Source organism: Limnoraphis robusta BA-68 BA1, from assembly GCF_034932365.1.
Taxonomy (GTDB): domain Bacteria; phylum Cyanobacteriota; class Cyanobacteriia; order Cyanobacteriales; family Microcoleaceae; genus Capilliphycus; species Capilliphycus robustus.
In genome coordinates this window covers 115,343-230,685 of sequence record NZ_JAYGHR010000061.1, presented here as the reverse complement: position 1 = coordinate 230,685, position 115,343 = coordinate 115,343, and the positions used below count along the sequence as shown (strand labels likewise).

The 115,343-nt window shown below is 42.3% G+C and carries 90 protein-coding genes, 1 pseudogene and 2 CRISPR repeat arrays (2 of these 93 running past the window's edge); of the genes and pseudogenes, 49 read left to right on the top strand and 42 right to left on the bottom strand.

What is annotated here, in order from left to right; translation table 11 throughout:
- Together VB836_RS14310 and VB836_RS14305 are read right to left on the bottom strand one after the other, a co-directional pair.
- Nucleotides 1–527 carry the 5' portion of a DUF928 domain-containing protein gene (locus VB836_RS14310; RefSeq protein WP_323220018.1) on the bottom strand. Its footprint begins 325 nt before the window's first position, so only the first 527 of its 852 coding nucleotides appear in the window; it begins with the start codon at nucleotides 525–527; its stop codon lies off the left edge, out of view.
- A gap of 441 nt (nucleotides 528–968) precedes the next feature.
- Nucleotides 969–1,181 carry a hypothetical protein gene (locus VB836_RS14305; RefSeq protein WP_046277362.1) on the bottom strand — a complete coding sequence of 71 codons (213 nt, stop codon included), beginning with the start codon at nucleotides 1,179–1,181 and terminating at the stop codon, nucleotides 969–971.
- A 162-nt stretch (nucleotides 1,182–1,343) separates the two neighbouring features.
- Here VB836_RS14305 and VB836_RS14300 point away from each other — a divergent pair, with 162 nt between their 5' ends.
- From VB836_RS14300 to VB836_RS14280, 5 genes are all read left to right on the top strand, one after another.
- Complete coding sequence (locus VB836_RS14300) at nucleotides 1,344–1,706, top strand: CU044_2847 family protein (RefSeq protein WP_046277363.1); 363 nt, start codon at nucleotides 1,344–1,346, stop codon at nucleotides 1,704–1,706.
- A 28-nt stretch (nucleotides 1,707–1,734) separates the two neighbouring features.
- Nucleotides 1,735–2,541, top strand: a complete 807-nt coding sequence (locus VB836_RS14295; protein WP_323220014.1) for a S1 family peptidase — start codon at nucleotides 1,735–1,737, stop codon at nucleotides 2,539–2,541.
- Nucleotides 2,487–3,125, top strand: a complete 639-nt coding sequence (locus VB836_RS14290) for a hypothetical protein (protein ID WP_323220012.1) — start codon at nucleotides 2,487–2,489, stop codon at nucleotides 3,123–3,125. Before VB836_RS14295 ends, VB836_RS14290 begins: the two co-directional genes overlap by 55 nt.
- Before the next feature lie 114 nt (nucleotides 3,126–3,239).
- Nucleotides 3,240–4,334, top strand: a complete 1,095-nt coding sequence (locus VB836_RS14285; RefSeq protein ID WP_323220011.1) for a P-loop NTPase family protein — start codon at nucleotides 3,240–3,242, stop codon at nucleotides 4,332–4,334.
- A gap of 336 nt (nucleotides 4,335–4,670) precedes the next feature.
- The gene (locus VB836_RS14280; RefSeq protein WP_323220009.1) at nucleotides 4,671–8,612 is read left to right on the top strand and encodes a sigma-70 family RNA polymerase sigma factor; all 3,942 of its coding nucleotides are present in this window, start codon (nucleotides 4,671–4,673) and stop codon (nucleotides 8,610–8,612) included.
- Nucleotides 8,613–8,689: 77 nt separating this feature from the next.
- Here the strand turns inward: VB836_RS14280 and VB836_RS14275 are convergent, their stop codons facing one another.
- On the bottom strand, nucleotides 8,690–14,050 hold the full coding sequence (locus VB836_RS14275; RefSeq protein ID WP_323220007.1) for a DEAD/DEAH box helicase: 5,361 nt from the start codon (nucleotides 14,048–14,050) through the stop codon (nucleotides 8,690–8,692).
- A gap of 307 nt (nucleotides 14,051–14,357) precedes the next feature.
- Here VB836_RS14275 and VB836_RS14270 point away from each other — a divergent pair, with 307 nt between their 5' ends.
- Nucleotides 14,358–14,921 (top strand): transposase, encoded by a 564-nt coding sequence (locus VB836_RS14270; protein ID WP_323220005.1) that lies wholly within the window; start codon nucleotides 14,358–14,360, stop codon nucleotides 14,919–14,921.
- Nucleotides 14,922–15,133: 212 nt separating this feature from the next.
- Here VB836_RS14270 and VB836_RS14265 read toward each other — a convergent pair whose 3' ends face one another.
- From VB836_RS14265 to VB836_RS14255, 3 genes are all read right to left on the bottom strand, one after another.
- Nucleotides 15,134–19,042, bottom strand: a complete 3,909-nt coding sequence (locus VB836_RS14265; protein WP_323220003.1) for an Eco57I restriction-modification methylase domain-containing protein — start codon at nucleotides 19,040–19,042, stop codon at nucleotides 15,134–15,136.
- Between the two features lie 55 nt (nucleotides 19,043–19,097).
- The gene (locus VB836_RS14260; RefSeq protein ID WP_323220001.1) at nucleotides 19,098–21,920 is read right to left on the bottom strand and encodes a helicase-related protein; all 2,823 of its coding nucleotides are present in this window, start codon (nucleotides 21,918–21,920) and stop codon (nucleotides 19,098–19,100) included.
- Between the two features lie 536 nt (nucleotides 21,921–22,456).
- Nucleotides 22,457–24,802: an NACHT domain-containing protein gene (locus VB836_RS14255; RefSeq protein ID WP_323219999.1), complete on the bottom strand. Its 2,346-nt coding sequence runs from the start codon at nucleotides 24,800–24,802 to the stop codon at nucleotides 22,457–22,459.
- A gap of 246 nt (nucleotides 24,803–25,048) precedes the next feature.
- On the opposite strand from VB836_RS14255, the gene VB836_RS14250 reads away from it, so the two are divergent.
- Complete coding sequence (locus VB836_RS14250; protein WP_323219997.1) at nucleotides 25,049–25,693, top strand: hypothetical protein; 645 nt, start codon at nucleotides 25,049–25,051, stop codon at nucleotides 25,691–25,693.
- Nucleotides 25,694–26,541: 848 nt separating this feature from the next.
- Here VB836_RS14250 and VB836_RS14245 read toward each other — a convergent pair.
- The 19 genes from VB836_RS14245 to VB836_RS14155 all read right to left on the bottom strand — a co-directional run bounded on the left by VB836_RS14245 (nucleotide 26,542) and on the right by VB836_RS14155 (nucleotide 35,283).
- Entirely contained in the window at nucleotides 26,542–26,901 is a 360-nt protein-coding gene (locus VB836_RS14245) for a DUF427 domain-containing protein (RefSeq protein WP_323219995.1), read from the bottom strand.
- Between the two features lie 226 nt (nucleotides 26,902–27,127).
- Nucleotides 27,128–27,250, bottom strand: a complete 123-nt coding sequence (locus VB836_RS14240) for a hypothetical protein (RefSeq protein WP_323219993.1) — start codon at nucleotides 27,248–27,250, stop codon at nucleotides 27,128–27,130.
- A gap of 106 nt (nucleotides 27,251–27,356) precedes the next feature.
- Entirely contained in the window at nucleotides 27,357–27,584 is a 228-nt protein-coding gene (locus tag VB836_RS14235) for a hypothetical protein (RefSeq protein ID WP_323219991.1), read from the bottom strand.
- A gap of 268 nt (nucleotides 27,585–27,852) precedes the next feature.
- Complete coding sequence (locus tag VB836_RS14230) at nucleotides 27,853–29,154, bottom strand: hypothetical protein (RefSeq protein WP_323219989.1); 1,302 nt, start codon at nucleotides 29,152–29,154, stop codon at nucleotides 27,853–27,855.
- A gap of 235 nt (nucleotides 29,155–29,389) precedes the next feature.
- Complete coding sequence (locus VB836_RS14225) at nucleotides 29,390–29,512, bottom strand: hypothetical protein (protein WP_323219987.1); 123 nt, start codon at nucleotides 29,510–29,512, stop codon at nucleotides 29,390–29,392.
- A gap of 18 nt (nucleotides 29,513–29,530) precedes the next feature.
- The gene (locus VB836_RS14220) at nucleotides 29,531–29,953 is read right to left on the bottom strand and encodes a hypothetical protein (protein ID WP_323219985.1); all 423 of its coding nucleotides are present in this window, start codon (nucleotides 29,951–29,953) and stop codon (nucleotides 29,531–29,533) included.
- A 4-nt stretch (nucleotides 29,954–29,957) separates the two neighbouring features.
- Nucleotides 29,958–30,989 (bottom strand): ATP-binding protein, encoded by a 1,032-nt coding sequence (locus VB836_RS14215; protein WP_323219984.1) that lies wholly within the window; start codon nucleotides 30,987–30,989, stop codon nucleotides 29,958–29,960.
- Nucleotides 30,977–31,240 carry a hypothetical protein gene (locus tag VB836_RS14210; RefSeq protein ID WP_323219982.1) on the bottom strand — a complete coding sequence of 88 codons (264 nt, stop codon included), beginning with the start codon at nucleotides 31,238–31,240 and terminating at the stop codon, nucleotides 30,977–30,979. Before VB836_RS14210 ends, VB836_RS14215 begins: the two co-directional genes overlap by 13 nt.
- A 167-nt stretch (nucleotides 31,241–31,407) precedes the next feature.
- Nucleotides 31,408–31,947, bottom strand: coding sequence for a hypothetical protein (locus VB836_RS14205; RefSeq protein WP_323219980.1), 540 nt, complete (start codon nucleotides 31,945–31,947; stop codon nucleotides 31,408–31,410).
- Nucleotides 31,948–31,956: 9 nt separating this feature from the next.
- Nucleotides 31,957–32,241, bottom strand: a complete 285-nt coding sequence (locus VB836_RS14200; RefSeq protein ID WP_323219978.1) for a hypothetical protein — start codon at nucleotides 32,239–32,241, stop codon at nucleotides 31,957–31,959.
- Nucleotides 32,242–32,300: 59 nt separating this feature from the next.
- Nucleotides 32,301–32,462, bottom strand: a complete 162-nt coding sequence (locus tag VB836_RS14195) for a hypothetical protein (RefSeq protein ID WP_323219976.1) — start codon at nucleotides 32,460–32,462, stop codon at nucleotides 32,301–32,303.
- Nucleotides 32,463–32,515: 53 nt separating this feature from the next.
- Entirely contained in the window at nucleotides 32,516–32,977 is a 462-nt protein-coding gene (locus VB836_RS14190) for a hypothetical protein (protein WP_323219974.1), read from the bottom strand.
- Nucleotides 32,978–33,010: 33 nt separating this feature from the next.
- Nucleotides 33,011–33,265 (bottom strand): hypothetical protein, encoded by a 255-nt coding sequence (locus tag VB836_RS14185; RefSeq protein WP_323219973.1) that lies wholly within the window; start codon nucleotides 33,263–33,265, stop codon nucleotides 33,011–33,013.
- 5 nt (nucleotides 33,266–33,270) lie between these two features.
- Nucleotides 33,271–33,489 (bottom strand): hypothetical protein, encoded by a 219-nt coding sequence (locus tag VB836_RS14180; protein ID WP_323219971.1) that lies wholly within the window; start codon nucleotides 33,487–33,489, stop codon nucleotides 33,271–33,273.
- Nucleotides 33,490–33,674: 185 nt separating this feature from the next.
- Nucleotides 33,675–33,797, bottom strand: a complete 123-nt coding sequence (locus VB836_RS14175; protein WP_323219969.1) for a hypothetical protein — start codon at nucleotides 33,795–33,797, stop codon at nucleotides 33,675–33,677.
- Nucleotides 33,797–33,973, bottom strand: coding sequence for a hypothetical protein (locus VB836_RS14170; RefSeq protein WP_323219967.1), 177 nt, complete (start codon nucleotides 33,971–33,973; stop codon nucleotides 33,797–33,799). Before VB836_RS14170 ends, VB836_RS14175 begins: the two co-directional genes overlap by 1 nt.
- Nucleotides 33,970–34,287, bottom strand: coding sequence for a hypothetical protein (locus VB836_RS14165; protein ID WP_323219965.1), 318 nt, complete (start codon nucleotides 34,285–34,287; stop codon nucleotides 33,970–33,972). Before VB836_RS14165 ends, VB836_RS14170 begins: the two co-directional genes overlap by 4 nt.
- 365 nt (nucleotides 34,288–34,652) lie before the next feature.
- Complete coding sequence (locus VB836_RS14160) at nucleotides 34,653–35,057, bottom strand: hypothetical protein (RefSeq protein WP_323219963.1); 405 nt, start codon at nucleotides 35,055–35,057, stop codon at nucleotides 34,653–34,655.
- Nucleotides 35,005–35,283 (bottom strand): hypothetical protein, encoded by a 279-nt coding sequence (locus tag VB836_RS14155; RefSeq protein ID WP_323219961.1) that lies wholly within the window; start codon nucleotides 35,281–35,283, stop codon nucleotides 35,005–35,007. The genes VB836_RS14160 and VB836_RS14155 overlap by 53 nt, the downstream gene beginning before the upstream one ends.
- A 333-nt stretch (nucleotides 35,284–35,616) precedes the next feature.
- Here VB836_RS14155 and VB836_RS14150 point away from each other — a divergent pair, with 333 nt between their 5' ends.
- From VB836_RS14150 to VB836_RS14140, 3 genes are all read left to right on the top strand, one after another.
- Nucleotides 35,617–35,964, top strand: a complete 348-nt coding sequence (locus VB836_RS14150) for a hypothetical protein (protein ID WP_323219959.1) — start codon at nucleotides 35,617–35,619, stop codon at nucleotides 35,962–35,964.
- A 190-nt stretch (nucleotides 35,965–36,154) separates the two neighbouring features.
- Nucleotides 36,155–36,631 carry a PAS domain-containing protein gene (locus VB836_RS14145; protein ID WP_323219957.1) on the top strand — a complete coding sequence of 159 codons (477 nt, stop codon included), beginning with the start codon at nucleotides 36,155–36,157 and terminating at the stop codon, nucleotides 36,629–36,631.
- A 321-nt stretch (nucleotides 36,632–36,952) separates the two neighbouring features.
- Nucleotides 36,953–41,398 carry a WD40 domain-containing protein gene (locus VB836_RS14140; RefSeq protein WP_323219955.1) on the top strand — a complete coding sequence of 1,482 codons (4,446 nt, stop codon included), beginning with the start codon at nucleotides 36,953–36,955 and terminating at the stop codon, nucleotides 41,396–41,398.
- A gap of 478 nt (nucleotides 41,399–41,876) precedes the next feature.
- Here the strand turns inward: VB836_RS14140 and VB836_RS14135 are convergent, their stop codons facing one another.
- Nucleotides 41,877–42,146 carry a helix-turn-helix domain-containing protein gene (locus tag VB836_RS14135; protein WP_323219954.1) on the bottom strand — a complete coding sequence of 90 codons (270 nt, stop codon included), beginning with the start codon at nucleotides 42,144–42,146 and terminating at the stop codon, nucleotides 41,877–41,879.
- Between the two features lie 558 nt (nucleotides 42,147–42,704).
- Here VB836_RS14135 and VB836_RS14130 point away from each other — a divergent pair.
- The 10 genes from VB836_RS14130 (at nucleotide 42,705) to VB836_RS14085 (ending at nucleotide 51,393) form a co-directional block, all read left to right on the top strand.
- On the top strand, nucleotides 42,705–42,899 hold the full coding sequence (locus VB836_RS14130) for a hypothetical protein (RefSeq protein ID WP_323219952.1): 195 nt from the start codon (nucleotides 42,705–42,707) through the stop codon (nucleotides 42,897–42,899).
- A gap of 77 nt (nucleotides 42,900–42,976) precedes the next feature.
- A complete protein-coding gene (locus tag VB836_RS14125) occupies nucleotides 42,977–44,365 on the top strand; it encodes a hypothetical protein (RefSeq protein ID WP_323219950.1) in 1,389 nt (462 codons plus the stop codon).
- Between the two features lie 88 nt (nucleotides 44,366–44,453).
- Nucleotides 44,454–44,675 (top strand): hypothetical protein, encoded by a 222-nt coding sequence (locus VB836_RS14120; RefSeq protein WP_323219948.1) that lies wholly within the window; start codon nucleotides 44,454–44,456, stop codon nucleotides 44,673–44,675.
- Nucleotides 44,653–44,904, top strand: a complete 252-nt coding sequence (locus tag VB836_RS14115; protein WP_323219946.1) for an AAA family ATPase — start codon at nucleotides 44,653–44,655, stop codon at nucleotides 44,902–44,904. The genes VB836_RS14120 and VB836_RS14115 overlap by 23 nt, the downstream gene beginning before the upstream one ends.
- Before the next feature lie 129 nt (nucleotides 44,905–45,033).
- The gene (locus tag VB836_RS14110; RefSeq protein WP_323219944.1) at nucleotides 45,034–45,876 is read left to right on the top strand and encodes a TnsA endonuclease C-terminal domain-containing protein; all 843 of its coding nucleotides are present in this window, start codon (nucleotides 45,034–45,036) and stop codon (nucleotides 45,874–45,876) included.
- On the top strand, nucleotides 45,866–46,672 hold the full coding sequence (locus VB836_RS14105; protein ID WP_323219942.1) for a hypothetical protein: 807 nt from the start codon (nucleotides 45,866–45,868) through the stop codon (nucleotides 46,670–46,672). Before VB836_RS14110 ends, VB836_RS14105 begins: the two co-directional genes overlap by 11 nt.
- Nucleotides 46,673–46,731: 59 nt before the next feature.
- A complete protein-coding gene (locus VB836_RS14100) occupies nucleotides 46,732–48,096 on the top strand; it encodes a Mu transposase C-terminal domain-containing protein (protein ID WP_200906387.1) in 1,365 nt (454 codons plus the stop codon).
- Nucleotides 48,086–49,795: an ATP-binding protein gene (locus VB836_RS14095; RefSeq protein WP_046278789.1), complete on the top strand. Its 1,710-nt coding sequence runs from the start codon at nucleotides 48,086–48,088 to the stop codon at nucleotides 49,793–49,795. Before VB836_RS14100 ends, VB836_RS14095 begins: the two co-directional genes overlap by 11 nt.
- A gap of 4 nt (nucleotides 49,796–49,799) precedes the next feature.
- Nucleotides 49,800–50,699 (top strand): TniQ family protein, encoded by a 900-nt coding sequence (locus VB836_RS14090; RefSeq protein ID WP_046278788.1) that lies wholly within the window; start codon nucleotides 49,800–49,802, stop codon nucleotides 50,697–50,699.
- A 205-nt stretch (nucleotides 50,700–50,904) separates the two neighbouring features.
- Nucleotides 50,905–51,393 carry a hypothetical protein gene (locus VB836_RS14085; RefSeq protein WP_323219939.1) on the top strand — a complete coding sequence of 163 codons (489 nt, stop codon included), beginning with the start codon at nucleotides 50,905–50,907 and terminating at the stop codon, nucleotides 51,391–51,393.
- A 212-nt stretch (nucleotides 51,394–51,605) separates the two neighbouring features.
- Here VB836_RS14085 and VB836_RS14080 read toward each other — a convergent pair whose 3' ends face one another.
- Both VB836_RS14080 and VB836_RS30510 read right to left on the bottom strand, forming a co-directional pair.
- Nucleotides 51,606–57,338 (bottom strand): DEAD/DEAH box helicase, encoded by a 5,733-nt coding sequence (locus VB836_RS14080; RefSeq protein WP_323219937.1) that lies wholly within the window; start codon nucleotides 57,336–57,338, stop codon nucleotides 51,606–51,608.
- 295 nt (nucleotides 57,339–57,633) lie between these two features.
- Entirely contained in the window at nucleotides 57,634–62,628 is a 4,995-nt protein-coding gene (locus tag VB836_RS30510; protein ID WP_456085761.1) for a hypothetical protein, read from the bottom strand.
- Nucleotides 62,629–62,640: 12 nt separating this feature from the next.
- On the opposite strand from VB836_RS30510, the gene VB836_RS14070 reads away from it, so the two are divergent.
- Nucleotides 62,641–62,793: a hypothetical protein gene (locus VB836_RS14070; protein WP_323219935.1), complete on the top strand. Its 153-nt coding sequence runs from the start codon at nucleotides 62,641–62,643 to the stop codon at nucleotides 62,791–62,793.
- A 17-nt stretch (nucleotides 62,794–62,810) separates the two neighbouring features.
- Here VB836_RS14070 and VB836_RS14065 read toward each other — a convergent pair whose 3' ends face one another.
- Entirely contained in the window at nucleotides 62,811–66,017 is a 3,207-nt protein-coding gene (locus VB836_RS14065; protein ID WP_323219933.1) for a helicase-related protein, read from the bottom strand.
- Nucleotides 66,018–66,031: 14 nt separating this feature from the next.
- Between VB836_RS14065 and VB836_RS14060 the strand changes: the two genes are divergently transcribed.
- Entirely contained in the window at nucleotides 66,032–66,193 is a 162-nt protein-coding gene (locus tag VB836_RS14060; protein ID WP_323219930.1) for a hypothetical protein, read from the top strand.
- Between the two features lie 511 nt (nucleotides 66,194–66,704).
- Nucleotides 66,705–68,264: an RAMP superfamily CRISPR-associated protein gene (locus VB836_RS14055; protein WP_323219928.1), complete on the top strand. Its 1,560-nt coding sequence runs from the start codon at nucleotides 66,705–66,707 to the stop codon at nucleotides 68,262–68,264.
- Between the two features lie 287 nt (nucleotides 68,265–68,551).
- Nucleotides 68,552–70,299: direct repeats of the CRISPR family, unit length 36 nt; unit sequence GTAGCGACTTTCATTAGAAAGAAAAGGTGTTGAAAC.
- Nucleotides 70,300–70,383: 84 nt separating this feature from the next.
- Here the strand turns inward: VB836_RS14055 and VB836_RS14050 are convergent.
- The 6 genes from VB836_RS14050 to VB836_RS14025 form a co-directional block, all read right to left on the bottom strand.
- Nucleotides 70,384–70,833, bottom strand: coding sequence for a hypothetical protein (locus VB836_RS14050; RefSeq protein ID WP_323219925.1), 450 nt, complete (start codon nucleotides 70,831–70,833; stop codon nucleotides 70,384–70,386).
- 3 nt (nucleotides 70,834–70,836) lie between these two features.
- Nucleotides 70,837–71,670: an RAMP superfamily CRISPR-associated protein gene (locus VB836_RS14045; protein WP_323219923.1), complete on the bottom strand. Its 834-nt coding sequence runs from the start codon at nucleotides 71,668–71,670 to the stop codon at nucleotides 70,837–70,839.
- Between the two features lie 10 nt (nucleotides 71,671–71,680).
- Nucleotides 71,681–72,667 carry a hypothetical protein gene (locus tag VB836_RS14040; protein ID WP_323219920.1) on the bottom strand — a complete coding sequence of 329 codons (987 nt, stop codon included), beginning with the start codon at nucleotides 72,665–72,667 and terminating at the stop codon, nucleotides 71,681–71,683.
- A gap of 97 nt (nucleotides 72,668–72,764) precedes the next feature.
- Nucleotides 72,765–74,975: a Cas10/Cmr2 second palm domain-containing protein gene (locus VB836_RS14035; RefSeq protein WP_323219918.1), complete on the bottom strand. Its 2,211-nt coding sequence runs from the start codon at nucleotides 74,973–74,975 to the stop codon at nucleotides 72,765–72,767.
- Nucleotides 74,975–76,453 (bottom strand): hypothetical protein, encoded by a 1,479-nt coding sequence (locus VB836_RS14030; protein ID WP_323219916.1) that lies wholly within the window; start codon nucleotides 76,451–76,453, stop codon nucleotides 74,975–74,977. Before VB836_RS14030 ends, VB836_RS14035 begins: the two co-directional genes overlap by 1 nt.
- A 167-nt stretch (nucleotides 76,454–76,620) precedes the next feature.
- Nucleotides 76,621–77,136 (bottom strand): hypothetical protein, encoded by a 516-nt coding sequence (locus VB836_RS14025; RefSeq protein WP_323219914.1) that lies wholly within the window; start codon nucleotides 77,134–77,136, stop codon nucleotides 76,621–76,623.
- 358 nt (nucleotides 77,137–77,494) lie between these two features.
- On the opposite strand from VB836_RS14025, the gene VB836_RS14020 reads away from it, so the two are divergent.
- Nucleotides 77,495–77,782 (top strand): hypothetical protein, encoded by a 288-nt coding sequence (locus tag VB836_RS14020; protein WP_323219911.1) that lies wholly within the window; start codon nucleotides 77,495–77,497, stop codon nucleotides 77,780–77,782.
- A gap of 120 nt (nucleotides 77,783–77,902) precedes the next feature.
- Here VB836_RS14020 and VB836_RS14015 read toward each other — a convergent pair whose 3' ends face one another.
- The gene (locus VB836_RS14015; protein ID WP_323219909.1) at nucleotides 77,903–78,088 is read right to left on the bottom strand and encodes a ribbon-helix-helix domain-containing protein; all 186 of its coding nucleotides are present in this window, start codon (nucleotides 78,086–78,088) and stop codon (nucleotides 77,903–77,905) included.
- A gap of 87 nt (nucleotides 78,089–78,175) precedes the next feature.
- Nucleotides 78,176–78,388 carry a hypothetical protein gene (locus VB836_RS14010; RefSeq protein WP_323219907.1) on the bottom strand — a complete coding sequence of 71 codons (213 nt, stop codon included), beginning with the start codon at nucleotides 78,386–78,388 and terminating at the stop codon, nucleotides 78,176–78,178.
- On the opposite strand from VB836_RS14010, the gene VB836_RS14005 reads away from it, so the two are divergent.
- From VB836_RS14005 to VB836_RS13930, 16 genes are all read left to right on the top strand, one after another.
- Nucleotides 78,387–78,722: a hypothetical protein gene (locus VB836_RS14005; protein ID WP_323219905.1), complete on the top strand. Its 336-nt coding sequence runs from the start codon at nucleotides 78,387–78,389 to the stop codon at nucleotides 78,720–78,722. The genes VB836_RS14010 and VB836_RS14005 overlap by 2 nt on opposite strands.
- A gap of 87 nt (nucleotides 78,723–78,809) precedes the next feature.
- Nucleotides 78,810–79,064, top strand: coding sequence for a hypothetical protein (locus VB836_RS14000; RefSeq protein WP_323219904.1), 255 nt, complete (start codon nucleotides 78,810–78,812; stop codon nucleotides 79,062–79,064).
- On the top strand, nucleotides 79,048–79,338 hold the full coding sequence (locus tag VB836_RS13995; RefSeq protein ID WP_323219903.1) for a hypothetical protein: 291 nt from the start codon (nucleotides 79,048–79,050) through the stop codon (nucleotides 79,336–79,338). Before VB836_RS14000 ends, VB836_RS13995 begins: the two co-directional genes overlap by 17 nt.
- Nucleotides 79,339–79,597: 259 nt before the next feature.
- Nucleotides 79,598–81,418, top strand: a complete 1,821-nt coding sequence (locus tag VB836_RS13990; protein WP_323219902.1) for a GmrSD restriction endonuclease domain-containing protein — start codon at nucleotides 79,598–79,600, stop codon at nucleotides 81,416–81,418.
- A 291-nt stretch (nucleotides 81,419–81,709) separates the two neighbouring features.
- Nucleotides 81,710–82,342, top strand: coding sequence for a type I-MYXAN CRISPR-associated protein Cas6/Cmx6 (gene cas6 / locus VB836_RS13985; protein WP_323219901.1), 633 nt, complete (start codon nucleotides 81,710–81,712; stop codon nucleotides 82,340–82,342).
- 8 nt (nucleotides 82,343–82,350) lie between these two features.
- Entirely contained in the window at nucleotides 82,351–84,072 is a 1,722-nt protein-coding gene (gene cas8a1, locus VB836_RS13980; RefSeq protein WP_323219900.1) for a type I-MYXAN CRISPR-associated Cas8a1/Cmx1, read from the top strand.
- A gap of 27 nt (nucleotides 84,073–84,099) precedes the next feature.
- A complete protein-coding gene (locus VB836_RS13975; RefSeq protein ID WP_323219899.1) occupies nucleotides 84,100–84,432 on the top strand; it encodes a hypothetical protein in 333 nt (110 codons plus the stop codon).
- A 6-nt stretch (nucleotides 84,433–84,438) separates the two neighbouring features.
- On the top strand, nucleotides 84,439–84,951 hold the full coding sequence (locus tag VB836_RS13970) for a hypothetical protein (RefSeq protein WP_323219898.1): 513 nt from the start codon (nucleotides 84,439–84,441) through the stop codon (nucleotides 84,949–84,951).
- Between the two features lie 21 nt (nucleotides 84,952–84,972).
- Nucleotides 84,973–85,602, top strand: coding sequence for a type I-MYXAN CRISPR-associated protein Cas5/Cmx5/DevS (cas5, locus tag VB836_RS13965; protein WP_323219897.1), 630 nt, complete (start codon nucleotides 84,973–84,975; stop codon nucleotides 85,600–85,602).
- A gap of 242 nt (nucleotides 85,603–85,844) precedes the next feature.
- Nucleotides 85,845–86,600: direct repeats of the CRISPR family, unit length 36 nt; unit sequence GTGATCAGTTGCTTGATGTCGTAAGGCGTTACTCAC.
- Between the two features lie 661 nt (nucleotides 86,601–87,261).
- The gene (locus VB836_RS13960) at nucleotides 87,262–87,486 is read left to right on the top strand and encodes a hypothetical protein (RefSeq protein WP_323219896.1); all 225 of its coding nucleotides are present in this window, start codon (nucleotides 87,262–87,264) and stop codon (nucleotides 87,484–87,486) included.
- Between the two features lie 37 nt (nucleotides 87,487–87,523).
- On the top strand, nucleotides 87,524–87,688 hold the full coding sequence (locus VB836_RS13955; protein ID WP_323219895.1) for a hypothetical protein: 165 nt from the start codon (nucleotides 87,524–87,526) through the stop codon (nucleotides 87,686–87,688).
- Between the two features lie 112 nt (nucleotides 87,689–87,800).
- Nucleotides 87,801–88,247: a hypothetical protein gene (locus VB836_RS13950; protein WP_323219894.1), complete on the top strand. Its 447-nt coding sequence runs from the start codon at nucleotides 87,801–87,803 to the stop codon at nucleotides 88,245–88,247.
- Between the two features lie 95 nt (nucleotides 88,248–88,342).
- The gene (locus VB836_RS13945) at nucleotides 88,343–88,588 is read left to right on the top strand and encodes a WGR domain-containing protein (RefSeq protein ID WP_323219893.1); all 246 of its coding nucleotides are present in this window, start codon (nucleotides 88,343–88,345) and stop codon (nucleotides 88,586–88,588) included.
- A gap of 318 nt (nucleotides 88,589–88,906) precedes the next feature.
- Entirely contained in the window at nucleotides 88,907–89,590 is a 684-nt protein-coding gene (locus VB836_RS13940; RefSeq protein ID WP_323219892.1) for a poly(ADP-ribose) polymerase family protein, read from the top strand.
- A gap of 543 nt (nucleotides 89,591–90,133) precedes the next feature.
- Nucleotides 90,134–90,631 carry a hypothetical protein gene (locus VB836_RS13935; protein ID WP_323219891.1) on the top strand — a complete coding sequence of 166 codons (498 nt, stop codon included), beginning with the start codon at nucleotides 90,134–90,136 and terminating at the stop codon, nucleotides 90,629–90,631.
- A gap of 63 nt (nucleotides 90,632–90,694) precedes the next feature.
- Nucleotides 90,695–91,186 (top strand): hypothetical protein, encoded by a 492-nt coding sequence (locus VB836_RS13930; RefSeq protein ID WP_323219890.1) that lies wholly within the window; start codon nucleotides 90,695–90,697, stop codon nucleotides 91,184–91,186.
- Between the two features lie 274 nt (nucleotides 91,187–91,460).
- Here the strand turns inward: VB836_RS13930 and VB836_RS13925 are convergent, their stop codons facing one another.
- From VB836_RS13925 to VB836_RS13915, 4 genes are all read right to left on the bottom strand, one after another.
- Entirely contained in the window at nucleotides 91,461–94,433 is a 2,973-nt protein-coding gene (locus VB836_RS13925) for a HEAT repeat domain-containing protein (RefSeq protein WP_323219889.1), read from the bottom strand.
- Between the two features lie 219 nt (nucleotides 94,434–94,652).
- A complete protein-coding gene (locus VB836_RS13920; RefSeq protein WP_323219888.1) occupies nucleotides 94,653–95,117 on the bottom strand; it encodes a hypothetical protein in 465 nt (154 codons plus the stop codon).
- Between the two features lie 17 nt (nucleotides 95,118–95,134).
- Nucleotides 95,135–95,380, bottom strand: coding sequence for a DUF4278 domain-containing protein (locus VB836_RS30365; protein ID WP_407659672.1), 246 nt, complete (start codon nucleotides 95,378–95,380; stop codon nucleotides 95,135–95,137).
- 221 nt (nucleotides 95,381–95,601) lie between these two features.
- The gene (locus tag VB836_RS13915; protein WP_323219887.1) at nucleotides 95,602–95,937 is read right to left on the bottom strand and encodes a tetratricopeptide repeat protein; all 336 of its coding nucleotides are present in this window, start codon (nucleotides 95,935–95,937) and stop codon (nucleotides 95,602–95,604) included.
- A 69-nt stretch (nucleotides 95,938–96,006) separates the two neighbouring features.
- Here VB836_RS13915 and VB836_RS13910 point away from each other — a divergent pair, with 69 nt between their 5' ends.
- The 5 genes from VB836_RS13910 to VB836_RS13890 all read left to right on the top strand — a co-directional run bounded on the left by VB836_RS13910 (nucleotide 96,007) and on the right by VB836_RS13890 (nucleotide 106,906).
- Entirely contained in the window at nucleotides 96,007–104,793 is an 8,787-nt protein-coding gene (locus VB836_RS13910) for a DUF4347 domain-containing protein (protein ID WP_323219886.1), read from the top strand.
- A gap of 381 nt (nucleotides 104,794–105,174) precedes the next feature.
- On the top strand, nucleotides 105,175–105,528 hold the full coding sequence (locus VB836_RS13905; protein ID WP_323219885.1) for a hypothetical protein: 354 nt from the start codon (nucleotides 105,175–105,177) through the stop codon (nucleotides 105,526–105,528).
- An 8-nt stretch (nucleotides 105,529–105,536) separates the two neighbouring features.
- Nucleotides 105,537–105,911, top strand: a complete 375-nt coding sequence (locus VB836_RS13900) for an aspartyl protease (RefSeq protein WP_323219884.1) — start codon at nucleotides 105,537–105,539, stop codon at nucleotides 105,909–105,911.
- Between the two features lie 42 nt (nucleotides 105,912–105,953).
- Nucleotides 105,954–106,436 (top strand): hypothetical protein, encoded by a 483-nt coding sequence (locus VB836_RS13895; protein WP_323219883.1) that lies wholly within the window; start codon nucleotides 105,954–105,956, stop codon nucleotides 106,434–106,436.
- Nucleotides 106,437–106,555: 119 nt separating this feature from the next.
- Complete coding sequence (locus VB836_RS13890; protein WP_323219882.1) at nucleotides 106,556–106,906, top strand: hypothetical protein; 351 nt, start codon at nucleotides 106,556–106,558, stop codon at nucleotides 106,904–106,906.
- 3 nt (nucleotides 106,907–106,909) lie between these two features.
- On the opposite strand, the gene VB836_RS13885 is transcribed toward VB836_RS13890, so the two are convergent.
- Nucleotides 106,910–107,767 (bottom strand): hypothetical protein, encoded by an 858-nt coding sequence (locus VB836_RS13885; protein ID WP_323219881.1) that lies wholly within the window; start codon nucleotides 107,765–107,767, stop codon nucleotides 106,910–106,912.
- A 781-nt stretch (nucleotides 107,768–108,548) separates the two neighbouring features.
- Between VB836_RS13885 and VB836_RS13880 the strand changes: the two genes are divergently transcribed.
- The 4 genes and pseudogenes from VB836_RS13880 to VB836_RS13865 all read left to right on the top strand — a co-directional run.
- The gene (locus VB836_RS13880; RefSeq protein WP_323219880.1) at nucleotides 108,549–109,223 is read left to right on the top strand and encodes an AAA-like domain-containing protein; all 675 of its coding nucleotides are present in this window, start codon (nucleotides 108,549–108,551) and stop codon (nucleotides 109,221–109,223) included.
- A complete protein-coding gene (locus VB836_RS13875; RefSeq protein ID WP_323219879.1) occupies nucleotides 109,178–111,163 on the top strand; it encodes a CHASE2 domain-containing protein in 1,986 nt (661 codons plus the stop codon). Before VB836_RS13880 ends, VB836_RS13875 begins: the two co-directional genes overlap by 46 nt.
- Nucleotides 111,164–111,799: 636 nt before the next feature.
- Nucleotides 111,800–115,177 (top strand): amino acid adenylation domain-containing protein, encoded by a 3,378-nt coding sequence (locus tag VB836_RS13870; RefSeq protein ID WP_323219878.1) that lies wholly within the window; start codon nucleotides 111,800–111,802, stop codon nucleotides 115,175–115,177.
- Nucleotides 115,177–115,343: pseudogene (locus VB836_RS13865) on the top strand (amino acid adenylation domain-containing protein); its annotated part runs 5,140 nt beyond the window's last position; the annotation flags it as partial. The gene VB836_RS13870 and the pseudogene VB836_RS13865, both read left to right, overlap by 1 nt.

Genomic DNA, 115,343 nt, shown 5'->3' with positions numbered 1-115,343 from the left:
TGAAGGTTGGCTTTTTCTAGGGCTTGAGATAATTCTTCGTCAGGGCGAATTCGCGTTATTGGTACTTCTATATAATCAGAATCTATCCGGGTAGAGTAAATATACCAGCGATAAGTTTTGTTGGGTTCTAGAGAAATAGATGTTTCATCTTGTTTGAGATTAATGGCTATGATACTTTCTTGTGGAGGAAGTTGAATAATAGTTTTATAAATTACATGATCTTCTTCATCTTTCAAACCCATCTCAACGGGGGAGTTGGTTAAAGATTCTTCAGGTTGAGGAACATAAACCAATAAGGTAGGATATTCCGCGATCGTTACTCCTCCTGTGACTGGAGTTAAAGCGATTAAACTCGAACCCCCCTCGAAAACACTTCCTCCCCGTGTACCTCCTCCTTCTCGATCAGCGGGTTTTGTCGTATCTGGGGGACGGAACTGACTAAGTTGAACGGAGGTATTTGCTCGAATCTCCGTCCCTAGTCCCGTTAGGCTAAGTAAGGCGATCGCGCCAATGATCTTAAATCTCATCGTTGATAATTGCTTTTGATATCGTATTAATCATAAATGATTTTATAGGATTCACAATCTTACTCTAGAAAGGGCAAGATTTTGTCGCTTCAGATCTGACTATCTCAGGTTTTTAGGGTTACGGCTCAAAAGGAGTCTATCGAAAACAAATAAAGATATTCCATTCTGGGGTTTCGAGTTGTGTCTGCATTTTCCTAAGCCTTCAACTTTTCGGCAGTCATTTGGGCGCGTCTGAGTTCAAACAACGCCAAGCCCAACTGAAAACCTCGGGCGATATCTTCCGTATAAAAAACACTTTTTGTTCGTAGTTCTGACAGTTTTTCAGAGCCTCAATAATATCCTCAATCGTTAAACCTAGACCCGCAACCTGATAATATAAAGCCTGTGAGTTGAGTCAAGGGAATAAAATAAACCCCCTTTTGTGTAATCAATATCGTGGATTTATGCTGATACATTCTGTCGGGTTCCGGTTCTTTGCTCCTGTTCAATTTTTTCGGCAATTTGCGTAAATTCCTTGTAAGTAATGGGGTAATGTCCTCCGCTTCTAAATTCAATTAAGTAAGTTTCATCATCATCAACTTGGGGAACAATACAGGAAATTGCATCGGTATTGATGATAAATTCCCGTTCGTCAATATCTACCTTGATAATCATTTTGTCTTTTTGTCCTTATTTTTTCGGGATAATACTCCGGGGCATATAAGCTCAAATTGTAGAGTTCTTTGGGGTCAGGCACTTTCTAGTATAGGAGTTGCCAACATAAAGTAGCGTAGGATATACAGGATGAGGTAAAACTTTGCTGACAGGAGAAAGGTAATGGCGGCACGGCTGGTAAAATTTCAGTTAGATGACGATGAACAATCCTTTGTCTATATGGAAGTAGATGAAAAACTTCCTATCCCTGAAAGCGTTGATGAGGATGAAGGGCTGATTGGACTTGGAGATGAGACGGTGATACAAGCCAAACAAACACTCGCAAAAGCCCTTTCTAGCATTCAGCCCGTCGCCAACGCAATAATCAAAAAAGTTAAAGATTTAAACCAACCCGCAGATGCAGTTGAAGTCAAATTTGGGGTGAAGATGAGTGCGGGACTGGGGGCGGTCATCGCATCGGGCAGTGCAGAAGTGAATTACGAGATTACCCTGAAATGGAATAACACCGGAAGAAACCCTAGCTAGACATAAACCCCAAAGTTGATCATCTGTTATGGCTTCGGCACTAGAATTAGCTGTTGTTAGAGTATTTAAGTCGGGAGGGGACATTGCTGGATCGGGATTTTTAGTTTCCCCTCACTACATCTTAACCTGCGCTCATGTTGTTGCTTTTACGACCGAAAGAATATCTTCTAAGCAGGAAGAAAAACCAACTCAAATCATTGAAATTGATTTTCCGGTTCTTGAAATCGGTAAAAAACTCAAGACAGAAATAGCCTTTTGGTTTCCTTTAAAAAGCGATGAAAATATACAAGATATTGCGGTATTAAAACTGCTCAATCCCGATCAACTTCCTGAACGTTCCGAACCAATCAACTTAATTTTGACAAGAAATGAAAGCCTTTGGGGACACCGTTTTAGAGCATTAGGTTTTCCCGAAAAAGGGAGTAATGGGGAATGGGCAACCGGAGAGTTACGAGGAGGGGTGGGCAAAGGTCGTATTCAAGTTGAGGATACCAAAGAAACAGGAATTCGTTTAGAAAAAGGGTTTAGTGGCACAGCAATTTGGGATGAACAACTTCAAGGTGTTGTGGGTATGGCAGTCACCCAAGATTATGAACGACCGGAAGCCAAAGTTGCATTTATCACCCCTACAGACCTATTACTTCAAGTCGGAGATTTGAAAAAAGTTTGTCAAGTTAATGAAAGAATTCAAAAGGCGATCGCACCCATTTTATCTGTTCTTGTTGTGGAACACCAGAATAAATTTATTTTCTTCACAATTTTGCAAATCCAAATCAAACTATGCCTTACACAATTGAAGATTGGAAAAAACGAGTTGTCTCCCGTTCTGACATGACCAGTCAGGTTGTACATTTAACTCGATCTGCTATTATTAACGGTAAATCTTCTCCGGCGATAGATGTTTTAATGAAAATTTTAATAGAGAAAAAGTTGATCGGTAGCTCAACTCAATCCGGTTTTATCTGTGGGGAACGGAGAGCCGTTTGCTTTCAAGAAACGCCGCTCTATTCTCTGGCACAGAATATTTATTTGGAGCAGGAGTATCGCCAAAAAAATCCATCGGGGAAAGTGAGATATCAGGGAGTAGGTTTAACTTTTTCTAAGCCTTATGTTTATCGAAAAGGGGGACGGCCTGTTATTTATGATCGCTCAGAAGATGCTAAAAAATATTTGCCTCCTAGTGAATGGTGGAGAATCGTTCGCTTCGATCTCGGCGACGATAAAACCATTATTGATTGGACAGATGAACGAGAGTGGCGAGTTCCTGAAGATTTTATTTTTGACTGGGAAGAAACCAGCATCATTTTACCCAGTGCGATCGCCTATCAAGAGTTTATTAGAAGGTGTCAATCCATGAATTCTGTTAATTTGCTTGCTAAAATTAAAGGAATTGTTAATCTGGGTGCCGTGTTGTTCTAAGATGAAACCCGTTGCGCGATCGCTTGAATTCCTCAAAAGATAAAATAGATGAAGCAGAACACGAGCAATTTGACAAAGAAAAACTTCATTTTTTAATTCAAGGAGATATAAACCATGCCTTTACCTGGAGGAGCAGCAGATAAATTTGGGAACCGCTATGAAGGTCACTGGACTGTGCATTGTATGATTGACGTAATGGATGAGAAGGCTAATTCCATTCGTCTAGAACCACCAGGAAAAGAGGGTGAAGGAGTAGAATTTTGGTTAGACTTTCAAGATAGACGAGAGTATCACCAGGTAAAAAGACAACAGAGCGACGGTCAATGGAGATTAGCCGACTTAAACAGTAAAGGAGTTCTAGCAAACTTTTGGCATAAACTTCAGACATCAACCGCAAATTGTGTGTTTATTTCAATTTGCAATGTTCTTCAACTAGACGAGCTATCAGATCGAGCAAGAAGATCGGCTTCTTGGCAAGAATTTGAGCAAGATTTTATTAAACTGAATCAGTCACGGACTTATGAACCACTGAAGGCTTTTAAAGAAATTAGTAATTATTGGAACTGTTCTGATAGAGAAGCTTATGAAGCTTTAAAACCAATTTATATTAGAACCTATGATGAAACCTCTTTATGCAACGATATTGATAATAGAATTAATTACCTCGTCGAAGGAGAGCCTGCTAACGTTAGCGACGTGCTGGCTCAGTTTGCATTAGACAAAGTTCATCACGAATTAACTGCATATGAGATTTGGAATCATTTAGAGAAAAGAGGCTTTCTCCGTCGTCAATGGCATAAAGATTCTCGTGTGTTAGCTGCTGTTCAGAATGCCAATGATTCTTATCTTTATTCGCTGAAAAATTCAATGCTTTACAGCCAAGTTATTCCTCGTGATGAAGCAGAAACAGTTATAAAGAAACTAACGAGCGAAGAAGCAGAAAGTCGGCAAAGCATCTTAATTTCTGGTGTAGCCGGAGTTGGTAAAAGTGGTGTCATGCTTCAAGCGCTAGAAACTATCCATGAACAGGGCATACCAGTATTAGCATTTCGTGTAGATCGTTTAGAACACTCTTTGTTACCCAATCATATCGGGAAGCAACTTGGATTACCAGGTTCTCCTGCTTCAGTCTTAGCTGCAATTGCTCAAAAACGACTTTGTGTTCTCATTATTGATCAACTTGATGCAGTTAGTTTAGCATCGGGTTGAGGTCAATTTGTTCTCTCTACTCTTGGATACCGACGAATCTCTGTCCTCTAGTCTGAGTCTAACTGAAATCCACCAATTCCATGATTGATCTAGGGTTTGACGCGGAAGATCGGTAATTCTACTGAGAACGATCTAATTTTTGATGCTCATAAAATTTTCAAAGTTCCGTAATTACCCCGTAGCTATCCAAGTTGAAAACGCTTAATCTGGAGAGTAGAGGTTGAAATAAACTCATCCAGTTGCCACCACCAATATTTCAATTAAAGCTTGATTAACGTGCATCATCTCAAATCTCCGAATTCCAATCTAAAAAGCAATTTTTAACAAGGTAAAATCATGGAAACTCTACCCAAACCTACTCTTGAATCTCGCCTGAATAGTCCCGATATTCATGTTCGACTAAATGCCTTGCAAGATTGCTTAAAATCTAACGAAAACTTGGATTGTTTTACACGACAGGCGTTAAAAGATAAATCCGAAAAAGTACAGCAATCAGCTTATTGGATTTTGCAGGGATACAATTCGGATTTAACTAAAAACGGTAACTTACCCGTTGCTACCGATACAATTACAAGTATTGTTATCAGTCCTGATAATAAATATATTGTTGGCGGAAGTTGGAAGATAGTTAGAGTTTGGGATGCGGAAACCGGAGAATTATTACGGAAATTTGAGGCGGATTCTCATTGGGTTTTGTCTGTTGTTATCGCTCCAGATAATAAAACTATAATTACGGGGGGTACAGATAGTCAAATTAAGATTTGGAGTCTGCAAACAGGAGAAAGTTTATTTACCTTGAGAGGACATTCGAGTTGGGTAACAACGCTCGCCGTTAGTCCTGATGGAAAAAAATTGGTCAGTGGAAGTTGCGATAAAACCCTTAAAATTTGGGATTTAAACACCAGAAAACAGCAACATACTCTAACCGATCATTCGGGGTGGATTTGTTCTGCTGTAATTAGTTCTGATGGCACTATAGCCAGTGGTAGCACCGATAACACGATTAAACTATGGAACTTAAATAGCGGTAAACTCTTACAAACTTTAAAGGAACATTCGGACTGGGTTCAAGCCTTAACGATTAGTTCAGATGGTGAACGGCTATTTAGTGGAAGTCGAAATGGAGAAATAAAATTTTGGAAAAATGTTCCTTCCGATAAAAACAACAAAATAATTAACGCTTTTAAAGTATTAATTATAGCTATTTCACTTATATTGGTTAAGTTTACAGGTGGAATGAGTCTGGGTTTGATGTCTGTTTTATTAAATCTTAATAATGACCAAGAAAATCTAAAAAAACATGACTTTATTTCCAGCAATACTATTTTCAAAAAAACCACTAAAATTCAAGACTTTAAGTTGACTCCAGATGGAAAGACTCTCGTGATTGTAGACAGTAATAGTACAATCCGGTTTCAAAATATAGAAACGGAAAAATATTGGGTTTTAAATCATAGCTTGATTAATTGTACAGCAATTTCTTCCGATTATAAAAAGCTAATTTGCGGAAGCTGTGATTGGCTAAAAGTTTGGAATCTAGACACGAAAGAATCACCCTACACATTTAAAGGAAGTTCCAAACCCGAATTAAGCAAAGTTCAAATTTTAAGACCTACTAAACCTTTGGAAGTCGGAGAAGTTTATCAGTTTAAAGCTCAAGGATTTGACCAATATGATAAAATATTTGAAATAAGTCAACCTGTAATTTGGCAAGTTACAGAGGGTAAAATCAATCCTCAAACGGGTGAATATAAAACGAGTCAAAAAACGGCTAAAGTTACCGTTACAGTAAAAGTTGGAACTTTTCTAAAGGATTGTATTAGTATTGATGTTGTAGAACCGCCAAGGCTTGATAAATTAGTTATTAAACCGGGTTTTGTGTCTAAGCTGTACTTTCGGGAAAAACAAACGTTTACCGTCACAGGATTCGATCAATATAATAAAGAATTTAAACTTGAAACTGTTTTTTGGAATGCAACGGGTGGAACCATTGAAAATGGTATCTATACAGCCGGAAATAATGATGGGACTTTTCAAGTGACCGCCAAGTCTGGAAGTATTAGCAGTAACGAGGTAACGGTTAAAGTTTTTGAACCTCCCAAGCTGACGATTTTAGAAATTTCCCCATCTTTTGTTGAATTAGAATTTGGTGAAACTCAGTCTTTTCAAGTCAAAGGTTTTGATCAATATAAACAGACTATCAAAATAGATCGAGTTTGCTGGACTTCAACAAGTGGAAAAATTAATGAGGATGGAACTTTTACCGCCAGTCATACAGAAGAAAAAGTAAAAATTACCGCTACTGTTGGAGAAATAAAAGCTGAAGTTGAGGTTACAGTCGTTGAACCTGCTAAGTTAACATCTCTAGAAATCATTCCTTCCAAGTTGATTTTAAAGCCGGGTGAAACTAAACAATTAAAAGTTCGTGGCTTTGACCAACGTAAACGTGAAATATCAACGGGAAATCTTATCATCTGGGAAGCGGTAGGAGGAAAAATTGACCAACAAGGTTGTTTAACTGTTTATGAAAACGCCAAAGGTTCTTTTGAAGTTACGGCATCTATTCCCAGTTATAATCTCAAAGCCTCTGCTCAATTTATTGTTCCTCGTATCTTAAAATATGTTTTTATTCCATCAGAAAAAATATATGTTGAACCGAATAAACCCGTAAATTTTAATGTTATTGCATACGATCATACAGGCGAACGCTGTCCTCTGGATGATGTGAAATGGGAGTGTAGTCCAGGAGGTAAAATTAATTCTAATGGAGTCTTTAAAGGAGGATATCAAGAAGGTTATGTAACTGTTACTGCGAGTGTGGGAGAATTTTCTAAAACTGCTTCTGTTACATTACTTCCGGTTTTAAGAGAAATTAACATAAATCCGAGTTCAATTATTCAATTAGAACCCGGTGAACATCAGAAATTTACTGTTGCTGGAATAGATCAGTTTAATTGTGGAATTAGCCCCGAATTAGTTATCTGGGAAGCAACGGGGGGAACAATTAATCAACAGGGATATTACGCTGCGGATTATAATTCAAAGGGATTCTACCAGGTCAAAGCTAAGGCTTATAAAAACGATATCAAAATAAAACTCTTTATTTTCGGAACTTATCTGGAAACTTTTGTAAAAATTATCCGAGAGTTACAACGGGTTTACTCTTTGGGAATAAGGCTTTTTAGTAGTACAGAAGAAAATTCAGAATTTGATGGAGAATGCAAGACTGTAGAAGAATTTGATATTTCAGAGGTTGATCTAGATCCTGATGTATCTATTCTTGACTTAAATCTACAATCTTGGATGCTGAAACAAAAGATAAAATTTATCTTGCAAATTCTAGATTGGATTGCCAAAGGATGTATTGCAGTATCAGCAATCTCTGATTCTGTAGACGTTGAAATTATCCCCGTACTTAGAACACTTGAACTATCTTCCAACAAAACAGAAATTCAACCCGGTGAACAGTGTACTTTAACGCTTAAGGGGTACGATCAAGTTAGAGATTTAATCAAAGTAAATGAGGTTAAATGGCACTCAAGAGGGGGTACAATTACCGCCAAAAAAGATAATAAATTATTGAATTTTAGGAATTATAAAGAGTCTAACGATTTGATTTCCGAATTTGATTTTATTGCAGGCAATGTAGAGTGTGATTTCTCAGTTCAAGCTACAGTCGGAGAACATAGTCATTCAATATCGATAAAAATTAAAAATGCAAATTATCAGTTTACTTCACCAACTTTTACAAAGGCTTATCAGAACACATCAACTTATTTTAATCGAGATTTTAATGATTTTGATGAACTCCTATTCTACTACTACATAAAAATCAACCAAACTCCTGCTCGAATTCAGGCTTACTTCGATTACTTGGAAGACATCAGTTGGATGTTTCTTCCGGAACACATTGGCGAAAAATTAAATAAAATCAAAAAAGCGCAGCGCAAAATCTTTCAAGACAAAGGTCGCATCGCTACCATTGATAATATTGCCGCCGAGTTGGACATGACTCCCGCACAGGTGCGCGAAGTTTTGCTGAAATCTCTCCGATGGGATTTGCAACAACTGTTGGCGGATCTCAGCCCTCGCGAACGGTATATAATTGAGATGCGCTACGGTTTGAGTAACGGTCACGCTTACTCTTTGATCGAAATTGGTCACAAGTTGCAACTGTCTTGGGAACGGGTTCGCCAAATTGAAGCCAAAGCTTTACAAAAACTGCGTCAGCCCAAGTGTCGCGACCGACTTTGGCACTACTTAAAATATTTCACATAACTTTTGTGCTTATAATTTAAGCTTTTTAACTTTTTAAACTTTAGTTTTTGCCCTGCTTGAGTCTTCTGTTTAAACTTTTAAATCAATGCAGACAACTCGTTTAACTTGGCTTTTAAATCATCATCATAACGAATAACAATGACTGTATAGCTCTCATCAAACTGGAAATTTTCTCGCTCAATTCTGTCTTGTTCTTGACGTTCAGAATGGTCATGAACAGAACCATCACAGAATAGGGCGATTTTAACTTGATGATAAACAAAATCGGGTTTACAATTCGCTTCAGGGAAGAAGAATTGAGCAGCATCCGGTAACTTCATTCCTCGGTCATAAATGGCTGTCAAAACAATTCGCTCTAATTCTGAATGATCATCGGTTTTACTAAGTAGTTGTTGATATTGTTCTTCGCGTGAAAGAGTTCCTGAATTGCGTTTTACAGCGCTAAATGAAAGTTGGTTCAAAGTATCTTCAACTAAATAACGATTCAGCAGGGGATGGTCAAACTGATTGCGATAGGATAGCAAACATTCATAGCAAGCAACGGTACAACTGGGTTTGGGTTGTTTAAAATGACAAATATCCAGCGCCGCATCTGCGAGTAATTGAAAAGATTGTGGATTTTCTAAAATTTGAGAGAGAACTCCCGCACCCCCTTCGGCGGCTTCCCAAAACAGCAAGTATTTTCCTTGTCCTAAACGCTCCGAAGACAGTTCATCTTCTTCGAGTTTATAAACCGCTTGAATGGCTCTCCACAAAGCAAATTGTAAAGATGCTAAATAAGCTTCAACCTCATTATCCGGTAAACACATCGGTTGAACAATTAAAATATTAGACGTATCGGAAACCATCAAATTAACTTCGGTTTTTAACTGTTCGCTGGGGGTTTCTTCCGATATCGAATCTCCCCAATATCCTGTTTTTGAATCCAGCTTAAACCCCCGCTCTCCGGTTCGGCGCAGTCCTCGGTTAATTCGCCAAAGTTCCGCCGTTTCTCCGTAGGTTAATTTTAATAACTCGGTTCCATCTGCTGCAACAACTAAAGCCGATTCCCGTCGTTGATTTGCATAACGAAAATGTGTGGTAATATTATAACCGTACTTTAATCGCTCCTCCTCATCGCAAGTAATTCTTTCTCGGCGTCGGGTGGAAGCAGTATCCATATTTAACACTTGTAATTTAGCTGGATTTCCAAAACTATCCGCAATTAACCGGGAATCGCAGTTTTCACAAATATCTCGCTGAGAATCCTGTCCCTGATGGAAATAACCACAATTTGCACAAACAGCAACCCGATTAAAATTTAACCCACTGACGGGAATTTTCGTTTTAACAATTTGAAATTTATTGCCTTCATAATAAACGATATTGCGAGGTGCAAACTCTCGAATAGCCACAACCCGAGGACGAGATAGAAAATCGCTCTCGCTCCCCGCAGAAATAAACGCTCGTACCGGAAGCCGAGGAAAATTAAACCCGGGAAGAAAACCCTCGGATGCAAAGTAACGATAGGGATAAAAATCAAAATCGCTGGTGCTTCTGCTAGAATTAGATTGACCCGTTAATAAGTCGATTTGTCGTTGAGCTTCCCACTGAGAATTTTCGGCATTTTTACGTTCTTCTTTTCCCACTCCTCCCCGGTTGGAACGGTCTATAATATTACGAGCTTCGTTTAACTGTTGAACTGCATCTTGATATAAAGATCGCCATCGATCACAGGCTTGATCAAACACTTTTAACGCATTATCTAAAACCCTTTCTAACCAATTTCTTGAATACCAATTGGTTTTATTCAAATCCCCTTGACAGAACTGATCGGCTAAAATTGTTTCAGCCGCTTGTAAACACTGATTTAATGTTTGGGGATTTAACGTTAACTGCATTTTTAAACTCTCTCGGAGCGGATAATTTTGCAAATCTAAATCAAGAACTTGATTCATTGAATCTCCCAAATTAGCCCCGGTATAAGCCAACCAAAGGGAATAAATATGAGACTTAATTAAATCGGGATTTCCTAACTCTAATTTGGGCGGAGTGACAACCCCCGCAACCATTTGATCTTGACGGCGACAAAAATATTGGTCATGTCCACTTCCGGCTGAAGCATAGGTCATCACTAACGCAGGTTGTCCACTTCGTCCCGCCCGTCCACTGCGTTGAGCATAATTCGCGGGGGAAGGGGGAACATTTCGCAGATGAACAACGCTCAAGTCAGCAATATCAATCCCCAATTCCATTGTCGGAGAACAGAACAGCGCCGCTAACAAACCATCACGAAATTCTTCCTCCCGTTGTTGGCGGTATTCATTTTTAACCTGACCCGTATGTTCTCGCCCTTTCATTGTATTAATTGTTTGGGCATTCCGTTCATAGAAATCTTGAAAAAATAGGTTAACATCTACCGAATTCATTTGACTTCCTTGTAACCGTTTTGTGTTAAAAATATCGACGGGGACTTGAGAAACTTTTTGAACTTTCCACCTCATACAATCAACCCGCAACTGTACTTCTGCCCCATCTTTTTTGAGATAACCAGAATCGCAGAGAATATCAACCAAAGCTTTAATTAATATGTTATAATCAGATTCGGATAGCGGTTGGTTCAACCAGAGCCAAGCCCGTTCAGAACGAAGAAAACGCCCGATTTTACTCCCCACCGTCAGTTTTAATTTTGCCTGATGTTTTTGACGACTATTTCCCTGAACAAATGAAGCGGTTTGTGCTTGAGGTAAGACTTGATCGGTGTCAATTGTCCAGGGGTCTTTGAGAGCTTGATTCACATCCCGTTTAAACTTTTCAATTTCTTGGGGTTGCAACAAATTTGCATCAATAACTAAATCTTTTCGCAACTGGTCAAGTAATACTTTGACTGCATCAAAACGCTGTTTGGGTGTTGCTCTTAATAAAATTGGATGGGGGTATTTTTGCCACACTTGAGTGTTCTGACAACAGAGTTTTAAATCATTGTATTCTATTTCCAATAACCCACACTGTTCTAAATTGGGTTGAACAATTCGCCACCCCCGACGCAAATCTTCATAAAGACGATATTCAATGAAATGCAGAAACGCCTCTTCATTGCGCTTTTTTCCGATCCCAAAATTGGCGACCTGTTGAGCATAATCTTCCTGGGTTAGCCCCATCTTTTTAACCACTTCTAAGGCTAAATTTGGATGAGTTAAAACTTGATTGGTTTTCAACGCGCCGTATAAACTCGACCTTAAAAAACTCGTTTGTACAAAATCATTAAAGTGTCCGGCTTGCAATGACGCATCCTGACGGTTATCGGTAAAACTCAATATTTTAGCCGCATCTTCTTCCACCGCAGAACAAGCTTTCAAGCGGCTAACGGTTGACAAACATAATAACGTTGTGGCGGTACTGCGCCCTTCCGAACTGAGGCGAGATAACTTACTAAATTCATTCTTTTTGCGGTCATAAACAATTCCACAGTTTAAACAGGTTAAAAAGGGTTTGGGAATAAACCAGCAGGGGGTCGGACGTTCCGACTCGGTGGCGGTTCCCCACTGGCTAACACGTCCATCAGAAAACACAAATAATTTTTGGGGGATAAACCGTTGATACTCTTTTTTCGCTTCCCGTCCTCTGCGTTTGGTATATTTAAACCAAGTATCCGGTAAACGGTCTTCATCGTCGGAAGTCCAAAGTCCATCTTCATCAATAACCAGATAACCTTCTTGAATATCGCTATCAATTTCGGTTTCGATACTTGTGGGTAATAACGGAGTTACTTTATAGCTGTTTTGGTCGTAGCGAACCCCATAATATTCCTGACCGCATTCCCGACAGAATACCAACGGATACAGTAAGCGGTTGTTGGTGGTAGAATACTGCCCTTCTAAGGTAAGAAAGCGTTGATTTTTTGATTCTAAAGTCGCGTAAACACTTCCCCCCTGAGAAACAAACTGATGGAGTCGAAACGCCATTCCTTTGGTGCGACTTCCCCATAACAACATTTGTTGAAGGGTATCGAGACAGGTTTCGGGAGATAACCCAATTTCCTCCGAGAGTTGTTCGGCGCCTGCTTGTAGAGAAGTGGGAGTTCGCCGCATTAAATGACCGTCTTCTTCTTTGAGTCCTAACTGCATTTCTATCCAAGCGCTGAGGGGATGCTGTTGAAAGTTTTCTTTGGTGCGTTCATTTTCTGGGGGAAACCCGTTTGTTATCGCAGTTTGCAATTCTTGGGGGGTTGGATAAGGACGTTGAATGGCTTTTTCTAGAGTTTCATCAATAACATTATCCGGTTGAACTTCGACCCCAAATAATTTACTCGCCACTTCCGCAACAGTTTGACGTCGGTTACTGCGGTTTCCTTCGCTGGACATGGTAGCAGAAGTACCAATACAAAGTAAATTTTGACCGCAACGTTGGCGGAGTTTTCTAATAAGAACTGCAACATCCGCACCCTGTCTTCCCCGATAGGTATGCAGTTCATCTAAGACTAAGAATTTTAATTCCGGCGAAGCGACTAAGGTGTTTTCATAAATCCGAGTTAACATTAATTCTAACATCACATAATTGGTGAGTAGAATATGCGGGGGATTGTTTTGAATTGATGTTTTTTCCTGAAGACTTTCTTGACCTGTGTATTTTTTGTAGGTGATAAAACAGTTGGGAACCTTTTCTAAAAATTTATCAAATTCTTTTGCTTGGGAGTTGATGAGGGCGTTCATCGGATAAACTAAAATTGCCCTCACTCCTTTTAGGTTGGGATTCTGCAATAAATCGTTAATAATGGGGACAACATAGGTTAAACTTTTCCCCGAACCTGTTCCGGTTGTTAACACATAGGGAGTATTTTTTACGGCACGGCGAAAGGCTTGTTCTTGATGATAATAAAATGTATAATTGGTAAAATAGCGTTTGCAGTCGGGATGTAAAATATTCTGTTGAATTAAGGTTTCAATACTGGCACTTTTTTTATAGGCGGGATTAATTTGAACTAGGGGATCTTGCCAAAGCTGACCTTTATCTAGTTCGGCTTTTACAAAGGTTTTGATGCGGTTATCTTTAATTTTTAAGAAGCTTTCAATATAATTTCGATAGTCGGAAATGACTTCATTTCGCAGTTCAAAAATATCTAAATGGGTTGATGAGTTTACAGTTATTGTGTCGGTATCGGTTTCCGGGTGTAATGCTGGGGTTGAATCTTCGGATACACCTAAACGCTGGTTAACATAATTAACGAGTTGTTTGGCAAAACTTTCGGTTAAAGTGTCGCTATCAAAAACTTCGCTAAGTTCAACACATCCCCATTCTTCAGGAATATTAGAAAATAAGGCTTCTAATTGTTCATCGGTTAAGCTTTCGACTTCGCTACAATCTAATTGTACTGTTTTTAAACCGATTAAAGGGCTAGTGGCTGAGATAGCAACTAGGGGTTGCTGTAATAAATCGTTAAGTTTGATGGGGATTTTCATGGGAATTTTCTCAATTTAAAATGATCAAAGTTCTGTACGGACATAACATTGTTATGTCCATACATACATAACATTGTTATGTCCATACATACATAACATTGTTATGTCCATACATACATAATATTATTATGTCCATACATACATAATATTGTTATGTCCATACATACATAACATTGTTATGTCCATACATACATAATATTGTTATGTCCATACATACATAATATTATTATGTCCATACATACATAATAATATTATGTACGGACATAATATTATTATGTCCATACCGTACCATACCCTATTATAGATTATGCCCAATTTTTTTAATTTACCACATCGCAAAACTTTACGTTTAAAATATTTTGATTATACTCAAGAATCTGCTTATTTTATCACCATCTCTACCAAACAAAATCAATGTATTTTCGGTGATATCAAAAACGGTAAAATGTATCTTAACCATTTAGGAGCGATCGCTTGTCATTGTTGGTTAGAAATTCCTCAACATTTTGATTATATTGGCTTAGATGAATTTGTGATTATGCCAAATCATGTTCATGGTATTTTATGGATTTTATCAGCACCAGAAACCCTAGATAAAGATAGAAGATTTGGTAATATTGTTAAAGGTTCAATTTCTAGTATTATCCGCTCTTATAAAGCATCGGTAACAAAAAGAATTAATGAAATTTGTAATGTTAAAGGTGTTTCTTTAGTTTGGCATGGGCGTTTTTATGAGCATATCATTAGGGATGAAAAGGCTTTATATAATATTAGGAAATATATTCAAGAAAATCCTTTAAAATGGGATGAAGATGAATATAAGCCTAAAAAGCCTAAAGATTATGTGATTTTATTGGATTTGCCTTTTTGATTTGATCATTCTCCGTCCGTACGGACATAACATTGTTATGTCCGTACAATATTAATTATGTCCGTACAATATTAATATCCCATCCTATCCCAAGCCTCCAGTACGGACATAACATTATGATGATAGTACGGACATAACATTATGATGATAGTACGGACATAACATTATGATGATAGTACGGACATAATATATTATGTCCGTACATAATAATATTATGTCCGTACATATCCCATCCTATCCCAAGCCTCCAATACTAATCTTTGGGTGCGATATTCTCCATATTTCCTCATCTCGTTATTTTTAAGAACACGGAAAGTTTCACTGGGAAATTCAGCACCATAAACATCCGCAGGATCTAATATATAACGCAGTTCATCACGGGTTAAACCGTATAATTTGGCATATTTAGCATCGAGTTCCGCTCTTAATATAGCGCGTCTTTCTTCATCCCAAATAAACGGTTCTCCGTCATATCCCATATCTTCTGCAAAGAGTTTCATATCATAAGCAGTGTAAACGAGTTCAAGGACTCGACTGCTGATAAATTCGATATCTTCTGGGGTGTACCAGTCGGGAGGGATAACGGGAAGTTGTTTGACAATGAAAAAATTCATGTGTGTTCCACCTACTTTGTGACGAGTTACAAAATCAAAAGTCAAACTGCTAAAATTTGCAACTAAACAAGTAGCTAAAATAGCTTTATTTTTTTCTATAATAATTAACGGAGCATTATTACCTACCGCAACTCTCGGTAATAAACTAAATATTGCTGTACGTTCATTAGTTGCATTAGTAATATCTCTCCATCCTAGCAACCATTTTTTATCCCACTTTTGCGCTAACTTATTTTCAACTTCCTTTTTATTTACCCAATAACGAGGATTAATCGTAAAATCAGGATCGCGCCGTTCTAAGTCCGTGACATCACGATTATTATTATCATCGATATAAGTCGCCCAACGATGATTAAATTGATGAAACATTTTTGCTTCATATAATGGTATTAAACCATCACTCACTTCATTTTTAAATAAACCACTATCATTTGCCATGTGAAACATTGCCATAAATGAAATCCCCCAAGGGTTAACTCCCGTTTCTTCATTTTCTAAAACAGGCACATTTTGATAGATTTTTTTAGTTAATTCTGCATCTTGACGAGTTCTAAAAACTGGACAAGTTAAAGTATTCGGATTAATTAACGCAATATCTTGGGGTGCAAGAGTAAATCTTCTTTCCTGGTCATTCAGATGTGATGGTCTAGTTAAATAGAAAGAAAATTCAATATTTGCAGTAGATTTTTGTTTTGTCATCGTTAATGCACAAAAGTGTGGGTGTGTGCGATGAATACCCTCAAAAATTCCTTCAAGATTAACAAAATCAAAGAAAGAAACTAGATTTTGAGTTTTGATTAGATCTCCAAAAAAATACTTGCTAGTATCATCTGTTGCAATACCACTTTGCACAATTACCCCAACTCTCCCCTGAGAAGAAATTAACTTTCTCGTAGTTTCAGCAAATACCGCATAAGTGTTAATATCTCCCACAGCAGTTAAAGGAAACCGTCCCGACTCCCGAATAAACTTACCTTGTGCTTCAGCATCATGTTTCGCCGCTTGAAACTCCTGTAATAACTCAGGATTCGTTTGAGATAACAGCTTAATTAACTTCTCTCTCGCCGCCTTATTTTGTGCGTTAGCAATATCAGCACTTTTAGCAGCAAAAAACTCCTTTTCCTGTAATTTAATTCGTTCCCAAGGAGGATTACCCAAAACACAATCAAACCCGCCTAGATCCCCCCTTAATCCTCCCTTAGTAAAGGGGGAAATAGTTTGCTCCCCCCTTAGCAAGGGGGGTTGGGGGGGATCAAACACATCAGGAAACTCCACAGACCAATGAAAAAACCGCTTTTCTTCTGCTAACTTGTTTGCAGCATCAACTAATTGTTTTGTAACGGGATTTCCACCTAATAACTGTTTTAACGCTTCCGTTGTCGGTAATAGCTGTAAATTCTGTTCTGTTAAGGGTGTAAAAAACGCAGCCGTCCATAAATTACACGCCGAATAATCACGCCACCACCCTGTATTATTTTCACTATGGTTTTGTTGATATTGGCTTTGTTTTTGCTTAATTTCCTTCGGAGTTGTTTCCGATATTTCCGCAAACTCTCGCCATTTTTCTATATATTGACTCCGTTCAGCTTCCACGTCAACAAAATTCAACGACCCTTGACCCACTTCTATATTTTTCTTCTCTTTTTTATTCCGATTTTTAAATAAAGTCGCCAACTTTTTATCATCCCCCGTCACCGCTTTAAAAGCATCATCCGGTATCCCCTCATCTAAACAGGAAATATCCAACACCCCCACTAAGGAATTCCCACACTTAATTCTATGGTCTAAAAAGTTCAAAGGTAAACCCCGACAAAACCCTTCTATCCATAACGCCACCTTGCATAAATCCACCGCCAACGGGTTGAAATCTACCCCATAAATACAATGTTGAACAACATCTCTAATCGCCTGTCTTAATGCTTCTGGTGCAGGCTGAGGTTCACCTGTTCTAATGATAGCTAATTCCTTACCAATTCTTCTCGCCGCAGCTAACAAAAAATGACCCGAACCACAAGCGGGGTCACAGACTTTTAAACTTAATAAAGCTTGTTCTAATCTTCCTTTTTCTGACTCCCGTAACTTTTCCTCAATTACAGGTTCTAAAGCACTTTTAATGAGTTGTGCGACTAACTCAGGTGGTGTATAATAGGAACCCGTCGTTTTGCGATCGCTTCCGATCACCAACAGAAACTCATACACGCCATTTTGTTGTCTAAATTGCGGCGTAAAATCCAATAAACTTTCATACACACTCCCCAATTCTTCTACATCCAACGCCCCATAATTCACCCGTCGCAACTGTCCTTTATTTTCATATAAAGATAACTCCCGAATTGACATCAATAAATCATGATTATCAATCCCACATCCTTCTAAAAGTTTTAACGTTTTCTCGCCAAATAAATCCCCATTCAACGGCGATAACCCTAACACCTCACCCCGCCAATTTTCATTAAATAAGGCAAAAGTCACGGTTAAACCTTGCCAAATATCCTGAAATCCTTCGCGGCGATAACTCGGACGTTCTGCTAATGCTCTTAACCGTTCTATGCTATAATATTCTCGATAAATTCTCACTTTTTCTGCATCTTCTCCCGCCAATAATAAATTACGGGATTCTGCGACCATCAAAAATAATAACCGATAAATTAGAAACAATAATAATCGATAAAATTCTTTAGCGGTTAACTGTTGTTCTGTGATTAATTGCCGAATTTGTTGGTTTTTGGTATTTTGTAAAAAACCCGTTCCTAACCGCACAATTGCCCGTTCAACCCCATCCCGTAACCTATCCCGAACTCGTCCCCCTTGCTGTAAGGTTTCCTGGTGATAAAACTCCAATAAACATTCATCTGTATCCTCAATTCCTTGGGGTAATCTTGTCCGGTGAAATAATCGATAAAATATCCCAAATTCTGCAAAATTTTCCCCATTGAGAATTTGTTCTAAATCAAACTCAATATAAGTTAAACGAGTCATTAAAGAACAATCTCGCAACAGTCGCCAGCGTAACCCATTGGTAACAATACCCCATAAATGCTCTGTACGGTTTAAATATTCTTGCATTAACGCATGGGCGGAGAGTCGAGGAGTCCCAGAGGGGGGACGTTTTTCTAAAGTAGTCCGACAGCCAATAATGTGAATGGGCGGTTGATTTTCTCCCTCCTCAACCCGATGGGAAATCGCAAAAGTTTGTTCATCAACAATTTCAGCTTTCGGTTGATAAATCGGGTTATATCCCAACAACTTTAATAACGGAACTGCCCAATATTCACGGGTGATACTGGTAGCGCTGTCTGTTTCATCTCGGCTTAAACGGCGTTGAAAAATATTCCATAAATCCTTCGTTTCTCCCCAAGCAAACGCAATTTCATCTTCTAATTTCTGGCTCCCAGTTAAGCCAAAATTTTCAGGTAACTGACCCTTAAAACTCCCTGAGACAATATCAATTGTCAAATCAAGGGCGATTAAATTTCCTTCTATTTGGATTCCGGTTAGAGTGGTCATGGCTAAAATTAAGGTGAAATAAAATTAAGGATTTCGGTCATTCTGTCAAGAAGAACTATTTAGGAATTAAAATATAAATACCTAAAATATCCATCGGTAACTGAGGGTTAACTTTAACTTTTCCTTCCTTTGTAATTGCTCGGACACGCTGATGAGAACTTAATAAAACCTGCGCTCGTTCTTCTGCTATCGCTTCTAAATCCGGTTCTAAATCATCCAAACGTGTTAAAATTTGATTAATCCGATTTCGTTTATTTTCTAGGGGTAAATTTCCCACAGGTTCGCAGGACTGAAGTAAATTTAAAGACTCCTCATCCGATAACCAATTAGCGTTCGCAGGACTTCCGGTAAATCCTCTGACTAACGCTTCTTCAACCAGTAACACTTGTTGTTTTGAACTTTCTAATAAATGCCGAATTCTCAATAATAAAATAACCGTTTGTTTCGCTACCCCTTCCGTCACCGTCACCCCACAACGGGCGGCGATGGGTTCCCGTTGCTGTTCATCTAAACTTTCTTCTAAAATATGACGTGCTAATCCTTCCACTAACGGATGATTTCGCCCAATATATTCAACTCCTTCCGGTGCAGGAGAAGTAAAAGAAATTAATCGCGGTTGATTGCCTAAAATCGGTTGAACACAAAGGGGAATATTCGCTAATTTCCAGCTTTTTTTCTGTTTAACTAGAGAACAACTTAACTTTTCACAAGCATTTTTAACAAACTGTTCAACATCTGTTTCACTGCCTAAAATTTGGTCAGATTCGATTAACTCTTGTTGCACTTCTTCCGGTTTAATTGTTCGTTGAGCAAAGCGAGTCCGGTTCAGTTTTTCTCGTTCTACGGCTTTATCCCAACTTTGATGAACCTCTACCAAAGGAGAATCTTGATTATCTAATAAATCAAAAATCGTTAATTGTTTGGCTTCTGCGGCTCTATCAAATAAAGATTTAAACACCGCTTCTTGGACTGTACTGCTATCCATTGGCACCGGAACTGTAATTCCTAAAGATTTATGAATTTCTACGGCTTTACGAATTAAAACTTGTAATACTGCCCCATCAATCGGGTTATCTTGACCATAAATGAGAAAACATTTAACCTGTGGTGCTATTTGTCCGTAACGGTCAATGCGTCCTTCTCGTTGTTCTAAACGGTTAGGATTCCAGGGTAAATCATAGTGAATCGCTGCGGTAAAATGTTCCTGTAAATTAATCCCTTCGCTTAAACAATCCGTAGCGACTAACAGCCGTTGGGGTGCATTTTTCAGTTCTTCTAAACGGATTTCTCGCTCATCTTCTGACTGTTCTCCCGTAATCGCAATTACCCGCAGGTTATTTTTCTTGGTTTCTAATTCCTTCAAAGCATCAGCGACATATTTAGCCGTAGCAATATAACGACACCAAATAATCGGATTTAACCCATCTTGGAGTAAGGTTTTAACCAGGGTTTTAACCTGTTGTAATTTGCGGTCAGCTTTCCCTTGTAGTTGTTCAGCAAGTTTGACAAATTCTCGTAATTTGCGTTTTTGCGACTCATCAAAGGTTTGTTTCCCTTTTTCCACAATTGTTGTCGGGACCACATCTAAAATTTGTTCCTGTTCAGTGGGATCATAAACATAAGTGGCGGCTAATTCTTCATTCAAATCTTCAGGCGTTTCATCCAAAGTATTATATTTTTGAGTTTGACGGCTTAAAGTGGCAATTGCTGCCGCAGGAGAAGACATCACACAGCGCAAAATTGCCAACGCCGACCAATATCTTCCCCGTCGTTGAGCATGACTCAGGGGGGTTTCCGTTGCCGTTTTCACCAGTCGCCAAGCAAAATCATAAACCGCTTCAAACAGTTGGCGGTATTCTTTAGATAGAGAGTAGGGTTCTTCTCGGGAAACTCGTTCAGGAAATGGCGTTTCATTCCCTAACCATTGTTGAACATCAATGCGTCGCCGTTGGACAAAATGACGAGCTAATTCAATGCGTTGTTTTTCGTTTAATTGGTCTAGGCTGAAGTCTTTAAATTCAGGATTCAGTAATCCTAACAAAGATAAAAAAGACGCTTCAATTCCACTGTGAGGAGTAGCGGTGAGCAGAATTAAATGTTGATTGGATTTTTCAGCAATTTTTTGGACGAGTTGATGCCGTTGTTGTTGAGTGCTACGTTCTCCGCCTGTATGAGTACAGGTATGGGCTTCATCGACAATTACTAAATCGGGACAATGAACAAGAAAACTCTCTCGGCGACGGTCAGATTTGGCATAATCTAAACTGACAATCAGATGGGGATAATAACTAAAAATATGACTATCTCCAGCAGGCAACCCTCGTTCGAGCTTGGAAACCGTACCAGAACGCACGACAACCGCATCAATATGAAATTTTTGTTTCAGTTCCCGTTGCCATTGGTCGCACAGTTGAGGAGGGCATAAAACCGCCAGTCGTTTGGCTTCTCCTCGGTCTAACAGTTCGCGGATAATCAACCCCGCTTCGATGGTTTTGCCAATCCCCACATCATCAGCAATGAGTAACCGTACCGTTTCTAACCGCAATGCCATCAATAAAGGAACCAGTTGATAGGGCCGTGGACGCACCGATAAGCGCCCTAAACAGCGAAATGGCCCTGCCCCACTGCGGAGACTGAGGCGGGTGGCATCCATCAGCAGTTGGGCCGCCGTGTGGTTTTGAATCGTTTCCGGGTTGGGGGGGTCAAATTGGGCAGGTTCAATGGTTTCTAAGCCGAGGCGGGTGAAAATCCCACAGATTTGTTCTTCGTTACCACTAAGGGGCCGTAACCGGATGACTTCCTGGTTTTCGGAGGGAAGTACCACCCATTGGCGATCGCGACAAATAACAATAGATCCGGGGGTTGCTGCTGCGCTCATACCTGAACAATTTTTAAGTTATAGTTCTTTGAAGGCTTCAAGTTTGACTTAAATTTCAAGCCCTGTAGGATGGGAGATAGAAGGCAAAAGGTTTAATATTTTTTGGATGCCCGCCCCAGTATTGTACAGGAATTTACGGTTTGCCTTAGTCGGCTTTGTTATAATTCTTAGCATCAATTATCAAAATATAATATCAAAATAAATTGATTGAAGTTGTAGGGCTTTAGCCCAATTTTTATATAGCGCCCAAGCGCAACAACGGCGCAACAGGATTAAAGTATTCATTAACTTATAATATCAATATCTGCCGTTCCGCATTTGAGAAGTAATGCGTTACCCTCAAGCCGGATGCAGGAATATTCAAGTCAAAACCAAGAAACTGTGGAAATTAAAATTGAAGTAATTGATGAAAAATCTCCCTATTTGCTGGGGATTGGCTTTCAAGAATAAAATGGGGAATAGAAGCAATGCGATCGCTATCTTGGGGTCAGATATACAATCAATTCGCATAGAGTTCAGAATGAGCAAAGATTCATTTAAGTCGATGTGCGTCTTTGTTTCCACTTCTCAATCTCATCTTTGGGTAACAACAGCGTCTCCTCAATTTCTTCGCGCACTTCCGGCGATACATTACAACTGCTATTCAAACAATCTATCAGCAGTTTATTGGCATCATAATAATTCTGAAGTGATTCTTTTTGCTCGTTGCAAAACTCCCAGCGATGCCCAATATTACGATGCTCAATAAGTACAGATCTCAATTGTTCAGTCCAGGCTTGACAGTTTGCCTGCCACCATTCAACATTCTCATCCTCTTCCCACCACTCATCGTTCTCGTATTCCCACTCATCTTTCTGATTTAGATTAGGAATTTGTTCAGTAAGTCGCTGAAGGGATTGTCCCAATGGATAATTAAAAAGTCTAAAATTAAGTGTAGGCTTAAAATTAAGCATTAACCAAAGGTCAATATTGAGTTCATCGGGAAGATTTCCAGTAAGAGAAAGCTCATTTTCACTATTAGCATCAAAGTCATCAACTTCGCTAAGTAAAGCTAAGGTATCATAAGCATAGTAAGCATCAAGGCTATTAACTGGAGCAAGTCCAAGATTGAAGTAGAAAGAACGAATAGCTTCTGGTTTAAATAAAGACTGTACTAAAAGTGTCTTCTGGTTTACCCAAATTAGAAACTGCTGTAATTTATCATCAAAGGATACAAGTTTATAAATTTCTTTTCTCATCAACATTAGTAGCTCATCCGCATTTTTTAACATTTCAGCCACAAGTAAAAATACCTCACGCCACCGCTTATCAGTAATGTGACTAACGAGGTGTTGTAAACTATTTAGCCCGGAGTTTTCAACGATTTTACTGGCTGCAAAATACTCTTGAAATGTCAGGTGAGAAAAAGAGTAAATTTTATGCGCCCGTTCTACCAACAAGCCATGTTGCGCTTCAATTGATTTCAATACAGCTTCACTATCGAATTGCAACGCTTCCGGGTCATTTTTTGCATCCGGTAAACTGCGAATATACTCAGAAATATACTGCTCTAGTTCTTTCTGTTTAAAGAAATAGTCTCCCCGCTCAAATGTCGTTAGAGCAATTTGACTCAGCAAATCTTTTTTGCACCGCCATGATAAATTTCTATAAACCTGCTCCCGCTCAATCTCTCGCGTTTCATCCCATTCTTTAAGTAGAATATCGACTCCTTCTTCATAAAGTTCTGAACGATTATCAGGAAATTTATGTGATTTATAAAACACCAAACATAACAGCGTCAACAGTAAGGGATTGGTTGCCAGTTCTCGAATTCGGTTATTGTTCTCTAGCTGTTCAATCAATTCTTTTGCGTTGTCTGCTTTATTCGCTTTAAACCACTTTTCAACAAAAATTCTAATTTGTTCCCAGTCAAAATCCGCGATTTCAACATCTGTAAACTTATCGAAATTATAGTGATTGGCTGCAATCCGACAAGTTATTAGAAACTGATTCCTGTAAAACTGATCAGAAAAATCACGAACCTGTTTGATAATACGGCTATTATCCTCAAGTTTTACTTCATCCAAACCATCAAGTAAAACCAGAGTTTTACCCCGCTTTAAAATCACAGCAATTTTTTCGGCATAGACATCACAATTCAAAAAAATATCGGTGATGTATTTCAGTAAGCTCGGTTTTCCTTCTGCTTCTGCAAAGCGTTTGAGTTCAACCAATATTGGAACGCGATCGGCTTGAAATATCCCTTGATTACACTGAATGGCTAAATGTCTCAAAAATGTTGTTTTTCCCGCTCCAGGTTTACCCAACACCATCAACTTTGAATATTTCTCAACCGCTTCCAGTCCTGATATTCGTTTATCCGTTGGTTTACCCAGTCCAAAGCGATCAAAGTTTTCCGGGTTAAAGTTTTGTCGAAGTTCATCTATTTCGCCCCATTGATAACTTTGAATTTTTGTCAGAATGTTGACGTTTGTGTAGAGTTCACTCACATCAATAGGTTGTGACATGGTGAGCGCTCTCATTGTGCCGTATTGGTCTTGAATCATCTCGCACCATTTTTGGCGTACCTCTTCCACCAAGTTATTTAACTCATCCTCTGAAAGATTAGAAGTTGGAGAGGCTGAAGCCCTAGATTTCCGATACTCAGCAGTCAGAAAATTAAGCAAGCGACCATATTTACCTGGGCCTTTGCCGTTGATGCTGAACTTTTTGTAAACGTGGCTCATGCGAGTGGTAAGCGCACTATTAGTGATATGGAGTTCTGTTGCTATCTCCAATTCTGTCTTGTTACTGCTAAACCCAATCACGAAAGCATCCTCTTGCTCTGGCGAAAGCGCATACCTACGAGCCATCTCAATTAAAAAGTCACGCGGTAGTGGCATTGACTAACCTCTCCATTAGCTGAAAGCGAGTTCAGTAGCTTCATTCTGCCTTAAATCACAGTTAAGGCTGCTCTAATATTACTTATTGTGTACTTATTGTGGAACAAGAATGGCGTGCAATAGCAGGCTAAAACTGAAGATTGTAGATATGTAAGCCTAAGTCAGTCTAAGTCAGCCTCAACATCAGAGATATCTCCAAAAACAAATTGCGAGATTGAATTAAGCAATTTTTTGGAGATTCTTTTCATGAAATCAACCTACATCAATAGACGGTTTTACTACAAAGATAAAAACGGCATTCGATTACCTGCCGTCACCACAATACTCAAGGCTACACAGCCAATTGAGTCTAAAGTTGCTCTTTCTAACTGGCGCAAAAAAGTTGGAAATACACAAGCAAATCGCATCGCTTCAACGGGCCGACGTCGGGCCGAACTATTGCATCGATGGGTGAAGGAATATTTGCAAGGGTTTTCTCCGGTAGCTTCGAGCCTAATTCAACCCTATTGTTATAGCCTTCAGTCCTTCTTAGGAAAACTCAGTGATATTCAATTAGTTGATACAGTTGTACCCAATTATGTAGAAAAATACGCGGGTAAAGTTGATTTAGTTGCCCGGTATCAAAGCATTCCATTCACCATTGAGTTAATGACAGCCGAACAACCCAAACGGGGAGTAGATGAACTTTACGATAAGCCCTTAGAAATTGTCGCCTACAATGCCGCAATTAACCGATGCTACGGAGAGAGTTTGTTTGGCTCTAAAGTTGTGAACTCGCTGATTGTTGTAGCCCTTCGAGATCGGGATGCCCAAACATTTCCGTTTGAACGTCAACAATTGCTCAACTATTGGCAAAAGTGGCTAAAAAGACTAAACTGCTTTGTAGAATAAGTAGAGTTTTGGAGTGAATAGGTGGACGGGGTGGAGACGGAGTTTGATAACTTTCAACTTCTCTGAAAGATGAATGACATCATCCGGTTGAGCGGTACGCTCTTTAGAGTGTTTGAGGTGATAACTTATCCATATCAAGTAAGTTCAAACTCAACAAAATTATAAATTCTGAATTCTGAAAGGAACTCCCGGAGAGGAGAACAAAGCTCTCTATCCTCTAAGAATTAATCTTTTTTCTCATGGAGAATTTCTCATTGAGAATAGAGTCCAAACTTTCTGGCAATCAATTTATAATTCATAATTTTACATTCAGAATTCAGTTAAAGCTGTTTTTCATACCAAATCCGCTTATTGCTGAACTAATTGCTAAATGGCAGAACTGTCTTCGTTTCATACTCCTCAAATGCGGGTGAATCTACTGAGTTTTCTAAAGGTTAAAGGATTATTGATGATTAAATCATAATTTAATCTACATTTTCATTAATAATTAGAATATAAACCCTTGAAATTGTGAAGTTGTATGAGTGACTTGAAACGCTCTTGGATTGTTGTCCACTATGAAACCGAGTTGACCGCAGAAACGGAGGATGAGGTTAGGGATGAAAAAAAGGAGAGAGTTGTCGGTTGAAAGGAGGGAAAATTCATCAATAACCTTCTTTTTGGAGGATTGAATTCAATTCAAATCGATTGATGCGATCGCTTCTATTAATCGAATAGCTCAAAGCGGACTAACTTCAAGTTGCCGACCCGTCTCTCAACACAACCAACGTGTCGGCGATCGCATGAGTCCCACAACTTCTTCTCAAACTGCGATCGCTTCAATGGGTTTAGAATAAAGATAGATATTCCTAAATCATTTCAATCCTATCAACACGGTTAGGATAAAAAGCGAGGTACTCTTTGATTTGTTCAACCGCCTGATCGGGATTTTCATAAGACCAAATGGCATTTTCGGCTGTTTTACCATCGACCGTAATGCTAAAATAACTAGCATCTCCCTTGTAAGGACAATGGGTGGAATGTTGGGTTGGCTGTAACCGCTCCATTGCCACATCGCTGCGAGGAATGTACTGCACGGGTGGTGACATTCCTTCCCTCAGTTCCAAAGCTTGGGTTGTGTCTGCTATCGTCTGTCCGTTAAAGGTGACTTTGACTCGCTTCGGTTGAGGAGCGATCTTGATTAGATGATTTGCGCCTGGCATTTTCATTAGCTGATCAACTACAACATTTTCAAGATATCAGATTGGGAGACGCTGAGAATATTAAGCATTCACATGACAATTCCTGACAACTCTGGGTTGCGACTATTAACAAACCCGTGAGTCGCCCAATGGATAATTCGATGAATAAACATTTGCCGCTTCACCTGCCAATTGGCTGATTGCGCCAGTTTAACGGCTTGTTGAAAGGTGGCGATCGCTTCTGATTTTTTATCTAAAATTGAGATCCTAATTCTAGGGCTTGTCGATCAGCAGAGTTTTCTAACAGTTCTCCGGCTTCATTACAACTTTGAATAGCTTGTTGATCTTCTCCAATATCTTGATAAAATTTACCCAACTTAAAAATCTTGGACAAATTGTTAGGTTTCAATTGTAGAGGACTAACATTTCACATCCAGAAGTTGACCGTTGCTCACAATGAGTTCACCTGTGACCTAAACCTGCTAAGATATGAACTGTTCAAACCGTTTGACGGATTCTCCCAAATAGTCAGCCATCTTTCTAACTTGAGCCGATTTAAGATGCCTAAATTTTCTAGCAATTCCTCTAAAATACAAGCCTTGACCGATACTTTCGGGGGGACTGGTAAACCCGAAAATTGCGATCGCAAACAAGAGGGAACTTTTAGAAATGCTAATATTAGGGTTCTGCGAGGTTAGACTTTTTTCCACGATAAGCAGAAGATTGTGGCTACTAGGAGTTCAAACAACGCCAAGCCCAACTGAAAACTTCGGGCGATATCTTCCGTATAAAAAACACTTTTTGTTCGTAGTTCTGACAGTTTTTCAGAGCCTCAATAATATCCTCAATCGTTCCCCAGTGAAATTTAGAAGGAATATCATCAACCTCAGAAATTTCCAGAAATTGGTCGAATCTTTTCAGTTTGGCAATTGCTAAGGAGTCAATCGCTTAGTTGGCTTTGTTTTGATGTGCAGATCTCTAACTTCCAATTCCCCGCATAATCGCTTGTAAATATTCAACTTGCTGAGGTGAAATAGGGTCTTGGGGATGTTCATCAGGGTAAGTTTCCGGGGTTTCCAACGCCAACGCTTCCACTTCTTCTAGAGACAGTTGCTTAATTTCATCAAAGGGACGTTCCAAACCGTTTGTAAAATAGACACTCAAACCTTGACCCAAATCCGATACCCGCTCAATTAAACTATTGCGCTTTTCTTTTCCCCAATTTTCACCAACCCACGTCCACCAATAATCCCGACTCATCGCACCAGAGATATTTTGTTCGACCTTAATTCCTTCCTTGAGCGCTCGAATTAAATACCCCGTAGGATTCTTCATCCAGCCCTGTTTTAACCCCTGTTTAACGGCTTTAATTGCCCCGGTAATGTTTTCCGGGTATCGCCTCATTACCCACTCCACTGAACCCAACTGAATCGGCTTGAAAGGCGGACGAATGGATTGATTCAGTTTTGTGATTAATTCGGCGTGGCTGGAATTTTGGGGCGGGGTGGTGGGTTGAAAATCTTCTGAAATTTCTTGATTTGTGGAGAAGTTTTCAGATTCCCCAATTTCTGGATGGGTTGTAAATTTTTCACATTCTGAAACTTCTTCGGATTCTAAAACTTCTGGTTTTTCTAATAATTCTTGGCGGTTTGAAAGTTCCTGATTGTTGGAAAACTCTTGAGTTTCTAAAAATACTTCTTTTTCTGGGCTTTCCCCTCTTTCCGAAAAAATTTCTAATCCTCGAACACACACACATTTTTCTAATGGGGCTTTCTCTTGGTGTGTAAGGGAGGATTTAGAAAGGTTTGAGTAAGAGTTAAGATCCGTCTGATTTTCAACATCTACCGTCTGATATTTTAAGGGGTAGCCGTCTGATTTGTCGTAGCTAGGAGTCAAAATTTCATTGTCAACTTTTTCCCGAAGTTTTGGGAAATTAATCTGGTACATCTTGCGGGTGTCGGTGGGATATCGCTTTTCATGGGGAAGCAAATTTCTACGGCGTATATAGCCATCTTTAATTAAATCTTTGAGGTGTCGCCCGATGGTATCTCGACAATAACCAAAAGCTTTCCCAATCTGTTGATAAGAAGCACAAATCCAACCCGTTTCACCTTTTGATATGTGCCAGGAATCTAACCAGCTAAGAATGCAGGCTTTCACCTTACTGCGCCTTTTCCAAACCTCTAAAAACTCTACAAGGAGATTGGAGGGGTGACGTACAACTCCTAATGTTGCGGTGGTAAACTGTGCAGTTTTTGAAGTAGTCGTTAAGTTTTTCATGGGTGTTATCCTTGAAAATTCTTAAACGAAGGCAGAAGGCAGGAGGCAGCGCGAACTCCGGTCTTGGCGGTTTCCGTCGAGGAGGAAGTTCGCAAGAGAGAGGGCAGAAGGTTTGGATTGTTGAGGATCTGAAAAAAGCTCGGGAATCGAGTTTGCCCTTCGGGTTCGCCAGTTCCTTCAAGTTTGAAGCCCTTTTTCTGACTTCTAACTTCTGACTTGCGCGTAGCGCCATATATCAACCCTCTGCCATCTCTCTTACGAACTTCGCTCTCTTGCGAACTTTGCTCTCGGCGGAAACCGCCGGGCCGCAAGTTCGCGCTCTCGACCATTCCGCCAAGTCGCGAGTTCGCGCTGCCATCTGCCATCTGCCTTCGATTTAAAAAGGAGGTAAATATAACTGATAGGCGTGAAATAATCCTCGATAAGTGTGTTGAGTATCGGGGTCAACAAAACTCACCCACCAATTACCCGGACTGCATTCAAACTCCTGTTCAACAGTTCCCAACTGACCTGTATGAATCCCCTTGTCGTCAAACAGGATTTCCACAACGGTTCCCGGTTGCAGTTGATTGTGAATCTTTTCTTGTAGACGTTCAAAACATCCGAGTACCAGTTGGGATTGCTCTTTTAACTGTTGATATTCGCTTTCAACGCACATCAGTCTTTTTTCTAATTGCCAAAGTGGGGAGTCAGAATGATTAATCCGAATACTTTCTAATTGATTGACTTGACATTTAAGTTGATGATTTTCCTGGAGGAGTTTATCGAGTTGACTTTGTATCTTTTCCACCCCAAGCATCCGTTCAAACCTCCATAATCTCATCTACCCCATCAGCAACAATGGCGGGATAGCCCGGATGATTGAGAATATACGCTTTCCTGGGGTCGCTTTTCTCCCAGAAGTTTGAGACGTGTTTCTGTGCGGATTTACACAATTTAATCACGGCAAAACTGGTTCTCACTTCAGCAGAAATGTCAATATCGTCGGCGTTGGGGGAGTGGGAAATGCCGAGAAATAACATATCCCGCTTCCTCCCCTCCGTTGACAACCTCGAAAGCGCATCCCCGACTCTTTTGGGATCGGAAAATCGCTTTTTGCAGGATAATAATTCATCGGTGATGACGAGGACTTTTCGACCATTTGGCAATCCCAATCGCTTGCGTTCGTGTCTGGCATCGAGTTCTTTGAGCAAGGATGCGATCGCCCGTTCAATCTCCTCGATTCTGGAAATGGCTTGCAGTCTGGCTTCCGCCCACTGGTCGTTGAAATGGGGGTCGAGAACGATGATTTCTGCGGGTGCGCTTTCAGTTAACATCCCCGCAATTTCCACCGCCGAACTGGTCTTTCCCGCCCCCGAATTCCCGGTGATCAGGATTCCGGTGGCTTCATCAACTAAGTACCGTTTGAGGTCAAATTTGGCTGGCTGAGGTGATGTTTCTTGAGGTAACGCCTGCCGAATAGTTCTCCCCTCCAGATAGGCGTTCATTTCCTCTATGCGGGAGGTTTCCCGATAATATTGCACCGTCGCCAAACGGTCTGCAAAGTCGTCTTCTTCCTGCAATTCCTCCAATTTCAAATAGGGTTCGACCTTTCTCAACCAATGCCCCAGTCCAATTGCGGTTGCAGATCCGGCGATCGCCACAATTGACCCAATTCCCTGAACCCAGTTGTGCCAGGTTGAGTATTTGTTGGGGAGACAGGGGGGAATGATCCAGCAGGAAAGACTGACAACCAAAGCGCCCCCGCAGAAGAAGTTGATAATCCCCGTTCCCTGACTGGCAATTCGCCTTTTGAGGTTAAAATTGTAGCTGAGTTGTTCGTTCAAAAACGCCATAAAATCACCCCCAAGATGACGGCGATAAAAGCAGAAATCAAGAAATAATGCCACTGGTTAACCGTCCATTTCAAAGTGCTGGCGATGGGGTCATCTCCCAACCATCCTCCCAATTGAAGCAGGGTAAAACTGATAAAAAAGAATCGGCTCAAACCCAGTCCAAACCCTCCAAGCGTTGCTAAAAAACTGGCAAAGGTTCCCAGTGATGCAAACAGTAAAAATTGACCCGCTAAAATTCCGACATTTGCCATAGCTTTTACAGTGAACAGTGAACAGTGAACAGTGACCAGTTAAGAGGTTACAGTGAACAGTAAGCAGAACAGTGACCAGTGAACAGTGAACAGTAATAACTAACAACTAATAACTGATAATTGATAACTGAAAAAGCTGATAACTGGTAACTGTAAACTGTAAACTGTTACCCCTCGCCCCTCAACATCGCCAATCGCTCTTTGACCTTGGATTTAATTTGATTAACCTGATGAGTTTTGGCTTCATCCAATCCCTGCAAACTTGCCTCCCTTTTGGCGTAATTCGGTCTTAAAGCGTGCAACGTGGCGGCAAATTTTGAAGTGGCGCCTTGTTTAGTATCTTCATTTCTTGCTAGGGTTTCTTGATAACCATAGTGGGCGACGTGAACTCGCGTATCGCTGGTGTCAATTGATTCGAGGTGTTTGTATGCTTTTTCGCTATGGTATGCCTCTTTCTTTTTCTCTTTTTCCAACTGCTTCAATGCAGCCTCTTCTTCTGCGGTAAAATACCGAGGGCTTTCCACCACTGGAACTGTGCGAATCGATTCAAAACTACCGGGGTTTGAAGGGCGGGGAACGCAAGAATTAGTGGGTCGTAAAGCGGTGGAAATGCTGATATTGTGTCCCCCATTTTCTATGGCACCCCCGCTTGAGTTTGTGATGGATGAACTGTTATCGTTGCCGAATAATGTGCCGAAAATTCCCATGATTAATCTCTACCAAAGTCTAATGTTTTCTAGGGTTAAAGATGCCGTCCATGCCCAGCCGAGAAACCCGCTACAAAATCGGATGATTGGGGAGAGTACGAACCGCGCAAATAACAGAATTAATCGCTTGGTTAATCTCACCAGATGACGGGCTGCAATGAGTAAAACCATCCCGCAAGCCAAACTCAAAAGAACCGCTTCCCTTTGGGCTATCTTCTTCCAGTTAAATCGGGCTAAATACCAGTTTATTGCTCGGTTCTTTCCGGTGAGTTTTCCATTAAGTAATTTGTGCATAAGAAACAACAATTGAATGAGGTTAAGTTGGGGATATTTCACCCCAGTTTCTAGCTTTGTTAACCTTTGATGTACCAGCGACAAACAAAAAGATACCAATCTATCACGAACAGTAAGAAGGCTTTTTTCAAACCCACATATTCCCTTGTCACCCCTTTTCTTAAGGCTTGCACCCGAAGGATTTCCGATGCGACGATTTTTTTGATTTCTGCGATGTTCATGTTTCCTCTTTTTGTGGGGTTAGTTGTCGATATAGTTTTCCTCGTTTTGGTATTTAATCTTCTACAAAATCCCAGCCATAATACGGACTTCCTGATTCGTAATAATCGCTCCTGGGCATCCATCCGGTATGCTCGTTATGTCCCCAGATTTGTTCTTCTTCATAATCATCTTCATCCTCATAATCATCATCCGAGTCTTCGTTACCGGGATAGGAGAAATTCTTGTGAAGAAAACCTAATCTTTCCAAGGCGAGACTTGCATATTCGCGTGAGCTATCATCGCATTCGAGCAAAAGTTTTTCGCCAATCTTGTTTCTAGCACTCAGTTCTTGAACAGCCATAATATCGTCGTACCATTCATCATAATATTCTTGTCTTTCCCGTTCAAATTCCTCATCGAAAAAATCTTGATCATCTTCCCAAGAATTGCTATTAGGTGTATATTCGTCTTGGGGGACAATATTCAAGGTATAGACGGGTTTCAATCCCAAAAATTGCCGGATTCCATTCCACATAGTTTATTCCTCCAATACTCAAGTTTTGATGGGTTAAAAAGAACTGGAAATTGCGGAGAGTAAGTTGAGAAGATTTCCCACCGATAAATCCTTGATAGACTGTTTGATTTGTGGATGAAGACTTGAGGAGGTATGCGGAAGTTGTTTGGAAATTTCTACAATTAATGAGTATTTGCCTTCTTCCGATAAGTTTTGAAAGAATGAACCGCAAATTCCTTCAATGTTGGTAATAGCTTGCTGTTCTTTCGGACTTGTTGAGGAGAGCCAATAAGTTAAGGGTTTGGTCATGGTTTTTACTCCGGTAACTGCACTGATTTGTTTTGCCAAGGGAAGGAAAAATAAATTCCCTCCGCATATTTAACGTCGTGTATTTCTGCCCGTTCTCCTTCGAGTTGGCGGGTTGTTTCTAGAATTTCAAAATCGTCGTAATGCCCCGCCATTCGGAAAAAGAATTCGGCTCCATCTTCGGGATTGTAGCCCGACACATTAGTGTGTTTGCCTCGATAAATCATTTTTTTCCTACTAAGAATTGTTGTTGATCGCGCTCAGAATCCGTAATTTTGCATGATTGATTGAGTTGAGAAATCTGTTGGTGAAGTGGATGCTCTGACAGTTTATATCCCACAATACATGAAGAAAATCGGAGGAAGTTGCGAGGAGTTGCGCGAGAACTTTTTGCTCATTCATCGGTTGTATTTTAGGGCTTTTTATCCTTATTTTTTTCGGGATAATACTCCGGGGGATATAAGCCAAAATTGTAGAGTTCTTTGGGGTCGGTTGTTCCGTAAGTGTCTGTTGCGTTGACGGTTTTCTTTTTCACTAGATAATTTCCTTTTTGACTTGATTGCGGATAATAATTTCTTCGAGCTTGCCCATATCTTCAACCGTTATAACGCCAATCTGTTGGAAAAAGATATGATTGGCAATTCCCGCAAGTATATGGGAAAGTTCGGCTAAATCCTGCTGTAATTGCTGAATTTTTTCTTCGGGGTTCATGCTGTTATCGTCTCCGGTTGCTTCAGTTGGTTTGCCGTCTCAATAATTAGGTCTAAAATCTCTGCCCTGTTGAGTTTTTGAAGGGATTCTGCCAGCTTAAAAATCTTTTCTTCGTACTCAATAAAGCAAAAATCTTCGAGATCGATTAACGAGTCCGTTAGCCCGTGCGATTCAAAATGTGATGACTTGGTTTTTGCCGTTGCTGCCAGCCCAAAAAGTAGGGTATAGCGTTGGTGTTCGGTCAGATTCTCCATCAGATTATCCCGTTGAATATTGTGTGCGGTGCGTCGTAATCTGGGGTAATATTTTTGCACTTTTCTCGCAGAAATTGAAAGGTTTTAAATCCAATCTCTACCGCTTCTACAAGTCCATCGCCGAATCCTTTAAATAACCAAATTGACAGGAAGATTGCGATGATTAGACCCCAATATCCCAGGCGGAATAGAAACTTGATAAGAGGTTGGTAATTGATGGGTCGGTTATGGCGGAAAAACTTTAGCATAATGAGATCCTTCCATTCATCAAAAGATTCCAGAAAAAACGGGGGAAAATAGAGGGTTGAATCTGAAAGCCTTTTTGGGCGTGGCTGTTGCTATAATGGCTTTCAGAAACTTAAAATCAATGCTTTTTGTGTAGAGTGCGATCGCCAATGTAAAAACTAGGCGATCCTTTTTACTTTTTAGCCCTCGGAACCGGACAGCATTTTGACATGGGTTAGCGGTTGCCCGGAGAGTAAAAAAGCGGCATCCTCAAGGGTAAATTCGTAGGATTGTAACGCCTCCAACTGGGTATTCAAGTTTTCAATAAGTCCTCCGCTTTCCTGTAAGCCTTCGCCGAATTTGCGGAGGGTTTCGCTTTCGACCAATCGCAGCATTTGCTTGGATTTTAAGTCGCTCGTTAATTCCACCAATTCCCGTTCGGTTTCGTTCAATCCCATTGCATCTGCAATGGAAGTCCGGCGATGCTCTGGGGAAGTTTTTGGCGGGTTTTGTTGAGGACGTTCCGTTGCTTTTTTCCCGTTCCCGTTCCCATTAGGCGACTGATTCATCGCATCTTTGATTGCTTGTTTGTCCGTGCTGTTCATGATTAATTTCCTCCAATAATTTACGAATGTTTGTGATGGCGAAATAACGAGACGTTTTGTGCTGAAGTTGGCGGAATTCCCACCAAATCTCTAAGATGTCGCGAGGATATCCCCCTTGACCTGTTACCTGCTTGGGGATTAAACCCAGTGCTTGCAGAACTGACTGATCGCGCTTTCGAGTTGCGTTTGAGAATCCTAGCCAGCTCTCTAGCTCTCGGGTCGTCATCCAGTAAATTGTCTCCGGGAGAACCTCTGACAGTCTCTTTGTGACCTGTCTGTAAGCTGAGTGCATCACTGGGTTCTCAACGGCTCACTGATGGTGAAATAAAAAAGCCATTTCTGGCGATCACTTCCGCTCACTCCCGCCACGCTTTAAGACCAGCTACCGGGTGGTGGATATCGGGGTAAGGGGTTGAAGTCTTACTCAATTAATTGTGAGTATTGCATATTTTATCATTTTTTATAAACAAAATAATGAATTTATATGATAAAGTCATCAAAATTAGACCTGTCTATGCAGATATAGTCGTAATAAGAGGTTAAGGTGATAAAAAATGATATGGCTAGCCGACAAGACAGGTTAACGATTGATATTCAAGGGTTCCGATCTGCTTTGGAAACTTACGCAGAACAGACTCACAGGAGTACATCAGGAGTAATCCGGTTGTTTATAGAAGAGGGGTTAAAGCGTCATGCTCCACATCTTTTAGAGTCTGAGGAGTCTTTGTCTGGAGAGGATAACGAAGATGCGATCGCGTTAGAGATCTTCAGAACGATGCTTAACAATGAATCACCGAACAAGGCTCAAATTTTTTTGCTGGCATCCAAGTTAAAGATCAGTCCCGAAATTGTTGCAAGCTTGATTGAGAGATGTGGGAATGGAGACACTATTAGAAATAGCAAGTAAAGCGGGATGGGAGTTTGGGGCTACTTTTTTAGACAATCCCAAGCCTGAGTTACCTACTGCTGATTTTTTGAACTGGTTTCTGGATGAAATCTGTACAACCGCCGATAAAACTCAGAAACCTTTCAAAATTAGATGGGGAGATGAATCGGTAACAATCCCCCCAAAGTTGAAAACTCTTGTATCTCGCATTATGAATACTACCAAAAATCAACAACTGATTACTTCTAAGGTTGTAACCCAGCCGTGCAAATATTGGACATACGACCTCATCAAAACGCTGAACCGTTTGGCAGAACTGGAATATCCCGCAGCGATGACCTCGCTTGACAACTACCAATTATGGGTTAATCCTTCTGCGGGTGAACTGTTCAACGTTGACCCGGAAGTGCTAACGACCGTCAAAATTAGCGATCATTGGCATCCTGCTGACTTGGAGCGGTTACACCAAACCTTAAAGCAGTCTGAGAAAAATAAACCGTTTGAATTCAGCTATCGCGCTGGTAAAAACAAAATAGACAAAGATGATGACGGTTTTCCCATTTGGTTTGAGTTTACCAACCGTTACGAGGTTGTAACTGATGACTGTAGCCGCATGGGTTACGTCCTTGATTGCAGGGTCATCTCTATGCCAGAAGAATTGAGAACAAATGCTCAGTTTATCTATTGATTAGCAATCAGCTAGAGATAGCAGGAAGTATCTGACCTGTTCTACGAGCTTAGGCTCTAGGCTATGAAACTGATGCTGGTTTGCCGTTTAATTGTCCTCGGTACTGATACCGGGGACTCTAAAAATACTCAAATTCGCTCACAGGATACGCTGTCATAGATTTTTTCCGCATACAAAAAGCTGTGAAACCTCTAACAGAACACGTTTCTCATAAGTAGCATTTTTAGGTGGATGGTAGTTAAACGAGCGGTCGCCTAATTTTAGAGAATGCTTGAATCGAGACCATATAAAAAATGCTGTTCGTTAAGGAAAATAAATCAAATGTTTATTATTGACGATGTTATTGCCGAGTTAGTTTCTCAGGGAGTTGTCGCAGTTCAAGATCGGCTCAACCGAAATGAAAAAGCGTTGAAAATTCTTAATAAATTTCAATTAAAACCCGAGGAACCGCCAGCAGATTTTGAAGGAATTTATGTCTATACTTTAATTGAATATGGAGTCGTTAAATCCGAAACTATTCTTCAAATTTTTCGAGAGGATGAGATCAAATCCGCTTTTCAAGAAGCCTTTGAACAAAACAATCCCAATTTGCTCCTAGAGCAAACAGAACAATATTTAGAAAACTATTATGTCGGACAGCAAATAAAATCTCGCAACATTGATTATCGCAGAGAATTGGCAGAGTTCAGCGCCTTATTTATTGAAATTATCAAGCAAACTCGCCTTCCTAAAGAGATTTTAGCTGACCATAAACTGAAAAATCTACAAAACAGTTTAGCCGAAATACAACAGCAGGTTCAAACCCTAAATTTTTCGGAAATTCAAACCCAACTCTCTCAAATTTCTGCCAGCTATCAAAAACTTCTGCCTGCGAGTCAAACTCGAGATTCCCAGTTGTCTCAACAACTGCGATCTTGGTTTAAAGCCTTAAAATATGACTTTGAACCGCATAATATTTCAGGAAAAAATTACTTTGAATGGATTGTTAATATTCCGGCTCGACGCGGATTTGATCGCGTTTTAATTCGAGGAGTAGAAAGAGAAGCCGGACTGGATGATTTACAAGCATTGCGCCAGTCTGTAGATACACAAAAAACTGATGAAGGTTGGTTAGTTACCCATCGAAGAATTAGTCGCGCCGCCAGAGATGAAGTAGAAAAAAATGAAAATCGGGATTTATTTTGCTATACCTTTGATGAACTCTTGGACGAAGTAGCAGATTTCAATGGATATTTGAACTGGCTGGAACAGCAGGTTAAAAGCCGTAAAATTGATGAAATGTATGTTCCATTGGCTTGTAGGAAAGAAGAAATTGATCCCCAAACAAAACAACGGATCGGGATGAGTCTCTACGATGAGCGAGAGGGCTGGATAGAAGGTTACATTGATATTTGGTTGGATGATCCGGCCAAAGAACATTTATCCGTTTTGGGAGAATTTGGAACCGGAAAAACTTGGTTTGCTTTCCACTATGCTTGGATAGCATTGAAAAAGTATTTGGACGCGAAAAAACGACGGGTTGAACGCCCTCGGATACCGATAGTCATTCCTCTGAGAGATTACGCAAAAGCCGTGAGTGTTGAGTCGTTATTTTCCGAATTCTTTTTCCGAAAGCATGAAATAAAAATTCCCGGTTATTCCGCTTTTGAACAACTCAACCGCATGGGAAAGTTGCTGCTAATTTTTGATGGGTTTGATGAAATGGCAGCACGGGTTGATCGGCAAGCAATGATTAATAATTTTTGGGAACTAGCTAAAGTTGTCGTTCCGGGTTCAAAGGCAATTTTAACCTGTCGGACGGAACACTTTCCCGAAGCTAAGGAAGGTCGAAGTTTACTCAATGCGGAGTTAAAAGCCTCAACTGCCAATCTTACCGGGGAAACACCCCAATTTGAAATGTTGGAGTTGGAGAAGTTCAACGACGAACAAATTCGGCAGGTTTTATCCTTTCGGACTAATTCAGAAACCGTTGACGAAGTGATGGGAAATCCTCAACTGTTGGACTTGGCACGTCGTCCGGTGATGGTGGATTTGATTTTGGCAGCGTTGCCCGATATTGAAGCGGGAAAACCTGTGGATATTTCGCGGGTTTATCTCTATGCCGTACAACACAAGATGGAACGAGATATTACCAATGAACGTACCTTTACATCTCTAGCCGATAAACTTTATTTTCTCTGTGAACTGGCTTGGGAAATGCTTTCAACCGAGCAAATGTCACTGAATTATCGCTCATTCCCCGATCAGATTCGTCGCATTTTTTCGGCGGAAGTTCAAGAACAAAAGGATTTAGACCACTGGGATTATGACATGAGAGGACAAACCCTCCTGATCCGCAATTCCGACGGGGATTATATGCCCGCCCATCGTTCGCTTTTGGAGTTTTTCGTTGCCTACAAACTGCTTGCAGAGTTGGGCGTCTTAGCAGATGATTTTGTCGAGGTTGCCAAACAAAGCCGTTGGATTAATACTCAACTGACCGCTCAAAATTATACTTGGCAAACCTATTTTAAACGTCAATCCAATGAAACGATTGCCCCGTTGAATACCTTCGACCCCGAACCCTTAGACATCTTATCGGATCGACTGCGACACGCTCCCTTAACAAAAGCCGTGTTAGACTTTGCGATACCAATGCTCAACCCCAACAATGTCCGAGAACGTCTCCTCAACTTAATTCAAGCGACACGGGGTCAAACGGAATCCGAAGTTGGTTATTGGCCGGGAAATCTTCTCAAACTGTTAACTCGTTACTCTTCCCACAGTTTAGAATACAGCGACCTCAGCAATACAGTTATTAAAAACGTTAACTTCTCGAATATCAGCCTTCGAGGAACAAATTTTACCGAAACAATGCTTACAAACTGTATCTTTAATCGAAGTTTAACTACTGTGTTCTCTGTTGCTTTTAGTCCAGATGGCAAGTTTTTAGCAGTGGGTGATAGTAGAGGAATTGTACAAGTCTGGGAGGCAACAGCCGGACGAGTTCTCCTTGTTCTACAAGGACATTTGTCTGGAGTTAACTCCGTTGCTTTCTCTCTCGACGGAAAAACCCTCGCTAGTGGCAGTTATGATAGAACGATTAAACTGTGGAGACTTAGTGACGGCAACTGCATCAGGATTTTAGAAGAACATTCAGATCGAGTTTACTCTGTTGCTTTCTCCCCTAACCGGAAAATTCTTGCTAGTGGTAGTAATGACAACACTGTTAAATTATGGTCACTCAATAATTTTACTTGTCTGGCTACTTTAAAAGGGCATTCACATGGGATCAGATCTATTGCTTTTTCTCCTGACGGAAAAACTCTCGCCAGTGGCAGTTTGGATAACACCATTAAGCTATGGTCACTCAATGATGATAACTGTTTCAAAACCTTAGAAGGACATTTATCTGTAGTCTACTCCGTTGCTTTTTCTCCTGACGGAAAAACTCTCGCCAGTGGCAGTTTGGATAACACCATTAAGTTATGGTCACTCAATGATGGTAACTGTTTCAAAACCTTAGAAGGACATTCAAATCAGGTTTACTCTGTTGCCTTTGCTCCCAACGGACAAACTTTTGCTACTGGGGGTGATGACACTACTATTAAGCTATGGTCACTCAATGATGGTAACTGTCTCAAAACCTTAGAAGGACATTTATCTGTAGTCTACTCCGTTGCTTTTTCTCCGAACGGAGAAACTCTTGCTAGTGGTAGTCGTGACCATATCGTAAAGCTTTGGAAAATGATTGATGATCGTTGCTTTGCTACTTTAGCAGGACATTCAACTCCTATTGATTCTGTAGCGTTTTCTCCTGATGGACAGACTTTTGCCAGTGGCAGTCGTGACAACACTATTAAGCTGTGGAGGCTCAGTGATAGCTATTGCTTCATTACTTTAAAAGAACATTCGGATTTACTGTACTCCGTTACTTTTTCCCCGGACGGACAAACTCTTGCAAGTTGTAGTCGGGACAAAACTATAAAATTGTGGAGCTTAGATGGTCACTGCTTTAAGACTTTAAAAGGACATTCAGATGGGGTCAGGTGTGTTGCCTTTTCTCCTAACGGACAAATTCTTGCCAGTGGAAGTTTTGACAATACTATCAAGTTGTGGAGCTTAGATGGTCACTGTCTTATGACTTTAAAAGAGCATTCAGATTGGGTCAACTCCGTTGCTTTTTCACCTGATGGAAATATTCTTGCCAGTGGAAGCTTTGACAATACTATTAAGTTGTGGAGACTTGAGGATGGTCACTGTCTTATGACTTTGGAAGAACATTTAGATTTGGTTAATTCCGTTGTTTTTTCCCAAAATGGAAAAACTCTAGCTAGTTGTAGTGACGATCATACTATTAAGTTGTGGAGACTTGAGGATGGACGCTGCATTAAAATTTTAGCAGGACATTCAAACTGGGTCAATTCCGTTGCTTTTTCCCCGGACGGAAAAACTCTAGCTAGTGGAAGTTCTGATAATACAATTAAGTTGTGGAGATTCAGTGATGGTCATTGCATTCAAACTCTAGAAGGACATTCATTCCGGGTCAAGTCTGTTGCTTTTTCATCCGATTCAAAAACCCTTGTTAGTGGAAGTTGGGATGAAACCGTTCGATTGTGGGATGTAGAAACTGGAGAATGTTTACGGGTAATTAGTGATAAGATTTATAGCGGTTTAAACCTTGCCGGAGTGAAAGGGTTAACCCACGTAGAAATTGCCACCTTAAAAGCGTTGGGTGCGGTGGATACGTTACCCCAATCCTCTAACTCTACGGGAGAAAACCTTTGAATGAAACCCACCAAAAAATTAATCGAAAATTGAACTTGATTTCAGCTTAAGCTCGTGACTATTCCCTACTTTTTACTTTATCAATTAATAATTGGGTCTATCTTTAGTCAAAACTACAGTCGTGAATTTTGGAGCGATTAGCTTCGCCACTGCGGGGAGCGCAATCCCATGATACTATTTTTCTGGCTGGATGTTCTTTTCCGCAGAAGTGCCAGAGTTTTCGGTTCATGATTTTTATTGCACGACGATGAGTAGGGGTTGTTTGAGAGAAATTAATGCTATTAATTACAGGGTTAATCACCGCAATTTATCTACTCAAACCGCAGAAACAAAGCGCGAGTCTTTTCACCCAGAAAAGACTCAATCAAATAGTCATCTAAGGTGAGCGATTATCACCTAGCTCAATCCCAAGTTGTCAATCTAGTTTAGACCCATAACATTTATTCAAATCGATTCCTACAAGTACACCTTGACAGATTCATTCTGGTATCCACTCCAAAAGTTCATTGGGTTGACATTGGAAAAAGTCGCACAATACCTCAAGAGTTTTTCCATCTGGTATCAAACTAGGGTTATTAACCAAGTTATACACAGTCTGTTTGGAAATCCTTCCGTCCTTGTAGATGCTGTACTTCGTGACTTGGCGAGACTCAATCATCTCGCGCAGCTTGTTGATCATTGGCATAAGTCCCTTAACACCACTCTCATCATAAGTAAAGCCAAATAGACTGTCTACTGCAATAGCCATATCTTATACAGACTGAGAAGACTGATAAATAAGTCTAATAAAATAGACGTTTATTTAGATTGACAGTCCATTAAAATAGACATATACTGATTACAGAGACAACAAAAATCAACCAAACTACAGCACCTAGACAACTGAATACAGCCTTTACCCTCATTCACGGGAGAGAGGGAACGGTTTGAGGTCTAAATACAAAAACATCCCCTCAACAGCTATTTGCAGCCAACGAGGGGAAAAACAAAACGTTACTTTACTTACAACATGACACAAGCAACAGCTTTTACACAACTCCCTGACGAGGTTCAGCGCGACATCGACCTGAAAGTTCAATTGGAACTCGAAGGGACGCACCTCAAAGCTGATAACAGTCCAGTGAGGCAACTCAACTTCACCGACCAGGTATCTTGATTGGCTTGTTCAAGGTGAATTCGCGCCGCCAAATTGGGGCAGATTTCAGTCCCCGATTTTTTCGCAAGGAACCTACAAAAATTCAACCCGCTCAAATACAAATCAACTGCAATCGACACAACGAAAGAACAAGAAAGCCGGAGTAAAAATATGGAAACTCAACACGAAGACTTCAACAAAATCTACCAAGCTTGTTTACAGGGAATTCTCGCACAAGCAGCAACAAATAACGGTTCGCTGATGGCATTATCCCAAGATACCAGCTTGGGCCAGGAGATGCGGAAAACCCTCGTCAAAGCGGCTAAAAAACTGGCGATTGAAGCCGTAAAACAGCTTGAAGAATGAAGCTCAAAGGGGGTCAAAACTGACCCCTTAAATATTTCACCAAGAAAGAACGCTGCCAACTCCACTCATTAATAATCATGGCAACTCAACTCGAAACCAAACAGAAGCCGCCCCTAACATTTATAGTCCCTACATCCCCATCCCTACCCTCGGAAAACTTCAAAGGATGGGATGCGTTTGCCCAAGACGTTTATATCTTTGAAGTCAGCATTAAATATGGGGCGAGACAAACCCTGGCATTGGACGATGCCGATCTGGGAATCCCCGAAGCGGTTCGAGAAAAACTCAAAGTTAAATCAGACCGAATCAAGGGCAACAAACGGGTAACATTTTCCCGCGAAAAGCAACTCGCCAAAGGACGGTTAGAAGCAATCCGCGATCGCATTGAAAAGCTGACCGTCGTGTTTGAATTGGGGCGGGTCATCCACATTCAGGACATCAGCGAAGCCCTCCAATGCTTTGAAGAACTGCAAACTGAAGCCCAGTCAGAATCCGAAAATTTGGCTGTCCTCTACCCCCAGGAAAAACAAAGCTTTCTCGACGATATCGAAGACATTCTCAATTCTAGGGGGATTTCCCAAACCGACATTGATGCAGCCCTTGAGGTTTACGAGGCGCAATATCCGAGTCCGGGGGAACTGTCAGACATCCGGGTGGAGGTGCGGCGTTTCACCAAAATTCCCTCCCACCGGGAATACCTGGAAAAACGGGCTAACTACGCCCAACAACTCAAGCAAGCTGAACTTGACAAAGCCGAAGCGCAGCGCATCAAGGCCGAAGCCGAATTATTTGAGCGAGGATATCTTGCCCAACAGCAGGCGCTCGCCACCGGACTGACAATGGCGGCAAATACCAGTTGGGAGAAATTAGCCTCGGTACTGCAACGGTTTGGGGAAATTCAAGGCACACCCAACGGCAAGCAAGCCCCCGGACTGGAAACAGCCATTAAAGAACTGAAGGTGGTAGCCAAATTCAATCCCCAATTGGACGGGTTGCTCGAAGAAATTGACGCTTTAGACCGGGCTTTTCGGGAAGGGTCAGAGGATGCCCCAGGCTTATTGCAGGAATTTCACAACCACCTCCGTTCCCTCCGGGTCAGTCACGGTACCGATGGCTTCGAGCAGGTTTGGAAGGTACTTGATAGCGATCGCAAACTCAAAGAATTCCTCGCCAAACTGGAAGAAATTGACCCGGAAGCCCTCGCCCCCTCGGAAATTCAAGATATCGAAGCGCAACAGGCACAACTGATCTCCATGTTCAGGGGCAAGTGCAAGGCTCTGAAAAAAGCCATGACCCAGTTTAACCGGGACTATCAAAAAGCCACAGGACGCAGTATAAAGGTTGCTCAGAACGAAACGGACACCGAAGCCGAACCCATGCAAGCCCAAACCCCTTCTTCTGCTGAAACCGAACTCGAAAACATCATCACCACCGCAGCAGTAGGTGACGAGTCGGTTGGATTCTAGAACGAAGGCAGAAGGCAGCGCTCAACCATCTGCCATCTGCCATCTGCCCTCTGCCTTCGATTTCCATTTGCATCAAGGAGAAATCACCATGACCGCCACACAGCCCAAAACGGATCAAACCTCACAAACGCTACAAAAACGCTTTGACAAGCTGCGAGACGAACTTAACGCCAAATTCTTGGAACGGGAAAACATGATTGACGGAGTGTTAGCCTGTTTACTCTCAAAACATCACGGGTGCTTATTCGGCCCTCCTGGGGTTGCCAAATCCGCCATCATTCGGTTGGGTGGTCGGAGCCTTTGGCGATAGCCGATACTTTGAAACCCAATTACATGAGGGTAGCGTCCCCGACCTGCTCATTGGGAATATCTCAGTAAAGGAGTTAACCGAAAGCGATCGCCTCATTCGCAACTACCGGGGGAAATTGCCCGATGTGGAAGTCGCCTATGTCGATGAAGTTTTCAACGCCAATTCAGTGACACTGCACAGTTTACATTCCATCCTCAACGAACGCATCTTTGACTCTGGTGTAAATTGATAATAAAGTTGGTAAATTGATAATAAAGTTGGTAAATTGATAACAAAGTTGGTAAATTGATAACAAAGTCGGTAAATTGGCGTGCGCTGTGATAATCTTGGATAGTAAAAGTGTAACCAGCCGTTTATCATGGCTAGAAGTAAGCGAGAATGGACCCAAGCCAAGTATGAACGATATCTGGATGTTGGTCGTGGTCAAGGGGAAGGAAAAAACTATGTCCCCTGGATCAAGGTTCAAGACTTTCCTTCTGAGGGTCGTTCCCACAGAATTCCCGGGTGGAAAACAGGTCGAGTACATCACTTACTCTCAGATCAGGAGAAGCGAACATTTTTTTTATTCGAGTGGTCTGACATCGTAATCGATATTAGAGAGCAATACCCACTAGCGGATCTGGATTTGGCATTGAAGATTGCTGATGAAATGAATTTTAAGTATCCAGAAGATCCCCAACATCACATTCCTTACATCCTAAGCACAGACTTCATGATCACCATTGAACGAGATGGAAAACCTGTTCAAGTAGCGAGAACCGTTAAGTTATCAAAAGATTTAGAAAAAAAAAGTGTAGTAGAGAAATTAGAACTTGAAAGGCGATACTATGAGGCTTTAAATATTGACTGGGGAATAATCACCGAAAAAGGCATATCAAGAATGTTCGCAAGTAATGTGGAATGGATTCACCCGAATTATCATTTAGAACCAACTGGCAATGCGGATCTTGTAGAACTCCGTCGCATCGCAAATATATTAAAAGACCAACTGAGTCGCGCGGCAGCAGAAAATACTCCGATTACAAAGATAACCACCGATTTAGATCGGGAAATGAATTTAGATCCGGGAATTGCACTGTATTTGTTCAAACATTTGGTTGCCAGAAAAGAGATTATCGTAGATATGTTGAATTCAAAAATATCAAGCAATTTATCCACCACTGCTATTCAAAAAATTCGGGAAGATAGTTATGAAGAATGAAATTTTTGTCAACGATCTTATACAATGGTCATCCGATTGCGCTCTTGACTCGCTAATTGAGAGGGTTGTTTGGATTGATGAAGGCTATATAATTGCCTTCGTTGTTGATATTTATGCAACCAAAGGATTTCCCTATATTCGTTCCATCAACGATTTGAAAGAAGCCTTAAGACATCAAAAAGCATCCAAGTTGGAGGTCGATCCTTTGGCAATAGCGATTAAAGAAGACCGTTTATCTGCGAGGGAGAAAGAACTTCGAGACATTGCGTGGGAAATTATTTCACCGTTAGTAACCCAAGAACCCGATATATATTATCGGGAGCATCGGGGCAAGCTCATCAAACAAGCGATCGCTGAATATCAACAAAAGCATGAGGGTAATAAACTGGCGGAGAAAGTGGTTTATAAACATTTGCGGAGATTTTGGCAGGGAGGCAAAGTCAAAAACGCTTTATTACCAAATTATGCCAATTCGGGGGGAAAAGGAAAACGAAGATCATCGGGGGAGAAAAAAAGGGGAAGACCCAAAAAATATAAACATCATCCAGAAATTGGGGAAGGAATTAATATTACCGAGCAAGACCGAAAAATTTTTAGAATCGCCCTCAATAAATTTTATTTTAATAAACAGCAAAGTTCTCTAAAGACAGCATACAAGTTGATGATTAAAGACTATTATGCGGAAGAATATCAATATGACGAAAACAATGTTAAATCATCCATTTTAATTCCGCCAGAGACAATCCAACTTTCACTCAATTTCGCTACTGGTATGAAACTGAAAACAGCAATTTAGAAAAGACAATTACGACCCGACGAGGGGCTAAACACTATGCCTTACAAAACCGGGCAATCTTGGGAACATCTCAAGCCGAAACTACTGGCCCCGGATTTCGCTATCAGATTGATGCCACCGTTGCCGATGTTTATTTAGTGTCTAAATATCAGCGTGACTGGATTATTGGACGACCCGTCATTTATGTAATTATTGATGTATTTAGTCGCATGATAGTAGGGGTTTATATTGGATTAGAAGGCCCGTCCTGGTTGGGTGCGATGATGGCTTTAGCTAATTCCGTCACTGATAAAGTGGCTTTTTGTCAAGAATTCGGCATTACAATTACTGAAGAACAATGGCCTTGTCATCACATTCCAGAATGTATTTTAGGAGATCGAGGAGAATTAGCTGGAATGACTGTTGAAACTATGATTCCTAACTTACAGATTCGCATTGAAAATGCAGCCCCTTATAGAGCCGACTGGAAAGGTTTAGTTGAAAGACATTTTCGAGTTATTCATGATCGAGTTAAACCCTTTTTACCCGGCTTTATCGATAAAGATTTTAGGCAGAGAGGAGCAAGAGACTACCGTTTAGATAGTCGTCTAGATCTCGATCAATTTACAGAGGTAATTCTTGAAATTATCCTTTATCATAATAGCCATGAGTTAAAAACTTATAATCGCGATAAGGACATGATTGCCGACGATGTTGCTCCCATTCCTATAGAGTTATGGAAGTGGGGAATTATCAATCGTTCGGGTCGGTTGAGAACGATTAATGAAGATCTTATTAAATTGAATTTAATGCCCACAGGAAAAGCTATAATTACGGAAAGGGGTATTCGCTTTAAATCCATGCACTACACCTGCGAAAAAGCGATTAAGGAGATGTGGTTTGAAAAAGCCAGAAGTCAAATGTTATCACCCTCAGAAAAATCACTACAAATCTCTTATGATCCCAGACGAATGGATATTATTTATTTACCTTCTCCCGATGGTCGAGACTTTGAAAAATGCTATTTACAAGACCCCGATGAACGATATGCTAATAGAACAATCTATGATGTAGAGTATTTGTTGGCTTACGAAGAATTACAAAGAAAGAAACGGGAAGGACAACAACTACAAAATGAAGTTGATTTAATGGCTAAAATAGAGAGTATTACCCGCCGTGCTGAACAACAAACGGAGAAACACCAAGATAAAAGCCAGAGTAACTTACAGAAAACCTCCGGAATTCGAGAACACAGAGCGCAGGAAAAGGCACAACGGAGAGAAGTAGAGGCTTTTGAACTTGCCAAAGAGGAGAAGCCATCACCCTCTAAAGAAACGAGCGATACCACGCCAGAATCTAACCCGTCTAATTCTCCCAAATCATTTCAACCAAGCCATTTAGATTTACTCGCCCGAAAACGCAAGGAACGCCAAGGTGGAAAATAAAGACTTTACTAACAAATATAGTTATTACGAGTGGATAGATATTCCGAATGGCACGCGAGCCTCTATCGCTAAATATCGTCGGTTTAAACAGGTGGAATACAATAACAATCCGATGATTGAAACGCTACCACCGATTTTATCTCAGGAGGAATTTATAGATTTAGCGGCAAAATACCCCATTTACGATTCCGAGGAAAGAAAATTAGAAGCGCAAGACCGTTTTCACTGTATTGAGCGATTATCAAGGTATTTTGATCCCCTTTCTAAAACCGTTGATTTACATCAAACCATCAATGTTTTATTAATGAGTGGTTATATCTCTAGAAATCCCTTGCAACCCGAATATGTTCGACGTTCGCGGGAAATTTATGGGTCAATTCAAGCTAAAGACGGTCACAATTTAGAAAATTATGTTACCGTAACAACTGCTCCCACTACTGCCTCCGGTTTAACGATTATTGGAGAGTCTGGATTGGGAAAGTCAACCAATTTAGCAAATATTCTTGATTTATATCCTCAAGTCATTATTCATTCTCAATATAGTGTTACTCAAGTTGTTTGGCTCAAAGTAGATTGTCCCCACGCAGGTTCGCTCAAAGGCTTATGTACGGATATTTTTCTCGGTATAGATAGACTTCTTGGCACAAATTACTTCAAAAAATTCGGTTCTCGGGGCAATTCTGAGGATTATATGTTAGCTCAAGTGGCACAGATAGCCCATACCCATCATTTGGGTTTATTGGTCATTGATGAGATGCAAAATCTGGCAAATTCAAGGAGGGGACGGGATGATCTTCTCAATTTTTTAGTAAAAATGGACAATATTATTGGAATTCCCGTCATTAGAGTGGGAACGAATGAAGCCGAACCAATTTTAACAGGTAATTTCCGGAATGCAAGGCGAGGAACAGGCGAAGGTGCAGTTCGCTGGAAACGGATGGAAAATGACGAAAATTGGCAATTTTTTGTGGAAGGAATGTGGGAATATCAGTGGACAAAAACAGAGATTCCCTACACCGAAGAAATCGGCGATGCACTATATGAGGAAACACAGGGAATCATTGATATTCTGATTAAACTCTACAAAATGGTGCAATGGCGAGCGATTTCTTCGGGTGGAGATGAAGTTATTACAGTTGATTTAATTCATCAAGTGGCGGCAGAAGGGTTATACTTAGTCAAACCGATGCTAGATGCAATCCGCTCAGGAAATATTAACCAGATGAAGAAGTACAGAGATATTGCTCCTGTTGATATTTCTGACTACAGAGGAAAATGCTTGAATGACGTTAATTTTGACGATTTGGCTGAAATGCGACGCATTAAACGTAATCAAAAACGTTCAGGTGCAATGTCGCCCCTTCTAAAAGAAGTGATTGCCCAATTGCTAGACTTGGAGGTGGAACCGACTCAAGCGAAGATGTTGGCGGAGCGTGTCGTCAATGAAAATCCACAGGAAATGAATATTAATGAGCTTGTACGTCAAGCTTATAAAATCGAATTAAAAGGTGAGCAATTTAAAGATAATGTCTCTAGAATAGTTAAGTCAAAAGGTAAACTCAACCCGAATTATAAGGAAAAAGATATGAGAAAAATTCTTGAAGATGCCAAACAAAATGAAATCCCCGTTTATCCAGGTTTGGTTGCAGCCAATATTGTTAAGGATAATCCCGAACAAGATTTCTGTATAGTCAAGTGAGTTCATGCTGCATTTTTTCCCAATGCCCTATCCAGATGAACTTTTTTATAGCGTGATCTGTCGCTATCATGTCCGAATTGGAAATCGGAATTTTAGACAGACACAGCTTGATTTGTTCCAAACAGCAGGAACGAAGCAGTATTATTTAGGATTACCCAATAATTTGGCAACTTTGGTTAATCAGTTCCCGTTTGGGTCTAGTTTAACAACCAATCAGATCTTGGAAAAATATACGCTTTTCCCTTACTATCGAGCTTTTTTGACGAACCGTGAAGTAAGGCGATTACAACAATTGATGGAGGGCAAGGAAAGTAAATCCGTTGCCCAAGTCGCCAGAATCCCTAAATTAACGCTTTATTATTCCGATTACTTACAATTTTGTCCCCAATGTCTAGAAGATGATTTACAACAGTATGGGGAGACGTACTGGCATCGATCTCATCAAGTTTCGGGAGTGAAGGTTTGTTTGAGCCATCGGTTGGGATTGCAAAATAGTAACGTATTAGCTAAGGAAATGGGGAAGGAGTTTGTTGCAGCAGATGAGAAAAATTGTGTGGGGGATGGGACGAGTTATAGTGAAGATATTTTGCAAGGATTATGGGCGTTTGGTCAGGTCATTGAGGAAAAGATGAAAGACCAAGGAAATTTTAAAGGGTTAAAACAGTTGAGAGATTGGTATCAGCAAAGACTCACTAACAGAGGATGGTTGGAGGAGGAAAAGTTAGCTGAGGCAATGTTAAATTGTTATGGTGAAGGACTGCTAAGGACAATTCATCCTGAGATGATGGACAATTTGGGCGAGTATGTACTTGGATGTTTGTTGGGATGTGATTGGTTACAGGAAGTTGATCGGGTTGCTCATTGGTTGGTTTTAGCAATGATAGAGATTGAGAAATACTCTTGATGATGGGTTTGAAAGGTGTATAGATTACATTGAAGCTTGTAAGTAAGGTGTATCTGAATAGCTTTGTGGACAAAGTGGGAAGCGATCGCCATCAACTGCGTTTATTATCGAAGTGTACCAACTGTGGAACCCCCTTTTCAATTCCTGCTCAATGGATACAAGGAGAGTGTCCCCACTGTTTCTTGCCATTCACAACAATGGTAAAATGTCAAAAGTACCTCTAAATACGGCTATGGACTCGACTACCGAAACGTTAGAAAACCCATATTCTCAGTTTCAAGCTGCCTGTTCCAAGATTTACATCGAATTGGTTGACATGGAGTTGACAGTCCAAGCAATGGTATCACGGTCAGAGTCCAGCGCACCTGAGTATGAAGTGATCGCACCGTCTGAGGTGTCCCAAGAAGCTCAAGAAGGGCTAAAACTTTACTACGATAACGGTGGCCGCAAGACCTGGGTTTTATCGGAAGCCTTGGCGAATGGTCAACCGATTACGAGTCAGCAAATTGACGAGATGGTATCATTTTTTAATGATGCGATCGCCAAAAGAAATCAACCCGAATGGAACGATGTGAATGCTCCTTTTCAACCTTTGATTTGTTGGAAGCTGATGGGAGGCGATTTTGGTAATCTTTGGTCAAGAACAACGAAGGAGTTGTATGTAAGTATCAAAAAGCAGTTAAGTCAGCAATAGTTTTATCTGAAAAAAAGCAGCAGGGAGTCGTTATAAAAACTTTTGATTTCGGAAAATTATTAAGCATCTAAATTAGATGAACTTGGAAAAGTAAAGCTGCAAAAAGGGACGGGCTTAAAGTTTCATTGAACGCCCGACACCGGACACCGGACACCCAAAGATTTCCCATCCCCTTTTCGATTTAGCAACAGTTTCTCCTAAAATTAATCCGGCTATTGAATCAGGGTCTTTAATGATTCAACCAACTCCTCTCCTCGCTTAAGATCGGCCGCTTTTAGCTCTACAACTTGCCAAGGAGAAGAACTGCGCCGCAAACTGTCTCGAATATGGCGATCGCGTCTCAAAGCCGCTCCCCGGTGAAACGCCGCACCATCGATATAAATCGCCAACTTCTTCTCGGATACCGCAAAATCGGCGATTGAAATCGGCTGTTCCCCCATATTGGGGGCGACTGGAACCTGCTTTTGAGGAAAAAACCCGTACCGCTCAAATAATCGAAGAAACTTTAATTCTAAAGGAGAATTCACCCCCTCCGCGTAAGCATCCAACCAGGGCTTAACAGCATCCAAATCGCCCAATTTAAGGGGCTGTTCTTCGGGAATATTCTTCTGTAAAGCTTCCAAAACCGGCGCAATTAGAGTCCAGTTTAATAAATCGTGGTAACGCTGATTTTGATAAGTTTTTAAACAGCGATAACAAGCCGTTTGACAATCGGGATGATCCAAATGTTCCAGGGCGCGGGCGGCGACTCGATGCCATTCTGTGGCAATTCGGCGCAGATAACCGCTTCCCCCCAAACTCGGGTCAATAAACGTCAGAGTTGCCACACGGTAGCGCCGGCCATCCTCCTCAACCGTCCACGACCCTTCAAACTCAAAAACAACCTCCGAATCATCCAACATATAACAGTGCTGCATCCCCGCCTTCAAAGCATATCCCAACGATAAACCCCAAGCTAGCAGCTTCTCATCGCTCGTCTCGCGAGGCACCGAAACGATCAACCGCAAAACCTCGGCTTTTTCGGCTGTCACCAACGCGATCGGGCGGGGCGGAGTTCCCCGTTGGGGACACTGTTGGGCGTGACCATAAATATCTCGTTCTCCCTCGGAGGCGCTGCGAGTTCTCCGACGTCCTCCCGAACGAGTTGCTTTAGTTTCGGGAATATTGAGCAACTTTCCGCAAGAACCACAAAGCAAATACCCCTTAGCTTGGCTGTGCAGTGGAGAAATTTCGGCTTCCAGTTCTTTCTCCGAAGGGGGAAACCCTTCATTCAACCATCGCACTTCTTCCTCTCGACTCAGGCGCAACATCCAGCCGTCTCCAACCCGCCAACGACCGATCACCTGTCCGTTCCATTGGGGATAAACCTGAATTAAATTGCGGGCCGCATAACGTTCTTCTTCATCAAGGATCGGACTTTCATCAGCCCGTGCCAAAAATCCGGCAAACTCCGCCGCCGGTAGGCTTTGTTTTGGCCGATCGCAGCCGCACCGGGGACAAAAAGGTTCATCGGCAGTGTGGCGCAACCCGCAAGTCCGACACACCCCGTACAGCCAATTCGGTTGATCGGCTGGGGGATTCCAGGGAGAAGACCGATCCAGTCCGATCACTTTCCAGCGGCGGGTGCGAGCATAAACTTGAGCGTCGGGGCGAAACTGATTAATCCCCACCCGACGGGCCGTCGTGATGGGATCGGCTTCGTGTTTGTCTTCCAGCAACCGCAACGCCGCAGGTTGAGTCGGAAATTCGTATCCGGGAAGAATGCCAAACTCGGCAAACCGTCGCAGCGGATATCCCCCGGAACGGTCGTCGGCTTCCGCCGCCTTTTGATTGCGATCGCCCGGGAGTCCCAAAATCTGAGCAATTAATTTCTCAGAATGGATCGCCGCCCCCCTTCCCTGAAGATTTTGATGATAAACATCAAGTGCCTGTCGCAGTTCGATCACCTGTCGGGCGGTACGATTAATCACATCTTGAATGCGGTCGGGCAATTTCTCTAACGACGCTCGCAACTGAGACTCGTCCAACTCCGCTTCTGCTAAGATACCGTCCTGCCAAGCTTCCTTCGCCAAAGCGATCGCCGCCTCGAACTGCACCCTCACCCCGGCAATTAAAGCATCAACGTCTTCCTGTTTAATTTCGCCCTGGGGAGAAACATAATCGAGCATTTTTCCCGCCAGTCCGGGTTCAGCCGCCCCAAATGCGATCGCGTGCAGATGGCGAAAAATCACATCCCGATTTCCCAAAGCCACCGCAGGCGCGGGAACTTCCCCAGAAATCATCTCTGCGGGTTTGTCATAAAAATATTGGTCGTGGGGGGTGCTGCGAGCGTAACTGATCACCAATCCCACCCGGGTCCGGCGTCCGGCCCGTCCTCCCCGTTGAGCGTAGTTATCCGGGCGGGGGGGAACGTTTCGCAAGATAACCGCATCCAACCCCCCCACATCAATACCCATTTCCAAAGTGGGCGAACAAGCCAACAAATTCACCGTAGACTGGCTCAAATCCCCCTTAAACAATTCCTCAATAATCACCCGTTCATCGTTGGGAACCTGGGCGGTATGTTCCCTGGCATTGAGCGAAATAATATCACTAGCCTGAATCCGTTTAACCGTGCGGTTTTGATTGACCTCGGCATCGCTCCACTCGACCAAAGAACCGTGACACTGACAGCAGGGAAAATTTACCGAAAATCCGCCGGCGGGAGTTCCGCAAACCTGACAGCGCAACCGTTGGGAAGAGGTTAAAAGCTCGAATAAAATTTCATCGTCGTTCACCTGCAACAGTTGCCGGCTTTCCCGATAACCGTAAACATCTGCCGCCACCAAATAGGCGCCGGCCCGCAAAAATTCCAACAATTCGATCATGTGGCTCATTTCCACCTTGGGCGAGCCGTTAAACCGTTCGACCAAATATTTTAAAATCCGCTCCAAACTCGGCCCCCGACCGCCGGATTTTGGTTTTCGCCAACAGTTCAAATGTTTGATCCCATAGGGAATTTCTGCCGCATCAATATACCCCACTGGTTCGCCCGTCGCCGACAGCGCAAACCCTTGGGGCGATCGAACTCGCCGCTCCCAATTTGCCTTTTTTAAATATTCGGGAATGCGAACACTGTCGGGATGATAGCGCAGCAGTTCGCGGGAAACGCAGCCCCGAATTCGGATTTCATTCAAAATGCAGGTGCAGAGATAATAAAGCTGGTTTAATTCGACGCCCAAACTTTGCGCCAAACTTGCCCCCTGTTCTTGAATATAATCCTCCAATTCATCGTAGGCAACCCTCACCAACCCCAAATTAATCAGCGTTCCTCGGTAGCCGGCATTGATCGCAATTTCATCCAATAACGGCGCTTCTTCCCAGGCTTGAATTTTTTGGCGGTCTTCGGAGGAAATGCGGCGCTGGTTATGTTCCGGTAGATTGGGATTATCCCGAACTTGCAGGGCGCGATCGCTCAACAACTCTACGGCCCTCTGTAATTTTAACGTTCCCTCCTCTTTGAGCAACCCGATCAGCCGCCGTCTCATCCGGTCGTAACGGCTGGCAAAATGAATAAAACGGGCTTGATGGGCCGCATCCTGACGGCTATCGCTAAACACCAACAGCCTCTCTTTCCCCGCCTGTCCGGGCTGTGTGGAGCGAACCGCCGCCAACGACTCCATCAACCCTTCGCTCAACACTTTCACCGCCGCCGAGGTTCCCAACGCCACCGGAGTAACAACGTTGCGACTTCCCCCCGTTCCCCCGCAACACAAACAGCGAGTCCGGGCGGGGGCGAGGGTAATTTTCATCGGATAGAGGTTTTCTTCAAAGCTGAACGCCAAGCTTTTCGGATCGAACGAACCCGAACAAACCGGACGCCGACGCATTTGTTCGGTTTGTTTTCCGGTTTTTGAGGATTTACGCTTGCGGGTTTTGGGGGGGTTATTTTCTTCAACGGAGGGGCTATCCTCTTCGTCTTCAACCCCGATCAAGCTCTCAAACCGACTCGCTTCGTACAGCATCCACTCGTGTTCTTCTGAAGGCTCTCCACTGGGGCGCAGGGGTTCGGCTCCCGGATCGACGGGGGATTTTCCCACAAGCCGCAGGTAGTGCGCCCCGCAGTTGCGACACAGGTACAGCGGCGCCGTAGAATAGCCGCAGCGACAGCGTTCTTCTCCCATCGGGTAGAGTTTCCCGCACTCGGGGTTGAGACAGCGATAAAAATGCCATCCGCCCCGAATGAAGCGATGCGCCCGTATTCTCAACGCTCCCGGCGTTCCTTCCGGTAAGGCGGCGCCGGCGAGTAGGGCGGTTTCGATCTCTTTTTGCAGCGACTCGGGGGAACAGTTTTGGCGGGGTTTGACTTCGGTTTTCACTTTCTCTACAATTTGAGTCAGAGACATCGGAGAACGAATTAACCAACGGTTTAAATCCCACAGTAATCGAGTCCGTTGAACCGCTTCATCGAGGGGAGTTGTTAAGGGTTGTTCCGATAGCTGACAAATGGCACGGGTGACGGCTTCGGAGTTTTGGATGTCGATATCTGCGATCGCGACGGGTTGGGATGAATAAACCGCCTCGGAAGGGGTGACAATTTCTTCTAATTCTTCCCCGATCACCCGAATATTTTGGGGAGGGGCGCCGGATATTTTCCCAAAAAATTCCTGTACCGCCCTGTCTCGCTGTTCGAGAGAGGTGAGGGTTTCTTCCTCTGAATTGCCATTTTTTTCGGCTACACTTTTAATGGTTGCCGAAGTTCCCACCGGAATTAATACCGGATAGCGACGCCCCCCAAAGTTATCGAGTCCCTGCCGATTTTCCAGATAATAATCCTGTGTGGCTCGTTTTAAATGGGCTTGTAAACGCCGCACCAACAGCGCGATATTGCTCCCCAAGCTTCCCCGATAGCTGTGAACTTCATCCAACACCAAAAACCGACAGCGATGATTGGCAAATATCCGTTCTCGATCCGCCGGACGAACCAACAAATATTCTAACATCATGTAGTTCGTCAACAAGATTTGAGGGGGATTTTCTCGCAGTTGATACCGTTCTTGTTGGGTGGTTCCCCGATCGTATTTTGCCACCGAAACCGCACCCGCCCAACCGGAATCCTGTAAATAAGTGTTAATTCGCAACAGTTGATCGTTTGAGAGGGCGTTCATCGGATAAACTAAAATTGCAGTTAATCCCGATTTTTTAAAAGCGACACTATCTTCGATCGCATTCTGAATAACGGGAAGTAAAAACGTCTCGGTTTTTCCGCTTCCGGTTCCGGTTGTCACCACCAACGGCGAAGCATTTTCTCCTAACAAATGGGCGATCGCATCCGACTGATGTAAATAGGCTAATTTGCTCTTAGAACGCTTTTCCATTACCTCGGCGAGTCGGCGATCAATCGGTAAATTTCGCCAACGTTCCCCGGATTTAAACGGACGATGAACCTGATAAAATGGTTCTTGGGCTAAAAACAAAGGTCGATCAATTGCATCCTCTAGGGACTGTTTTAAAAGGGGATCTTTCGCCCGAAATTCCGTCAATAAATAATCCCGATATTCAGCAATAACATGATCTAAAATTTTAATCGGATGAAGGGGGGTTTCGGGTGTCGGGTGTTGGGTGTCGGGTGTTGGGTTTTGGGTGTTGGGTTTTGGGTGTTGGGTTTCGGATGTTGGGTGTTGGGTGTTGGGAGAAACGGAGTTTTGTTCAACTCGCTGCTGTACAAACTGAACCAACTGCTGAGAAAATTGAGCGCTGAGAGTATCTATATTAATAATCTCTGCAAACTCAACAAATTGCCAATTTTGGGGAATTTTAGCAAACAATAAATTCAGCGTTTCCGTTGAAATTTTATCTACGTCTGCACAGTCAAGAGTTGCCATTTTTTGAGCCAAAAATGTACTCGCTGCAACAATCGCATCTTCACCTTTATCGAGAATTTCCTGAAGTTGTAGAACCAGCATAATTTGACCTCTTAAACTCTATGAGATGAAAAAATTAAATAGTTGAATCCCCTACCGCTTTGAAAGGGGGGAATAAAGAATAACACGGTTGAAAGTCCCCCTTTTGAAGGGGGATTTAGGGGGATTAATCCTGGGTTGCATTGCTTTTTATCTTTCATATTGGATAAACCGAGACAACAATTTACAAACCAATAAGCTGTTACACATCTAAATTACCCAACACCCAACGCCCAACACCCGACACCCGACACCCGACACCTATCTTTACAATGCAGTTTAAATGCACAACAGCTTACTATTTCTTTCGCCTTCGTTTGGTTGACTTCTCTTTAACGGGTGGGGAAGTCAGTTGAAAACCGTCATCTGTTGTCGCCGAATTGGTTTCGGGAATGGGTAAACTAATCACGGGTTTGGGGAGGTTTTCATTTAACGGAATATCGTGATAGGGGTCATATTTTTGCGTAAACGCTTCCAGTCCAATACTTTCTAATTCATCGAACATTTCCAAACACAATTGGCGTGCTTTCGGATAACTTTTGTGGCTAAATGTCGAAAGAACATGACAATATTGTTCTCGGTTGAGGTGGTACGCTTGGGCGATAACGGCGTCAATAGCAGCCCGAACTTTCCAACGTTCATCATCACTGGCTAATACCGGAAATTTAACCGTTGAGTTTTCGCCTTCTAAACTATTATTTTCTCGCCATACATCACCCAACTGTTCACGCCACAATGGTTCATAACCCGAATGATTACAAGTTAAACGAAGGGCGGAATGGGCGAGGAAGGTGTCGGGTGTCGGGTGTCGGGTGTCGGGTGTCGGGTGTTGGGTGTTGGGTATCGGAATACGGTTGAGGATGAAAAGATTAACATGAGCTGCTGTTTGTAATCTTATTAGCCAATCTGTACAAAAAGAATTTGCAGCACTTTGAAGAATAAGAGCAGATACATTGGAGCGTTGTCTGGGAATTTTTTCACAAGGCGATGTATTGCCAAAAATTGAGAATCCAATCACGGCAAAAATCAAGGTTCGTTCATTTGTAGAACTAGCAATATCTCGAAAAGATAAACGAAAATAAGGAACAGCAGATAACCAACCGGGTTTATCAACTAGCTTGTTAATTTCTACTAAATATCGGGGTCGTTCTTCCCATCTATCATTATATTGATGAAAGGTTTTTCCTTCGTGTAGAACCAGATAACCTCGCTGTAACAATTGTTTGGCAATATCCGGATCTCTAGGATCTTCACCGTTGGGTAAAATCTCATCAGTGTTTGTAAACCGCCAAGCATCATCAGTCATATGAAGTTCACGACCTAATTTAATCTTTAAGCGATCGCAAACCGTTCCAAAGGGTTCACCATTGGCAAAACAAACTTTAGCAACTTCTAAATCTTTCTCAGACTGCAATTCTAACAAACTGAGATAATCGCCCCCGGTTTTTTGAATAAAATCAAGGGTGTAGTTTAAAGGTGGACGCTGTTCTTTTTCCTCAAACAGCCATTCATCATCATGGAGATAAAAAGCACAGGGAAATTCTGTGGTTTGCTTTCCTTTTTGAGCAATAACAGTTGCAAATTTGAAACTTGCATGAATTTCAAATAACTTTCTGCGGTTTTCAAAAGAATAACAGCACTGACAAGCCATATTTTCAAAGTAAAGCCGTCTAATTCCCGTCGCTCCTTCATTGGCGTGAAATCCTGATGGAATGACGACACCTGTTAAACCAGATTGATGTAAAAGTTGTGTATTTCGCTCTGCAAATAACTTGGCTGCATCTGGATCGCCTCCCGTTTTTGAACCGTTAACACGGACGACTTGATATTGATATAAAATATCGTGAATTTGATGCTGTTCTTTAAATTCTGCCTCATAATCTTCGTGAAGTTTGGAAATCTTTGCATCTGCTTTTATCCGTTCTTCAATCGCAATTCTTTCTGGTTTAGTTGGTGCATCTAAAATCCCAAAATCATAAGATGCAAAAAATTCTTTAGCTTTGGGTCGAACAGCATCCCAAGGTGGATTACCTAAAACAACATCAAAACCGTGAACCTCGTTTAAATTTCCGGTGGGATAAAATACCTCGGCAAACATCAAATCGTAGGAAAAAGCAGGAATAGAAGTATCGGTTAAAAAAGCCGATAAATCACCCGAAACCGGAAACCCGACACCCGAAACCTCATCCCCAACACCCGACACCCGACACCCGACACCCGACACCTCATCCCCAACACCCAAACCCTTCGCGATCGCCTGTCGCAACGATACCGGATCGGAAGTTTCAAGGGCGCTGAAATCTTCGGGTAACTCGCCATTTTCCGCAAAAAATTTAACCAAATTGGCGTAAGCAATATCATCGCAATTTCCCAACATAACCCCGCCCGACCAAGCGGCCGCTATAATTTTAAACGGAGCCAACGCCCGATCTAACTTATCTTTTGCCGCCTCTTTTGCCTTCAACTCGGATAAATTAAATCCCACCGTAGCTTCTAGGGATTTAACATGAGTTAAAGCCTGCGCCATCGCCTCGGTAAACCGTTCTCGAATCCCCCGAAACAGCAACGGATCGATCTCCTGTTGGGTACCCGGATAGGTGAGTAAATGGTGAAAAAATGGCCCCGTCAGAGAATCCCCCAACAGCAGACGGTGATCCAAAAACGTTAGCGGTAAACCCTCCGCGTGAGACTCCAACCACAGCGACAACTTCGCCAACTCCACCGCCAGGGGGTTTTTATCGACACCATAGAGACAGTGAACCGCCACCATGCGGCGACAAAGCGCTTGGGCTTCTTGTTGAGAATAGCCTGACTCTTGACCTTCCGGGGCGGAACTGGGAAGATAGTTGAGGAGTTTCTTTTCCGGGTCGGGAAGGGCGAGAATGCGCTGACGGTAAACATCCGCGATCGCGTTGGGGTCGGAGTTGGGTGTCGCCGGATCGACCGGTTCAGAAGCTTGTTCTGCGGCTAATATTTTCTCATCGCACAGCCGACAAGCCTCGTACAGTCGATCGCCGAGAAACCGACAGGCTTCAACCAAAAAATGTCCGCTACCCATCGCCGGATCGAGAACCTTTAGCTTGAGAATAGCGGGGGGGTTGGGGTCGTCTTTGGGGCTGCATTCATCGACTTTCGCGCCCAAAGTTTCCCGCACCAAAAACCGCACGAAAGAATGGGGGGTATAATAGGAACCGCTCGACTTGCGCCCCAACCCGACCCGCAAATAAAACTGTCCGGGCTTAATTTCCTCGATCCATTGAACCTTGGTTTTTTTACTGCGTTTGGGGGTTTCTTCTTCGTTATCGTCTTCGATGTCAATGTCGCCGTCGGTTTCCGACTGCACAACCGGGCGGTATTTTTCCCCCTGGGCGAGAGGAACCACCACTTGTAATTTGTCGCGTTGCAGCCGACACATGGGTTCTGTGGCGATACCCGGTTCAAGTTCTAGCAGCGCCTCATAAACCCGTCCCAAGTCTTCCACATCCAGCGATCCGTAGTGAACCCGTTCTCTGGCGATCGCCCCCCGCCGTTTGGCCGTCCAAAGCAACTGATCCAACAAATGAGCAACCGCCCGTTCACCCCAACTCAAGGATGATAAAATCGGCGTGGTATTCGGCCCAAACAGCGCCCCGCCCAAGGGTTTAACATGGAGTTCGGTACATTCCAACCCCTCAGCAAACATCCGAAACATCTGCTTTAAGCCCTGTTCGAGAAATTCGCCCGTTTCCATCCCCTCATCGAGAACCCGACGGACATACTTCGCCAAAGCCGTTGTCGGCGAAAAAGAATTGCGCCAAAGACTCGTAGAAGCAAAACTAAAAGCCCTGGCGGGGTCATCGCTGGTTTCCAGCTTGAGAACAAACAACAACCGATAAACCACAATTAACCCTTCTCGCCAGAGTTGTTTGGCGAGGGCGTCCGGGGGTAGGTGTTGGGTGTCGGGTGTCGGGTGTTGGGTGTCGGGTTTCAGGTGTCGGGTGTCGGGTGTTGTTTTTGCTTCAAGGTTTTGATCAAACGATTCAGCTTGGAACCCACTTCCGAGGTCAGTTTCAGCATTGCTTCGAGTTCCTGATGGTTCAGATAAGCCAGTCTCCCGGCTATCATTAGATGAGTTTCCAACTCCATCAGCGAGCCGTTGGCGATGTATAGATGTTGAATGTATTCTTTGAGATGATATCTGCCCTTCCCCTCGGCGATATTCGCCGGAATTGATACCGCCGCCCTTTGGATCTGGCTGCTGAGTCCGTAAGTCTCTGTCTGCGGAAACTTCCGAGTCAGTTGGTAGCACTCCACCACCAGATCCATCGCCTGATTCCAAACCCTGAGATCCCGATAAGTCTTGACTTCCCTCAATTCCACTGACATCTTCCCCTGCTAAAATACCCGACACCCGAAACCCGACACCCGACACCTCATCCCCTGATTCCAAACCCTGAGATCCCGATAAGTCTTGACTTCCCTCAATTCCACTGACATCTTCCCCTGCTAAAATACCCGACACCTCATCCCCATCCCCAACACCCGACACCCGAAACCCGACACCCGACACCTGATGGCGATCTAAAATTTCTTGAATAAACAGCCTTACCGCCCGTCTTGCTTGAACCCTCAAATCTTTGGTAACTTGAGCCTGTTGCAGTCTGGCTTTTTCGACCAACTCGGGAACCGCTACAATTCCCTCGGGCGAACTCAAAGCCAAAACCAGGCGGTAACTGTCGGGTACCGATCGCGATCGCTTCCAGTGAGTGTCGATGGGGACGATCAGTTGGGAGTCGGGACGGGCGGGATCGGAAATTAACACCCGCAGTTCAACGCCGTTGGTGAGGAGTCCAACTCGTTCGCCGGAAGTCAGCAGCACCCGTTGGGCAACGCGCAGATGGGAAAAACGGTAAGCCAACCCCCGTTTGGCGGGTGCGTCGAGATCTTCTTCAAAAGCCGTCGTCCAGACTCGCAGTTTCGATGAACCGTCTGCGGTTTTCAGCAAATACCCCCCCGACTCCAAACCTTCGCGGGTTTGAACCGGATCGGCTATTTCTGCGGTGGCGTATCCCAAGCGTTCGATCAGGGGTTCAACAACGTGGTTAAAAACGCGAACGGCGCCGCCCATTGTGGAAAGTTCTCGCAATTTGCGGCGGTAAACCTCCCAGGACTGCTGTAGGGTTTTGCCTTCGGTTCCGGTGGTTTTGGCGAGGAGTTTTTTCTTGGTGAGTTGTTTTTCGAGTTCAAACTTAACAAAGGGTTCGGGGAAAGCCGGCCCGGTAAAGGAATTGTGTTCTAGAATTTCTAAAGCCATGATTAAGCTGTTGTGGATTTAAACTGCATTGTTAAAGATCGGTGTCGGGTGTTGGGTGTCGGGTGTCGGGTGTTGGTTGTTGGGTGTCGGGTGTCGGGTGTCGGGTGTTGGGTGTTGGTTGTTGGGTGTTGGGTTTCGGGTGTCTGGAATTGGCCGCTCGTGTAATTTAGATGCGTAACAGATTATTTCGACCGGGGAACGAGCATTAATACACCGATGGGAACAATTTCGAGGGGATGCAAATGGAGTCGGTTTTCTAAGTCCTGTTGTCGCTGGTGATAAAGTCGCAGCACTCCATCGGCTTCGCTTCGCAGTTTTGGCGGTTGACTCGGATCGACGCTAAAAGCCGCGAGTTTTTCCAGGGGGTCGTCAAGGGTTGTCCAACTGGGAGGTTCGGAAACGGGAACGGCATCAAATAAGCCCAACTGTTGACTGGCGATCGCCTCCAGGGGGAGAATTTCCTGATGTCGCAGATCCAGCCACTCTTTCAAACGCGATTGTTCTTCTTCCAAGTTGGCTTGAAATTCCCGAATAAAGGTTTCCGCCAGGGGTTGAAAGCCCGACTCAACTGCCCGTTTACCCCCTTCGAGTCCCGCTTCCCACAATGCGTGAAAGTGGTTTTCCCAGACTTTGGCGGTTTTGATGGCATTTTGGCGATCAGCGAACTTTAACCACTGTTCGGCTTTGGGCAAAAATTTCGGTTTTCCGGTTTGGGGAAACTCAACGGCGACAACCCGTTCAAACTCCCGTCCGCTATCGGATAAAATTCGCCCGACGTAGGTTAGCAAAAGGGTGGGTTGATCGATGTCGGCGAGAACTGCACTGACTCGCGGATCTTGTTCTGCGGTTCCGCCAAAGGACAGGTTGCGAACCCGATCAATTGCCCGTCTAACCAGGGGATGCGCCCGCCCCAAATAACCGACGGGGCGATCTTGGCGATCGCGGGTGATATCGAGGTTGGTGGTGAGGCGAACCGTGCGGCTTTCGCGATCGTATCCCGGCAGATCTTCGGTCCCCGAATGCCAAGCGGGGGGAAGTTTGATCTCAAACAATTGGTCTTTTTCGGCGTTCACGTCTCCGCCGTCTAACTGCACCGCATCGCAAACAAAGTTTAGCAAATCTACCCCACTGGCTTTTGAACCTTCGGCGCGTAGGGTTTCCGCATCAGCTAACAGTTGGCTTTCGGCGTTCATCCCCACATCGGCTAACCAAGCGTTAGTTTTGGCGGCTTGTTCAAACCCTTTCAAACTTTTATCAATTTCTTCCAAAAGTTCTCGGGTGGCGATATCGCTTCCTTGATTTTCATCAATGTCGGTCAAGTCTATTCCTCCCCCTTCGTTAACGAGGGAAAATAGGGGCAATTGTTGGGAAGTTGAGCGTTTTTCATCTTCATCAATTAAGCCTTTGAGCAGTTTTTCGGTGGTGACATCGCTGCTGGTGGTCACGCCCAAAGTATTGGGTACAAATGTCAGGCGCGATCGCTGCCGTTCGTATTTGGCAATTAACCGCAGTAAAATCCGTTCTTCAAAGGTACCTTGCAGGTAAAGATAGCGAACTTCGGGGTTAAATTTCTGCCCAAAGCGGTCAATTCTACCGTTGCGCTGTTCCAAACGGTTCGGGTTAAAAGGCAGTTCCAGATGAATCAAATGGTGGCACTTTTGTTGCAGGTTTAACCCTTCGGCGGCGGTATCGGTACTGATTAAAACCAAATTGGCTTCGCGGCAAAAACGGGAGGTTATTTGACTGCGAATTTCGTTGCTGTCGAGGCCGCTCATGGCGATAACCGTGCCGATTTCTGCTTTTTCTAAGGCTTTAACGGCGGCTTTTTGGGAGTCGATATATTCGGTGTAAACGAGAATATTGGCGTCGGGTTCTTGGGTGCGAATGGTTTGAATTTCTCGAATTAATTGGTCGAGTTTTGGATCTTGAGAAAGGGCAGCTTCGGCTAAACTGACCAATTCATCCAAAGATTCGACTAGGTTGGAAATGCGGCTCACCGTCGGAGAAGTTGAGCGTATTTCTCGCTGCAATTCGGCGAGTTGTTGGGCAATTTCTTCGGCTTCGAGTAACGCAATATCTTCTTCTTCTTCAACGCTAACCGTGCCGAACCGTTCGAGTTTACGCTGATAATCTTTGAGGGTTTTTAAACGCTGGCGGCGACTTTCTTGATTTTCTGAACTTTGGGTGAGAATATGTTGAAAGCGATCGGCAACAACGCCCAACGTGGCTTTACAGGCTTCGACGCTGGAAACGCTGCGCTTGAGTAAGGCGATAAACGCCAAAACATCGCTGTAGCGTTTGGCTCGAAAGGCGCGTTTGAGTTGGGGGGCGAGGAGTTTGAGGAGTCCCCTCTGCAAGGCTTCAAACTGGGGATAGTGTTGCGGATCGGCGGCGACCGGCTGCGGTTTGACGATCCGTTCTTTGAACTGGAGTTCTTTAGTGACGGGATCAACGATGTGGCGTTTCAGGCGTCGGATCACATGGCGTTTGTAGCGATCGCCCCGCAAGCTTCCCCGTCCATCCACCAAAGAGGGGTCAAGCAGTTCGCACAAAGACGCAAAAGAGCGATCGTTCCCATCGTGGGGGGTGGCGGTTAACATCAAAAACGTATCGCAGCGTCGAGCCAAAACTTCGGCCAACCGACGGCGTTGAGAGTCTTCGCGATCGCCAATGCTTCCCAAGTCCATGCAGTGATGGGCTTCATCGAGGATAATCACATCATAGCTGGCCCGTTCCAAAAGGTCGAGAATGCGTTCCTGTTTGAGGAAGTCAATGGAAACCAAACCGAGGGGGATATAATCAAAGGGGTTCGCCCCCAGTTCGTTACTGCGACGTATTTCCTGCAAATGGGAACGGTTCACCACATCAAACCGCAAGCTAAACCGTTCGGACATTTCCAGTTTCCACTGTTCCAGCAGCGGGCCGGCGGGAGATACAATTAAAATCCGGTGAGCCATCCGCCGCGCCATCAACTCGGTTAACACCAGTCCCGCCTGAATGGTTTTTCCCAAACCCACCCCATCAGCCAACAGCAGTCGCACCCGACTCATGCGAAGGGCGCGTAAAACCGGAACCAGTTGATAGGGTTCGAGTCGCAGCCGCCCCGGTTGCACCGCCTGCAAAGCCCGTTGACCCAAAGCTTGTTCGAGGAGAAAGGCTTGATGATAAACCAGCCAATTTGCCAGGGGAGAGGCTTTGGCGGGGTTGAGTTCTCGCCGCAGCGCCCGAATAGTTTCAAAGGGAACCAAAATATCAAGTTCCTCTCCGCGTATGACCCCTTCCAAACAGCGCAGGCGATAAAGGGTTTGTTGTCCTAGCGGTTGAGAAGTCACAACTTCCCATTTCAAACCACGGGCGATCACTTCTGTTCCCGGTAATAGTTCAGTCACGGCGCAGTCCTCGGATGGATCTTGAAGGTTTCGGGTTTCGGGTGTCGGGTGTCGGGTTTCGGGTTTCGGGTGTCGGGTTTCGGGTGTCGGGTTTCGGGTTTCGGGTTTCAGGTTTCGGGTTTCGGGTTTCGGGTTTCATCGAACATAACACCCAACGTCTAACACCTGACACCTGACACCTGACACCCAACACCTTTCGGGTTTCGGGTTTGATCGAACATAACACCCAACGTCTAACACCTGACACCTGACACCTGACACCTGACACCCAACACCTTTCGGGTTTGATCGAACATAACACCCAACACCTAACATCTAACACCTGACACCCAACACCTAACATCTCTATTTTCTCCTATTTCTGACTTAAATAGGCGATTTTTATAGAACTTTTGTTGTTAAAAAAATATCCAAACATATCAGTTTTTTTTGATGTAGTAACGATTGCCTCCTTTTATTAGATTAAGCTGCGGCTCATCTCAATATATCATCGATAATCTTGAACACCTGACACCCGACACTAACAGACAACCCAACGTAAAATTATCGAATTTTTCAAGTAAAATAACTTTTGATTTATGGTTTGTGATGGCGTTTAAACTTTGGCTGGTGTACACTATAAATTAAGGAAAATTTTCACGAAATTAATCGAATCGAATCTAAATCACACCCAATCCTAAGACTATTATGTTGCCTTTACCTGAAGATATGCCAAAATGGTACACCGTTAATTGTGACAAGCCCGAAGAAGAAAAAGGTTGGACTCCCAAAACAGAAGATATTGTTCAAAAACCAAACAGTAATCAAGAAATTATTAACGCTTGGAATGGAACTGTAGAGCCGCGCAATGGGAAGCAATACACTGTTCGAGTTGATAAATTAGAAATTCTCAGTCCCATTCAAGTCGGGGGTTATATATTTTCAGAAGGGGGAATTTTACCCGCACAAGTTGGCGGCGTTCCCTATATTCCCGGTTCGAGTATACGGGGTGCATTTTTGAAGTGGATTAAAACCAATTTACCCAATTTTGAACCCTTGGAACAACAATTTTGGTTGAGTTTATTGAAACCCGATAAAACGGGTTGGCAACCCCGCAAAATTCGGTTTGAAAGTGTGCTGTTAAAAAAAGATCTAAAACCGTTTCCGCTTTATGCTCAACAAGAATGGCAAATTTTTAATGAAAAAAGTAAGAACTTAAGCGTTCAGTGGCAAGTTTCGCCAAAACATCCCCCAAAACCGACTCCCGGAAACAAAAGCTTACAAGTTTTGTTGAAAGAAGGGGCAACTTCTCAACAGAAAGAATGGCTGAAAACCCAACTCAAACAAATGTTAGAAAAGCGGGGAATAGGACGGGGAACGGCTTCGGGGTTTGGGCGTTTGGGAACTTCTATTCCGTCTGGAAAATGGCAAATAAAACTCACGGGAATGAAACCCTGTGTCCAACAGTATAATAATAATCAAAATAAACCCGAAGAGAACCAAAATGGAATTTATCGTTGGACTCCTCAAGTTTTGCGGGCAAATTTGCGGGGATATTTTACCCGGTTGGCGTTGTCGTTACTTTCCCGTGAAAATGCGATCGCACTCACGAACAAAGTTTTTGGAGGGCTAACAAGTCCCGCCCAACTTCAACTCACGAGTTATTTAGGGCAAATTAAATCCCCGTTTAAATTACCAAGTAAAGACTATGCAAATATTAAAGCAAGAGATGCCCATGAAACTTGGGTGATTAATGTTGATTGTAATTCATCATTTGATGATTTAATTGGGGGATTATTGGATTTAAGTAGTCGCTTGGGTGGACTTGGCCCCGGTTGGCGACGTCCCCCTCATCAACTGAAAAGGTTCAATGGGTTTCGAGGAAGTGAATTTGAGGTTTCTCCTGTGGCTTCCAGTGGGGTTTTTGAAGAAAATCCTGGTCAATATCTTCAGTCTCTCATCGAACGTTTACAGGAAATTATTCGTCAGCTTGCTGAAGGGGCTGGGTTGCAATTTTCCAATAAAACAACTGTTGGAAAAATTGTTAGTATTTGGCAAGGTGAACCGACCCTCTGGGAAGAAATTGTTCATAAAGTTTGTAGCACTAATGCGAAGGATAAACCGAGTTGGTGTGGAAGTTCGACCTCTCGACCTTCGGGTTATGCGGTGCGAGAATATGAGAGTTTCTGTTTGCTGACAGTATTCGATCCCGATGTTGAAGAAACTCTCCGCAAAAAACATTTTACTCGCATTTTGCCGTCCCAATAATCGGGTGATCTTTTAAGGATGGGGGTGAATAAGCTGTTATTGACATGACCGCAAACCCCTGATACCGGACTCCTGACCCGGATTAATTTCTCTGAGTTGACAATTTTTGCGAGGGTCAGGCAAAATGGCTGAAAGGCTGATTGTTTCGTTGAGAGCCTCGATATCCCTCCCTGTAAGGGTTTCAGGTTGTTGGCTAGACCGTTTTACCCCAATGCGCGAGGCTGTTTTCAGTACCCCTCGCAAACTGGGTCTAGACACAAGGCAGGGTAAGGGGTTTAAATAGAGGGGTAGCGACTTTCATTAGAAAGAAAAGGTGTTGAAACTAGAAATAAAGTGAACCCAGAAACTACCATCCGGAGTAGCGACTTTCATTAGAAAGAAAAGGTGTTGAAACTTTTCTATGTGTCCAGCCGTTAAAGTAGGGCTTTGTTTGTCGTAGCGACTTTCATTAGAAAGAAAAGGTGTTGAAACATCTCAGTTTGTTCGTGTTTTGTTTGTTCATGTTTTGTAGCGACTTTCATTAGAAAGAAAAGGTGTTGAAACTCCCGTGTAGAGGGCGGTAGTTCGTTCTGTACTGGTAGCGACTTTCATTAGAAAGAAAAGGTGTTGAAACCTTTTTGTCGTGAGTCACAAAAATGTTTTAATCAACCCGTAGCGACTTTCATTAGAAAGAAAAGGTGTTGAAACCCCATTTAAAAACTGTGGAGAAATACTCTACAGTAAGTAGCGACTTTCATTAGAAAGAAAAGGTGTTGAAACATTCTGTTTGGGACTCGCTTACTTCCGCTCTCTCTAGTAGCGACTTTCATTAGAAAGAAAAGGTGTTGAAACTCTAGCTTAGATTGAATCGCGATCGCTAACTCACTTTCTAGTAGCGACTTTCATTAGAAAGAAAAGGTGTTGAAACGTCCGGCAAAATTAAATCATTTTCTTCGTATCTTACAGGTAGCGACTTTCATTAGAAAGAAAAGGTGTTGAAACAATTTGTTGGTGAACATTGTTGCTTTGTAATGCGGCACGTAGCGACTTTCATTAGAAAGAAAAGGTGTTGAAACCTCGTACAGGTAAATTAGGTCAAGCCGACCTTTTATTTAATAGTAGCGACTTTCATTAGAAAGAAAAGGTGTTGAAACGCAAGTAATGACCTTCACGTTGCATTATTATCTCATTGGTAGCGACTTTCATTAGAAAGAAAAGGTGTTGAAACGCTTTTGAATCTAAAATAAAATGCGCTCCGGGATTAGAGGTAGCGACTTTCATTAGAAAGAAAAGGTGTTGAAACTTACCCTGTTTGCGCCGCCCACGTCCTTTACCTACTCGTAGCGACTTTCATTAGAAAGAAAAGGTGTTGAAACAAATGAAAACCGCATCTCTCACTTTTGAGAGAGTTGTAGCGACTTTCATTAGAAAGAAAAGGTGTTGAAACAAGACGACGACATCTTTGACAACTAACCAAAATATCTGGTAGCGACTTTCATTAGAAAGAAAAGGTGTTGAAACCCAGAACCAGATGATTTCTGCTTAGGATCTGGAGTAATAGGTAGCGACTTTCATTAGAAAGAAAAGGTGTTGAAACTTACTTTATCTGCTAATAATCGATATTTAACTCTAGTAGCAAATCCCGTAGCGACTTTCATTAGAAAGAAAAGGTGTTGAAACTGGTTTCCTGGTGTACACCAAATTCCGGGATTTGGATGTAGCGACTTTCATTAGAAAGAAAAGGTGTTGAAACCAAATGTCGCCAGAGTACATGGATGAAATTGGCAGAGTAGCGACTTTCATTAGAAAGAAAAGGTGTTGAAACCTGCTATTACAATGAGTATCAATGGGATTCCATTAGATGTAGCGACTTTCATTAGAAAGAAAAGGTGTTGAAACAACATCACAAAATGGATCTCAGCATCGTCTGGCAAAGATTTAGTGTAGCGACTTTCATTAGAAAGAAAAGGTGTTGAAACTCCTACAGAAGTAGAGGAGATTTTTACAATATACATTCGCGGTAGCGACTTTCATTAGAAAGAAAAGTGTTGATACCGCAAAAAAATAAAGGCACAGTCTAACCATGCCTTTTCTCTATAACTGAAGTAGATTTTAGTAAAATTGGTAAAATTAAACGACTTTAAGGTTCAGCTTTACTATTTTTTGCATCCTTGAGTCGCATAGTCCAAAATTGAATTGTATCGGCAATTTCAATTAACAAATCTGTCAACAAAACCTGTTCATTGAAATTCAAATTTTGAAAACGTTCCTGAAACTCATCCGTTGTCATATTGGAGCGAATGTTTAAATCATTACCAACAATTTTACACAAAACCACCCGTGCAACACCCCAAGCAAAATAACGCCTTTGTTCGTCCGAATCTTGATTAGCATCGGGTATTTCTCCATTTAATAACCGGAGAGAACGAGACATCGCCCAAAAGCGTACAACGCCCCAATTGGAGACATAATCAGCAATACCACTGGCCGCACCTTGCCACTGTTTAATTTGCTCAATTGAGCCTGCACCCGCCTTGAGGAGTTGAAAAACTTCTCGATCCAACTCATAGGATACAACATTTTGATCCATCACTTATTTTCCTCCTGAAAATGGCTGAATTACCACCCGTCCGTAACCGACACTCCAGAGTCCACCCAAATAATGTTCATCATGGAGAAACTTTTCCCATTTGCCTAATTCTTGAACCTCTCCGCGAGTCGTCCAGGTGATGAAAAATACCGATCCGGGTGGCAATCCTTCCACCGCAAAAAGATTGTCGATTAAATTTCCCTTTTCGTCCGGTTCATCCTTTATACTCACTCTCGGTTGACGAACTAACCCCATATCCACAAACAGATTAATACTGGTATCTGGAACTACAATTAAGCGATCGCCAGGAATGTCGATACTCGGTATGTTTTGGGGAAAGGGTAAATTTTTAGTGATCTCAGAATCATACTGCACATTTTTCAATTTCAACCACCGCAGAAAGACATCTTTTCCATGTAACTGCTGTTCGGTAATATAAATTGAATTGCGATCTTCTAAATTCAAAACAGACTGTTGAGAAAGCTGTTGAAAACGGTTCAGCCAACCCAAACAACTGATCCACCAATTGCCATACCCCAACACATGAACGGGCCACCAAACCGGCCAAGCCCAACTTAAAGCAATCCCTCCCCGTGAAACGTTATCATCGGAAATCTCTTCATTTTTCCCCAATTTTTTACCAAACCAATTGTTGACCCAATCTTTGTAATCCTCTTGATTTTCGGCGTGTTCTCGCAACGCACCCCGCACGGAACTTCCCGGAATAGCTGGCGTGCGATCGCTCAACCGATAAATGGGATTATTATTGCCTCGGATGCTACTATCGGCGCCGCCAATATGAACGGGTTCGCAACAAATTAACCATTCAACTGTCATAAATAAGTCCTCAAAATAACCACAAATGTCCGTAGCCCAAAACGTGACGGTTAAACGGATCGGGTAATGGCCCCGAATAAGAAACCGGAGAAGTTCCCGCCCACAAATACACCGCCCCCGCAGGAGTCATCCACTCCCCAGGCGTGAGTACCGCAACTCGACGGGTGGGATCGTGGCGATCGCGAACTTTCTTCCAAGACTGCCAAGGAACGCCCATTTCCGCCGCATAACCCTTGACTCCTGGCGGTGTGGGACAGGAAAGCTTGGTTTGGGGTTGTTGCCAAAGCGCACCCGTGAGTAAAATAGCCTCTCTAGGGTTAGGACATTCGGCCCCCAATTTTTCCCATCGAGAACGTCCTCGCACACAACGAACCGTGACCGGAGTTCCCGCCCCTAAAATCCCCGTGTTGGGCGGTTCGTATTCACCGATAATTTTGACCAAAATTGACCAATCAGGATCTAATAAAGTCGTCATTTCGGCAAAAAAACCGCCTTCATCTTTAACTTGAAAATCCTCCCGACTGTTGTGACTTAACGTTAGGGTTTTCCAGGGCAAATGTTTTAACTCATTATCATCAGGTTTTCCCGACGAGAAACTCCACTCCTGCGATCGCCAAAAATCCTCCAAAGTATTAATTGGAATCAGATATTGACCCCCAATAACCTCAATCTCTTGACCTTGGTGTTGGCTTTGAACTTGCCACTGTTCTTGTTCATCCCAAACCAGACGATAAAGACGTTGGGGAAGCTCGTTAGAGGCGCGATTCTCCGCAATATCAAGGGTATAAACGGGTAAAGGTAAAAGAACGTAAAGATTGGGATCGCAATACCAAAACGGCCCCCAGAGTTGAGCATGACTCGGCAAATTCAAACAAGCCGCCAACTGATGACCGTTCGGAGGCCAGCGACAGCCGACCTGTCCGCTATTTTGTCCAACGGGGGTGAGATTGCCAATAGTAATCGGCCCTGTAGGTGTGATGGTGTACCATCCGGTCATGGTTCCTCCTGTAATGTGAATTGGGTATCGGGTGTTGGGTGTTGGGTGTCAGGTGTTGGGTGTTAGGTGTTATGTTCAATGAAACCCAAAACCCAAATTATTCTTCCCCTGCCCTAACCCGTTCGATCCACTTGTCTCTTTCTCGCTGCTGACGGGCGAGAAAACCTCTGAGGGCGATCCAGTTTAACCACCATTGCCAGTCGCCTATTTCATCTCGAAACGCCCGTCGGTCATAGGCTTTAGCCATTGTTTCCACTTGTTCCCAACACAAGGGTAATTTCGCACTCGCCCACAAGGTATCGATTAAATCTCGGACTGTAGCCGGAGAATATTCTTGAATACGGGTGCTGTCGAGATAGCTGAGTAACTTTTCCCAACAGTTGAGATCGGTTTTGTCTTCTGCTGTCGGTTCGACAGTCATCAACAAATTCCACAACGGCCAGGGACAAACCCACTCCAAAGATTGACCGCTGTTGAACAACACCCGAATACAAACCCGGTTGCGACCTTGATTTTTGGCGTGTTTGTAGGCATCGTTCAGTCCTCGATGCCAGAGTGATTGAGGAATGCGACGTTGGGCGATCACCACTCCCAAGCTAAAATTCATTTGACGCCCCGGAACCGGATAAATTTGATTTTCGTATTGCACCCAACCATCCACCGGCGGATCGAGGGGTTGAGTCAAGGGTGAAGGGTTTCCCGTCCAGAGGGCGTGTAAGTTACTCGTGAGGGCGATCGCTTCCGTGATTGGCCCCAACAGCAAAAAGTCATCTCCCCCCGCAAATATCACCCGTCCGTTGTGATGGTCTTCGGTGAGTTTGTACAGCAGTCGGTTCCACAAACTAAACAACACCGACAGATCGACCATGTGGGGCAGTTCTACAACTCTCGTTCCCGATGGGTTGGGCGGTTCGATATCGAGTTGATACTCGGCGATCGCTTCCTGGCTCGGATGCCATTTTGTCCAAAGAAGTTCGAGTTTGCTGTATTGCTGTCCAGATAGCCATTTTCCCATTTTGTCACCATCGCCCCGCCAGCCCACCGTCCATTCAATGGTGCTTTCCCAACCTTTGGGAATACTGCTTTCCCAGTCGGAAATTTTTTCAGAGTCGATATTGCGGCGTTCTAAAACTCGGGGATGGGTGTAGGTTTGAGATTGGCGATCAACAGCAGGTATTCCCCACAGACGCTTCGGTTGATCCTCAAAAAAGTATTTATCGTAATCGCCTAATTCCTTATTCCAAACCTCAGATAAACCCATTTGCGGTATCCAAGCCGCAGCCGCAGCAGTGCGATCGGGAAAACGTTCCCAAGGACAATCGGGGGGCTTTTTACCCCATAATCGTTCTAGGGTCGGACAGATAATTTCTGGCACAGATGCCAACCGCTTCACCATTTCGATACTGTTGAGGCGATCGCTGCGGGAAAATAACCCGGAGAGTCGGCTATTTTCGGGAATTTTTTCTCTTTCCCACCATTCATTCAAGGTGCTATTTGGTAATCCCCAAGTTCCACCTCGATCGATGGGTCGTAAGCCGGGGTGCCAAATCGATAAACTCCCGGCGCTGGGGCTAGTCCGTCCACCCCACCAAGTTCCTCGCCAGTTTCGCCCGAGTTTGGCGGCTTCCAGGCGTTGATGGAGTTGTCCGATCTCCTCAACTGCGCGATCAGATCGCAGGGGTTGAGAGTCGCCGTAAATTGTCCAAAAATAATGATGATCGGCATGAATAACCTGCCAACCGACTCCATTGAGATGGGAGTTATGGGCGATCGCAGCTTGTTCGAGTTGTTGCAGAAACCGTCCCCATTCGGTTGAGATAATTTGTTTGCAGTTATCCCACCATTGGGGTTCGTCGGGAAAAAGTCCGGTGAGTACGTTGGGAAGTTCGGCTTGCCAAAATGCTTCACCGACGTCAGTTTCACCGTGTAGCCATCGCAATAAGGGCGAGGAATGATGTAAAGGCAGCAAAACTTGACCTCCGGCTTCTTCCCAACGATAGATTAAAACACCTGCCAAGTAATGACACAACCAGGAACCAACTGCCCAGTCCCGCAGGCGGTTTCCCCCTCCCAAAAAGGTTTGAACCGGACCGAAGGTGATCGCGCCAACTTGAGTTAAATTTGGATCAGATCGGCTAATTTGTTGGCAAGATTCCCGAGTTGCGCCTCCTCCCCACCAAAATTGATTAATTAAATAGTCGGAGGTTTGCCATTCGCCGCTAACGGGATGAGTTGATCGAGAGGGTGGGATTTCTGGCAGTTGAGAATATAGCTGTTGTTGTTTTTGCAACCAATCCGGTAATTCCATTACAGCGTCCTTTTGATTTCAGCAACTAGGTTTTCGTAATCTTTAACTTGTTTTTCAACCTCGGTTGAAAGGTTGGCAAGATTGACAATATAATTCAGCCAATCGATAGCAATTTGTGAGGAATGTTTGGGATTATTAACACTTCCGATATCGTCTGTTTCTTTATCCAAATATTTATCAATTGCATCTCCCATCAGGGTATGATAAAGTTCATTTCTCAAACCGAGAAAGCTTTTCCCTTGCAACCAATTTTCGCGGTAAAAATTTTTAAACTCTGTCCAGTCAGGAACATTAGATACAGAATTGACTTGATAGTGAATTTGTCGTTTATGGTAATTGTTTCTTTCCAAGTACGAACCCTGACTCAATAGTTTAACTGTACTTTTGATTTCAAGCCGAAATTCTATTTCTTGTTGATTTTGTTCTTGATACTTTAAAACTACTTTTTCCGGTGTTCTTTCCCAATAATACTTACCCGAACCCTGCCGTTCAACCAAACAGAAAATTGCCAGTTCAAACGCACCTGCTACCCTCAAATACCAGTGCATCCATTGTCCGCGATCGCGAAACGCTTGTTCGCTCCACAGCGCGATCGCAATTCGTTCTATAATTTCATCTTTTGGAGAAGAAAATTTTGCTTTTTTCGCGAAAAGGTTAAAAGAAACAGCCCGATCTAGCTGTTTCAATTTATTCCGAGTTTGCTCCCGCTCATTTTCAGTTATTAGTTTTAACGCGCCTGCAAAATCCTGTATCTCTAATAACTGCTGAATTTGGGGTACTTTTAAACGCCATTGCCAGTGATCTCCACTATGCTCATTAAGGGATGTATCTTGCCGAGAAATATAAACGAACTCAACCTGTTGACCCGCTATTTTTTGTTCAACTCCCCAGAGATACAAAGCACTACTTAAAGCAGGAGTACCGCTACTGTGTTGGATGATAAATTTATCAAAAGTGATTTTATCTGAATTGGGAGGCTGAAAAATAATGTGTTGGTTTTTGAACGAAATCATCGGATTTTCTTGTCCGCTCAAAAGATTTTCTATAGTTTTAGCCATGCCATCCCAGTTGGCAACTCCATTTTCTAATTCCGGCTGAATTTCTAAATGAATTAAATGCAGATTTATATTTTTTGCTTGACACCATTGAGAAAGAATATTTCGCCACCAATAGCCATCGGATGCCATTAAATCACTAAACGTCTGACCGCTAATATTGTGATGTTCTATCCAGGCTTGCTGATTGGTGAGAATTATTCCAAAGTGAATATTAGCTTCCTTTTGTAGACGGTCATAAACTTTTCTAATCAAAGGAAATTTAACTTGCTCGATATCCTCTAGCATTAATTCTTCGAGGAAGTGGATTTCCTCGTGAAAATCCTCAAAAGTTTTACATTTTTGTATGCTGTTTTTGGCTTGATCTGACGAAATCTTAATATCGTTATTCCCTAGAACTTGTAAAACCAGGTAATTAGCCATTTAAGTTAAACCTCCTTGACAAGAATTGACTCAACTATTGATCGCTTTTATTTAAAAAGCGAATCATTGAAAAAAAATAACTGCAACGTTACTAAATTTTCAAACTGGACGGGGTAAATCGCAAAAATTATTGATTGGATTTGCCCCCATAATTCGATAAGTATTGGTTAGCGAAACCCCCGAATTTGTGTTTCGTGAATCCATCCTCCCCCACAAGCATTGGTCATATACCAGCCGTTTTGAGGTTCAACATAAACCGATACAACCTGCATATCTTCCAGGGTACATTTAACATTTCCACCCGGAGAAGAACGCACGTTAGAAGGAGGGTCAAATACTAAAACAAAACCCATATCTTCCATCGGTCGTATATGTCGAGCAGAACAAACGACTTTCAACATATTACGAGTGGCTTGAGACTGGGGAGAATATTCTTGACCATCAACTTCCCAAATTCCCCGACCGCAATGGGCGCCGGCATTAATTCGTTCATTTCCGAGATAATAAGTAAATCCCGACCACCAACTCGCCCCCCCTGCATTTCGTTGAATTGATTGAGTGTCGAGTTTGACCAACTGACCGCCTGAAGCCTCTCCTAACGTCAACATTTCAGCGTGGACGGGTTGGCTAAATAAACTCGAAATCAAAGCAACAGCTAAACCAGAAAGTACAGAAGCTTTCATTTTTAATCTCCTGGATTAATGAATGTAAAATCAAGTTAAACAATTGTCAGAATACGTTTAAAGATTCAGTCGATAATCCTCTCAAATCCTATCGGAAAAAATGGGAAATAACGGCTAATATTGGAACCCCTAAAAGTGTTAGTGGTGGCAACGGATATCGGATTGAAGATACTCTACTTTCAAGCTTAAACGAACCGCCCAAGATGAGCAACAGTAGACCTACTGAACTTTTTGAATTTTACCTGTATTCTATTTTTAGTTAATTTCCGTAATTTTACGGATTTATTAATAATCAAAAGCATTACAAATCTGCACAACTTCACCCGATGAAAAATCCAATTTCCATCCAATAATAGCCGTGGAGCGTCATCGCTTTGATCGCATTCGCAACCTACCATTAGAACCCTTAGACTATTGCCGCCGTTGGGTTCAGCCCGATCCCAACCGCAAGTACGCAGCCTGCATTCACGCGATTGCCCAAGCAACCGGACTCAGCCCCCACACCATCAAAGACTGGGGACATAACTTTCACCGTCGTCCCGCCTATGTGTTGCGTTTGCTGCGATACGCCGACTTAATCAACCAATTCCGTCAACTGCAAACTCAAGGTATTGTTACCCTACCCCCCAACTTCCCCCAAGAATAACTGATCGTGACTCACGACCAACTCAACGCTAAACCCCTTGTTTTCTCTATCCCTTCAACTTTAGGCTGGAAATTGGACAGTTTTTATTTAAAAAGGCGATCGCATGAATTCTTTATCAACCTACGACGACTTAGACGATTCTTCACCGGACTCGGGAGGAATCTTCCCCTCTCGTTCAGCTTCTTCCAAAGCCTTCTCAACAATGTAAGCAGCTAAATTGGCGACGGGTCTACCTTGGTGGTTGGCCCACCGCTCCAAAGTGTCGTAGACAGAATCAGGCAGGGTGATAAAAACTCTTTTACTCACAAATTTAGTTAGCTCTAGCTCTTTATCATCGTACACTGAAGCACCTCAAACTTGACTATTTGTAGCTAAATCATAGCTGATTTTTAGCTAATATGCTACTATGACAGATAATATAAAGCGCCGACAACGGGGGCGATCATCGTGAGGTTGAAAAATTAGCCAGACCTCCGGGCCAACTGTTACAGGCGCTCGTTGAAATAGGTTCACTTCATCAAAGCAGATTAATTGCTTGGGCAGATTGTTCTGTCTACCAATCAAAGCTTTACTTCCCACCCAACCTTGCCTTTTGGCAAACAGCATGGCTATGAATCTTGCCTCAAAAACACCAACTCACCGACACTGGGAGGGGTTAAAAATCTATTTAGCCCCCATAGACAACACCCAAATGGAACTCGATGAATTTCTGCGACAGTGGAACGTTTCTAGAGAAGAACTGGCCTTCATCTGTGATTGTTCCCTCACCACAGTCAACCATTGGTTTTCTCAAGGCGTGGACTGTCGCACCCCCAGTGAAAAACACAAACAGCGCATGGCGTTCGCCCACCACATCTGGATCGCTATTGAAACCGAACCCCAATACCTTCAGACCCTACGACAGATGTATAACCAACAAACTCGACGACATTCTCTTTAACTGCCAATTGGCAAAAATTTCTTGCCATTTTGATAGGGGTCGCTCTAGGGTAAAACTAATAATTCACCTTTACACCGGAAATGATCGATGACCTCTCAACCCACTTTACCCAACCCCTTGCCCCTACCTCGTTTTTGCGTGGGTCAAACCGTAATTTGGTCAAAAGTTGACCCCCACGACCACGGCACAATTATCGGTTTAACTTGGACAGAAGAAAGTACCTGTCAAGCTATCGGCTGGCACTATCAAATTCGTTTACATCCGAATAGTCCCAGTTACTCCTTCTGTCAAGAAGATTGGGCTTATGAAGCCGACATCGAGACATTTGAACAACAACCTTGAAGACAAAGAAGCATTTCAAAATTGGATGTGGGGACAAATGCACCCCCAAGATTTTTTGATTCGTTGGGGAGTGATTGGGTATACCAATTTAGGTTTACTGTGTGGAGTCTCTGAATGTACCGTTAAACATTGGTTTGAAGACAAAACAGCCAGTTCCTACCGTCCACCCGCACAACGATATCAACGTCTTCTCTCCCAAATGGATTGGTTTTTAGAAACATTTGATCTCACGCCCGAAGAATTAATTCAAGAATATTATCGGGAAAATAAATAACGAGAAAAATTCTTCTAGCACTACTAAGTAGGTAGGCAGAATTAAACGAATAATGCTAAATGCTGTAAGTCCCTTGTTATAAGAGATGCACGATTTTCAGGTTGAACGCTTATTTATGACCGCCTACTTACTTCTGACTTCTGACTTCTGACTTCTGACTTCTTCAGGTGTCACCGTGACACTTTTTTTCCTAGCCAACTTTTATAGAGGTTTGATAAGTTGATAAAAGTATCAATTTATCGAAAATTTATTGAAATCCATGAATGCTTTATCAACCTACGACCTCATCAAAGAACCGTTACTCGATCTGCTGCAAGATATCAAAACCGGAAAAATCCAACTCGTAGACTTTCAACGTTCCTGGTGTTGGACAGAAGAACGAATTTCTGAAGCGATCGCTTCGGTTTCTCTTGGCTTTCCCATTGGGGCGGTAATGTTATTGCAACGGGGAAATCCCGATATCAAATTCAAATACCGTCCTATTGAGGGGGTAGCTTCTGACAACTTGATAGAACCCAAAGGATTAATTCTCGACGGACAGCAACGCACCACAACGTTATGGATGAGTTTGCTTTCAAACCAACCCGTTTGGATTGATCGAGGAAAACGCTATAAACCCGACCAACGTTGGTACTATCTCGATATAGAGAAAGCGTTAGATTATCCCCATACTGACCGTGTAGATGCCATTATCGGATTAAAAGCGAACAAAAAGCTACAGCAACTCGCAGAACCGACCATTGATTGTTCGACAACGGAGAAAGAATTTGAATTGGGTTTATTCCCCGTCTCGGAAGTCTTCAACTTTATGCAGTGGCGAAGCGGATATTGGAAATATTGGCAGGGGAATTCTCAAAAGATCGAGTTAATCGAACGGTTTGAACGAGAAGTCATTAAGCAGTTTGAACATTATCAGATGGGATTATTTGTACTCCGACCCTCACTCCCGAAAGAAGCAGTTTGTTATATTTTCGAGAAGCACAACCAAAAACAGCAAGAACTCACCCAGTTTAATTTATTAACCTCCTCCTTTGCGGCCGAAGATTTTAATTTGCGTTTCGATTGGCAAAACCGAGAAAAACGGTTTGCAGCTTATCGGGTCTTGCGTCTGTTAAAACCCAGTGATTTTTTACAATCCATCGCTTTAATCGATAGCTACACTCAACGGATGGAAGCAATAGAAAAGGGAAGTTCTGCCGATCAACTCCCCTCGGTGAGTATGAGTCGAAATCGAATCTTGAATTTAAGCCAAGACCAATATCAAAAATGGTCGGAACCGATTTCTGTTGGGTTAGAAAAAGCCGCACGGTTTTTACACGAACAGGCAATTTTTGACGCGGATGATTTACCCTATCCCATGCAATTGGTAGTTATGGCACCGTTATTTGTTATTTTGGGAGAAGGAGTTAAAGTTGATGCAATTCGCAGGTTATTATTACAATGGTTTTATTGCGGTGCGGCATCGGGAACTTATTCGCGGGGACGGGAAGGAAAAGCGGCAAAGGATTTGATAGAAGTTCCCCAGTGGTTGCAAGGTGGAAATATCCCCGCAACGGTACTCGAAGCTTTTTTAACGGAGGAACGGTTGCAGAATTTAACCAATTCTCAAGGTTCAACCTATCGGGCAATTTCGGCGTTGTTAAGACGAGAAGGGGCGTTAGACTTTTTCAGTGGAGAATCGATTAATTCGGTGCAGTATTTTGATGAAAAGATTGAGAATCATCATATTTTTCCGCAGCAGTGGTGCAAATCTCAAGGAATTGATCGGACTCGATACAACAGTATTGTGAATAAAACGCCTTTGAAGTTAAAGACGAATAAGTTTTTGGGTGGGAAAGCGCCTTCTGAGTATTTGGCTAAATTGCGGAAGGAGGGAATGTCAAAAAAAAGGATCGATCAGATTTTATTCTCCCATCTGATTGAACCCTACACGCTTTGGACGGATGATTTTGACGCTTTTTTTGAATATCGCACCGCAGCACTTCTGGGTTTGATGACTGAAGCGATGGGGAAACAACATCAATCTTATAAAAATGGGAAACAGAAAGCGAACAACATTCAATTGCTCTGCTCATTTTAATTGATTTTGGCTGAATAGGAAAAACTCATATTAGAAGATGATTCAGAAAAAATTCCTATTCTCCAGTTTCTCTAATTTTTCCAATTGCCATCAAATCTCACTCTAATGCCTTCATACTGATTACATCACTACCATAATCGTTTTCTAGAATTTGGGTTTCATGTAGTTGGCAATGCTGTCTCTTTCAACTTAATCATTTATTAACTAATTCTAAAAACAACTTAAAGAAGCATAACTCATCCCAAAATTCTAGCACTATAATTAAATGCCATCAGGTTATTGAATTTTTCCATGCCTACCTACGACTCCCCACAACTCAATCCCTATGTTGATCAAAAATTCCCCATCAGAGGTCACAAAATTCCTTTCCATCACCCTTATCCTCTCTATGCAAGTATCTGCCGTCTATTCCCTGTGATTCACGAATTAAGCACCTTGAGTATTCATCCCATCTCAGGCATACCAGAATTTCCTACACATCTTCAAATTACTGAAAACTCCCAACTGTGTTTGCGTCTCCCCACAAATCAAGTTCCTCTTATCTATCGACTTGCAGGTAAAACTCTCAACCTCAATGGACATAAAATTCGCCTTGGATTACCAGAATCTCAATTTCTTACTCCTTATCATTCTCTTTATTCTCGCTTGGTCATTATTCGAGGATTTGATGAACCTCAAGCTTTTCTGGATGCTGCAAAACGCCAACTTGACCAGCGTAACATAACCGCTACTCTTAAGCTCATTACTAGACCCGAAGGTGAACCTATTCGTCGTGTACTAGACGTAAAAGGAAAAACCCTCGTAGGCTATGGTGTACAAATCAGCGATTTAACTGATGAAGATTCTATCTCTCTCCAAGAAAAAGGTATTGGAGGAAAACCAAAAATGGGATGTGGCGTATTTGTCCCTTTTAAGCATAAATAGGACAAGAAATGACTGCAACTTCAATTCAATCTAAGATCTACCTTCATCTTGACGCATCCGATACTACCGTGATTCATCGTGCAGGAATATTAGGATTATGGATGACCTTAAAGCAACTCGAAAAACGATTTCCTCACCCATCGCAACGTCTAGGAAAACTCTCATGGGAATTGACCCCAAACAGCATTAGTCTGGATTGGGAAGGGCAAGATGAGGCTGTCTTGGATTGGCTACTTAAACAAGCATTTCAAATCGATGAGCGAGGCTTAATTTCATTAACAGGGTTAGATCCTCAATCGATGTCCTTAATCAATAGAGTTCACTTGCAAGAAGTTTTGAGTCAAACTTTATTACAATACAACAAAAATTTAACCTCAATCGCTAGTCAATATAAAGGTTTAGGAATCAACATTGAGAAAATTGCACCTTATTTATTTCTCGAAATTTTGATAACCCTTTCGATCCCCTGGCAATTCTATTTATTGCTTAAGGTCAATGCGAATGATGCCAATCATTCGGTCAATTTCAAAATAGCTGGTGTTGAACTTAGTCTGCAATATAAACAATTAGCTTCCTATGTGCATCAAAATTTTAGTAAACGACTATGCGACCCCAAAACTCATCAATGGACAGAAAAGTATATTCCCATTGTCAGTTGGTTGTATCCGGGGGCAATTGTTCGACATGAAAAGATTCGAGAATATAGTCAATGTAAAGAACCCCCCAAATATGCTTTCGTTCTTCTCTTTTTACCCATTGCGTGCCATTATTTAATTTTATCAAAAGAGATTAGCGAACAAATTAAATTACGGGAAAAACGCTTGACCAAATACTTGCTGGTTATTCCCGATCCTATTAATCTAGAAGAATCGGCACAAATTCGCTGGCGTTTAAACAGAACAAAATATAAAGACTTATATGTTTCTAGCTTGGGAGAAGCTGCTTTGAGTTACTATTCAAAGGAAATTACTCATAGCTTTTGCCCTCAAAGATGTCGAGTTATTCTCTATGGTAAATTAATGCAATCATCTCATTTGTATAATCCTGTAGATATTCAAGATTTTACAATTACCAAAAGAATTTTTAAAAAGTATAAACTGATTTGTCACCATCTCCAAGATAACACTCTATCACAAGGGGGACATAAATTTTTAATTAAGGTTAATCTAATTCGAGGAATGATTTGTGATAATTTATTAAAACAAGAATCAATCTGGCAAAATCTCTGGTCAACCTTAAAAGATGAAGACTCTTATAGAGAAATTAGGCAGCAACTTCAATTGGAACAGCAAGGATTATTCACGGTGATTAAAAATATTGATGAAATCACGAAAGCACATAATGCTTTTATTGAAGTTATTCACGAAGCATTAAAACAAATTTATGCTAAGATTTATGAGGTTGATCGAGGGGCAGGGACAGCTTCAAAAAAAATTGCAAGAGAAAATGAACAGCTAAAGTCGAAGCTATTAGGCTGCTATAAAGAGGAAACATTTAGAGAACTAATGGCGAAATTACTAGCCCGAGCCAATAATCTCTCCAGTCTCAACGAAAACCGAATATTAGTTTTACCTATACTAACGGGTAAAATGGATTGGAAAGAATCAAGAGATATTGCCTTATCCAGCTATCCGATTCAAGCCAAGATGAGTCGGGAACTTTTAGTTTTTTTGACCTTTCCTTTGCTGGTTTATGAGGAATTATATCGATTAGGATTTGCGCTTTTATAACCTTCTAATTAATTTGAGGAATTCATTATGCGATACTTATTTGGTAACTTACTCACCCATTATGCCCCCGCTTCTCTAAACCGAGGAGAAAATGAGGGAAATGAACAACTGATTCAACAAATTCTCTGGCAATGTGAACCCCATACAACCATCTCTCCCTTCAGTATTCGTTGGAAAGTTCGCTATCAGTTTCAAGAGCAAGGAGAGTCGGTTTACGAAAAATGGGATGAAGTTCAAAGAATTCGTATCCTACAAAGTAAGAGTCACAGTGCCGAAGATTATATTGATGATGATGTGATGGGATTTATGGAAACCGAAGCGGCTAAAAAAAATCAAAAAGGTACAATTAATGCTCGTTGAGGAGGGTTGGGAATCAATCGTGCTATTTCTTTGACTCCTTACGATGGAACCACTTTTACATATTACAATAGTCGAGAAAAAGACAACCTTTCTATTCACCGGACAAATGTACATAACACCTGCTATCAATATTGCTTCGCGCTAGACTCAAATCACCTTATTAATAAATCTCGTATCATTAATGTGATCGATGCTTTTATTAATCTGGGTCAAGTCGGTGGACATTATAACGACTCTTTGTTCGACTTTTCCCCAGAAAGTGTTGTTTTTCGCTGGACAAACGATAATTGTCCTCGATTTCTTTACTGTTTTCAACAGGATGATGAAAATCAGAAAGTCATTGCTCCCAAATTAGTCGAACAAGTGGATGGGGGAGATATTGAAGCCAAAGAATTATGGATTGGTGGAGAAATTGTCAATCGACTCAAAATTGAAAATGCTCATCTTTTTAAAGGAGTTAAAAAGACCACAGAAGAACTTAAGGAAAAAATTATTCAAGATTTAGACTTAAAAGCATAAATTAGAGCCGGATTAAAAATTATGAAATCAGTAGCTATTTATATTGATGTTCCCACGGCTACCTTTCGCCAATCTCATGCTAGAGAGTATGGGAAAACTTATCTCTATCCTCCTCACTCAACGCTGTATGGACTCTTGCTCTCTTTGGTTGGAGAAATGGATCTCGAAAAGCATTGTGGTGTTCAATTGGCGATCGCAATGCTCTCTCAACCTGCCCAATCTAAAATCTTACGAACTTTACATCGCTTTAAGTTTAAACTCAAAAATCACGAAGGGAATAAGCGACCAGATTATCAAGAAGTATTAACGGATATTCGTTTTATTGTGTGGGTGAAGTCAAACCAAGACAAAAACAATCCAAGTTTACCAGAAAGACTTGAACAAGCATTCTTAAATCCTGACTCGATCAAACGATGGGGTGTACTGTACTTGGGGGAAAGTGATGATTTAGTAAATGATGTGAAGTTAGTGAATGAAGATTTTTCCATTAAATCTAGACAATGGTTACTCAGAGATGATGGGGGCCAGATTACCTTACCGTACTGGGTCGATCATTTTAATTTTCAAGGGACACGGTGGTTTCGGTATTGCCTGCGAACCATTGCTTGTCAATCTCCTCCGGAATCGGCATGGACAACTATTCAAAACTGAAATTACAAGGATCTCTGGCTGCGCGGGAAAATCGGACGGGAAAAATAGCTATGAAGCTTATGGAGTAAGGAGTTACAGGTTGTTCCAAACCGAATAGATACTTGTAAGTCTCTGATAGCAAGGTTTTCAGAGTTGGCAAGAAAGACAAGATTAAATTTTTTAGTAGGTTCTTGAGTTATTGTGAGGAAGTGCCTGTATAGTTTAGACAGAATTCAGACCACAGAAGGCTTTCAGCTTGTGCTGTGATCAGTTGCTTGATGTCGTAAGGCGTTACTCACAAGACACCGAAGAAATTGTAAAAATTCTAACTCAAGTGATCAGTTGCTTGATGTCGTAAGGCGTTACTCACCTTCTGAATTCAGGGAAATATATGTCAGTCATCAAGGGGTGATCAGTTGCTTGATGTCGTAAGGCGTTACTCACTGTCTTCGGGTAAGACCTCTAGCAGATGGTCAACGTGATCAGTTGCTTGATGTCGTAAGGCGTTACTCACATTCAGATATCATTCTTCACGAATGGGCGGATTCTGTGATCAGTTGCTTGATGTCGTAAGGCGTTACTCACACAAGCTACGGGGTAACACTGGCAACGATTTTTTAGTGATCAGTTGCTTGATGTCGTAAGGCGTTACTCACAATGATGAGTTTAAGCATCCGATTTTTGATTATCACTGTGATCAGTTGCTTGATGTCGTAAGGCGTTACTCAGGGCAAGGAGATCGAGGAAATTCGCGCTTGCTGTCAAGGTGATCAGTTGCTTGATGTCGTAAGGCGTTACTCACACAAGCTACGGGGTAACACTGGCAACGATTTTTTAGTGATCAGTTGCTTGATGTCGTAAGGCGTTACTCACCCCATGCGGGGTGAGTTAAAATAATATCAATAAAGTACGTGATTCAGTTGCTTGATGTCGTAAGGCGTTACTCAGAAGTTTTCAACGCCAATTCGGTAACACTGCACAGTGTGATCAGTTGCTTGATGTCGTAAGGCGTTACTTACTATCGGAGAAAATTAAAAATAATTTACAGGTTATTGATACTCATGGGTTACGGTGAACCAGCGCAGTCTTGGGGGTTCCCCGAAGAGTAAGACAGACCGCCCCACCGTGCGCGTTTTCCCGCCCTCGCAGACGGCACGAAAGCCCGCGTATTGTCGGCCATCTAAATTTACCAACTTTATTATTCAACCAAAATTGAGTTTTGAGGATCGGCTAAGATATGCTCTTTATAAATTTACCAACTTTATTTTTCCGGCTTGTGTTGAGGTGAACGAAAAATCAGGCGTTTGAGAGAGAGAAATTTACCAACTTTATTATTTCACTACAGGAATTGTTAAAGTCCCCCTAATTTCGCTATTTGGTGCAGCCAATATCGCGCCCAAAGACAACAACCTACAAGCGTTTGCCGACCGATTCCTCTACAAACCCTGGCTGCAAGATCTCCAAAAAGAATCCAACACCCTCAAACAAATCCACCGGGAAATTAATGGTAACGACCCCAAAATTACCACGACCTTCACCCTAGCCGAATTAGAGGAAGCGCAGCGACAAATAAAAGCGATCGCATTTCCCCAACCAACCGCCGAAGCCTTAGCCAAGATTGTCGGCTTTCTTAAGGCTCAGAAGGGTATCGTTATCAGTACCCGCAAAGTTCGCTGGTTGGTGGGATTTTTGAAAGCGATCGCCTGGATTCGGGGAGAGCATAGCTTAGGCCGTCACCTGTTGCCAGAATTTTTACCCGACTGCTGTTGGCTGAAAAACTATGACTCAGAAACTCACGACATTGAGGAGGTTGCCCACCTGGTTTGTCCCGAACCCGCAAGCATTGCCAAAGAAATGACAAGCAAACTCGTGCGCGGAATTAAGCAAGTTTACCGAACTGATTGACGAATGGAAACGGTGTCAAAAATCGGGCAACAGTGCGATGGCTCGACAAAAATCTTCCCAAATCGACAATCAATCGCGGGTTCTATCGGGTCAGTTTGCCAACGTCATCCAAGCCATTGAAGATTTGCGTTCGACCGCAAGTAAAGGGTCTGTCCTCTCCCTCAACGCCCAACTCAAGAAGCTTCAGGGTCGGGAGAGATGAATTTGACCTCTTGGGTGATTTAGACCGCCATTTCCCGACCATTTTGTAATCAATTGGGGTCGAATTGACCCCCATCCTCCACACACAAACTTAGTAATAAGGAAGCACCATCATGATGAGCATGACCTACATTAATCTTGCCGATATCGTTTTCAATGAATCTAAATTTGAGCGTCCGAGTTCCAGCAAAATTCAAGCTTTAGCCGACAGCATTCTTGAAGTTGAGGGACTAATTCACCCGCTTATTGTTGAGCAGATAGATGGCGTTCACATCACTTTTCGATTGATTGACAACCCCGATAATTATTGGAAGTATTTGGCGGTGGAAAAAGCTTTTGAAATGAATCGCCGTCACGACTTGATTAATTGCTTTGTGATCAGCCCAAAATCGGGAAAAGCTGGCTACGAACACGCTTATCCAAAAGGTTTGATTGAGCGGCAACTGCGTCTTCTTACATCCGAACTTGATAACAATAATTCTCGGACTCGCTTGGATGCAATGCAGTTGGAGATTGACAGGTTGCAGGCGAGTTTAAACAGCTTACGTTCATCTCTCTAAAGCGTTGAAAAACGACGGTTTCTAAGGGTGCATTTCTACTCACAAAACTTTTTCGTAAAATCGACACATTTCTGATCTATTGGGAGGCACAAAAAATGAATGCCACAATCACAACAATTCGCAAAGTTACCTTAAATTTCTTTGACCCAAGCTGCAACAGTAATAAAGTTTGGATTGGGACTGTTACCTCTGAAGGTAAGTTCATCGCCGAATGGGGGCGGGTACTCGAAGGCAGTCATCGGCAGTCGAAAACCAAACAGTTTCCCTCTATTTCTCAAGCTGAAAACGAACTGGATAAAAAGATAGCTGAAAAACTCGGCCTTTGGCTATCGATACACTGAAACCGTTGACGAAGGAGCATCGGTAATTCCGGCTCAAACTGATTTAAAACTCATAGCAACTGAGCAGATTAAGGGCGCGAAAACTTGCAAGACTACAGGGGATTTAGTCGAGTATCTCGTCTTATAAAACATTCGCGGCTATTTGTGATGTAACCTCCATTAAATATAACTCCCAATCGGGTCAGTTCCGCACTCCTTTGGGCGTGTTAAACGGGCGTGCAATTGCAACGGCTCGAAACTTGCTCAACCGCATTTATCAACGCCATTCAGAAGATTTAGTTACCGAGTATTTTCGCTTGGTTCCTAAAGACAACGGAGATGAAAATTCCTTCGGCTACTCAACTGTTAACCACCCGCGCAGAAATCCAAGAACAAGAGCAAATTTTAGACGCGCTCCAAGCAGTAATTTCAGCCTCGCTCCCAACATCCGAGAAAGTATTTGAATGCTCTTTAACCAAAGTTCCCGCTTCCACCGCATTCGGGCGCTCAAAATTCCGCAAAATTCGTAAACTTTTCGAGTCTACCAAAAACCCTTATCACCAAGCTTACAACTATCACATTCGTAGAGTTTATCAGGTGGATATGCCCACGCAAAATGCCGCTTATGACAAAAAAGCGTGCGCTATTGGTAACGTTAAACCTCATTGGCATGGCACTTCAACCGCCAATTTATTAAGCATACTTAAAGGGGGCTTAATTATTCCCACCTCAGCTTGCAACGGTCGGATGTTTGGACACGGCATTTATGGTTCCGAATGCTCTACAAAAGCACTTAATTATTCGGTAGGAAGTTGGGCGGGAAAGAAATGCGAACGGGTGTTTGCTTTGCTTTGTGACTTTGCAATGGGGCGGGAATATAAACCGACTCATTCTGACCGCAATTTCCCCGTTCGTGGCTATCACAGCACTTATGTTTCTCCCGGTTGTGCGGGAGTCATAAACCCGCGAAAGTATCGTTTACGATGTTGCTCAAGTCCGAATCAATTATTTGGTGGAATTTGAGTATTAATTAATTATACAGGGAAAGTTTTACAGTTATCACCAATTAATAGTTTTGGATACTGTAGCACTTTCTCTTGTCCGAAAAGGATTGATCAGATCTACTTCACCAGAATGATGAACAACAAAGAATTGGAACGGATACTCACTAAAATTGAAGTTTTGACTTTTGAGCTTCCCAAAGAATGGAGAGAAAATTTTAAGCCGATTCTTGCAGAATGCCAAAAAGATTTAACAGCAATAATTTTGATTGAACGGCACAACAACCAGAACTCGGAGTGATTTACAAAATTTCCATAAACCCTTGAAATTCCGCCCGAAAAAAGCACCTTTTTTTAGCCAATTTGCACCGACTATAAACACATTAACCTTAAGATTTAGAGGGGTTAGATACGGGAAATATTAAGGTTGCAATTGGGAGTTTTAAGTGATAAGATATCTCCAGAGTATAGCCGCGATAAAACTCCCCGCAACATTCAAGTCCGAGTCCAAATCAATGGAGTCTCTCTCAACATAAAGATTCGCTTCGAGAAAGGAGTAACAATTATGCTTAAACTTGGTTTCGTACCAATTCCTCGCCCCCAATATCTATTCATTGGTAAGATCCGAGAAGGAGATGCAGTTGGTGATGATGCAATCGCCTGCAAAATATATCAAGGCAGTTCTGTGGTGAAATTCGACTGGGATAACTCTATTACAGTTGAAGCGGGAGTAAGAGCGATTGCCGCTCGATTTCCTCAACTTGATGTCAGGATTGAAGGTGAAACGATGAACAACACAACTACTCGTCAATACCAGCATCAATCCTCAACAAATAACGGTAACAAAGCAAATTATTCCTTTAATCAACAACAAACAGAAAGGGCAGAACTGGAAAGGATTTTAGGTCAATGGTTGAATTATCATCGCTGGAACAAACATAAGTTTCAGACAAAGATTCAGGAACTGTTTGGGAAATCTAGTCTGAACTTATTGAGCAACGAGGAAATCCGAAAATTGATTAACGTTTTAAGCCAATTGAAATCTACAACCACAGAGTTTTAAGCTGAGGAGATTAACCCGGTTAAATTCAGCGTACTAGCGGGCCGCTCCCGTCCAACATTAATTATGAATTCACAGAACCTATCCGAACAAATTCTTTCTCGCATCCAGCAGGTTGATGAAAAAATCATTAAACCTCAATCCCGATTATCTTCTGAGGGTTTTAAGCCGGAACAAACCCAACTGCATCTTTGCTTTCTTAAAGGCAGGAGAAGGGGATTGATGGAATCTTTGAAACTCTTGAATGAAACTTGGGGGTCTTCCAATGAAACGGGTTTAAAACCCTATTTAAAGCGTCTGGGCAGAACCCCCGAAGAACAACTTGCACTGAATCAACCTGCGATGGAGTGGTGCGAAGAACGATTGAATGCCCTCAAATCATTCATGTCGCAAATATTGAACGAGGGCAGAAGGCAGAGGGCAGAGGGATTGCGAGAGCGGGTTCTTCCCTATGGCACCGATGGGCGGTTTGAGTTATTTAAGTCTTCTAAAAAATTTGATGCCGACGTTGGCAGAAGGCAACATGGTTTTCCAACTCAAGACCAATTGCCAACTTGATCTAAAAAGCTACGATTTTTTCTTTTGAGTTGAACTTGATAAATACTGTTTTTAATCGGGATATTTTCAATCGGACTAAATATTAAGAATTTGCGGATTGTTAGCCCTGCATTTACTTCCGGCGATCGCAAATCTCTCCTTGTTTAGTTTCTCATTTCATTTTTCCTGTAACCTTCCAAGTCGTGTCAGAAAAGCGATTTGACTTAAACGCAGGGTATGAGTCAATAGCTCCCCACTTAACATTGTGATAGATTTATACTCCGGGTAACGAGAGTTATTGCTGAATTATTGCTGACCAAACACGCTTGATTATTGCTAATGTGGGTGAGTAATTAAATCGAACAAACCGACGATAAACCGGGATAAAAGGTAGGTTCTTCTGATTAAATCGAATCGCTAAAGTGCGGGCAACGGGAAATATATCCCGGCGATAGATATCAATTTCCCAAAACTCGATTAACATTTTCAAAGTATTTTTATCGTTAATATTACCCAAAGCAGAGGCCGCATACCTTCTCACATATGACTCCGAGTGGTTGAGGGCGGCAATTAAACCCTTAACCGCTTCGGCGTTGCCAATATTACCCAAAGCAGAGGCCGCATTACTTCTCACAAATAAGTCCGAGTCGTTGAGGGCGGCAATTAAACCCTTAACCGCTTCGGCGTTGCCAATATTACCCAAAGCAGAGGCCGCATTACTTCTCACATATGAGTCCGAGTCGTTGAGGGCGGCAATTAAAGGCTTAACCGCTTCGGCGTTGCCAATATTACCCAAAGCAGAGGCCGCATACCTTCTCACATCTGAGTCCGAGTGGTTGAGGGCGGCAATTAAACCCTTAACCGCTTCGGCGTTGCCAATATTACCCAAAGCAGAGGCCGCATTACTTCTCACATCTGAGTCCGAGTCGTTGAGGGCGGCAATTAAAGGCTTAACCGCTTCGGGGTTGCCAATATTACCCAAAGCAGAGGCCGCATTACTTCTCACATCTGACTCCGAGTCGTTGAGGGCGGCAATTAAAGGCTTAACCGCTTCGGCGTTGCCAATATTACCCAATGCAATAACCGTTGAGTTGATAAAACTTGCACTGGGATAGGATAGCCAAAATTGGTGAATATTCTCGATAATTTTTTGGGGTAAATCCGATTTTAAACCTTTGTCCGAACATTCGGCTAGACAGCGCCCCGCCAGCAATAAAAGGGTCTTGAAAATATCATCTTCCTCATCGGTTATCGCTTGCAGCAACGGCAGGGGGTCTTCCATCAATCCCGCCAACAAGGTCAGGGTTTCATGGGTGTCGTAGTTCCAAAACAGTTGCTTCGCCAAATCAACGGTATTGCTGGCATTCTGCAAATAAGAAGCGGTAAAATATTCCTGAAAGGTGCGATGGAGAAACAGATATTGATCGCCTTCTCGATCTAGTTTTTGGATAATACCATCCTGTTCGGTAAGTTCGTTAATCAGGTCGGAAGCGGTCTGATTTTTAAAGTTACTGGAAACGGTTTCGCTGCGGAGATAGTCGTCGATTTGTTGAGTCAGTTCGTCACTGGAAAAGACTTCTTTTCCCCCGTTCGTGAAGTGATAGGCGAGTTCTCTCAGGAGTTGTTTTTTAGAGGAGATTCGCGCCGGATTGGGAGGCTGTCTATCGTTATCCTGTCCCCATTTTTCCAGCATATATTCAACGGCTTTTGTATAAACTTGGCCGCGTCGGGCGGGAAGGGTTAAGCCTTGTTCTTGATACAAACTACACAGCAAAGACAATAAAAGCGGATTTTGAACTAAGCCGTTAATTTGAGGTTTATTTTTGAGTTCTTCTATCAGTCCTTCCGGTGTAATTTCTGCGGGGAGAGAAGCTTCAGCATTCTTAAACCAATATTGAATATATTTTTCCGTTTGCGGTTGGGTAAAGGGAACAATTTCCATCTCTTTTCCGCCCTCTACGAAAGTCCCACCATAGCCGACAATTCGAGAAGTACAGATTAACGAACAGGGATAGTTTCTCACAAAACGGTTCAGCTTTTCTTTGAGTTGCGGGCGTTGTTCTTGGGGAACTTCATCCAACGCATCCAATAATAGCAAACATTTTCCGGTTTCTAGCTTCTTTTTGAAAAGCGATGCAATTTTGGGGTAAATTTTAGGATATTCTTTTTGAATCAGTTGGGGAATGATCTCAAGGATTTCTTCTTCTTTTTTAGCCAACTCCGATAACCGCAAAAACACCGGAAAAATTACCTCATCTAAAGAGGGTTCAGAAGCGTTATCAGGGTTTATATCAGGCTGTAATTTCTCTTGTTGTTGTTGAGAGGTTGTAGCGGCTTCCATCCTTAAAAGGGTTGACTTTCCCATTCCCGGATCGGCTAATACAATAATATTTTTATGATCCTTTTTTGCATCTTTCCAATCCGCTTGAGTTTGTTGGGATTCTTCCGAACCTTTGAGGGCGTAAACTCGTTTGAGTTCGTCGATATCTTCAGTATAATACCCAATGGTTTCGATTTTTTTTCTTTCCAGTGTGACTTGAATGGGAATATATTGATCTTGAAGCGGTAAAGGTTCCTGACGGTGAAAAACTTTGATTTTGTTAAAGTTGTTTTCTATCTGTTGCAAAAAGTCTCTAACATCTTCGGGAGAAGTTATATTTTCCGGTTCATCTGCATCAGCCAAAAGGGGTTTGAACGGATGGATATTTTTCTTTTTTAAAAAAACGATAGTTTCATGTTCTTGGGTTCCTGCGAATTTAAGTTGAATTCGATTTTTTCCAAATTCAAAGGCTTTTTCAATCGATTCACCATTTGCTAATGCTTGATAAAATCCCGTTGAAAAGGCTATCGAAACGTCATCGTGAATATTCGCAGTTGTCCCAATAACGTAGTTAATATGTTTGTGAATAGCTTCGGCTTGTTCGTGAGAATGACAGGCGTTTAAGATGACACATTCAACGCGATCCGCAACTAATTTAAACAACTCCTCTAACGCTTCTGTAGTTACAAAACTAGCTTCTCCCTGTTCATCTTCTACCACCAAACCCTGATTTCCCGTTCCATGACCACTAAAATGAACAATTCTAGGTTTATACTCATGTAAAACCGATTGCAAATCTCCAGGACGCACTTTTTCTAGAGGTTTTAATTGCAATTTATCCCTAGCATTTGAATATTTTAGTTTTTCATCAATCGCCCGATATTCTCCCCCTAAGTTCAAGGAAATTGTAGATTTAGGATTAGATTTTAAAAATGCAATTGTCAGCATATTGGGGTCTAGGGATTCGGGGTTAAACCTATTATGTTGTGCGTGAAAGGAGCCATTTATGCTACCATTTTAACAGAAGTTAATTAATCGTCAATTGAACAACTGTCCACCTTGAACGGGATAGCGGTGTTGGGCCGAAGCGACCGAGCGATTGGCTTGCGGTCATTTCCTGCAATAGTTGTTGCACTTCAACCCTTCACAATTTCCCCAGATTTCCCGTTAATTTGACCGGACTCCCAAGCGAGTTAATACGGGTTGATTGGGGTCAAACAAGTCTAATTTATAATCTGTTAATGGTACATTTCTCCCATTTCCTTCGGCTACGGTAATCAAAAAGATAGAATTGCTATTGGGAGCTTTGATAATCTTCTCAATAAATTGGTTTTGTATGGTCTTTTCGTTCAAAACTTGGGCTTGATTAAAATTCGGTTGAGAAATACAAAAAAGCACCGCTCCGTCCTGATATCGACCCGCAGAGAACCAATAGATTTCATCTACAGCTTGAAATTCGGATTGGTAAAAAACAGTAAATCTTTCAACGGGTGGCAATTGTTGCTGTCTCTGGCAATTTTTATCCAGGTACACTTTGTTACCAGATAACTGTTCTTGAGCCAAAGTTCTTGGGGTTGTGAGCGTCCACATTACCCAGCCAACTGCCAAGACTAAAAGGAGTTTGTTTTTCATCAAAGTTTGATCATCTTTTAGTTAAACGCCGGAACTACACTTGCCGGAAAATTCGAGGTGTTAGGAGTGGAAATTTTCCCGTTTTCTGTGGTGTAAACCACGCCCCGATATTTCAACAGTTTGGGTTGAGATTGAGGTACATTCAGGGGGCGAGAAATATTATAACTTAATCCTCTGAACCGTGCAAAATTTTCGGTTTCAGTGGTTTCAATTCTGGGGGTGTTGGAGGAGTAAGCGATACCACGATAAGTAAGTTTATAAATTGAGTAATACTCCTAAATTGAATAACTCGTTTCTCCCTACTCAAACATACTTCTACTCGGTGAGAGCTTATGCAGTCATTTGTCTCCAAGTCGTCGCTCAAAAGTTCTTCCTTGTTTGAATGAACACTGGGGTAAACTGCGATCGCATAGTATTCTAGAGGCGATCGCAATTGTATAAAAACTGGCTCCCCTGTCGAGAGCATCAAAAGTTGCCAAGACCCCTAATGTGAGCAAGAAATTGTCTTGTTTGCGAGCATGGGCGTTCTTGTTTGCAAGCAACTACAAATACCAGTGAGAGTAGCCGCTTCCCCCGCTTTATACCCCACCTGTCGCGATAAAGGAAGGGATTTGTTGTAGTGTGAGAGCGCAATTTGTTTGTCTCCCAAATCTGAGTAGACACCGCCAATATTGTTGAGAGTGGTCGCTTCCCCCGCTTTATTTTCAACCTGTCGCCATAAAGGAAGGGATTTGTTGTAGAATTCGAGGGCTTGCTGTTTGTCTCCTAATAAATCATAAATTCTACCCAGTCCTAACAAACTAATCGCTTGTCCTTGCAAGTTTCCCGCTTGTCAATACAATCGTATAACCCTCTTATAGCAATTCTTGAAAATAGGACTACAGATAGGATGATAATTAACGCTCCCTTTTCCGTCATTTTTGTTGATAGCAATATTGCTGACTACCAATCTCTAGTTAACAGCGTCGAACCAGAGACAAAAGTAGTGATCTTGGATTCCAACCGCAATGGTGTCGAGCAAATTACTGAAGTATTAGCTAACTACGATAATTTAGATAGCGTACAAATTCTTTCTCACGGAGATTCAGGCGTTTTACAGTTGGGGAATAGCAGCCTAGATAATGGTAATATTGAGAGCTATGAAAACCAATTGCAACAGTGGGGAAAAGCCCTAAGTGAAAATGGTGATATTCTTTTATATGGTTGTAATGTCGCAGAAGGCGAACAAGGACAAGCTTTTATTAATCGCTTAGGAGAGATTACCGCAGCAGATATTGCTGCTTCTGAAGATTTGACCGGTAATAGCGATCTGGGGGGAGACTGGGTATTAGAAGCTACGACGGGATTTATCGAATCACCTCTAGCGTTTCAAGTTGAGGCAATGTCTGCGTTTAATTCTGTATTGCAGACTTTTACAGTTACTAACGCTAATAATAGTGGTGCGGGTTCTTTACGACAAGCCATTCTAGATGCGGAAAACAATAATAATGGCGGGACAAGAGACATCATCCAAGTAGATGAAGGTTTAACTATCAATTTAACTGATAGCCTGCCAACTATTAGCGAGGATGTTGATATCCGAGGTAACGGCCTTGTAATTAATGGCTCGAACCAACATCAGATTGTAGCAATTAATGGCGAAACCGACGCTACCCAAATAATCTTATCCGATCTTTCCTTAACAGATGGTAATGCAAGGGGTAGTAATGGAGGAAGAGCAGGAGGCGGTGGCTTAGGTGCTGGTGGTGCTTTATTTATTAACAACGGTACGGTAATTGCTAATAATGTTGAGTTTACTGACAATAGTGCCGTTGGTGGCAATGGCGGAAGTGGAGCAGGAGGTGGCAGCGTTGAGAGCCGAGGTACAGATGGACTTAGCGGGGGAATTGCCAATGTAAATGGTACTGCTTTTAACAACAGAACTGCTGCTGATGGTGGAACGGCAGGTAATGGTGGAACGGGAAATGGTAATAGTGGCGGTAGTGGTGATAATGGTGATAATGGTAGCTTTGGCAATGGCGGCGGCGGCGGAGGCGGCGGAGGAGGCGGCGAATCTGGTGGATTGATAGAAGGCAGGGGTGGTTTTGGTGGTGATGGTGGTGATGGTGGTTTCGGCGCTGGTGGCGGTGGCGGTGGCGGTGCTGGAGCAAATCCTAATAGGCGAAGAAGAAGAAGAAGAACGGCATTGGGAGGCGACGGCGGTAATGGCGGAGCATTTGGTGGTGATGGCGGTGACGGTGCTGATGTCGCAACAGGTTCGGGAAATCCTGGGCTTGGTGGTCGTGGTGGCGGTGGTGCTGGACTCGGTGGTGCTATCTTCGTCCAAAATGAAGCTGAGTTAATCTTGCTCAATAGCAATTTTTCTGGTAACTCAACTGCGGGAGGTGCAGGTGGGAATAACGGTCAGGCAAAAGGTAGTGACATTTTTGTCAGGGATAATGCTACCGTTTCTCAGGCTAATACCAATATTGCCACGGGAAATAACCTAGATAATGGTCGCGTCTTTGGTGACATCAGCAATTTTATTCTGCCCACAATTAATATCGCACCGGTCGATAATTTATCAGAAATTACACAGAGCGGTTCTTTCAATCTTTCCCTGGATGCAAGCTTACCCATAGATTTAATAGTTAGCTACACCGTTACGGGAACAGCTACCAATGGCGAAGATTTTGAAATTCCCAGTAGCGTTACAATTCCTGTGGGAGCAACACAAGGTTCTATCGAGATTGAAGTAATTGACGATCGCATTTTCGATCCCGATGAAAATATCATTGTCACCTTGGAAGATTCCCCACTTTACAATCTAGGTGCTTCTATTTCTGCTGAATTGGCTATTGTGGACGACGAACCAGATATTAGCCTTGATGGGACAGATGCAGTAGAAGGGGAGAGTAACGGTCAGTTTATCTTTAATTTAGACCCGAATGCTCCTGAAGGTCGTCAGTTAAGCTTTAGCGTTACTGGGGGAACAGCCGAACTAGATACAGATTATAGGTTTCTCAATACCGACGATGAGCCGATATTTACCGATGAAGCTGGTAGTTTTTTCCTAGATATTTCTGGTGAAGAACAAGTTGTGGTTAAACTAGATGCCACAGGAATTACGGGGGGGATTCCCGATTTTGATGATTCGGCTGCTGAAGGAAATGAGACAGTAGAAATTACTCTCAACGAGAGTGAAGAGTATGGTGGTGGCGGAAATACCATAACTGCCAATATTATTGATAATGACAGTCCCCCGATAATTGATGTTGTTGCAGGAGATAATGCTACTGAAACTGATTCTAACCCCGGTGTTTTCCAGCTTAATTTCTCCAATCCCTTACTCAGTAATGGCGAGAATGATGACGAGGATACCATCTTTAACTTCACTATCGGTGGAGATGCTACGCGAGGTGAAGACTACAACTTGGTCTTAGTTGCTAATAATAGGTCGCGAGATATTATCGGCAACAGTTTTTCCTTACCAGAAGGTACGACTACCGCCAGAATTGAAGTTAGACCCATTGATGACAATAATGAAGAAGTCAATGAAAACGTTACTTTTACCCTCAATGAAGGAGAAGGATACGAACTAGGGGAAACATTAGCAGAACTAACCATTGAAGATAGTGGTAGGAATGATGCGGATAATGTAGTCGGGGTGCAAATTAGCGAATCTCAAGCTTCGACTAACCTCATAGAAGGACAAACTACGGATAACTATACGATCGAGTTAACTAGCCAACCGACTAGCGATGTCACCATTAATTTTGCTACCGATACCACTCAGATAGAGAGTATTAACCCCATTACTTTTACTCCTGAAAACTTCAACATCAGGCAAAATATTACAGTGGTTTCTGTTGATGACAATATAACCACAGAAGACCGCACTTCGGTTATTTCCCATACTGCAACCAGTGACGATAATGCTTATCAGGGAATTACCATTAATGAAGTTACTGTCAATATTACCGAAAATGATGTTCCTGGGATTGTTATTGGTAATGGGAATAATTTTACAGTAACCGAAGGGGAACTAGGGGAAACCTACACCATTGCTCTAGCAACCGAACCCACAGCAGATGTCACTATTAGTTTTGGCATTAGCGACGATATCGAAGCCATTGCACCCATAACTTTTACTCCCGAAAACTTTGCAACTCCTCAAGAAGTTATAGTTACTGCTGCGATAGATGATGAAGTAGAAGAAACGGAATTTCAAAACATCGCTCACATTCTTGAGAGTGACGATCCTGTTTACAACGAATTAGAAGTACAACCCCTTCCCATTGCCATTAACGAACTCAGTTTCGATAATATCGAGACAGCAGGGGGTTTAAATAATGCCCTCAATTCGATTCAAGATTCGATTGACGCTCAGTTTCGAGCCATTGAATTACCCTTTATTGGTTCTCTAGAAACTCTCGCACCAGATCTAATCGGTAGTTTCCAAAATACCTTAATTAATCGGGTGCAGACAGGAGGAATATTAGACGTAGAGAAACTTAGCGGGTTAGTGGAAGAAACTCTTGAGGAGATTCTCGATGTTGATGTGGAAGCGATCGCAACTCTCTCCGAAGAAGAAGCCACTTTTGATATTACAGTTGCTAAAGAATTTAACCTTGCCAATATCGATCTGGATGCGGATTTAGGTTTGCCAGGATTGGGAATTGATGTTGATGGTAGTGTCGATCTCGATTTTGATTATCAATTTGATTTTGGGTTTGGCATTAACCAAGAATTCGGTTTCTTTATCGATACAGAAAAAACTAACTTTACCGCAGGAGTCGATCTGGGTTTGAGTGATGATTTCCAAGCAACGGGGAATCTCGGCTTTTTGCAACTCGATTTGGTCAATGATGAAGAAAACCCCACGGCTGTCATTGCTGATTTTACTTTAGGACTCAATGACATTGATGATGAAGATTCAAATAATGGGGAAAATTCAGATGAAGAAGAAGATTTAGATGGTGATCGCCTGACTAGCACAGAACTTAGCAATGCTTCTTTTGATGACATATCTAACCTGTTTAATCCCAGTGCTTCGGCAACTGCCAATTTGGGGTTAAAAGCCGTCACGAGCATCCAAGCGGATACTGCTTTTCCTAGTATTAATTTCGATTTGGCTGGGGAATTTGGCTCGTTTACGTTTGAAGATGGAGAAGCCGTTGGCGATTTTTCACCGACGATCGCATTTAATGACGTGCAACTAGATTTAGGTAGTTTTCTCTCCGACTTTGCTCGCCCCGTAATTGGTAACATTAACAGCATCATCGATCCTTTTCGTCCTATAGTTGATTTTCTCAACTCCGATACGGAAATCCTCAACGATCTTAGGATCGCGGACGGTTTGGATGATAATGGTGATGGTGAAATTAGCGTGATTGAATTAGCGCTCGGTATTGCAGAATTGACGGGAAATACTCCCAACGCTAACTTTCAGGAGGCTTTCGATCAAATTACCGAACTGTTCGCTCTGTCAGATGCTCTCAATGAATCGATCGCAGGCGATGAAGGCATTCTCATTGATGTGGGTTCTTTCGAGTTGGGCAATTTTGACCCTAGCGATCCCGATGCCGATCCGAGTGAAGTTGAAGCAGATCAAACCGAGTCCGCACTAGATTTAGAGCAACAACTCGATGATGCTCCCGATGATGGTAGCGGAGATATCCAAAAAGCAAATACCAATAGAATACTTAATAACGATAATTTCGATATTCCTTTAATTAACAATCCCTTGAGCGCGATCGACTTGCTCTTGGGTAAAGATGTCGCCCTCTTTACTTACGATCTTCCCGCTTTAGAAGTTGGATTCGACGTAGAACAAAGGTTTCCCATTTTTGGCCCGATTAGCGGTTTGTTAGAAGGGGATTTTAATGTCGCTTTGGATCTCGCTTTTGGCTTTGATACCTTTGGTTTCAATCAATGGTCTGTTAATAATTTCGACCCCTTAGAATCCTTTAGAGTCCTCGATGGTTTCTTTGTTAGCGATCGCGAAAATCCAGACGGTACAGGGGAAGATATCGATGAGTTGGTTGCTACCGCTACTATTGCAGCAGGATTGGGTGTAAATCTTGTTGTTCTTTCGGGCTTTCTCAAAGGAGGTTTAGAAGGGATTATCGGTCTGGATTTGATTGATGGTGGGGAAATTAACGGCACGGATGATGGCAGACTGCGGGCTTCGGAGATTGCTTCGCGCATTACTACACCCTTTGAATTATTCCAATTAAACGGTATCGTTAACGCCTTTTTGGGTGCAGAAGTTGACTTGTTTGGTAGGACGGTATTCGAGCAACGAATTGCTACTTTCCCCCTCGCTGAATTTAGTATCGGGGGCAAAGGCAATAGTTTTAGTAGCGTTATAGATGGGGTAATTTCTGGCGGTACGGTCTTTTTTGATGCCAACTTCAATGGCATTCAAGACCCCAACGAACCCGTTACCATTAGTAATGCCGATGGTAGTTATGATCTCGATATTCCCTTCTCTCCCTTCGATCTTAATAGTAATGGTGTTATCGATCCCGAAGAAGGTAGAGTGATTATTGTTAACGGCATTGATATTTCCACTTCGTTACCACAAACTGCACCAATTATTACAACTCCCAATGCGACCGTTGCCACTCCTTTAACTAGCTTAATTAGTGAAATCGCCAAACCCGATTTAGATACAGCACAAGCAGAAGTAATTAATGTTTTCGGTTTACCTGAAACTAGCGATTTGTATAATGATGACCCCAAAACTTCTGAACTATCAGTATTGGGTTTACAATCTCAACTGCAAAATTTGATTATTTTAGCCACCCAAACTATTGCTGCAACAGCTTTTACAGGACAAACCATCAATAGTAGCAATATTTTGACTCAAGATGGTTTAATTTACCTTGATAACAATAATAACCAACAGTTTGATGATGGAGATTTAGAAGTAGTTCAAGCTGATGATGGATCTCGTTTATTCGATGTTAATGACAACGGAGAATTAGACAATAACGAGGTTTCTTCTACAGTAAATGAAGCACAAATTGCCAGTGCTATTCTGCAAGCAATTGTAACCCGCGCTAAGAATGGAGAAGCCCCCGATCTTACCGATACTGATACTGTAACTGCTATTATTAACGAGGCTTTAACCGTTGCAATTGCTGAAGACCCGAACACCAATCTCGACGAAACAGCAATCGCTAATCTGACAGCAACTATAGTTGAAAAAAATCTCGCCATTGAAAATATCTTAGGTAAAACCTTTCTTTCTGAAGCCGAACAAAGACAGCAAATTACCAAGCAGTATGTATTTATTGATGTTAACGATAACGGCGTACAAGATAGTAATGAACCTTCTTCTTTAGTGGATGAAACAGGCGGGGACGAGCTAGATATTACTCCTTTTGACACCAATGAAAACGGTCTGTTAGACGTGCGAGTTGTCGTCGAAGGAGAATCCCCAGATTATGTTTTTGTAGATAGTAATGCTAACGGTGAATTCGATCCTGACGAACCCTTCTCTGTTGTTAATCCTAGCGGTGAAAACAACTTAAAAATTGATTTTATTGATAATAATGGCAACGGTGTACAAGATGAGAATGAACCCTTCTTGATCGCTTCTCCTCTCAATCCCGATGGTACTGAAGTTGCAATTTCTCCTTTCGACCTTAACGAGAATGGGGTTTTAGAACTAGGAGAAGACGATAACAATAACGGTATCTTAGATCCAGGAGAAGATAATAATGAAAATGGTGTCTTAGAATTAGACGAACTAGAACAAGTAGTGCTTGAAAGTACGCCCGTAGATCGATGGTCGTTTGTAGACAGCAATGGCAACGGAGAATTTGATCGCGGAGAACTCTTCTCTCCTGTCTTTGATGATGGCACAAATCTCCTCGATCCTTTTGTCGAACCAGCTAAATTATTTGTCGATGTTGCACAATCTCCCGAATTAGCTGGCGGATTCCAACATCTAGTCACCAATCCTTTAGCAACCATCTCCCGTCTACTTACTGAATCTACCGATACCGCAGTAGCTCAAGACCGAGTTAAAAGCGCATTAGGACTATTAGAAGATGTGGATCTGCTCAACTTCGATGCTTTACAAGCAGCCTCCGACGACGACCCCAACTGGCTAGAAGTCTATGCAGCACAAGTTCAGGTACAAAATACCCTCGTTCAAATAGAGGCGGTAACGGGAGTTGACGAAACCGAAATTATTGAAGCGCTATCAAATGAAATCGCTAACTCTGAAAATCTCGACTTGAGCAACTCAACTCAAGTAGCAGGAATTATCGACGAACTTGCTCCCGAATTAGAAGATAATACTGTTGATGGTGCAGCAGAAATCATTACCAAAGGTAACAAACTCATTGATGATATTACTGCCGATGGAACTATCGAAGACCGCGAAAAATCAATAAAAATCGTCCAAGTACAGCAAGTAGCCCAAAGCGATGACCCAGAAGGTACAGTAGAAGATTTAGTAGAATTAGGTACGAGTTCGAGAAATATTACAGCAATTGTCGATAAAAATACGGGTGCAAAACTTACCGAACAAATTGAAAGCGCTGAAGAAATCGACCCGACTACCCGTCCCGACTTTAGCAATAGTCGCCCCATCGCTGAACCCGATTTTGCAGATACTGAGATTGCGACATCAGTCACGATAAATGTTTTAGACAACGATAGCGACCCAGACAACGATGCAATTGAAATTGTAGATATTTTTGCCTCTGATAATGCGGAAGTAGTTATTAACCCAGATAATACCCTTACCTACACTCCCAATAATGGTTTTACAGGAGAAGACATTATCTTCTATGCGATTCAAGATAGTAACGGCAATGTTGATAATAATATTGTCACTGTGACAGTTAGACCTGCTGGAATTATCAGTGAAGGTATCAGTGAAGGTAATGGTGATAATGATTTTATTAATGGTAATGGTGATAATGATTTTATTAATGGTAATGGTGATAACGATTTTATTAATGGTAGTGAAGGTAACGATACTGAAACTGAACCAACCGTTACACTCACTCCTGAAACACTACCTGAACCCCAAAAGATCACAGGTCAAACCATAGAAGGTAGCGATCGCGATGATGAACTAATGGGAACAGAGGACAGTGACATCCTCAATGGAGATGGAGGAAATGATTTCATCTTTGGACTTGAAGCACAAGATCATCTCTCTGGCGACGCAGGAAACGACTGGTTGAATGGAAACCAAGGCGATGACTTCCTTGAAGGCGGTGAAGGAGATGATACCCTACATGGCGGTAAAGATAATGATACTCTGATTGGCGATCGCGGCAACGATGAACTCTGGGGAGATAATGGAGAAGATATTCTAACTGGGGTAAATCCCGAAACCAACAATCCAGGAGTTGGGGAAATTGATACTCTCCAAGGCGGAGAAGGTGCTGATACCTTCGTTTTAGGTGATGATCTCCAATTCTATTACAATGACAATACGACTAATCCCGGTTTTGGTGATTATGCTCTCATCGTCGATTTTGATGCCGAAAATGATACGATTCAGTTGCATGGAAATCGTCAGGATTATCGCTTAGGAGATCAACCCGACGGCTTACCTTTTGGTGCTTCCCTTTACTGGATTAATGGAGAACAAGAAGAATTAGTTGCTATGATTCAAGGCACTCCATTCCCCAATCTAGAAGAAGATTACTTCACTTTCGTCTGATGAGGTAATATAGCGCTACGCGCTAGGCAAGAGGCAAGAGGCAAAAGGCAAAAGTGAGACTAGAAAAGATTTTCAGCTTCTTAAAAAGTTTGGCGGGACGGAAACCGACACCGCCACGGCAGTTGCTCTACTTGGGGGGACCCCAAGACCGCACTGCCTCAACTTTTCGCTTTTACTAATGTCCTAACCATAATGCGTAGTGCTATAACCGTTGAAGAGTATCAGCAGTACAGTCCCCAAAAAGTTAAAATAAAATGGCTCCCGTCAAAAAGATGGGAGTTTTCTCGCTGAGAGTGATGAAATATAAATTAAGTTGGTTGAAGAATTAAAAAATCAATCAATTTGATATAATATTATTAGTTTAGAGTTTTCAGGTCAATTATGCCAATTGTCAGCGAAGTTCCCGAACACCTAAGACGAGTTGAATATAAGCGTTCAACAAAACGCGGACGCATATTTGCAGAAGACCGTTATACTCAGAAAAAACTGGATGAATGGGAAGCGCAAGGGGAAGAAAAAGCCCGAAAAGGATACCCCCGGTTTAAAAAGCTTCAGAAACAGTTTATCAATACCCACCCCACCTGGTACATTGCTATCGATGTCGATTGCGGTTATTACTTATTAGATGAAGATTGGGAGAATCTGTTTTGGCGAATTAAGCGATACTGTCCTAAAGTTTCGTCAATGATCATCTATAAAATTAATAGTGAAGATGGAACTTGGGGGAATATTTAAAACATTCAATGATTCACGGACAATTTCGAGAAGATGGTGGTTTAATGTTTGAAGTGGGTTTGGTTACTTCCGATGGAGAAATTTTGACAACCGATGTACTTTTAGATACAGGGTTTACCGCAGGTTATTTAGCCATTGATAAGCAAGATCTTGAAGCCTTCGATTGGGAATTAAGTGAATCGGATGTGATGATTCCGATAGCCCAAGGAAAGGGTCGGTTTGATATTTACGATGGTCTAATTATTATTGATGGTAGACAGTTTGCTATTCCGGTGCAAGTCGGAAAAAGCTTGCCTGAGATTATTATAGGAGTTAAATGGTTAAAGTTATTTAATCTTGTGGTTAATTATCCGAATATTCTGACATTAGAATATAAAGGTTAAGCGGCGCTGAGTTTTCTTCTAAAAAAAGGATTCAGCCATCATGTGGGTAATGGTGGCAATCTAAATATTAGAGCAAACGATATAGAATTAACAGGTATTTCTGCAAATACTCAATCTCCGAGTGGCTTGTTTACATTAGTTGAACGTAGGGCTGAAGGTGACGGGGGAAATATCAGTCTTGACACTCGCCGTCTTGTCGTTCAAAATGGAGCGCAAATAGGCCTAGAAACTACTTCTATGGGAAATGCCGGAGAATTAAATATTCAAGCAGATGAAATTAAGTTAATTGGCGTTTCGGAAATTCGGGAGGTTTCTGAAGATGAATTTGCTCGAACTCCCAGCACTATATTTGCCGTGGTTGTTGATACATCAGGAACAGGAAATGGGGGAGATTTAATTGTTAACGCTAGAACAATAGAACTTGTTGGAACTTCTCGTCATGGTCAGATTGTTAGTGGTTTTATAGGCTCGGCTCAACGAAATTCTTCATTTTTGGAACCCAATTTCGTACTCAACAAACCTTAGCGAGTGATATTACCGCCACTTCTGAACTCGGTGCTTCATTTAGCGGAACGGTTAGCCTGAACTCAGAAATTGACCCCAGTTCGGGATTAGTTGAACTTCCTCAAAGCGTTGTTGACCCGGTGGCGCTAATCGCTCAAGACCCCTGCCAAAAAGGTCGAAATAGCGCATTTATTATTACTGGACGTGGAGGAATTGCACCAAACCCCACTCAAGATTTATTGGCAGTTCCAGAGTTAGAATTATCTCTGATTGAACCTGTAACTCCTTCAGTTAATAATTCCCCGCAACGTCGTTCACAACAATCAAAAAAACGAGATAATAATCCGATTGATTCTAGAACTATTGTTCCGGCGAGGGGATGGATAAGAACTGAAAATGGAGATGTTATATTAGTGGGTTATGACCCAAAAAATACCGGAATAATTCGCCAACAAAACCAGGTCAATCAATGTAATCCAACCCCTGAATAAAATTTAAAGTCCGGCTTCTATTCGCGCTTGTTGTAAATCTTCATTAAATCCCAAACAATTCGACCAAGAGTTTAGATAATCAAAGTCTAGGGATTCTCCTTGTACTTTCAATATCCCCAAAATATCTCGCCATTGTTTATCCGATTGAACAGAACTTCTCCACTGAAGTTTATTGAGAATTATATCTTCTGGAGAGGCTAAATTAACCCGAATACCACCGGGAGTTTCATATTGTTTTCTGCGTTCAAATTGAATGCGTTCAAATTCATCATTATTTGCTAAAATAATATCAGCACGGGAAATCGTTTCAATATCGGTCACTTGTAATATTCGCATTCGACCTTCAATAATATCTTCCACACCCGGAACATAAAAACCCATCTGTTCTAACTCAGCCGCCAATACAATAATATCAGCAGGTTGAATAAACATAACAATATCCACATCACGAGTTGTCCGAACTTCTCCATAAGCGATCGCAGCAACACCCCCAGTTATATAATAGGGAATATTTAGCGATTCAAAAATGGGGTGCAATTTTTCAGCCAAAGCAATTGAATCTTGAATCCAATTCATTTGATTTTGAGTAGAAGTTAAACCGGGAAAATCATTTTCTCCCAACCAAGCTAAAGCCAGCTTTTGAGCCAATTCTGCATCGGATAGCTGAGAAAACCGTTGGCGAAAACAGGAAATAGAAAACCGACGAGCATTTTTATTCATTGCTGCTCCCATTTCCAATCTCTGTGAGGGGGAGCGTTTTTTGAGTAACTCAAACCCCAATAAATCCACTTCGGGAGTTGTATCTAGCGATTGCGGTTTATAGCCAGGTTTCACTTTAAATTTCGGAATAGATGATTTCATTAATGCTTTCTTAAATGGGGCTTAATTCGTTGGAGAATGAGCCAAGCTTTATCGAGTTAATTGTGGGCTTGTTGCTGACGTTGTTTGAATTCGCCTTCTGAAAGGGGATTAACTTCAAACAGGTGTCCGGGTTTGATACTTCTTGGGAGTGAGCTTGCTTTGAGCATCGTTCTTGACAACAAACCGAGTACCGAGTGAGAGAAAAGCATTGATTATTTTCACTCATTCTACCACTATTGTGCATCTGTAGTGCAGAATTGGGCGGTTATGAGGCTTTATTTGAGCTTGGTCATGCCTCGGTGTGCGGCGTAGAATTAAGATTGAACTATTAGGAGTTTTTAGAGATCGAGGAAAGTTTGAACAGGTTCAGAAAATCGAGAACCACCATCTTGTGACCGGGGAGGCTCATTGTTGGGATTTCTTTGAACACAAGAAGATGATTGACCGTCAGTACACGAATTGGAAATATAACCCGACTCCCAAGAGAAAGTAACAGCAGTGAGGCAAATGACCAGAGATAAAAAAGTCTTCATATTGTTCTCCTAAATTGGAAATTTGAGTCAACCCAGAAAGTCTTCACTAAGACTAAAATCCCATTTCATTTAAAGACAGACCATTGGAAAAAGTATGGAGTTAAATTCAGTAAATCAACGGTATGGTATGTCAAAGTTAGAAGTCTGGAAATGTGGGAAAATTGTTCTGTCCAACTCAAACCTTGTCTGTCAGCATCGGATGCAAAGTATGTCAAACTAGATAAAAAGTATGTACCATCGAGATCTCAATGGACTTTGAAGAGGCGTTCACTGTCGCGGATACCGCCGTATATACCCAGACTGGAGAACATCTCAGCGATCGCGAGAAAACCATTCTTCAGGGGGCTTGGAACAGTCTCAGCTACGAACAAATAGCAGAAGAAGCTGGGTACACCACAAATTATCTCCAGCGCGATGTGGGGCGCAGACTGTGGAAGAAACTGTCGGAAGCATTGGGTGAAACTGTCAATAAATCTAACTTTCGCACCGCATTAGAAAGGCGATCGCAACTGCAAACACCCGTTGAACTTGAATATCCTGATGGCCCAGTTCCTCTCGATTCTCCATTCTATGTCGAGCGTCCACCCATAGAGTCCCGATGCTATGAAACCGTTCTCAAACCCGGTTCACTCCTGCGGATCAAAGCCCCGAAATTAATGGGTAAAACCTCATTGATGGCGAGAATTCTTGATTATGCAGTTCATCAAAACTATCGAACCGTTTATCTGCATCTGGGTAGCCTGGAAACAGAAGTCTTGAAAGATCTCAACAAGTTCTTGTACTGGATCTGTTATCGCGTCGGAAAAAAACTAAAACTCCCCTTAATATTGGTCAAGCTATTGAGCTACAGGGCTTTAAACTGGATGAAACAGCCTCTTTGTGCTTGGGTTTTTCTGAGCAAGTTAAAAATCCCTCCAACGTAATGCGAGAAATCTTAAAGTGGACGGGAGGACAACCCTTTTTAACCCAAAAACTCTGTCAACTGGTTCAGATCTCAAGCTCCATTTTCACCGAGGACAATGAAGCCGAGTGGGTTGGGCAACTTGTACAATCTTATATAATTGAAAATTGGGAATATCAGGATGAACCCGAACACCTGAGAACAATTCGCGATCGCATTCTAAAAAATGACAAAAAAATACGTCGGCTGTTAAATTTATATTCAAAAATTTTACAGCAAGGGGAGATTACAGTTGAACACAGCACCGAACAAATGGAGTTGCGACTAACAGGTTTAGTTGTTAGTGAGAAAGGCAAAATCAAGGTCTATAATCGGGTTTGTCAAGAAATATTTAACCTCAGTTGGATTGAACAAACCCTCAGCGACTTACGACCTTATATGGAAGCATTGAACGCCTGGATTGCTTCGGGGTGTCAAGATCGGTCAAGACTTCTGCAAGGAAAAGCTTTATGGGAAGCATTGACTTGGGCAAAAGGAAGAAGCTTAAGTGACTTAGATTATCAATTTGTAAATGCAAGTCAGGAGTTGAGAAAGCGAACATTTAGTCATCTTCTATTTACTCATACTCTTGGTTTGATTACTCCCTTAGAAACTTTTGTAGCTCTAGTTTTAGTTGGGTTGAGTTGGCAACTCTCTATTCAAGGTTTTTTGTTAGATACCAGGTTATGGGTGCAGTCAGTTTATCGCCAAGTCACCCAACAAGTTCCCCAGGATACACCGAAAGTGCTGATGGTTTCCATTGACGAAGAATCGATCAAACGGGCTAAAATTGACGATCCTCGACCGATGGATCGCGCTTATATTGCCAAAATTATTGACCAACTTGCAGCGTTAGAAGCACCTGTTGTCGGGATTGACTATCTGTTAGATCGCCATCAACCAGAAAAAGACGCGATATTAGCAAATTCCCTCCGTCAAGCGGTTGAAAAACAAGGGACTTGGTTTGTCTTTGCGACAAAAAAACGCTCAACGGGCGGATGGTTTGAAGTTTTACCCGAAATTGCCAGCCCTAACTGGAGTTTTAACGGGGATCTACGGGTGTTAGGCGCTCCTCCCAAATATATGAGTCTTGTTCCTTTGCGGGATCGTTCCGAACAGCGTATTCTGCCTTTATCCTATCTTCTAGCTTTAGGCTACTGGATACACAACGAACAGACAGAACACACCCTCCAACCCCAACTTGATGCTTCTACTCAGTTAATTTATCAATTGAAAGCCTATTTCCTTGATGCAACCGGAAAAGACTATGCGACACTCTTTTCTCCAAAAGCTGTAGTACACCCCCTAACAAATTGGGCCTATTTACTGCGTCAATGGTGGTTACACCCGATTATTGATTTCTCGATTCCGCCTGAACAAGTTTTTAAAACCGTTCCAGCTTGGCAACTTCTTGAACAACCCACCGAGATTGATAAACTCATTCCAGAAGGCAACTTTGTGATTTTGATTGCACCGGGAGGATACAGAGAGGCTGGTATAGATGCTGAAGGTGAAGATAACTTTGCTGTTCCGACTGCCCTTGCCTATTGGCGATCGCAACAAAATCCCCCAGATTTACGACCTATTTTTCCAGGGGGTGAAGCTCACGCCTACATGGTTCATCATTGGATTAATCGGCGATTAGTTATACCTATCCCCGATTTGTGGATGGTATTAATAGCAATTTTTTTGTCAAAAGGAGTAACATTTATCGTCTCACAATATTCCTTTATAAAAATAAAATTAAGTAGATTGTTCTTTATACTATTGTTTGTTGGTACAACAGTAACTTATGGCTTGGTTAGCTTACAACTTTATATTACCGCAGAGATTCTCCTTCCTTTATTTTTTCCAACCGTAACATTCTGGACATTTTTACTTTTGAAACAGCTACGTCCTTTAGATGAAGATATAGGAATATAGCAATCCTAAATAGATTGCGGTAAATCGGTAGGTTTTTCCTTGTAGTTTGAGTTTGACAGCAATAGCTGTTTTTATTTCTCTAGGATCTTTTGTTTGATTGATAAAATCGTCTATTTCGTCGTAATGGTTCATTTTCTTTTGCCAGCTTTTGGATATTATTGCTAACCTTACATTTATTATAACTCATTTGGAATTGCTATATTGTGCATCTGTAGTGCAGAATTGAGCGTTTGTGAGGCTTGATTTGAGCTTGGTAATGCCTCGGTGTGCTGAGTAGAATTAAGTGGGTTGTAGTATCAAGTGTAATGCCAGCGCCTTTACCCGAAACAACCATCCACAAACTGAGCTTGATGACTGCTTTGGGTATCACTTACCGATCAATTAATTTTAAAGTTCGGTCGTTGCTTTGAGAGTTTGAGTAAATCATACAAACTGCACGGTTTTTATCTTAATGGAACGGGTAGCACCCACATCTTAAAATCAATTTAGTTACCATACTTATATCGACAAGTTAAGGAATTGACGAAATGATCAATATTGATATAAAATGGGTTAAGTTCCAAGAAAATCAATGAGGGGGGTCGCAACACTTCCCAAATCCGACACATTTAATAAACGAATTGGAGAGGATAACCAATGACACTATTTACTCACCGAATTCAACAATATGATGTGGAGATTGCCTCGCTCCACCAGAAGATTAACGCATTGCAATCCGAGCAAGACAAACTGAGAAAAAATGAGAATAATGCGGCATCTGCCCTAAAAGTTCTTGAAGATGTCGTGCAAGAATTTGGCGATGATGGCGAAGTCATGCAAAGCCTTAAAGAGAAACTTGAAACCCTATTTACTGCGACTACTGATGGAGAGAGTGAGATTGACAATCTTCCCTCAAATAAGTTTCAAGAGTATCATTCAACGCTTCGTTTTCAGAGTCAAAATGAGGCTGATTTGTTTGGCAATGAAGCGAGAAAACGGGGTATCTGTAATAACTTCGAGTCTTTCTCGGATGGCAGTCTGTATGTGTTTGGTGTGAGTGATGAAGATGCTTTGAATCGGTTGATTAACGACAAAAAATCAGCAAAAATAGACGTGCCGGAAGCCGAACCGACAGCGACGACTTCGAGGGCTAATTCCGAACTGCTACACGCTCATCCGATGATATTTTTTGATGCCCATGCCGATTCGATGAGGCTTTTCTTGTTCACAAAGGATCATGCAGTTGCCACCTACGAAAAAGCTAAAGAAGCGGGGTTAGCCAAACAACACGAACTTCATAAACTCAAAGACACTTGGCTTTTGGTTCTCTCCCCAGTTAATCGTGATACCGCCTTCAAAATTAAGGAATTGGCAGTTGAAAAATCTTCACCCACAGCGATCGCAACCGCACCCCAGATCGCAATAGAACCCCCACCTCAATCAGAAACCAAAGCGATCGCCGCCAATCCTATTCAGCCGATTTCAGAATTGCCACTGCTGACAGAAACGGAGTGCCACCAGCTATTAGTCGAGTGGAATAATACTACAAAAGAATATCCCCAGGATAAGTGTATCCATCAGTTATTTGAAGAACAGGTTGAACTTACACCAAATGCAGTAGCGGTGGTGTTTAAAAACCAACAACTAACTTATCGAGAATTAAATACTAAAGCCAATCAGTTAGCTCATTACTTGCAAACTTTAGGAGTCAAACCTGAAGTTTTAGTAGGGATTTGCATAGAGCGTTCCTTGGAAATGATTATAGGACTATTAGGCATTCTCAAAGCAGGTGGTGCTTACGTCCCTATAGACACTGCCTATCCATCTGAACGCATCGCTTATATGCTTGATGATTCGCAGCTACCAGTTCTATTAACTCAACAAAAACTGGTTACCTCGTTACCAAAGCATCAAGCGCAAGTAGTAATTTGCTTAGATTCTGATTGGGAGGAAATCTCAAAAGGAAGTAAAGTTGCTCCTCAAAGTGGCGTGACACTAGAAAACTTGGCTTACATCATTTACACTTCTGGCTCAACTGGAAAACCTAAAGGAGTTTTGATTCCCCATTCAGGGGTGTTAAATCTAGTTTTCTGGCATCAACACGCCTTTGAGGTAACATTATCAGATCGAGCTACTCAGCTAGCTGGAACCGCATTCGATGCTTCTGTGTGGGAAATATGGCCTTACTTAGCATCGGGAGCAAGTATTTATTTAGTTAAGCCAGAGATTCTTCTCTCTCCAGGAGAATTGCGTGACTGGCTGTTGACCCAAGAAATAACCATTACTTTTGTCCCTACCCCAATCGCAGAAAAGCTGTTGTCTCTGCAATGGCCCTGTGACGGAGCTTTACGAATTATGCTGACAGGTGGAGATAAGCTTCATCAGTATCCATCAGCTTCAATTCCCTTCAAGATAGTCAATAACTACGGGCCTACTGAGAACACGGTGGTCACGACTTCTGGATTGGTTGTCTGCGATCGCACTGATAATACGTTGCCTCATATTGGTCGTCCGATTGATAATACTCAAGTTTATATTCTCGATCGCTATCTGCAACCCGTTCCCATCGGTGTTCCTGGAGAATTGCATATTGCTGGTGTGGGGCTAGCAAGAGGATATCTCAATCAACTTGATTTAACCCAACAAAAATTCATCCTCAACCCCTTTAGCAATGAACCGGGTGAACGCCTTTACAAAACTGGAGACTTAGCCCGTTATCTAAGTGACGGCAACATCGAATATATCGGTCGCATTGACAACCAAGTAAAAATCAGAGGATTCCGCATCGAATTAGGCGAAATTGAAACGGCTATCTCGCAACACCAATCAGTTAAACAAACAGTCGTCATCGCCACCGAAAACAACATAGGAAACAAACAATTAGCAGCTTATATCGTCCCCAAACCACAAGCAGCACCAACAAGCAGCGACCTCCGCAACTTCCTCAAACAGATACTCCCCGACTACATGATTCCAGCCACTTTTATCATGCTGGAAACTCTGCCACTCACTCCTAATGGCAAAATAGATACTAAAGCGTTACCCAAACCCTATTCAGCACATCAACAACGAGCCACAACTAAAGTCCCTCCGCAAACAGCCACCCAAAAAATCCTCGCCAGCATTTGGGCAGAAGTTCTCCAATTACAAGAAGTGGGCATTCACGACAACTTCTTTGAATTAGGTGGCGACTCCATTATTAGCATACAAATAGTTGCACGCTGTCATCAAGCTAATCTCCACCTCACCGTCAAAGACTTATTTCAACACCAAACCATTGCCGGATTAGCGCAAATTGTCACTACCACTAAAGAAATTAAAACCGAACAAGGGTTAGTCACGGGTATTGTACCCTTAACCCCCATTCTGCACTGGTTTACCTCACAAAACTTACCCGAACCGCACCATTTCAACCAATCATTTCTATTTGAAATATCGCCGGACGTAAAACCAGAAATATTGCGGCAAGTTTTTCAACAACTGCTGCTACATCACGATGCTTTACGCCTACGCTTAATCCTCAACGGTGACACTTGGCAACTTATTAACGCTCCTGCTGAAGAAAGCGAAATTTTTAGCATAATTGATTTATCTAAAATTGGACAAAGCGAACAAATTACCGCTATTGAAGCCACTGCTAACCAACTACAAGCCAGCCTAAACCTGTCAGACAGTCCAATTATCAGAGTTGCTTTATTTCATCTAGGCAATCAACAAGCTAATCGGTTACTAATTATCATTCATCACTTAGCAGTAGATGGTATATCCTGGCGGATTTTGTTAGAAGATTTGAGTGTAGCATACCAACAACTAAGTCAGGATAAAACCATTCAATTACCAGCAAAAACCACTTCTTTCCAAGATTGGGGAATCCGACTCACTGAATATGCACAAACTCAAACAGCAGTAGCAGAACTAGACTACTGGCTAACACAATTAAACTCTCAGATTACACCTCTACCTGTAGATTATCCAGCCGAAATCGGAGAAAATAAAATTTATGATACTTCAGCAGTATCAGTGTCCATATTTTAATGCAGGGAGCTTGGGCTTTGTTGCTCAGTCGCTATAGTGGAGAATCAGATGTGGTATTTGGAGCGACTGTATCGGGACGACCCCCAGCTTTGTCGGGAGTGGAGTCGATGGTAGGGCTATTTATTAATACTTTGCCTGTACGAGTGCAGATATCTGCTGAAACTGA

Excerpts from the sequence above, each read along its gene's own strand:
- VB836_RS14305 (WP_046277362.1), bottom strand. The coding sequence starts at position 1,181 with ATGATTATCAAGGTAGATATTGACGAACGGGAATTTATCATCAATACC.
- VB836_RS14300 (WP_046277363.1), top strand. The coding sequence starts at position 1,344 with ATGGCGGCACGGCTGGTAAAATTTCAGTTAGATGACGATGAACAATCC.
- VB836_RS14295 (WP_323220014.1), top strand. The coding sequence starts at position 1,735 with ATGGCTTCGGCACTAGAATTAGCTGTTGTTAGAGTATTTAAGTCGGGA.
- VB836_RS14290 (WP_323220012.1), top strand. The coding sequence starts at position 2,487 with ATGCCTTACACAATTGAAGATTGGAAAAAACGAGTTGTCTCCCGTTCT.
- VB836_RS14285 (WP_323220011.1), top strand. The coding sequence starts at position 3,240 with ATGCCTTTACCTGGAGGAGCAGCAGATAAATTTGGGAACCGCTATGAA.
- VB836_RS14280 (WP_323220009.1), top strand. The coding sequence starts at position 4,671 with ATGGAAACTCTACCCAAACCTACTCTTGAATCTCGCCTGAATAGTCCC.
- VB836_RS14275 (WP_323220007.1), bottom strand. The coding sequence starts at position 14,050 with ATGAAAATCCCCATCAAACTTAACGATTTATTACAGCAACCCCTAGTT.
- VB836_RS14270 (WP_323220005.1), top strand. The coding sequence starts at position 14,358 with ATGCCCAATTTTTTTAATTTACCACATCGCAAAACTTTACGTTTAAAA.
- VB836_RS14265 (WP_323220003.1), bottom strand. The coding sequence starts at position 19,042 with ATGACCACTCTAACCGGAATCCAAATAGAAGGAAATTTAATCGCCCTT.
- VB836_RS14260 (WP_323220001.1), bottom strand. The coding sequence starts at position 21,920 with ATGAGCGCAGCAGCAACCCCCGGATCTATTGTTATTTGTCGCGATCGC.
- VB836_RS14255 (WP_323219999.1), bottom strand. The coding sequence starts at position 24,802 with ATGCCACTACCGCGTGACTTTTTAATTGAGATGGCTCGTAGGTATGCG.
- VB836_RS14250 (WP_323219997.1), top strand. The coding sequence starts at position 25,049 with ATGAAATCAACCTACATCAATAGACGGTTTTACTACAAAGATAAAAAC.
- VB836_RS14245 (WP_323219995.1), bottom strand. The coding sequence starts at position 26,901 with ATGAAAATGCCAGGCGCAAATCATCTAATCAAGATCGCTCCTCAACCG.
- VB836_RS14230 (WP_323219989.1), bottom strand. The coding sequence starts at position 29,154 with ATGAAAAACTTAACGACTACTTCAAAAACTGCACAGTTTACCACCGCA.
- VB836_RS14225 (WP_323219987.1), bottom strand. The coding sequence starts at position 29,512 with ATGGCAGCGCGAACTCGCGACTTGGCGGAATGGTCGAGAGCGCGAACT.
- VB836_RS14220 (WP_323219985.1), bottom strand. The coding sequence starts at position 29,953 with ATGCTTGGGGTGGAAAAGATACAAAGTCAACTCGATAAACTCCTCCAG.
- VB836_RS14215 (WP_323219984.1), bottom strand. The coding sequence starts at position 30,989 with ATGGCGTTTTTGAACGAACAACTCAGCTACAATTTTAACCTCAAAAGG.
- VB836_RS14210 (WP_323219982.1), bottom strand. The coding sequence starts at position 31,240 with ATGGCAAATGTCGGAATTTTAGCGGGTCAATTTTTACTGTTTGCATCA.
- VB836_RS14205 (WP_323219980.1), bottom strand. The coding sequence starts at position 31,947 with ATGGGAATTTTCGGCACATTATTCGGCAACGATAACAGTTCATCCATC.
- VB836_RS14200 (WP_323219978.1), bottom strand. The coding sequence starts at position 32,241 with ATGCACAAATTACTTAATGGAAAACTCACCGGAAAGAACCGAGCAATA.
- VB836_RS14195 (WP_323219976.1), bottom strand. The coding sequence starts at position 32,462 with ATGAACATCGCAGAAATCAAAAAAATCGTCGCATCGGAAATCCTTCGG.
- VB836_RS14190 (WP_323219974.1), bottom strand. The coding sequence starts at position 32,977 with ATGTGGAATGGAATCCGGCAATTTTTGGGATTGAAACCCGTCTATACC.
- VB836_RS14185 (WP_323219973.1), bottom strand. The coding sequence starts at position 33,265 with ATGACCAAACCCTTAACTTATTGGCTCTCCTCAACAAGTCCGAAAGAA.
- VB836_RS14180 (WP_323219971.1), bottom strand. The coding sequence starts at position 33,489 with ATGATTTATCGAGGCAAACACACTAATGTGTCGGGCTACAATCCCGAA.
- VB836_RS14170 (WP_323219967.1), bottom strand. The coding sequence starts at position 33,973 with ATGAACCCCGAAGAAAAAATTCAGCAATTACAGCAGGATTTAGCCGAA.
- VB836_RS14160 (WP_323219963.1), bottom strand. The coding sequence starts at position 35,057 with ATGAACAGCACGGACAAACAAGCAATCAAAGATGCGATGAATCAGTCG.
- VB836_RS14155 (WP_323219961.1), bottom strand. The coding sequence starts at position 35,283 with ATGACGACCCGAGAGCTAGAGAGCTGGCTAGGATTCTCAAACGCAACT.
- VB836_RS14150 (WP_323219959.1), top strand. The coding sequence starts at position 35,617 with ATGGCTAGCCGACAAGACAGGTTAACGATTGATATTCAAGGGTTCCGA.
- VB836_RS14145 (WP_323219957.1), top strand. The coding sequence starts at position 36,155 with ATGAATACTACCAAAAATCAACAACTGATTACTTCTAAGGTTGTAACC.
- VB836_RS14140 (WP_323219955.1), top strand. The coding sequence starts at position 36,953 with ATGTTTATTATTGACGATGTTATTGCCGAGTTAGTTTCTCAGGGAGTT.
- VB836_RS14135 (WP_323219954.1), bottom strand. The coding sequence starts at position 42,146 with ATGGCTATTGCAGTAGACAGTCTATTTGGCTTTACTTATGATGAGAGT.
- VB836_RS14130 (WP_323219952.1), top strand. The coding sequence starts at position 42,705 with ATGGAAACTCAACACGAAGACTTCAACAAAATCTACCAAGCTTGTTTA.
- VB836_RS14125 (WP_323219950.1), top strand. The coding sequence starts at position 42,977 with ATGGCAACTCAACTCGAAACCAAACAGAAGCCGCCCCTAACATTTATA.
- VB836_RS14120 (WP_323219948.1), top strand. The coding sequence starts at position 44,454 with ATGACCGCCACACAGCCCAAAACGGATCAAACCTCACAAACGCTACAA.
- VB836_RS14110 (WP_323219944.1), top strand. The coding sequence starts at position 45,034 with ATGGCTAGAAGTAAGCGAGAATGGACCCAAGCCAAGTATGAACGATAT.
- VB836_RS14105 (WP_323219942.1), top strand. The coding sequence starts at position 45,866 with ATGAAGAATGAAATTTTTGTCAACGATCTTATACAATGGTCATCCGAT.
- VB836_RS14090 (WP_046278788.1), top strand. The coding sequence starts at position 49,800 with ATGCTGCATTTTTTCCCAATGCCCTATCCAGATGAACTTTTTTATAGC.
- VB836_RS14085 (WP_323219939.1), top strand. The coding sequence starts at position 50,905 with ATGTCAAAAGTACCTCTAAATACGGCTATGGACTCGACTACCGAAACG.
- VB836_RS14080 (WP_323219937.1), bottom strand. The coding sequence starts at position 57,338 with ATGCTGGTTCTACAACTTCAGGAAATTCTCGATAAAGGTGAAGATGCG.
- VB836_RS30510 (WP_456085761.1), bottom strand. The coding sequence starts at position 62,628 with ATGGCTTTAGAAATTCTAGAACACAATTCCTTTACCGGGCCGGCTTTC.
- VB836_RS14060 (WP_323219930.1), top strand. The coding sequence starts at position 66,032 with ATGGATCTTGAAGGTTTCGGGTTTCGGGTGTCGGGTGTCGGGTTTCGG.
- VB836_RS14055 (WP_323219928.1), top strand. The coding sequence starts at position 66,705 with ATGTTGCCTTTACCTGAAGATATGCCAAAATGGTACACCGTTAATTGT.
- VB836_RS14050 (WP_323219925.1), bottom strand. The coding sequence starts at position 70,833 with ATGGATCAAAATGTTGTATCCTATGAGTTGGATCGAGAAGTTTTTCAA.
- VB836_RS14045 (WP_323219923.1), bottom strand. The coding sequence starts at position 71,670 with ATGACAGTTGAATGGTTAATTTGTTGCGAACCCGTTCATATTGGCGGC.
- VB836_RS14040 (WP_323219920.1), bottom strand. The coding sequence starts at position 72,667 with ATGACCGGATGGTACACCATCACACCTACAGGGCCGATTACTATTGGC.
- VB836_RS14035 (WP_323219918.1), bottom strand. The coding sequence starts at position 74,975 with ATGGAATTACCGGATTGGTTGCAAAAACAACAACAGCTATATTCTCAA.
- VB836_RS14030 (WP_323219916.1), bottom strand. The coding sequence starts at position 76,453 with ATGGCTAATTACCTGGTTTTACAAGTTCTAGGGAATAACGATATTAAG.
- VB836_RS14025 (WP_323219914.1), bottom strand. The coding sequence starts at position 77,136 with ATGAAAGCTTCTGTACTTTCTGGTTTAGCTGTTGCTTTGATTTCGAGT.
- VB836_RS14005 (WP_323219905.1), top strand. The coding sequence starts at position 78,387 with ATGGCTATGAATCTTGCCTCAAAAACACCAACTCACCGACACTGGGAG.
- VB836_RS14010 (WP_323219907.1), bottom strand. The coding sequence starts at position 78,388 with ATGCTGTTTGCCAAAAGGCAAGGTTGGGTGGGAAGTAAAGCTTTGATT.
- VB836_RS14000 (WP_323219904.1), top strand. The coding sequence starts at position 78,810 with ATGACCTCTCAACCCACTTTACCCAACCCCTTGCCCCTACCTCGTTTT.
- VB836_RS13990 (WP_323219902.1), top strand. The coding sequence starts at position 79,598 with ATGAATGCTTTATCAACCTACGACCTCATCAAAGAACCGTTACTCGAT.
- cas6 (WP_323219901.1), top strand. The coding sequence starts at position 81,710 with ATGCCTACCTACGACTCCCCACAACTCAATCCCTATGTTGATCAAAAA.
- cas8a1 (WP_323219900.1), top strand. The coding sequence starts at position 82,351 with ATGACTGCAACTTCAATTCAATCTAAGATCTACCTTCATCTTGACGCA.
- VB836_RS13975 (WP_323219899.1), top strand. The coding sequence starts at position 84,100 with ATGCGATACTTATTTGGTAACTTACTCACCCATTATGCCCCCGCTTCT.
- cas5 (WP_323219897.1), top strand. The coding sequence starts at position 84,973 with ATGAAATCAGTAGCTATTTATATTGATGTTCCCACGGCTACCTTTCGC.
- VB836_RS13955 (WP_323219895.1), top strand. The coding sequence starts at position 87,524 with ATGGCTCGACAAAAATCTTCCCAAATCGACAATCAATCGCGGGTTCTA.
- VB836_RS13950 (WP_323219894.1), top strand. The coding sequence starts at position 87,801 with ATGATGAGCATGACCTACATTAATCTTGCCGATATCGTTTTCAATGAA.
- VB836_RS13945 (WP_323219893.1), top strand. The coding sequence starts at position 88,343 with ATGAATGCCACAATCACAACAATTCGCAAAGTTACCTTAAATTTCTTT.
- VB836_RS13940 (WP_323219892.1), top strand. The coding sequence starts at position 88,907 with ATGAAAATTCCTTCGGCTACTCAACTGTTAACCACCCGCGCAGAAATC.
- VB836_RS13935 (WP_323219891.1), top strand. The coding sequence starts at position 90,134 with ATGCTTAAACTTGGTTTCGTACCAATTCCTCGCCCCCAATATCTATTC.
- VB836_RS13930 (WP_323219890.1), top strand. The coding sequence starts at position 90,695 with ATGAATTCACAGAACCTATCCGAACAAATTCTTTCTCGCATCCAGCAG.
- VB836_RS13925 (WP_323219889.1), bottom strand. The coding sequence starts at position 94,433 with ATGCTGACAATTGCATTTTTAAAATCTAATCCTAAATCTACAATTTCC.
- VB836_RS13920 (WP_323219888.1), bottom strand. The coding sequence starts at position 95,117 with ATGAAAAACAAACTCCTTTTAGTCTTGGCAGTTGGCTGGGTAATGTGG.
- VB836_RS13910 (WP_323219886.1), top strand. The coding sequence starts at position 96,007 with ATGATAATTAACGCTCCCTTTTCCGTCATTTTTGTTGATAGCAATATT.
- VB836_RS13905 (WP_323219885.1), top strand. The coding sequence starts at position 105,175 with ATGCCAATTGTCAGCGAAGTTCCCGAACACCTAAGACGAGTTGAATAT.
- VB836_RS13900 (WP_323219884.1), top strand. The coding sequence starts at position 105,537 with ATGATTCACGGACAATTTCGAGAAGATGGTGGTTTAATGTTTGAAGTG.
- VB836_RS13885 (WP_323219881.1), bottom strand. The coding sequence starts at position 107,767 with ATGAAATCATCTATTCCGAAATTTAAAGTGAAACCTGGCTATAAACCG.
- VB836_RS13880 (WP_323219880.1), top strand. The coding sequence starts at position 108,549 with ATGGACTTTGAAGAGGCGTTCACTGTCGCGGATACCGCCGTATATACC.
- VB836_RS13870 (WP_323219878.1), top strand. The coding sequence starts at position 111,800 with ATGACACTATTTACTCACCGAATTCAACAATATGATGTGGAGATTGCC.